The sequence below is a fragment of the Balneolaceae bacterium genome, from assembly GCA_034521445.1.
Classification (GTDB): domain Bacteria; phylum Bacteroidota; class Rhodothermia; order Balneolales; family Balneolaceae; genus JAXHMM01.
The window spans coordinates 1-104,112 of sequence record JAXHMM010000010.1 but is presented as its reverse complement, the minus strand read 5'-3'; the positions used below and the strand labels follow the sequence as shown (position 1 = coordinate 104,112).

Annotated in this window: 99 protein-coding genes; 43 read left to right on the top strand and 56 right to left on the bottom strand. The window is 61.5% G+C overall.

Translation table 11 applies throughout. The annotated features are described in order from the left end of the window. Window positions 1-42 precede the first annotated feature (42 nt). Window positions 43-1,200 (bottom strand): RtcB family protein, encoded by a 1,158-nt coding sequence (locus U5K31_11735; GenBank protein ID MDZ7773392.1) that lies wholly within the window; start codon window positions 1,198-1,200, stop codon window positions 43-45. 105 nt (window positions 1,201-1,305) lie between these two features. Further along, window positions 1,306-1,884 (bottom strand): hypothetical protein, encoded by a 579-nt coding sequence (locus U5K31_11730; GenBank protein ID MDZ7773391.1) that lies wholly within the window; start codon window positions 1,882-1,884, stop codon window positions 1,306-1,308. Between the two features lie 168 nt (window positions 1,885-2,052). Here U5K31_11730 and U5K31_11725 point away from each other — a divergent pair, with 168 nt between their 5' ends. Continuing rightward, window positions 2,053-2,733: a CDGSH iron-sulfur domain-containing protein gene (locus U5K31_11725; protein MDZ7773390.1), complete on the top strand. Its 681-nt coding sequence runs from the start codon at window positions 2,053-2,055 to the stop codon at window positions 2,731-2,733. Next, window positions 2,733-3,035 carry a GNAT family N-acetyltransferase gene (locus tag U5K31_11720; protein MDZ7773389.1) on the top strand — a complete coding sequence of 101 codons (303 nt, stop codon included), beginning with the start codon at window positions 2,733-2,735 and terminating at the stop codon, window positions 3,033-3,035. Before U5K31_11725 ends, U5K31_11720 begins: the two co-directional genes overlap by 1 nt. Before the next feature lie 66 nt (window positions 3,036-3,101). On the opposite strand, the gene U5K31_11715 is transcribed toward U5K31_11720, so the two are convergent. The 5 genes from U5K31_11715 to U5K31_11695 form a co-directional block, all read right to left on the bottom strand. After that, window positions 3,102-4,013: a hypothetical protein gene (locus U5K31_11715; protein MDZ7773388.1), complete on the bottom strand. Its 912-nt coding sequence runs from the start codon at window positions 4,011-4,013 to the stop codon at window positions 3,102-3,104. Window positions 4,014-4,043: 30 nt separating this feature from the next. Continuing rightward, the gene (locus U5K31_11710) at window positions 4,044-4,850 is read right to left on the bottom strand and encodes a hypothetical protein (protein MDZ7773387.1); all 807 of its coding nucleotides are present in this window, start codon (window positions 4,848-4,850) and stop codon (window positions 4,044-4,046) included. A 98-nt stretch (window positions 4,851-4,948) separates the two neighbouring features. After that, on the bottom strand, window positions 4,949-7,237 hold the full coding sequence (locus U5K31_11705; GenBank protein ID MDZ7773386.1) for a TonB-dependent receptor: 2,289 nt from the start codon (window positions 7,235-7,237) through the stop codon (window positions 4,949-4,951). 135 nt (window positions 7,238-7,372) lie between these two features. Then, window positions 7,373-8,410, bottom strand: coding sequence for a UDP-glucose--hexose-1-phosphate uridylyltransferase (locus U5K31_11700; protein ID MDZ7773385.1), 1,038 nt, complete (start codon window positions 8,408-8,410; stop codon window positions 7,373-7,375). 101 nt (window positions 8,411-8,511) lie between these two features. Beyond that, a complete protein-coding gene (locus U5K31_11695) occupies window positions 8,512-10,071 on the bottom strand; it encodes a sodium/sugar symporter (protein MDZ7773384.1) in 1,560 nt (519 codons plus the stop codon). A 166-nt stretch (window positions 10,072-10,237) separates the two neighbouring features. Between U5K31_11695 and U5K31_11690 the strand changes: the two genes are divergently transcribed. Both U5K31_11690 and U5K31_11685 read left to right on the top strand, forming a co-directional pair. Then, window positions 10,238-11,389: a serine hydrolase gene (locus U5K31_11690; protein MDZ7773383.1), complete on the top strand. Its 1,152-nt coding sequence runs from the start codon at window positions 10,238-10,240 to the stop codon at window positions 11,387-11,389. An 81-nt stretch (window positions 11,390-11,470) separates the two neighbouring features. Beyond that, window positions 11,471-12,007: a DinB family protein gene (locus U5K31_11685; GenBank protein MDZ7773382.1), complete on the top strand. Its 537-nt coding sequence runs from the start codon at window positions 11,471-11,473 to the stop codon at window positions 12,005-12,007. Window positions 12,008-12,028: 21 nt separating this feature from the next. Here the strand turns inward: U5K31_11685 and U5K31_11680 are convergent, their stop codons facing one another. Further along, on the bottom strand, window positions 12,029-12,934 hold the full coding sequence (locus U5K31_11680; protein MDZ7773381.1) for a cyanophycinase: 906 nt from the start codon (window positions 12,932-12,934) through the stop codon (window positions 12,029-12,031). Window positions 12,935-12,982: 48 nt separating this feature from the next. Here U5K31_11680 and U5K31_11675 point away from each other — a divergent pair, with 48 nt between their 5' ends. From U5K31_11675 to lexA, 3 genes are read left to right on the top strand one after another with little or no spacing between them, the layout of a single operon-like run. After that, complete coding sequence (locus tag U5K31_11675; protein ID MDZ7773380.1) at window positions 12,983-13,549, top strand: hypothetical protein; 567 nt, start codon at window positions 12,983-12,985, stop codon at window positions 13,547-13,549. Window positions 13,550-13,600: 51 nt separating this feature from the next. After that, a complete protein-coding gene (locus U5K31_11670; protein MDZ7773379.1) occupies window positions 13,601-14,362 on the top strand; it encodes a hypothetical protein in 762 nt (253 codons plus the stop codon). Window positions 14,363-14,406: 44 nt separating this feature from the next. Beyond that, entirely contained in the window at window positions 14,407-15,057 is a 651-nt protein-coding gene (gene lexA / locus U5K31_11665; GenBank protein ID MDZ7773378.1) for a transcriptional repressor LexA, read from the top strand. A gap of 34 nt (window positions 15,058-15,091) precedes the next feature. Here lexA and U5K31_11660 read toward each other — a convergent pair whose 3' ends face one another. Beyond that, window positions 15,092-15,454 (bottom strand): hypothetical protein, encoded by a 363-nt coding sequence (locus tag U5K31_11660; GenBank protein ID MDZ7773377.1) that lies wholly within the window; start codon window positions 15,452-15,454, stop codon window positions 15,092-15,094. Between the two features lie 146 nt (window positions 15,455-15,600). On the opposite strand from U5K31_11660, the gene U5K31_11655 reads away from it, so the two are divergent. The 7 genes from U5K31_11655 to U5K31_11625 all read left to right on the top strand — a co-directional run bounded on the left by U5K31_11655 (window position 15,601) and on the right by U5K31_11625 (window position 22,093). Continuing rightward, window positions 15,601-15,837: a type II toxin-antitoxin system prevent-host-death family antitoxin gene (locus tag U5K31_11655; GenBank protein ID MDZ7773376.1), complete on the top strand. Its 237-nt coding sequence runs from the start codon at window positions 15,601-15,603 to the stop codon at window positions 15,835-15,837. Further along, entirely contained in the window at window positions 15,834-16,208 is a 375-nt protein-coding gene (locus U5K31_11650) for a type II toxin-antitoxin system VapC family toxin (protein MDZ7773375.1), read from the top strand. Before U5K31_11655 ends, U5K31_11650 begins: the two co-directional genes overlap by 4 nt. After that, a complete protein-coding gene (locus U5K31_11645; GenBank protein MDZ7773374.1) occupies window positions 16,205-17,575 on the top strand; it encodes a DNA polymerase IV in 1,371 nt (456 codons plus the stop codon). Before U5K31_11650 ends, U5K31_11645 begins: the two co-directional genes overlap by 4 nt. A gap of 83 nt (window positions 17,576-17,658) precedes the next feature. Continuing rightward, window positions 17,659-19,143, top strand: coding sequence for a Fic family protein (locus tag U5K31_11640; GenBank protein ID MDZ7773373.1), 1,485 nt, complete (start codon window positions 17,659-17,661; stop codon window positions 19,141-19,143). Between the two features lie 51 nt (window positions 19,144-19,194). After that, entirely contained in the window at window positions 19,195-19,875 is a 681-nt protein-coding gene (locus U5K31_11635; protein MDZ7773372.1) for an SOS response-associated peptidase, read from the top strand. A gap of 226 nt (window positions 19,876-20,101) precedes the next feature. Further along, window positions 20,102-21,673 carry a M20/M25/M40 family metallo-hydrolase gene (locus U5K31_11630; protein ID MDZ7773371.1) on the top strand — a complete coding sequence of 524 codons (1,572 nt, stop codon included), beginning with the start codon at window positions 20,102-20,104 and terminating at the stop codon, window positions 21,671-21,673. A gap of 75 nt (window positions 21,674-21,748) precedes the next feature. After that, window positions 21,749-22,093: a hypothetical protein gene (locus U5K31_11625; protein ID MDZ7773370.1), complete on the top strand. Its 345-nt coding sequence runs from the start codon at window positions 21,749-21,751 to the stop codon at window positions 22,091-22,093. 169 nt (window positions 22,094-22,262) lie between these two features. Here the strand turns inward: U5K31_11625 and U5K31_11620 are convergent, their stop codons facing one another. From U5K31_11620 to U5K31_11605, 4 genes are all read right to left on the bottom strand, one after another. Then, the gene (locus tag U5K31_11620) at window positions 22,263-23,411 is read right to left on the bottom strand and encodes a DUF2911 domain-containing protein (GenBank protein ID MDZ7773369.1); all 1,149 of its coding nucleotides are present in this window, start codon (window positions 23,409-23,411) and stop codon (window positions 22,263-22,265) included. 166 nt (window positions 23,412-23,577) lie between these two features. Continuing rightward, the gene (locus U5K31_11615) at window positions 23,578-24,810 is read right to left on the bottom strand and encodes an amidohydrolase family protein (protein ID MDZ7773368.1); all 1,233 of its coding nucleotides are present in this window, start codon (window positions 24,808-24,810) and stop codon (window positions 23,578-23,580) included. Window positions 24,811-25,388: 578 nt separating this feature from the next. Further along, on the bottom strand, window positions 25,389-26,618 hold the full coding sequence (locus U5K31_11610; GenBank protein ID MDZ7773367.1) for a hypothetical protein: 1,230 nt from the start codon (window positions 26,616-26,618) through the stop codon (window positions 25,389-25,391). A gap of 53 nt (window positions 26,619-26,671) precedes the next feature. Next, on the bottom strand, window positions 26,672-26,941 hold the full coding sequence (locus U5K31_11605) for a hypothetical protein (GenBank protein MDZ7773366.1): 270 nt from the start codon (window positions 26,939-26,941) through the stop codon (window positions 26,672-26,674). A 198-nt stretch (window positions 26,942-27,139) separates the two neighbouring features. On the opposite strand from U5K31_11605, the gene U5K31_11600 reads away from it, so the two are divergent. Continuing rightward, on the top strand, window positions 27,140-28,291 hold the full coding sequence (locus tag U5K31_11600; GenBank protein MDZ7773365.1) for a 6-bladed beta-propeller: 1,152 nt from the start codon (window positions 27,140-27,142) through the stop codon (window positions 28,289-28,291). A 10-nt stretch (window positions 28,292-28,301) separates the two neighbouring features. Here the strand turns inward: U5K31_11600 and galK are convergent, their stop codons facing one another. After that, window positions 28,302-29,462, bottom strand: coding sequence for a galactokinase (galK, locus tag U5K31_11595; GenBank protein MDZ7773364.1), 1,161 nt, complete (start codon window positions 29,460-29,462; stop codon window positions 28,302-28,304). A gap of 170 nt (window positions 29,463-29,632) precedes the next feature. Between galK and U5K31_11590 the strand changes: the two genes are divergently transcribed. Then, window positions 29,633-30,544 carry a hypothetical protein gene (locus tag U5K31_11590; protein ID MDZ7773363.1) on the top strand — a complete coding sequence of 304 codons (912 nt, stop codon included), beginning with the start codon at window positions 29,633-29,635 and terminating at the stop codon, window positions 30,542-30,544. Between the two features lie 36 nt (window positions 30,545-30,580). Here the strand turns inward: U5K31_11590 and U5K31_11585 are convergent, their stop codons facing one another. Next, window positions 30,581-32,815, bottom strand: coding sequence for a prolyl oligopeptidase family serine peptidase (locus U5K31_11585; protein ID MDZ7773362.1), 2,235 nt, complete (start codon window positions 32,813-32,815; stop codon window positions 30,581-30,583). A 177-nt stretch (window positions 32,816-32,992) separates the two neighbouring features. Continuing rightward, window positions 32,993-33,418, bottom strand: a complete 426-nt coding sequence (locus tag U5K31_11580; GenBank protein ID MDZ7773361.1) for a helix-turn-helix transcriptional regulator — start codon at window positions 33,416-33,418, stop codon at window positions 32,993-32,995. A gap of 99 nt (window positions 33,419-33,517) precedes the next feature. Between U5K31_11580 and U5K31_11575 the strand changes: the two genes are divergently transcribed. Next, the gene (locus tag U5K31_11575) at window positions 33,518-33,736 is read left to right on the top strand and encodes a hypothetical protein (protein ID MDZ7773360.1); all 219 of its coding nucleotides are present in this window, start codon (window positions 33,518-33,520) and stop codon (window positions 33,734-33,736) included. Between the two features lie 18 nt (window positions 33,737-33,754). Further along, a complete protein-coding gene (locus tag U5K31_11570; protein ID MDZ7773359.1) occupies window positions 33,755-33,973 on the top strand; it encodes a hypothetical protein in 219 nt (72 codons plus the stop codon). Here the strand turns inward: U5K31_11570 and bioA are convergent. Both bioA and bioD read right to left on the bottom strand, forming a co-directional pair. Then, window positions 33,970-35,256 carry an adenosylmethionine--8-amino-7-oxononanoate transaminase gene (bioA, locus tag U5K31_11565; GenBank protein ID MDZ7773358.1) on the bottom strand — a complete coding sequence of 429 codons (1,287 nt, stop codon included), beginning with the start codon at window positions 35,254-35,256 and terminating at the stop codon, window positions 33,970-33,972. The two genes, U5K31_11570 and bioA, sit on opposite strands and share 4 nt — an antisense overlap. Window position 35,257: 1 nt before the next feature. Beyond that, window positions 35,258-35,878 carry a dethiobiotin synthase gene (gene bioD, locus U5K31_11560; protein MDZ7773357.1) on the bottom strand — a complete coding sequence of 207 codons (621 nt, stop codon included), beginning with the start codon at window positions 35,876-35,878 and terminating at the stop codon, window positions 35,258-35,260. A gap of 165 nt (window positions 35,879-36,043) precedes the next feature. On the opposite strand from bioD, the gene U5K31_11555 reads away from it, so the two are divergent. Then, a complete protein-coding gene (locus tag U5K31_11555; GenBank protein MDZ7773356.1) occupies window positions 36,044-37,396 on the top strand; it encodes an amino acid permease in 1,353 nt (450 codons plus the stop codon). After that, window positions 37,383-38,459 carry an aminotransferase class I/II-fold pyridoxal phosphate-dependent enzyme gene (locus U5K31_11550; protein ID MDZ7773355.1) on the top strand — a complete coding sequence of 359 codons (1,077 nt, stop codon included), beginning with the start codon at window positions 37,383-37,385 and terminating at the stop codon, window positions 38,457-38,459. The genes U5K31_11555 and U5K31_11550 overlap by 14 nt, the downstream gene beginning before the upstream one ends. Here the strand turns inward: U5K31_11550 and U5K31_11545 are convergent. The 24 genes from U5K31_11545 to U5K31_11430 all read right to left on the bottom strand — a co-directional run bounded on the left by U5K31_11545 (window position 38,456) and on the right by U5K31_11430 (window position 61,054). Further along, a complete protein-coding gene (locus U5K31_11545; GenBank protein ID MDZ7773354.1) occupies window positions 38,456-39,247 on the bottom strand; it encodes a methyltransferase domain-containing protein in 792 nt (263 codons plus the stop codon). The two genes, U5K31_11550 and U5K31_11545, sit on opposite strands and share 4 nt — an antisense overlap. 7 nt (window positions 39,248-39,254) lie before the next feature. Further along, window positions 39,255-39,947 (bottom strand): alpha/beta hydrolase, encoded by a 693-nt coding sequence (locus tag U5K31_11540; protein ID MDZ7773353.1) that lies wholly within the window; start codon window positions 39,945-39,947, stop codon window positions 39,255-39,257. Then, the gene (locus U5K31_11535; protein MDZ7773352.1) at window positions 39,940-41,112 is read right to left on the bottom strand and encodes an 8-amino-7-oxononanoate synthase; all 1,173 of its coding nucleotides are present in this window, start codon (window positions 41,110-41,112) and stop codon (window positions 39,940-39,942) included. The genes U5K31_11540 and U5K31_11535 overlap by 8 nt, the downstream gene beginning before the upstream one ends. 1 nt (window position 41,113) lies before the next feature. Then, entirely contained in the window at window positions 41,114-42,235 is a 1,122-nt protein-coding gene (locus tag U5K31_11530) for a DUF4837 family protein (GenBank protein ID MDZ7773351.1), read from the bottom strand. A gap of 19 nt (window positions 42,236-42,254) precedes the next feature. Then, window positions 42,255-43,085: a tryptophan synthase subunit alpha gene (trpA, locus tag U5K31_11525; GenBank protein MDZ7773350.1), complete on the bottom strand. Its 831-nt coding sequence runs from the start codon at window positions 43,083-43,085 to the stop codon at window positions 42,255-42,257. A 51-nt stretch (window positions 43,086-43,136) separates the two neighbouring features. After that, on the bottom strand, window positions 43,137-44,333 hold the full coding sequence (gene trpB / locus U5K31_11520; protein MDZ7773349.1) for a tryptophan synthase subunit beta: 1,197 nt from the start codon (window positions 44,331-44,333) through the stop codon (window positions 43,137-43,139). Then, entirely contained in the window at window positions 44,330-44,974 is a 645-nt protein-coding gene (locus U5K31_11515; protein MDZ7773348.1) for a phosphoribosylanthranilate isomerase, read from the bottom strand. Before U5K31_11515 ends, trpB begins: the two co-directional genes overlap by 4 nt. 37 nt (window positions 44,975-45,011) lie before the next feature. Next, window positions 45,012-45,830: an indole-3-glycerol phosphate synthase TrpC gene (gene trpC / locus U5K31_11510; protein ID MDZ7773347.1), complete on the bottom strand. Its 819-nt coding sequence runs from the start codon at window positions 45,828-45,830 to the stop codon at window positions 45,012-45,014. Beyond that, window positions 45,830-46,873: an anthranilate phosphoribosyltransferase gene (gene trpD, locus U5K31_11505; protein ID MDZ7773346.1), complete on the bottom strand. Its 1,044-nt coding sequence runs from the start codon at window positions 46,871-46,873 to the stop codon at window positions 45,830-45,832. Before trpD ends, trpC begins: the two co-directional genes overlap by 1 nt. 27 nt (window positions 46,874-46,900) lie before the next feature. Then, window positions 46,901-47,485 (bottom strand): aminodeoxychorismate/anthranilate synthase component II, encoded by a 585-nt coding sequence (locus U5K31_11500; GenBank protein MDZ7773345.1) that lies wholly within the window; start codon window positions 47,483-47,485, stop codon window positions 46,901-46,903. Window positions 47,486-47,488: 3 nt separating this feature from the next. After that, window positions 47,489-48,493, bottom strand: a complete 1,005-nt coding sequence (gene trpS / locus U5K31_11495; GenBank protein ID MDZ7773344.1) for a tryptophan--tRNA ligase — start codon at window positions 48,491-48,493, stop codon at window positions 47,489-47,491. Between the two features lie 34 nt (window positions 48,494-48,527). Further along, on the bottom strand, window positions 48,528-50,009 hold the full coding sequence (gene trpE / locus U5K31_11490) for an anthranilate synthase component I (protein MDZ7773343.1): 1,482 nt from the start codon (window positions 50,007-50,009) through the stop codon (window positions 48,528-48,530). A 192-nt stretch (window positions 50,010-50,201) separates the two neighbouring features. Then, complete coding sequence (gene pssA, locus U5K31_11485) at window positions 50,202-51,017, bottom strand: CDP-diacylglycerol--serine O-phosphatidyltransferase (protein ID MDZ7773342.1); 816 nt, start codon at window positions 51,015-51,017, stop codon at window positions 50,202-50,204. Then, window positions 51,014-51,667 (bottom strand): phosphatidylserine decarboxylase family protein, encoded by a 654-nt coding sequence (locus tag U5K31_11480; protein ID MDZ7773341.1) that lies wholly within the window; start codon window positions 51,665-51,667, stop codon window positions 51,014-51,016. The genes pssA and U5K31_11480 overlap by 4 nt, the downstream gene beginning before the upstream one ends. A 13-nt stretch (window positions 51,668-51,680) precedes the next feature. Then, window positions 51,681-53,021: an RIP metalloprotease RseP gene (rseP, locus tag U5K31_11475; protein MDZ7773340.1), complete on the bottom strand. Its 1,341-nt coding sequence runs from the start codon at window positions 53,019-53,021 to the stop codon at window positions 51,681-51,683. An 18-nt stretch (window positions 53,022-53,039) separates the two neighbouring features. Beyond that, window positions 53,040-54,191 (bottom strand): 1-deoxy-D-xylulose-5-phosphate reductoisomerase, encoded by a 1,152-nt coding sequence (gene dxr / locus U5K31_11470; protein ID MDZ7773339.1) that lies wholly within the window; start codon window positions 54,189-54,191, stop codon window positions 53,040-53,042. Between the two features lie 88 nt (window positions 54,192-54,279). Then, complete coding sequence (gene pgeF, locus U5K31_11465; GenBank protein ID MDZ7773338.1) at window positions 54,280-55,071, bottom strand: peptidoglycan editing factor PgeF; 792 nt, start codon at window positions 55,069-55,071, stop codon at window positions 54,280-54,282. Further along, window positions 55,052-55,912, bottom strand: a complete 861-nt coding sequence (gene aroE, locus U5K31_11460) for a shikimate dehydrogenase (GenBank protein MDZ7773337.1) — start codon at window positions 55,910-55,912, stop codon at window positions 55,052-55,054. The genes pgeF and aroE overlap by 20 nt, the downstream gene beginning before the upstream one ends. 79 nt (window positions 55,913-55,991) lie before the next feature. Continuing rightward, window positions 55,992-56,540, bottom strand: coding sequence for an SRPBCC family protein (locus tag U5K31_11455; GenBank protein ID MDZ7773336.1), 549 nt, complete (start codon window positions 56,538-56,540; stop codon window positions 55,992-55,994). A gap of 193 nt (window positions 56,541-56,733) precedes the next feature. Then, on the bottom strand, window positions 56,734-57,342 hold the full coding sequence (gene tmk, locus U5K31_11450; GenBank protein ID MDZ7773335.1) for a dTMP kinase: 609 nt from the start codon (window positions 57,340-57,342) through the stop codon (window positions 56,734-56,736). Window positions 57,343-57,345: 3 nt separating this feature from the next. Continuing rightward, window positions 57,346-58,092, bottom strand: a complete 747-nt coding sequence (locus tag U5K31_11445) for a PspC domain-containing protein (GenBank protein MDZ7773334.1) — start codon at window positions 58,090-58,092, stop codon at window positions 57,346-57,348. 156 nt (window positions 58,093-58,248) lie between these two features. Continuing rightward, the gene (locus tag U5K31_11440; protein ID MDZ7773333.1) at window positions 58,249-58,842 is read right to left on the bottom strand and encodes a 5-formyltetrahydrofolate cyclo-ligase; all 594 of its coding nucleotides are present in this window, start codon (window positions 58,840-58,842) and stop codon (window positions 58,249-58,251) included. Continuing rightward, the gene (bshC, locus tag U5K31_11435; GenBank protein ID MDZ7773332.1) at window positions 58,843-60,477 is read right to left on the bottom strand and encodes a bacillithiol biosynthesis cysteine-adding enzyme BshC; all 1,635 of its coding nucleotides are present in this window, start codon (window positions 60,475-60,477) and stop codon (window positions 58,843-58,845) included. It abuts the gene before it with no gap. Between the two features lie 4 nt (window positions 60,478-60,481). After that, on the bottom strand, window positions 60,482-61,054 hold the full coding sequence (locus tag U5K31_11430) for a bifunctional nuclease family protein (protein MDZ7773331.1): 573 nt from the start codon (window positions 61,052-61,054) through the stop codon (window positions 60,482-60,484). Between the two features lie 358 nt (window positions 61,055-61,412). Between U5K31_11430 and ndhC the strand changes: the two genes are divergently transcribed. The 8 genes from ndhC to nuoH all read left to right on the top strand — a co-directional run bounded on the left by ndhC (window position 61,413) and on the right by nuoH (window position 68,877). Beyond that, complete coding sequence (ndhC, locus tag U5K31_11425) at window positions 61,413-61,787, top strand: NADH-quinone oxidoreductase subunit A (GenBank protein MDZ7773330.1); 375 nt, start codon at window positions 61,413-61,415, stop codon at window positions 61,785-61,787. 107 nt (window positions 61,788-61,894) lie between these two features. Next, window positions 61,895-62,377, top strand: a complete 483-nt coding sequence (nuoB, locus tag U5K31_11420; protein MDZ7773329.1) for an NADH-quinone oxidoreductase subunit NuoB — start codon at window positions 61,895-61,897, stop codon at window positions 62,375-62,377. Between the two features lies 1 nt (window position 62,378). After that, entirely contained in the window at window positions 62,379-62,891 is a 513-nt protein-coding gene (locus U5K31_11415) for an NADH-quinone oxidoreductase subunit C (GenBank protein ID MDZ7773328.1), read from the top strand. Window positions 62,892-62,950: 59 nt separating this feature from the next. Continuing rightward, window positions 62,951-64,243 carry an NADH dehydrogenase (quinone) subunit D gene (gene nuoD, locus U5K31_11410; protein MDZ7773327.1) on the top strand — a complete coding sequence of 431 codons (1,293 nt, stop codon included), beginning with the start codon at window positions 62,951-62,953 and terminating at the stop codon, window positions 64,241-64,243. Window positions 64,244-64,254: 11 nt separating this feature from the next. Beyond that, on the top strand, window positions 64,255-64,809 hold the full coding sequence (locus U5K31_11405) for an NAD(P)H-dependent oxidoreductase subunit E (GenBank protein MDZ7773326.1): 555 nt from the start codon (window positions 64,255-64,257) through the stop codon (window positions 64,807-64,809). Between the two features lie 3 nt (window positions 64,810-64,812). Beyond that, window positions 64,813-66,099, top strand: coding sequence for an NADH-quinone oxidoreductase subunit NuoF (gene nuoF, locus U5K31_11400; GenBank protein ID MDZ7773325.1), 1,287 nt, complete (start codon window positions 64,813-64,815; stop codon window positions 66,097-66,099). Window positions 66,100-66,120: 21 nt separating this feature from the next. Then, the gene (locus tag U5K31_11395) at window positions 66,121-67,857 is read left to right on the top strand and encodes a 2Fe-2S iron-sulfur cluster-binding protein (GenBank protein MDZ7773324.1); all 1,737 of its coding nucleotides are present in this window, start codon (window positions 66,121-66,123) and stop codon (window positions 67,855-67,857) included. Window positions 67,858-67,869: 12 nt separating this feature from the next. After that, window positions 67,870-68,877 (top strand): NADH-quinone oxidoreductase subunit NuoH, encoded by a 1,008-nt coding sequence (nuoH, locus tag U5K31_11390; protein MDZ7773323.1) that lies wholly within the window; start codon window positions 67,870-67,872, stop codon window positions 68,875-68,877. A gap of 35 nt (window positions 68,878-68,912) precedes the next feature. Here the strand turns inward: nuoH and U5K31_11385 are convergent, their stop codons facing one another. Continuing rightward, window positions 68,913-69,302: a DUF3224 domain-containing protein gene (locus U5K31_11385; protein ID MDZ7773322.1), complete on the bottom strand. Its 390-nt coding sequence runs from the start codon at window positions 69,300-69,302 to the stop codon at window positions 68,913-68,915. Between the two features lie 177 nt (window positions 69,303-69,479). Here U5K31_11385 and mtaB point away from each other — a divergent pair, with 177 nt between their 5' ends. From mtaB to dnaB, 3 genes are all read left to right on the top strand, one after another. Beyond that, window positions 69,480-70,814 (top strand): tRNA (N(6)-L-threonylcarbamoyladenosine(37)-C(2))-methylthiotransferase MtaB, encoded by a 1,335-nt coding sequence (gene mtaB, locus U5K31_11380; GenBank protein MDZ7773321.1) that lies wholly within the window; start codon window positions 69,480-69,482, stop codon window positions 70,812-70,814. A gap of 18 nt (window positions 70,815-70,832) precedes the next feature. Next, entirely contained in the window at window positions 70,833-71,771 is a 939-nt protein-coding gene (locus tag U5K31_11375) for a uracil-DNA glycosylase (protein ID MDZ7773320.1), read from the top strand. A gap of 140 nt (window positions 71,772-71,911) precedes the next feature. Then, on the top strand, window positions 71,912-73,921 hold the full coding sequence (gene dnaB, locus U5K31_11370; protein ID MDZ7773319.1) for a replicative DNA helicase: 2,010 nt from the start codon (window positions 71,912-71,914) through the stop codon (window positions 73,919-73,921). A 3-nt stretch (window positions 73,922-73,924) separates the two neighbouring features. On the opposite strand, the gene rnc is transcribed toward dnaB, so the two are convergent. From rnc to U5K31_11315, 11 genes are all read right to left on the bottom strand, one after another. Further along, window positions 73,925-74,680 (bottom strand): ribonuclease III, encoded by a 756-nt coding sequence (gene rnc, locus U5K31_11365; protein MDZ7773318.1) that lies wholly within the window; start codon window positions 74,678-74,680, stop codon window positions 73,925-73,927. Between the two features lie 4 nt (window positions 74,681-74,684). Continuing rightward, window positions 74,685-75,929, bottom strand: a complete 1,245-nt coding sequence (fabF, locus tag U5K31_11360) for a beta-ketoacyl-ACP synthase II (GenBank protein MDZ7773317.1) — start codon at window positions 75,927-75,929, stop codon at window positions 74,685-74,687. 30 nt (window positions 75,930-75,959) lie between these two features. Continuing rightward, window positions 75,960-76,199: an acyl carrier protein gene (locus tag U5K31_11355; GenBank protein MDZ7773316.1), complete on the bottom strand. Its 240-nt coding sequence runs from the start codon at window positions 76,197-76,199 to the stop codon at window positions 75,960-75,962. Between the two features lie 129 nt (window positions 76,200-76,328). Continuing rightward, complete coding sequence (gene fabG / locus U5K31_11350) at window positions 76,329-77,075, bottom strand: 3-oxoacyl-[acyl-carrier-protein] reductase (GenBank protein ID MDZ7773315.1); 747 nt, start codon at window positions 77,073-77,075, stop codon at window positions 76,329-76,331. A gap of 39 nt (window positions 77,076-77,114) precedes the next feature. Further along, window positions 77,115-78,002 carry an ACP S-malonyltransferase gene (fabD, locus tag U5K31_11345; protein MDZ7773314.1) on the bottom strand — a complete coding sequence of 296 codons (888 nt, stop codon included), beginning with the start codon at window positions 78,000-78,002 and terminating at the stop codon, window positions 77,115-77,117. After that, complete coding sequence (locus U5K31_11340; GenBank protein ID MDZ7773313.1) at window positions 77,999-78,997, bottom strand: beta-ketoacyl-ACP synthase III; 999 nt, start codon at window positions 78,995-78,997, stop codon at window positions 77,999-78,001. Before U5K31_11340 ends, fabD begins: the two co-directional genes overlap by 4 nt. Before the next feature lie 7 nt (window positions 78,998-79,004). Beyond that, window positions 79,005-79,991 (bottom strand): phosphate acyltransferase PlsX, encoded by a 987-nt coding sequence (plsX, locus tag U5K31_11335; GenBank protein MDZ7773312.1) that lies wholly within the window; start codon window positions 79,989-79,991, stop codon window positions 79,005-79,007. An 18-nt stretch (window positions 79,992-80,009) separates the two neighbouring features. Further along, window positions 80,010-80,189: a 50S ribosomal protein L32 gene (rpmF, locus tag U5K31_11330; protein ID MDZ7773311.1), complete on the bottom strand. Its 180-nt coding sequence runs from the start codon at window positions 80,187-80,189 to the stop codon at window positions 80,010-80,012. A 27-nt stretch (window positions 80,190-80,216) separates the two neighbouring features. Continuing rightward, the gene (locus U5K31_11325; GenBank protein ID MDZ7773310.1) at window positions 80,217-80,732 is read right to left on the bottom strand and encodes a DUF177 domain-containing protein; all 516 of its coding nucleotides are present in this window, start codon (window positions 80,730-80,732) and stop codon (window positions 80,217-80,219) included. A 46-nt stretch (window positions 80,733-80,778) separates the two neighbouring features. Further along, entirely contained in the window at window positions 80,779-81,456 is a 678-nt protein-coding gene (locus tag U5K31_11320; GenBank protein MDZ7773309.1) for a deoxynucleoside kinase, read from the bottom strand. A gap of 43 nt (window positions 81,457-81,499) precedes the next feature. Further along, entirely contained in the window at window positions 81,500-82,786 is a 1,287-nt protein-coding gene (locus tag U5K31_11315) for a glucose-6-phosphate isomerase (GenBank protein MDZ7773308.1), read from the bottom strand. Between the two features lie 101 nt (window positions 82,787-82,887). Between U5K31_11315 and U5K31_11310 the strand changes: the two genes are divergently transcribed. The 4 genes from U5K31_11310 to U5K31_11295 all read left to right on the top strand — a co-directional run bounded on the left by U5K31_11310 (window position 82,888) and on the right by U5K31_11295 (window position 87,802). Further along, on the top strand, window positions 82,888-83,907 hold the full coding sequence (locus U5K31_11310) for a polyprenyl synthetase family protein (GenBank protein ID MDZ7773307.1): 1,020 nt from the start codon (window positions 82,888-82,890) through the stop codon (window positions 83,905-83,907). A gap of 21 nt (window positions 83,908-83,928) precedes the next feature. Continuing rightward, complete coding sequence (locus U5K31_11305) at window positions 83,929-84,732, top strand: UDP-2,3-diacylglucosamine diphosphatase (protein MDZ7773306.1); 804 nt, start codon at window positions 83,929-83,931, stop codon at window positions 84,730-84,732. Further along, window positions 84,725-87,061, top strand: a complete 2,337-nt coding sequence (locus tag U5K31_11300) for a transglycosylase domain-containing protein (protein MDZ7773305.1) — start codon at window positions 84,725-84,727, stop codon at window positions 87,059-87,061. Before U5K31_11305 ends, U5K31_11300 begins: the two co-directional genes overlap by 8 nt. A 126-nt stretch (window positions 87,062-87,187) precedes the next feature. After that, the gene (locus U5K31_11295; protein ID MDZ7773304.1) at window positions 87,188-87,802 is read left to right on the top strand and encodes a thioredoxin family protein; all 615 of its coding nucleotides are present in this window, start codon (window positions 87,188-87,190) and stop codon (window positions 87,800-87,802) included. Window positions 87,803-87,843: 41 nt separating this feature from the next. Here U5K31_11295 and atpC read toward each other — a convergent pair whose 3' ends face one another. Beyond that, window positions 87,844-88,275, bottom strand: a complete 432-nt coding sequence (gene atpC / locus U5K31_11290; protein MDZ7773303.1) for an ATP synthase F1 subunit epsilon — start codon at window positions 88,273-88,275, stop codon at window positions 87,844-87,846. Window positions 88,276-88,285: 10 nt separating this feature from the next. Then, entirely contained in the window at window positions 88,286-89,800 is a 1,515-nt protein-coding gene (gene atpD, locus U5K31_11285; GenBank protein ID MDZ7773302.1) for a F0F1 ATP synthase subunit beta, read from the bottom strand. Window positions 89,801-90,168: 368 nt separating this feature from the next. On the opposite strand from atpD, the gene U5K31_11280 reads away from it, so the two are divergent. The 8 genes from U5K31_11280 to rsgA form a co-directional block, all read left to right on the top strand. Further along, window positions 90,169-91,011 (top strand): class I SAM-dependent methyltransferase, encoded by an 843-nt coding sequence (locus U5K31_11280; GenBank protein MDZ7773301.1) that lies wholly within the window; start codon window positions 90,169-90,171, stop codon window positions 91,009-91,011. 15 nt (window positions 91,012-91,026) lie between these two features. Continuing rightward, window positions 91,027-92,340 (top strand): APC family permease, encoded by a 1,314-nt coding sequence (locus tag U5K31_11275; protein ID MDZ7773300.1) that lies wholly within the window; start codon window positions 91,027-91,029, stop codon window positions 92,338-92,340. A gap of 153 nt (window positions 92,341-92,493) precedes the next feature. Next, on the top strand, window positions 92,494-93,813 hold the full coding sequence (gene rsmB / locus U5K31_11270; GenBank protein MDZ7773299.1) for a 16S rRNA (cytosine(967)-C(5))-methyltransferase RsmB: 1,320 nt from the start codon (window positions 92,494-92,496) through the stop codon (window positions 93,811-93,813). A gap of 61 nt (window positions 93,814-93,874) precedes the next feature. Beyond that, window positions 93,875-96,562, top strand: a complete 2,688-nt coding sequence (locus U5K31_11265) for a valine--tRNA ligase (GenBank protein ID MDZ7773298.1) — start codon at window positions 93,875-93,877, stop codon at window positions 96,560-96,562. Window positions 96,563-96,635: 73 nt separating this feature from the next. Continuing rightward, window positions 96,636-98,924: a UvrD-helicase domain-containing protein gene (locus U5K31_11260; GenBank protein ID MDZ7773297.1), complete on the top strand. Its 2,289-nt coding sequence runs from the start codon at window positions 96,636-96,638 to the stop codon at window positions 98,922-98,924. 33 nt (window positions 98,925-98,957) lie between these two features. Next, window positions 98,958-100,496, top strand: a complete 1,539-nt coding sequence (locus tag U5K31_11255; protein MDZ7773296.1) for a DUF5723 family protein — start codon at window positions 98,958-98,960, stop codon at window positions 100,494-100,496. A 154-nt stretch (window positions 100,497-100,650) separates the two neighbouring features. Beyond that, the gene (lon, locus tag U5K31_11250; GenBank protein ID MDZ7773295.1) at window positions 100,651-103,185 is read left to right on the top strand and encodes an endopeptidase La; all 2,535 of its coding nucleotides are present in this window, start codon (window positions 100,651-100,653) and stop codon (window positions 103,183-103,185) included. A gap of 2 nt (window positions 103,186-103,187) precedes the next feature. Further along, on the top strand, window positions 103,188-104,112 hold a 925-nt coding region (gene rsgA, locus U5K31_11245), incomplete at its 3' end, for a ribosome small subunit-dependent GTPase A (protein MDZ7773294.1).

Sequence of the window (104,112 nt, the reverse complement as noted above, 5' to 3'; positions counted from 1 at the left end):
GTCATCACCCACTTCTATTATACCTCCCTTCATTTCTCGTGCCTATCCCTTGATCACCGCCAGGGGCTTCAATTCCACCTCGACCTCCACCAGGTCTTTCTGGCGATCCATCACCTCGGTGATGTCCTTGTAGGAGCCCGGCGCCTCGTCCAGGTCGCTCTCCCCGCGCACCGCGTGCAGCACACCCATCTTCTCCAGGGCGGCCGTCTCCTTCTGCACGCTGAGCGTTTCGCGGGCCTGCCGGCGGCTCATCAGGCGCCCGGCTCCGTGGGAGCACGACTCGAAGGAGAGGTGGTTGCCCTTGCCGCGCACGATGTAGGAGGGGCTGCCCTGCGAGCCGGGGATCATGCCCCGTTCGTTTTTTCGCGCCCGAGTAGCCCCCTTGCGGTGCACGATCACCTCCTCCCCGTAGTGCCGCTCCCAGGCGGCAAAATTGTGTGGCTTGTTGATGTAGTCGGTGAAGTCCGCCATCGGAATCACCTTCTCGAAGGCCTCCTTCACCCGTTCCATCATAAGCCGGCGGTTATGCTCGGCGAAGCGGATGCAGTAGTTCATCTCGTGGCGGTAGCGTTCGAACTCCTCCGTGCCCCGCGGAAAGAAGGCCAGGTCTTTCGGCACCTCGCTGAACCACTGCCCGCACTTCTCCTGCGCCAGCTCGTTGTAGTGCCTGGCCACAGTGTAGCCGATGTTGCGCGAGCCCGAGTGGATCATGATCCAGATGTAGCCGTCAGAGCCCTGCTGAATTTCAATAAAGTGGTTGCCCCCGCCAAGGGTGCCCACCTGGCTGCGCGCCTTCCTGTACTCCCGGTCCACGATGGGGGTCGGCCCCTCCTCCCGGCCGGGCATCCACCGCTCGTCCTGCGGGCGGTCGTGGTGGTTGAATCCTACCGGCACGCGGTCGCGGATGATGCCCATAATGGCCTTCAGCTCCCCTTCCGGGATCTCCTGCCGGTTGGTGCGCATCGAACACATGCCGCAGCCGATGTCCACCCCCACCGCGTTGGGAATGATAGCCTGCCGGGCAGCCAGCACGCCCCCGATGGGCATGCCGTAACCCGGGTGGGAGTCGGGCATGATGGCGATATGCTTGAAGGCAAAGGGGAGGTTGGCCAGGTTGCGGGCCTGCTGGAGGGCCTCCTCGTCGAGGTCCTCCAGCCAGAGCTTGATGGGCACCCTGCCTTCGGTAAGTACGCGTTCCATGGGTTTTTCCGGTTGGTGAATGCCTGATTGCCGGGGATGTCATAACAACGGGCCGCCCGCTTGCGTGCCCTCGGCCTTGGCGTCTCTTTGCCATTCCCGGGTCACTCAGCCCTGCTTGTACTCCGCAGTGTGGTAATACTTGGGGATGGAGTCGATACGCAGGTGCAGCCAGTACACCCCGCCCCCGTGGGTGCTCAGCCAGCGCGGCTCCCCGCCCACCGCCTCCCGCATCTCCCGCGCGGCCACCTCCCAGAGGCGGTCCGCCTGGCCCGGGGCGGCCTGCCGCACAAAGGAGCCGATGTGGGGATAGACGCTCTGTTCACCCTCCGGACAGGGCACCACCAGCGTGGCGTCCTTGCCCAGGTTGGGGAAGGTCACCACCTTCCGGCCGGGATCAAAATAGCGGCTGAAGGTCTGCGCGTCCGGGGAGACGCCGGCCAGGAAGGTGCTTTCGATGAGCCTGCACTCGTAGGGGCGGTCGAGGGTCTCCCAGGTCACCGGCGGGTGCTCCCAGAAAAAGGCCTCCCAGGGCGTTTCCGCCAGCAGTCCATGGTAGAAGGTGCGGCAGTCGGCCGATTCGGCCATACTATCGAGCCAATCCCCGTAGCTGATGCTGCTTCCCTCCTCCTGCAGGGTGAAGCGCAAGTTCTGTTTGCCGGATTCCATTTCACGATATTGCCACATAGCGCCTGTCCTTGGTCCTGGAGTGCATGCCCCTCAAGATAAACGCCTGCCTCCGGGATAGCCAATGCTCCGGGACCGCCCTGCAGGCGCAACGCCCCCTCTTGCGCCTGAGCCGAATTTCTAGCACATTATCCTCCTCAGGCGAATTCCCCAAACCTCACCCCACGCATGAAATCCAAGATCCACAACTACAAAAGCGAGGAACTCCAGGTTCATTACGACGTAGCCCGCTGCATCCACGCCGCCGAGTGCGTAAAGGGGCTTCGCAAGGTCTTCGACCCCAAAAAGCGCCCCTGGATTCAGCCGGAGCAAGCGGAGGCGCGCCGAATCGCCTCCATAGTAACCCGCTGCCCCACGGGGGCGCTTCACTACACCACTGGTCCGGAGATCGAGGCGGAGCAGCCTCCCCCGAAAAACAGCATCGCCGTATCGCCCGACGGCCCCCTCTACCTGCGGGGGCGCATACGGGTGGAGGACCACAACGGGGAGCTGCTGCTGGAGGACACCCGACTGGCGCTCTGCCGATGCGGGCAGTCCGCCAACAAGCCGCTGTGCGACGGCAGCCACTCCGAGGCCGCTTTCGAGGCCTCCTCGGCCTATGTGACAGAGGGCCTCGAGGAAGGCGGTTCAGAGGGAGACGGCCCCCTTACGGTCAAGGTGATGGAGCACGGCCCCTGCATTGTGGAGGGCAACTGGCTCATCTACTCGGAAACCATGCAGCCGCGGGACTGCAGCGGACGCAAGGCCATGTGCCGCTGCGGGGCTTCGGCCAACAAGCCCTTCTGCGACGGAAGCCACAAGGAGATCGGCTTCCGGGGCGGCGGGGGACAAGACGGGGAGGCGGACTGATGGGCTGGGAGGAGTCCCGCGTACGGGACAACAGCGACCGCAAGCGTTTTGAGCTGGATCTGGGCCAGAAGACCGCCTACGTTGACTACATTATCAACGCCAAAGGCGTGATCTACCTCACCCACACCGAAGTGCCTTCGGCCTGGGAGGGCCAGGGCGTGGCCTCCGACATGGTGCACCAGGTGCTTCAGGAGGTGGACCGCCGCGGACTCCGGCTGGTGCCCCTCTGCCCGTACGTGGCCAGCTACCTGCGCCGCCATGCCGAGTGGAAGCGCCTGCTGGCGGAGGGGTTCAACGTATAGAGGGCGGGAGAAGGCACCGAATCGAAAGTCTGATTTTGGGGTGTAAACTCCGGTTCATAGGCCCCTCTAAAACGTCTCTCCGCAATCGGGAGGACAATCGGGATCGATGATAAGAACTCCGCAGAAGGGATAACAGACATTCGTGGTGTCGATCGGCAGACGGTAGGCCTCCCGGTAGCCCGAACCAAATTGTCCGGTCCCACCAGGGACAGAGACCGTATCCGATTCCAACGTTCCAAACAGTTCGTCGCTGAAGTGGCGATAGCGCACGTAAAGGGAGTCATCACTCAGGTGGTGGCACCAGGCGTTGTATCCCCTGTGATAGAGGTTTTCATCTATCAACTCCTTCAAGGTAAACCGGAACTGCGATTCATTCGTGCTGTCTCCCTTTACCATGGGCAAACTTTTCCAGTAAACCTGCCCTCGAAACTGAATGCCCGCTTCCACGGACAGATTGTTCGGACTCGTGACACCGTGATAGCTGAGTTCAAACTGTTCCTTGCAGTTGGGGGGCGATGGAAAACTATGCTCCTTGGCATTCCGGGGTGTCCGGGTCTCCGCGTATACGCGATTTCCAGCGGAGTCGGTCACCGTAACCCGGTAAGGTACGTCATACTGTAAGTCCGTCGTGGTACGGAAGTTGTGCGTATATATTCCATCTATTTTTTGAATGGAGTCTTCCAGGACCTCGGTCTCGCCGTTTTCAAGGTTTTCAAGAGTAACGGTGACCGGAAGCTGTCGGTTCGAATTTTCTCTCAGCGGTTCGTTCAGGTTTTTTACCCGTATATAGTTGATGTCACTTCTCACGTCCAGATAACTGTATAGAGAATAGAATCCCTGCGTCCGGTCAAAGGGCTCCATGGACGTGTCGCAGCTGCTCAACAGCAAGGCCAGAAGGCCGAAGGCTAAGCATGTCATCGAGATCACACGATATCCGCTGTCCTCTGCTCTTGATACGGTCATGGCTCCAAAGGTCATGTTAGAGTTAATTGACGGTAGATCTCCGATCTATTCTTCTACAGGGTCACAAAAGGGGAAACAGACGTTGCTGGTGTCAATTCGAAAGGAGAAGCTATCTTCATAATAGGACCCGAACCTGCCTGTACCTCCGGGCACACTCGTGGTATCGCTCTCAACCCGGTCAGTGAACTCATTACTGAAGTGAGTGTATCGCAGGAAAAACCGATTATCGCTGAGTTCATGGCACCAGGGGGCGTCAATATCCATGCCCTGAAATGCCCGGTTGATGAGATCCTTCAGATTAAATTGAAGTTGTACCTGCCCATCATTCGGTCCATCGTCGGGCAGACCGGGCGTCCAATACATGTCGTCAAAATATTCCAAGCCTATGGATACCGATACATTGAAAGGACTCGTTACGGGTTCCATCGTGATGGTTGCCTCCGTAGCACAGTCAGGCAATTCAGGCGAAACCGAAAGTTCTGCAAACTCAGGTGTGGTCGTGCTGGCGGTCGAGGCCTCCCCACCTGGTCCTTCGGCACGGATGCGGTACGTGTCGCCAGGCTGTATTTGCATGTCAGTCCGGAAATTATGCGTGTAGACATTTTCGAATTTGACGACGGAGTCCGTAAGCATCTCCTTTGCACCCGTGTCAAGGTTTTCCAGGGTCACGGTTACGTCCAGATTCCGGGTGGAATCGCTCGTCAGGGGATCGTCCAGATCTTTGACACGGATATAATTCAACTCTGATTTAAGGTCGAGTGCCCCATAAATGGCATAAAAGCCCGGCTGTTCTTCATAGGGATCCAGGGAATCCTCACATCCTGTCATTGCAAATAAGGAAATCAGCAGCATTGCCAGAACCCAGGCAAAGGGTGACCTGCGGTTTACAGTGACGCTACTATTGCGATATCTATACATCGGCTTGTGCATTGGTGAATAAGACAAACGAATCAATTGAAATTAATACTCATGGAGGCATAGGGCATGCGCGGTGTCTGGTTCACCCGCTGCAAAAGATTGGCATCGTAGTAAAACACATTCTTACGGTTGTAGCTATTGATCATGCCCACTTTTGTTTCCAGGGTAACTCCCTGTGAAAAACGGAAGGTTCGCTCCAAGGACACATCCAGCCTGTGGTACATTGGCAGCCGGTCTCCGTAGGGGCGGCTGTAAAGAGTGCGGGCTGTACCGGGCTCCTCAAGAGGATTTTCTCCTGGAAGTTGCAGCCGCAGGTCGAATCCGTACACCCTGGTGTAAGGCCTCCCGGTACCGAACTCCCAACTCAGGCTGGTTGTAAATCCGCCGAACGTATAGCTGGCGACGGTATTCAGCTTGTGTCGCCTGTCGTGTGTCGGATTATAACGGTAGACCGGCTGTTTTATCCACGCTCCGAGATTACCCGAGCTGGCTTCGTACTCCACCTGGGAATAGCCGTAACCCAGGAAGAGATAGAGCGGGCTGTTGTCGTACTCCAACCTCACATCCGCGCCATAGGTCATACCGTCCGCCAGGGCCGTCTCCATTTCGATCTGCGTCTCCGGGCTCCATCTCGATACGGGGATATCGGAATGGCGTTTAACATAAGCCTCCACCTTGGCCTCAAAACCATCGGGAAGCCTCAGCCTGTAACCCAATATGCCATGAAGGGCGCCCTGGTTCGGATCGCCCCATTCCGAACCCTTCATGACAGCAAAGGTGGTTCCTGCATCCCGTTCATCGGTGATGGCATCGGAAATCTGGTAATAGCGGCCAAATGCCAGGCTTACCTCATGGGAACCCGTCCCTCCCGGCAGATAGGAGGCACGGAATCTGGGTTCAAAGGTAGGCGTTGTGTGCAGCGAAAGCTGCGAACCCATACTGGGCTGGAGGGTCAAGCGGTCTCCTATCTCAAGATCGGTGGAAACATAGGCATCGATCACGGCCGTCCTGTTGGAAAAGGATTCCTGTTGGGCAAAGCGCTCTGCCAGCTCCGCCTCATAGCGTGTGAAGTTCACGCCGAAACCATATTCCAATAGTGTTCCAAAGCCCTCAAAAGCATGATCCAGCTTTAAAAATTGTTGCTCCATGGAAGAGTACAATTCTGTTTCCTCTGCGGTACTTTCCGAGTTGCTGTACCTGCTGAAGCCCACCGTCACCTCGATGGGACGGTTAAAATATTCGTCGAAACTCAAGCAGCGTCCTCCCAGGACGGAATTGCTCCACGAGATATCGACTGCACGGTTGGGATTGATTTCTCCCCTGTCGTTGGTATGCAGCGCGGTGACGTTACACGCTATACCGCTGTCCTGATAAGAATATCTTCCTAACACGTCGTAGAAGTCAATGGGGTCCTCCTCGCCGATCAGGGTTGGTGACGTATCTTCGATGAGCGACTTCCGTCCCATGAGCATAAAGGAGTGATGGTCGGTCTGAAGCGGGCCTTCGGCCTGCAAGGCCACCATATGCGATCCAAGAGATCCATTGGCGTTAAAATCTTTCATATTACCCTGTCTCAGACTCAGGTCGATGACGGCGGAGGACGCCCCCAGGTATTCGGCACCGAAGCCTCCTGCGTGCATGTCTGCGCTCTGCAGGGTAGCATCGGAGAACGCCGAATAGAGATTGGAGATGTGAAAAGGTTTGACCACCGGCATATTGTCCACCAATATCAAGTTTTGATAGGGTGTGCCGCCACGTATATAAAGATTGCCTCCCCGGTCACCCGCCGATACCACACCGGGCAGCGTCTGAAGGTACGATGCCAGGTCGCCGCCGGGGCTGGGGGTCGGAATTCGGGCGACGTCAATCTCGGATATACGATTTACTCCCACCTCTCCTACCGTCACCTCCCGTTCGCTCTCCACGACGACCTGGCCGAGCGTTTCCACATCCACGGCAAGCGCAACCTGAATGACCCGCCGCTCTCCTGCCGCTAGCCTGATTGTGTCGCGGTGCGTTTTATGTCCTACAAAAGTGACTCGAAGCAGATACTCGCCGGGCACGACATCTGCAAGCTCAACCAACCCATCGGAATCGCTGGCACCGGCATGCAGTATCCCCTCCTCTTCACGTTCGGTCTCATCCGGACTGAGCAGCACCACGTTGGCACTAGGTATGGGACTGCCATCCTGGTCGGAGGATACGACCACCCTCAAGGTGGCCTGGTCCTGGCCCCAGGAGGTAGCGGGTGCCAGTAAAATGCCGAATAACACTAGCGTGCAAAGGTATAACCCGGCGGGGTAGAAGCGAGACAATTTCATGCTTGGTGATTCCTTATTCTTGATTCCTCTATCGGTAAACGGTTTTTAGGGTCATGAAACGACCAACCCGTCTTTCGCTTAAAACATTAAGGGCTGGGGCCGGGGGTAAAAATAACATGATGATGTTAAATCACCTCAGGCGCTTCTGAAGTGTACATCGGAGGTCTCGCGCAGGCGTCCCGCGGCGAATTCGGGAGTAAAATCGCGCTGGGGATTAGCCAGCATCTCGTAACCGGCCTTGAATTTCTTGACAGTGGCCGAACGGAGCAGCGGCGGGTAGAAATGCATGTGGAAATGCCACTGGGGATAGTCCCGCCCGTCGGTGGGCGCCGGATGAAAGCCCGCCGAATAGGGGAATGAGACCTCGAAGAGGTTGTCGTAGCGTACCGTCAGGCGATGGATGATCGCGGCCAGGGCCTCCCGCTCCTCCCCGCGAAGGTCGGTGAAGCGGGCCAGGGGTCGACGGCTTACGATCATGGTCTCGAAGGGCCAGTAGGCCCACCACGGCACGAGGGCTACAAAATGACCGTTCTGCAGGACGATGCGATCCTCCCGTTCCAGCTCTTCCTCCAGATAGGCGCCCAGCAGGGTGGCGCCGTGCGAGCGGTAGTAGGCAGTCTGGTGTTCCAGCTCGGCGGCAGGCTCTTCAGGCACCGTCTCCTGGGCGTATATCTGCCCGTGGGGATGGGGGTTGCTGCAGCCCATCATCTCCCCCTTGTTTTCGAAGATCTGCACGTAGTTGATAAAGGGACGTTCGCCCAGCTCGCGGTACTGTCGGGTCCAGAGCTCCACCAGCTCCTCCACCTGGGAGTTCTCCATCTCGGGCAGGCTCAGGTCGTGCCGGGGCGTGAAGCAGATCACCCGGCAGATGCCCCGCTCGCCACGGGCGGCCAGCAGCTCTCCTTCCCTATGCTCCTCTCCGGGCACGTCGGGGCGCAGGGAGCTGAAGTCGTTGTCGAAGACAAAGGTGCTCTCGTAGTCCGGATTCCGCACCCCGCCCGCTCGCTCGTTGCCCGGGCAGAGGTAGCAGCCTTCCTTGTGACGCGGCTTCTGCTGCGGGGGAGGCGACTCCTCCTGCCCCTGCCAGGGCCGGTCGGTGCGGTTGGGTGATACCTGCACCCAGCGGCCGTTCAGCGGATTCAATCTCCTGTGAGAATTATTTTCCAGGTCCATCATAACGTTATAACGTCATAAAGTCTTAAAGTCATAAAGTACGGTAAGTCTGGAAGTCCGCCGACTTTATGACTTCCAGACTTTTCGACTTAGTAAGTTAGTTACCAAAACAGGAGATAGAGTACGGCGAGGAGCCCGCAAATGCCGATGGCGCCCATATTGAAAACATTGCCCGTCCGGAACAGGTCTCTGCGCAGGCGGATGGCCTTGGGATCGTCTTCCATCCCCTCCAGCCAGGAGACCAGCGCGATGAGCCCGCAGAGTATAAGGAATACGATGCCCATGCGGTTGAGGAAGGGAATGCCGGACGCCCAGACCTTGAAGGCCCATGAAAGCGGGATGGTGCAGATAGCGGCCACCAGCGCGCCGTTGGCGGTGGCCTTCTTCCAATAGAAGCCCAGCAGGAAAATAGCCACCACGCCCGGACTGATAAAGCCGGTGAATTCCTGGATGAACTGGAAGGCCTGTTCGAAGTTGTTCAACAGGGGGGCGACCAGCACGGCCAGGGTAATAGCGACGAAGCTGACTATGCGTCCCGTCCGCACCAGCTTTTTCTCGGAGGCATCGGGATCGAAGTGGGTCTTGTAGATGTCCAGCGTAAAGATGGTGGAGGTGCTGTTGGTCATGGAGCTCAGCGAGGAGGCGATGGCCGCGATAAGCGCGGCGAAGGTGAGTCCCCTCAGCCCGCTCACCACGAAGTTGCCCAGCACCCAGGGATAGGCCTTGTCGGCCTGCTCGAACTCGGCACCCAGTCCGAAGGCCGCAATGCCGGGGATGACCACGATCAGTGGCATAAGCATCTTCAGGTAGCCGGCGAAGATCATGCCCCGCTGCGCCTCCTGCAGGTTTTTGGCGGCCAGCGCGCGCTGGATGATATACTGGTTGAAGCCCCAGTAGCTGATATTGGCCACCCAGAGTCCCCCGAAGATCACCCAAATACCCGGCAGATCGTTGTAGTACGCGTTTCCTTTCTCCAGGATCATCTCAAACTTGCCGGGAAAGTCCTGGATAAGTCCCCCCAGCCCCGCCACGGCGCCCTCCCCGCCGCTGTAGGCGTCCAGGGCAAACCAGGTGGTCACCAGTCCACCGATCACCAGGAAGGAGACCTGCACCACGTCGGTCCAGGCCACCGAGGTGAGTCCTCCATAAATGGTATAGATGGCTGAAAAGGCGGCCAGTACCAGGATGCCCCAGAACAGGTCCATACCGAAGATGGTGTTCATGCTGAGGGCCCCCAGGTAGAGCACTGAGGTGAGGTTGACAAATATGTAGACCAGGATCCAGAAAACTGCCAGGCTGACCCGCACACGTCCGTCGAAACGGTCCTGCAGGAACTGCGGCATGGTATAGATCTTCTTCTCCAGGAAAATGGGCAGCATGTACTTTGCCACCAGGATGAGGGTGAGGGCGGCCATCCACTCGTAGCTTGCAATGGCGAGGCCGATGGCGTATCCCGAGCCCGACATGCCGATCATCTGCTCGGCGGAGATATTGGCGGCGATGAGAGAAGTGCCGATGGCCCACCACGGCAGAGACTTGTTGGCCAGGAAATACCCCTCCGAATCGTTGGTGCCCTTGCGTTTGGCGATAAAAAGACCCAGTCCCAGGATCAGGCAGCAATAGACGACAAAGACGATCAGGTCCAGTGCCGAAAAAGTCATAGTCGGATTTGCGTTCCCGGTTCGATTTCAGGCCCCTCCCTTATTAGGCAATTCAATAAGAAAATGCAATATTGGGGACTGGCGCGCACAGGTTGCGCCACGGCCGCCGCAACCGCCATCTATAGGGAGTACCATGAGAGGAAAAATCCATTTCGCACAAATATTGATGCCTGCCCTGGTTTTAACCCTGCTCCTGGGTGGCTGCGGCACCCGCGTGAACCCCGACGTCACTGTCGCCCTGGAAGGTCCGCCGCAGGGACCCGATTCGGTCCAGGCGGAGGCGGTGACCCATGCCATGCGCGCCTTTCCCAACCAAACGCAGTTTGCCATCGCACTGGTGTCGGACGCCACCGCCCGCTTCCACGGGGTGCTGCGCTCCGGTGACAGCCTGAAGACGGTGGATAACCGCGGGGCCGTCTACGAAATAGGCTCGGTAAGCAAGGTCTTTACCGCTTACCTCCTGGCCCGGCTTGTGGCGGAGGGCGAGCTGGAGCTCGACCGCCCCGTACGCGAGCTGCTGGACGTGCCGCTGAACGAAGATGCGTGGATACGGCTGGACGCCCGGACAGATTTCACCCTGGAGCACCTGGCCAACCACACCTCCGGCCTGCCCCGCATACCCGCCGGCATGGGCTGGTCCGCCGTCTTTCAGTCCCAGAATCCCTACCGCAACTACGGAGAGGACGACCTGCGGGACTATCTCTCCGAGGAAATGCTGCTGCACAGCGAACCGGGCACCTCCTTCCAGTACTCCAACCTGGGCGCCGGACTGCTGGCCTACGCGCTCGGCCAGTACACCGGCAAAAGCTACGAACAAATGCTGCAGGAGCGTATTTTCGGTCCCCTTGACATGACCCATTCCACCACCGACCGCACCCTGGTGGCTGACCGGCTGGTCACCGGGCTGAACGCCTCGGGAAGTCCCACGCCGAACTGGGACCTCAACGCGCTGAGCGGGGCGGGCGCCATCCTCTCCACGGCAGAGGAGATGCACCGTTTTGTGGAGGCCAGCTTCGACACGGCCGCTCCCGCCAACCGCCTTATGCAGCAGCCCACTTTCCGGATCAACGAGCAGATGGCGATGGGACTGGGCTGGTTCATCCTGGACCGGGCGTCGGGACACCGCTGGCTCTGGCATAACGGGGGGACGGGCGGCTACCGCTCCTCTGTGGTACTGGACCCTTCGGCCCGCCGTGGCGTTGTGCTGCTTACCAACGTATCCGCCGGACACGAGCGCGCCGCCCGGGTGGACAGCCTCAGTTTTGCCCTGCTGGAGAGTCTTTACGAAACAGCGCCCGCCGATACGGCCGGGGGTTGATCCTGAAGTGAGCCACTGGTGAATTTGTCGCCGCTTTCATAGATTGGCAGATGAAACACCTGATCACGAAAAAAAGCACCTATGAAAAGAACAGCCCTGTCCCTCCTGCTCGTCCTCTGCACGGCCGGCTTCGCCCTGGCGCAGAGCGCCTCCCCCTCCGGCTATGCCGGAGAAGTAGTCCGCGAACTCAATGAAACCGAAGGCAAGCTGGTCAGCCTGGCCGAAGCCTTTCCCGAAAACACCTGGGACTGGCGTCCCGGTGAAGGCGTGCGCTCCGTGCGTGAGACCTTTGGTCACATCGTGGACGGCAACTTCTTGATCCCCTCCTTCATGGGCGCTCCCGGACCCGAGGGCTACCAGTTCGGCCAGTCTGAGAACGCCGGCTTGGGCAAGTCGGAGATGATCCAGGCGCTCCGCGACTCCTTCACCCACCTGCGCGAGGCGGTGACCGCCACGGCGGGGGGCGACATGATCCGCGAGGTCTCATGGTTCGGCGGCAGCACCAATACGCCCCGGGGCATCATGCTCTTCATCCCGAAGCACCTGGGCGAGCACCAGGGCCAGCTCATCGCCTATGCGCGGATGAACAACATCACCCCGCCCTGGAGCGCTGAATAGAGGACTGAGCGCAGGCTGCGGTCAGTCTTCGTCCTCCTCCAGCACCGTTCGGGTACGCATGTTGTAACGCTGGCCGGCGTCCAGCAGCTGGAAGAGCTCGCCCCTGGGCAGGGCCTCCAGGTCAGAGTCGCCGGCCTCCCAGCGGCTGGCGTCGTAGACCGCCACGAAGCTCTCCCCCATCACCTCGAAGACGTCGCCCTGGACCACGATGGCCGTGTTCTCATCCAGTCCTATGCCCAGCAGGTGCGGTTTGGCCTCAATAATCTCCACCAGGTCGAACTGCCGGTTGCGCTGCAGCAGGTGCTGGTCGATGGCCACGTTCTCGATATAGGCGAAGCCCTCCTCGTGGTCTCCCATCATGATGGTATTCGTGCGAGAGTCGCCCCGCGCCAGGTAGGACCCCTGGATGGTGGCGCCGGCCGAGCTTCCGCCGATCACGCCGCCGCGCTCCAGTACGTCTTCGAAGGCCTGCTGGGTGAGCGTGCCCATATAGGAATCGACGATGCGCCATTGCCGGCCTCCTGTAAACCATACTCCGTCGGCCTGCCGGACCGGCTCGGTGAAGGCCTCGCTGTCGGCCAGCTCGCGGTCCTTGGTGTGCAGGACGGTCAGATTCTGCACGCCCCGGTCGGCAAAGCGCTGGCGGATACGGTCGAGGTACTCCTGCGGAATGGAGTCGGCCGCGGCGGTGGGTACCACCACAATGTTGGCATCCCAGCCGCCGGCCAGGTCGATGAAACGGGCAAATATGGCCGGGTCCTGCATCGATCCTCCGACAACCACCAGGGAGCCGCTGGCAGGTCCACGTGTTCCTTCGTAGTCAACTCCGGCGGCACCCCCGCCGGAATTACTGTTCGAAGCGCATCCCGGGAGCAGCAATACCGTAGCAAGAAGAAATGGCAGAAAGGAAATAGAGAAATTCTTCATGGATCGTTATTTTTATTGTTTCATGTCAACAACCGTTCAAGTTAACATATGGACAGACCGATACAGCAAAAAATTGTAAAGAACAGAGCAGGCAGCGCCGGCTTCCTCTGCCTGCTGATCTTTCTGCTATTTACGGCGTCGCCCGAAAAGGTCTCCGCCCAGGGAGAGGGAATATACATAACGGGGGGACTGGGCCTGCCCGAGCTTCTGCATGGAGGCGTACACTATCGCGGCGGGCTCATCGAGGCGGGTGGAAGTGTAGGATATATGGATCTCGGTGACAATGAGATCTTTTCAGCAGGTGCAGACTTCTTTTACCACTTCAACGGCTACGACCAGTTTGCCAGCCCAGAACCCTGGTACCTGCGTGTCGGGGCCTTTTACCTGAAGGACACGGGGCGCGACATTATTCACAACTATCTTTACGCAAATGCCCGCGTGGGACGCGATTTCCCGCTCTCCAACCGCTTCCTGGTAAAATTCGACTTGGGACTTATCGTCCAGCTTCTGCACGAGGAAACCGAAAAAGAGTCCTATAATCCCGCATTCCGCAGTTTGGATGTTGAACTTCCTGCCGCACCCAGCATCGGGGTGAAAATCCTCTACCGCCTCTGACAGGAGGCGGCGGCCTCCCCGCGCCCATGACAACGAAATCCGCACCGGAACATGGCCCCTGACGACCGAAATTTCAGCCGCGCCCAGGTAAACCATATCCTCCGCAAGGCCGCCGAGATCGACGCGGAGCTGGGCGACCGGGAGGACGAGGACGGCCTTACCGAATCAGAGCTTCTCCACGTAGCCGAAGAGGCGGGCATCGACCGCAAGGTGATGCTCCGCGCCCTCCGTGAGTACGACCTTCCCGGCAGGGAGGGCCGCTTCGACTGGCTGCACGGGACCACCAGCCTGCAGAAAAAGGCCGTGCTGGAGGGAGAGATGACTGACGGGCGCTGGGAGGAGCTGGTCCGCGACATACGCGAGATCACCGGGGGCATCGGCAAGGTACATACCGTGGGACAGGTCTACGAATGGGAGCAGCGCAAGCGCAACACCGGCTACATCCACCTCTCGGCCACGCCCCGGGAGGGCCGCACTGTTCTGCAGTTTGTCTCCGACTGGAATACCCACCGCACATCGGTGAACGTCATTTCCTTTACCGTTTTCTTTGTCCTTGCCGCCATGGCCATGGACGCGGTGCCCGTCGCCAAGCACCTGCAGCTGCTGGCCGGGGGTGTCGCGGGGCTGGCCGGCATCGGCGTGGGACGCTTCTTCCTGCGCTCCTTTTACACAAGCCAGAAAGAGCGCATGCAGGAGATCTTCAAGGCTTTCGCCCGCCGGCTGCGCTCCGACGACCCCGCAGCCGACAAGGCCCGCGTCGACCTGGACGAGTCCGGCGGCTCGACCCACGGCCCCTCCCGCACCCGCTCCTGATCGCAGGCCTTACTTTTCCATGCTATTTTCCATATACTGAGGGTATGCGAGCCCTCACCGACCGTCAGGAAGAGATCTTCCGCTTCATCCTGGAGCACTACCGGGACCACGGCGCCGTACCCGACTATCCCTCCCTGCAGGAGGCCTTCGGCTTCACCTCGGCCAACAGCGTTTACCAGCACCTGAGCGCCCTGGTCAAAAAGAACTACCTGGTGAAGCTGGACCACGGCACCTACGATCTCCACCAGAGCCGCTTCTCCCTGCTGGAGGAGGACGAGCCGGGCCAGGGCCTGCCCATCCGCGGGCGCATTGCGGCCGGCGGCATGCACGAAGCCGTGAGCGCCGACCTGGGCCACCTGCCCGTGGAGCTGGTGAGCTGGCGAAGTCCCCGCCTCTTTGCCCTGCAGGTGATGGGCGACAGCATGCGGGACGCCGGCATCCGCGACGGCGATTATATCATTTTGGACCAGAAGGAGCCTTCCAACGGCGACATCGGGGCGGTGCTCTACAACGGGGAGACCACCCTCAAGCGCATCTTCCAATGGGAGGACGAGATCGAGCTGCGCCCCGAAAACGACGCCTACAAGCCCATTCACATCCGGCCGGAGGAGTGGGAGGAGGTCACCGTCTTCGGCACCTACGTGGGACGGGCGTGGAGGGAAGACGGGGAGTGGGGCCTGCTGTTCCGGCCCTGAGGCGGCATCCTCTGGAACGACACTCCCCCCTGCCCTATTTTCTCTTCTCGTTGAAGCCGTTCCAGGTCACCTCCACGTCGATGTCCATCTGGTCGAAGAGCATCTGCTCCTCGAACTCGTAGAGCAGGATCCAGAGCATCTTCTTGGACTCATACAGAAGGTGGAAAAAACGTTCCTGGTCGGTGCGGATCACGAAGTGCACCTGCACGGTGTCGCCCTTCACCTTCGGGTAGGAGCGGCGCACCTCGGCCACCTTCAGCACCTCGCCGCTTTTGCGGCGCACCTGCCGCGGCTCGATGCGCTTGTGCTCCCAGCCGGAGCGGCTGTTTTCGCTGCGGTCGCGGAAGCTGCGGAAGATGGCCGCCACGTTCACCTTTTCCTTGAGCATCACTTGCATGTCAACGACCCTTCTTTTTATTTTTCCATATGTTTTTTCATATAATACAAAGAAAGAGTCATGCAATGCAACGAACGAAAAGTCACATGGGGCCGTTTGTTATTTAGCCAATGTTAGCTAAGTTAGCGAAAACACAGAGATAACCGATGAAAACATTCAATATCCATAAAGCCAAAACACACCTCTCCAAGCTGATTCAGCAGGCCCTGGAGGGAGAGGAGATCGTTATTGCCAACAATGGGGAGCCCCAGGTCATCCTGCGGCCCTACAAACCCAAGACCCACCGAAAACCCGGTGCCTGGAAAGGCAAGGTGCAGATAGCTGACGATTTTGATGAGCTGCCGGAGGAAATAGAGGCGGCATTCCGCGGAGCATCTGAATGAGTTACCTGATTGATACCCATGTATTGCTCTGGTGGCTGGCCGACGACCCCCAACTGGGAGAAGGTGCGAGAGAATGTATACGGACCGGGGCCGTTTGGGTAAGTACCGCCGCCGTTTGGGAGATTGTCATTAAAAAACGTATCGGCAAGCTCGAGGCGCCCGACGATATCGATCGTCAGATCCAGGAACAGGACTTCTATGTGCTCGACATCAAACTGCCCCATGTGATGGCCCTTCGGTCACTGCCGGATCATCACTCCGATCCCTTCGACCGCATCCAGATCGCCCAGGCCGCCACGGAAGACCTGGCATTTATTACAAAAGACAAGCGCATCCGCCGGTACGAGGGAATCGACATACTCACGGCATGAAGGCCGAAACCCAAACCCGGAGCAGCGTGAGCGGACAGCTCCCCCCCATTGATCCCGGCCGCTACGACACTGAGGCCGACGTGCACAAGATCACCGACTACCGGTGCGTCAGCCGCGACATGCAGCACACCTCCCTGGAGCCGCGGCTCTACCTGCACCTGGACATGAACTGCTTCTACGCGCAGGTGGAGCAGCAGTGCTTCAAGCTGCACGGCATGCCGGTCTACGTGGGCGGGTGGTACAAGCCCGACGGCACCCCGCGCGGTATCGTGGCCACCAGCTCCTACGAGGCGCGCGCCTTCGGCATCAAGACGGGGATGAGCGCCTTCGAGGCCGAGCAGCTCTGTCCCTGGGCCATCGGCCTGCAGGCGCACTACGAGAAGTACAAGGGCATCAGCGGGCTCATCGAGCAGGTGCTGGAGGAGTTCGCCCCCACCGTGGAGCAGTACTCCATGGACGAGTACTTCCTGGATATCAATTTTCTGAAGGGGCGGCCGCAGGAGGAGATCCTGCGCTACATCCAGCAGCTCCGCAACCTCATCTACCGGGAGATCGGGCTGGTCTGCTCGCTGGGGGTCTCCTGGTCAAAAACCTACGCCAAGCTGGCCAGCGACCTCCACAAGCCCAACGGGGTGACGCTGGTGCTGGACGGGGAGGCCGCCGCCGAGCAGCTCCATCCCCTGCCCCTGGACGAGGTGTGGGGCATCGGCCGCAAGCGCTTCGAAAAGCTCAAGTCGCGCGGCCTCTACACCATCGGGGAGGCGATCGACCGCGGCTATCCCCTCTTCCAGGATCTTTTCGGGGAGTATTTCGGGAAAATCGTCTGGGAGATGGTGGCCGGCAAAGACCGCGCCCGGGTGCTCACCGACCAGCAGCTGGTGCCCGAGCAGCTCAACTACATGCACACCTTCAGCGACCGGAGCGACGACCCCGAGCGCATCCGCGGGGAGATCATGCAGGGCGTGCAGCAGCTCTGCTACCGCATGCGCGGCTACCGGCTGCGGGCGCGGCAGTACTTCTGCTACCTGCGCATCCAGGACAGTAGCAACCGGGGACTCTCCTTCCGCTTCAATACCCTGGGACACACCAACCTCGACGACTACGTCTTCTACGAGTGCATGAAGAGGGCGCGTCCCCGCATCCGCTGGCTGCTGGACAACGGGCACACCCTGCGGGGCATCGGCCTGGGCACAGTGAAGACCGACGGCACGGGTCAGGGGGAGCTCTTCTTCCGGGAAGGCGAGCAGAAGCGGCGCTTCTACCTGGCGCAGGACGCCGTCAACAACCGCTACGGCAAGGGATCAGTAGTGAAGGCCTCGGTCATGGACAAGGTGCCGGGAAAGACGCACTTCCTGGACCGGTCGTGAGGAAGAATTAAAACCCGAATATTTAAATTAATGCTTTTTAAAAACCCGAAAGTTTAATAAAATGCCTTAAAAAGGCAGCTTATATGGCAAATTTTTTAGATGATATGCCGGAAGTATTCGTATCCCATACGGATGTCTCTTCCCAGGTATCGCAGGCCGTTTCACGAGGAGAACTTAAAAAAATCGGGTCCCGCCTGTATACAAAAAACCTGAAAGATGATCCCGAAGTTATTGTCAAAAGGCATTGGGTAGACCTGCTATCCGAATACTACCCGGATGCACTCATTGCCGATCGGACAGCCTTGGAAAACAAACCGGCGGAAGATGGATCGGTATTCATCATTTCATCCAAAAAGCGTATTACGGAAGTTCCCGGTTTGATTTTTAACCCACGAAAAGGACACGGCCCGTTAGAAAGTGACAGACCTTTTATTAGCGGTCTCTACATCAGCTCCGAGCCACGAGCCTATCTTGAAAACATGCGGCCTTCGCGAGCACGTAAAGGTTCTGTTCCAAGAACTCTTAGGCAGGAAGAAATGGAAGAACGCCTTGACAGACTCTTCCGGGTTCGCGGGTCCAACCATGTTAACCGTATCCGCGATCGAGCCCGGGAAGTTGCGCAGCAGTTGGATATGCAGGAAGAATATGAAAATCTTGACGATCTTATCGGAAGCATGCAGGGCACACGAGATGCCAACATCAAATCAAGTGTCGGTAAAGCACGGAAATCTAAAAAACCGTATGATCCCGATCGTGTAGACCTGTTCCTCAAACTTTTTGAAGATCTGTCGGAGGTTGCTCCTCAAACCCGTTCTGCAATCAACTTTTCGCAGGAAGGAAAAGTCAACCTATCCTTCTTTGAAGCCTATTTTTCCAATTTTATCGAAGGAACAGAATTTGAAGTAGATGAGGCTGCAGATATCGTTTTTAACAATACAATACCAGCCGAACGTCCCGAAGATGCCCATGATGTGATGGGAACCTTCCGGATCATTTCCAACTACTCTGAAATGGCCAAAACCCCGGAAGACTTCGATGGATTTATTGCCTCGTTAAGGAATCGGCATTCGCGCGTTATGGCTCTACGAAAAGACAAAAAATCAGGTGAATTCAAGACCACAATGAATGTTGCCGGTAGTACCCAGTTTGTGAAACCGGAGCTTGTCACAGGTACCCTGGAACGTGGATTTGAAATTTATCGCGGCTTGGAATATCCCTTTCAGAAGGCGGTATTCATTATGTTTCTGGTCAGCGAAGTACATCCGTTCACGGACGGTAATGGCCGTATTGCCCGCATCATGATGAATGCAGAACTGGTTGCCGCTGATCAACAAAAAATTATCATCCCTACGGTTTACCGGAATAACTACCTGGCTGCATTAAGGGCTTTGACTCACAACCGGCAGTCAGATGCTTTAATCCGTACGCTCGATTTTGGTCAAAAGTATGTACAGGCTATTAATTGGGACCATTACGATGACGCACGAGCTCAAATAGAAGCCACCCATGCCTTTATGGATCCAGCCCAAGCTGACCAGGAAGGTATTCGATTGCGCTTGCCTTCTTAGGCGGTATTCCCGGCACTTAATTTTGATAGTTTAAATTGGATTCCAACAACCATGTGCGGACGATACACCCTCAAGGAAAACAAGCAGCAGGTAGCCGGCTGGCTGGACGCCGTGCTGGAAGGCTTCGAGGACTACGAGCCCAACTACAACGTGGCGCCCTCCAACCAGATGCCGGTGATGGTGGACGACAAGAGCCGCCAGCGGCTGGTCTACCCTTTCCGGTGGGGGCTCCTCCCCTTCTGGGCCAAGGAGGAGAATACCTCCTACAGCATGATCAACGCCCGCGCGGAGAGCCTGGTCGACAAGAAGTCCTTCAAGCCCTGCTTCGAGTCGCAGCGCTGCATCGTGCCGGCCAGTGGCTTCTACGAGTGGAAGGGCGAGAAAGGCGACAAGACCCCCTATTACATCTATCCCACCCACGAGCCCCTATTCGCCTTTGCAGGGCTCTACAATGTCTGGCACTCCCCGGACGGCTCGACCCGCATCCCCACCTATACCATCGTCACCACCGGGGCCAACCGCTCCATGGAGGAGCTGCACGACCGCATGCCCGCCATGCTGCTCAAGGAGGAGTGGGACGAGTGGCTGGACCGCGACAACCACGACACCGGTACCCTGCAGGAGCTGCTGCGTCCCTTCCCGGACGATGCCCTGGCCTATTATCCCGTCTCCAAACAGGTCAACAATGTCCGCAACAACGGCCCGGAGCTGATCGAGCGGGCGGAAGGGTAGCCGTTGCGCTTTACGCCGATTGTACTAAATTGCGTTAGACACGGGACATAACCAACATGGGAGGACGTATGGGACTCATCACGCGCAACAGGGAAATCAGCAGGCTGGAGCGCGAGCCCGCCCTGCGCGACCTCTGATTCCCGGGGCGTGAATTCCGGCGTTTGAATTACGGTATTAGTTGATATATTGGCAGAACTTTTCAACCCCAAGTAACCGGAGCCATCCCGTGAAACGCACCTACCTATCATCTTGCCTTGTCGTCCTTCTTCTGTTGGCCGGCACCGCCCAGGCCCAGTTCGGCCAGCCTCCCCAGCAGGAACAAAACCCCGTGGTTACCGCCATCGTGGAGGAGGCCACCGGCAATTCCCAACTCGAGCGCCTGGCCCACGAACTGCTGGACGTGGTCGGCCCGCGCCTGGTCGGCACCCCGCAGATGCAGAACGCCCACGACTGGGCCGTGAGCACCTACGAAGGCTGGGGTATCCAGGCCGAAAACGAGCAGTACGGGCAGTGGACCGGCTGGCGCCGGGGCGTCACGCACGTCGACCTGGTCGCCCCGCGCGTGGTCTCCCTGAACGGCATGCAGATGGCCTGGAGCCCGGGCACCGACGGACCGGTAACGGGCGAGGTAACCATGATCCCGGATGTGGCCGATTCGGCCGCTTTCCGTGCCTGGCTGCCCTCGGCCGCCGGCAAGTTCGTGCTGGTCAACATGATGCAACCCACCGGCCGGCCGGGCTACAACTGGGAGGAGTACGGCACCGAGGAATCCATCGCGCGCATGGAGCAGATGCAGGACGAGGCGGACGACGCCTGGGACGCCCGCATCGAGCGCACCGGACTGAGTCTGGGCGGGGTCATTGACGCCCTTGAGGAGGCAGGTGCGGCCGGCATCCTGCAGTCGCGCTGGTCGGGCGGTTTCGGGGTGAACAAGGTCTTCAGCGCCGCCACCGACGGCATTCCGCACATCGATCTCTCCCTGGAGGACTACGGGCTGCTCTACCGCCTGGTGGACTACGGCAACAGCCCGCAGATCCGCGTGAACGTGGAGTCGGAGGAGTTGGGCAAAGTCCCCGCCTTCAACACCATCGCCACCATCCCCGGTACGGAAAAGCCGGACGAGTACATCATTCTCTCGGCCCACTTCGACTCCTGGGACGGCGGCACCGGCGCCACCGACAACGGCACGGGCACCATCACCATGATGGAGGCAGCCCGCATTCTCAAACAGGTCTACCCGAATCCCAAACGAACCATTATCGTAGGCCTCTGGGGCGGCGAGGAGCAGGGGCTGAACGGCTCGCGGGCCTACGTGGAGGACCATCCCGAGATCGTGGAGGGAGTTCAGGCGCTCTTCAACCAGGACAACGGCACCGGTCGTGTGGTCAACATCTCCGGTCAGGGTTTCCTGCACGCCTACGCCTTCCTGGGCGACTGGCTCTCGGCCGTGCCATGGGAAGTACGCAGCCACATCAACACCAATTTTCCGGGCACGCCGGGCGGAGGCGGCTCCGACTACGCCTCCTTCGTGTCAGCAGGCGCGCCGGCTTTCTCGCTGAGCTCCCTGAGCTGGGACTACGGCACCTATACCTGGCACACCAATCTGGACACCTACGACAAGATCGTCTTTGACGATGTACGCAACAATGTGATCCTGACGGCCGTGCTGACCTTTATGGCCAGCGAGGATCCCGACACGTTTTCCCGCGAGAAGCGGGTCATGCCCATCAGTCCGTGGTCGGGCGAGCGCATGAGCTGGCCGCAGGTTCGCACCGCCAACCGCGACGGCGGCAACTGAAGGGTAATTGCGAACAGGCTATAGGGCGAACCGAAATGGGCGGAGGCGGAAGCGGTAACAGGCACGCCCGTCGCCATGCTGGCTCAATACCAGCTGGATGTACTCTTTCCCGGCTTTCAGCCGCCCGGACCGTTCCCGGTTTCCAACGCCCTGTGGCTCTTCATGCTGGGAACAATGGCACTCGTAGCCTTTGCTGCCGGACTGGAAGTGCAGCGGAATGAAAGGCAAACCCGCTGGACAGATGTAGTCGCCTGCCGGCTTGCCACCGTAGCAGCGGTGCTCTATATCACCGAGGCGGCTTTGACCGGTGCCTTCTGGCCCTACCTGGAGGCACTCAATACCCTGCGGAATGCGGGCTACCTCCTCTTCCTGGCATGGTGCGGACTGACAGGTATAATATACCTTAGAAAAAAGCTGTAAGATTATTGCTCACAGCTTTTTACAACTTCTTCAATAAAAATATTACTTCCGCGCTGCAGGCCGGAACCGAGACCACATGGGTGGGATTGGTCAAGGACAGCGGGACGGCACAGTTCTCCCCCGGCTTGCTTTAAACGACATGTACGCCCAGCTTGCCGTCGCGGACGGTCTACTGTACCTGGAAGGGAATCGAAAAGACCGTCCGGTCCCAGATCAGCTTCAGCACGCCTCCCTCACCCTGCTCTTCCACCGTGATGGTGAAAGCCTCGGTGACCGTGTCCTGCTCGCCAATCTGCATGGGCACGCGTCCCAGGTCCATCTCCGGATCGTAGGACTGCCCGTTGATGCCCGTCTCGCGGTTTATCATCAGCGTGCCGCCGTCCTCTTCGGGGATGGTAAAGAGGGTGTATTCGCCGGCGGGCACCTCCAGGTCGCCAATCATAAGGTCGGCGGAGGTACTGAAATGAGTGGCGGCGTTGGCGCCGGTCCTCCACGTCTGACCCCAGGGTACGATGCCCCCGAAGATATCGCGTCCCCGTTTCATAGGCACGCCGTGGGTAACCGTAAAGTCGGCTCCCTGAACAGTGTAGCTGGCCTCGCGGGCTCCGGAGAGCTCGCCGACCTGCCCCATCTCGCGGAAGCGGGCCTCCAGCATGGCCAAGTCGCCCTGTGCCACACGGTCCACTTTCAGCTTACGGGTGGTGAGTCCGGCATCCAGGAACTGCAGGTTGCCGCCGTTGGCCACGTCTACGCCCATCACCCCGCGGCTGGGATGTCGGACGGTCATGGAGTCGGGGGCCATCCTGGCGATCACAAAGTTGGAAATACGGGAGCCGGACAGCAGCGGCTGATTGAGCGTGTCCCCGGACATGCCGGCGGCGCGGTTCAGGGCCAGTTCGTAAGGCCAGTGCACCTGGTCAATAAAAGGCAGCGTGCCCTCGCGGTATTCCGCGGCGAGGCGTCTCGTGCCCTCCACGGTGCTGTAATTGATCACCAGGCTGTCGCCCACATGAACGATCGTCTGTACGGTGTCGCCCTCGGCTGAGAAGCCGCCTTCTGCCGGGTGATCCAGTCGTATCATGGCCTGGATACCGCCCGATTCGTCGAGATTCAGATTATAGGTGGAAAATCTGAGTTCGGGACTGCGCATCATAACGCGCGCGATCATTCCGTTTTCCGACTTGTTGAACTGCTCGACCACCAACGTGTCGTTGCCCAGCTTGGTAACGAACTGAGCAGAGTCGGTCAGGTCGGGCTGCTGCTGGCTGCAGGCGGCGATAAGAAGTACCGTGAAGAGGCTAAGAATCAGTCGTTTCATGGACGGACTTGGGCTTATTTGAATTTATGGCATTCTAAATGCTATTGTAATTAGAAAGAAATCCAAACAGGATTTCGACCGGTTTTCTTGAAAGAATGTAAAAACCGCCTTTCCGCCAGGTTGCGGCGAAAAGGCGGCTTGAAATCTGCGTGCCTCTTGTGAGGGCTTACTGACCTCCCTCCTGCAGGCCGGGCAGACTGTCGTCGGGTTCCTCGGTCTGGTACCAAAGGGGACCCATTTCCTGCTGCAGGGGCCAGATCTGGTCAAGGGTGTCGCCGTCATAGAGGCGGCCGTTTTTCATGACCTGCTCTATGCTGGCGGTGTTGCGCAGGTTCTCCAGCGGATTCCCGTTGAGGATGATCAGGTCCGCCAGCTTGCCGGATTCAATCGTTCCGATGTCGCCGTCCAGTCCCAGCGCCTCGGCGCCCTGGATGGTGGCGATGCGCAGGGCCTTGTGGGGGTCCATGTCGTCGAAGGCCATGGCCCAGAGCTCCCAGTGGTAGCCGAGGCCCTGCAGCTGCCCGTGGCTGCCCACGCCGTTAATGCCGCCGGCGTCGTAGATCTGCTCGACGGTGCGCGACTGCCGGTCCATCACGTACTGGCTCTCGTGGAACCAGCCCGCGTCACGGCGGAGGGCCTTGCCCTCCAGGTCGGCCTCAGGCGTGAAGTGGCGCAGCTTGGGATTGTAAGCGGCGTCCTCACGCTCATAGAAGTAGTTCTCGGCCCAGGGTCCCCCGTAGGTGACCAGCAGCGTGGGCGTGTAGGCCATCTGCGACTCGGCGGTAACCTGGATGACATCTTCGTAAAGCGGGGTGACCGGGTAGTTGTGCTCCTGGCCTGAGTAACCGTCGAGCATCATGTTGAGGTTCAGCTTCATGTTGAGCGAGCCCTCCGTAGTGGGCATAATGTTCTGCTCCTTGGCCGCCATGAGAATCCACTGACGTTGCTCGCGGTTGCCGGCCACGTACATTTTGACCGTCTTGGTGTCGTAGTACTCGCTGTAGCGGCGCATGACGTTACGCGCATGCTCGAGGTCCTCGATCTGCTCCCCGAAGAAGATGCCGGGACCCGTCTGGTAGATGCGCGGGCCGAGCACCTTGCCGCTGGTCACCATGTCGGCGTAGGTGAGCAGGTCGGTGGTGCCGGTCTGCGGGTCGCGGAGGGTGGTCACCCCGTAGGCCATGTTGGCCAGAAAGGACCAGATCTGCGGCTGGTGCAGGTCGCGGTAGGGACGCACGTGGGCATGGGTGTCCACAAAGCCCGGGATAATGGTCTTCCCGCTCACGTCGCGCACTTCGGCGCCGGAGGGAATGTTTACTGAGCCCCGCGCACCTACGGCAGCGATGCGGTTGTTCTCGATAAGCAGGTCGGCGTTTTCGATCACCTCGTAGTCGTTCATGGTGATCACGCGGGCGCCGCGCATCACCAGGGTACCCTGAGGTGTGTCCCTCGTGGCCTCTATGTCAATGCGGGTCTCCTCGGGCTCATAGTCTTCGGGGCGGTCGGGGTCCTCGGTGTCCTCGCCCTCCTCTTCAGCGTCCTCCCCGGCATCCTCGCCCTCTTCCTCCTCCTGCTGCTCCTTCTGACGGTCGTAGGCCTCCTGCTCGCGCTTGCGCTGCAGGGCGGCCTCACGGTCGAAGACGAAGTGAGCCGGTCCGACGGACCAGTGGATGTTATTACCGTCCCATCCCCAGGCCGGGAACTGTCCCCCGATGGTGGTCAGCTTCATGGCCGGAAAGTCGGCGCGGTCGGGGTTGGAGACACTGATGGAGGGAGCGTCGCCGGTCTTGGGCACGGTAACGGTGTAGATATCGCTGCCTACCACGGCAAGCGCCTGGTCGCCTTCCGGCGCCATCAGGATGGTGGAGGCGCTGCTGGGTCCACTGCTGCCAGGCGCCGACGAGCCGGTGACCTGCAGGTGTGACTCCTGGTCGGTGCCGTCGTAGCGGATGGAGATGAGCCCGTCGCCGTAGCTGTTCAGGTAGATGCGGTCGCTGCCTTCGACAAAATGGGGGTTGTAGCGCCCTTCGGTGTCGGCAATAAAGTTGGCCTCGCCCCCGTCAGAGGGTATCCAGACCAGGTGCTCCGACGAGAAGGGCACGTAGGGTCCGGGCGAGGTCCGCCATGTGCGGTCCTCCCCGCGAGTAGCCACAATACGGTCCTGGGTCTTTGACCAGGCGATCTGCTGGTAGACGGCCGACTCCCGGTGAGTTGCTGGGGCTGGCCGCTGCCGTTGCTGCGCGCCCGGTAGATGTGTCCCCCGGTCTCCGGGTTCCAGGTGCTGAAGGCAATCCAGCGACCGTCGGGCGACCATGCCGGGAAGGCCTCGGTGAAGTCGTGGCCGGTGACCCGCTGCGGCTCCCCGTCGGGAAGGTCCATCACGTAGAGGCGGTCCATAACCGTGAAGGCCAGACGGGTTCCGTCCGGGGAGGGTACCGCGTCGCGGATCTGCCGTGCCAGGAAGGTCTCGCTGTCTTCGATGGGATAGCGGGAGTGCACGCGCGGGCCGAGATCCACCTCCACGTCGTATTCAAAGGGAATCTGCTCGGCCTCAGCGCCTTCGGCGATGGGCACGCGCCAGATCTTGCCGCCCCAGGTGGCAACCACCGCGCGGTCGTCGGGCGTAAAGGACATCCGGGGCAGCACGCCCAGGGTGGCGCGAGACTCCATATCGTCACGCTGCACTGGCCAGGCCAGCCAGCGCTCGTCCCCGGTCTCCAGGTTGCGGATGCGCAGGCCGGTTTCGGTCTTCTCGCGGGTGCCGTAGACCAGCCACTGACCGTCACCGGAAAGCGTGGGACGGAAGGCCGATCCCAGGCGGGAGGTTTCGGTGTGCATCTGGCCGGTTTCCAGGTCATATTTGGCGATCTGGTACTGCGGGAAGGTGGCGTTATAGTCCCAGTCTCCGTCCCTGGTGGAGAACCAGACGTAGCGGCCTTCGGGTCCCACCGTCGCCTCGATGGCCTTCTGTCCGCCGGGCAGGTCCATCAGCTCGGTGCCGCCCCCGCCGTCCACGTGGTACATGTGGACGGTGTTGAGCCCGCTGCGGGTTCCTGCGCGCGAGGCGAGGATGTATTTTCCGTCGGGCGTCCAGGTCGGGTCCTGCATGCGGTTGTAGTTGCCCGTGGTGCGCTGCTCGGTTTCGTGGGTCTCCATATCCATGATCCAGACGTTGTCGCTGCCGCTGCGGTCGGAGATAAAGGCCACCTTCGAGCCGTCCGGACTGTAGACCGGCTGCGTGTCGAAGGCCAGTCCCCGCGTCAGCCGGGTCGGCTCTCCCCCTCGATGGGCAGCTCGTAGAGGTCGCCCATCATGTCGAAGATCATCTTGGTGCCGTCGGGATGCACGTCGATGGAGAGCCAGGTGGCCTCGTCGGACTGTACGCGGACGGTGCGTTCGGGTTTGAGGGGAAGGTCCTTGTGGCTGGAATCGGTTTCGGCGAAGCCGTCCTGTGCCAGGGCTGCGCCCTGCATGCCCAGCAGGAGCATGAGCGTGGCGCAAAGACCGGAAAGGATGGTGCGTCGTATCATAAGAGTGGGATTGATTAGGGAGAAGTACGTGCGAATATTCCGTAGCGGTTTAGAAGAACTTAATAAATGTCAGGGAGTTGTGCTTGTGGCGCTCATCCTTTGCAAGAACACGGCTGTGGATGGAAGGTCAAATAATTTTGGAATTCAGATTCCGATTTGTACTATTGAAGCCATAAATTTGCACCGAAATTGAATGCCATGCGCAGCCTGTACAGCTTGACTTCCCTGTTCCTTATCGGCACCCTTCTCCTTGCAGCCTCCTGTACTTCCAATCAGGAGTCGCAGCCGGAAAATACGGCCACCGAAGTGGACTTGTCGCTGCAGGAGGAGCTGCGCATCGCGAGCGGGGACGGCACCGACGAGAGCGCGCCGCTGCTGGGCGGTATCGCCAACGTAGCCACGGGCCCGGAGGGAGATATTTACCTCTACGACTCGGACAACGGCCGCATCTTCGTGTACGGCCCCGACGGCAGCTACCTCCGCGCGTTTGGCCGCTCCGGCGAGGGACCCGGAGAGTTCGGGTCCATTTCAGACATGGTGGTCGACCGTCAAAATCGCGTGATCGTCAGCGATTTCGGCAACGCCCGCTTCAGCCTCTTTGACGAAGAAGGCGATCTTATCAAACGCGAACCCCTCCACGGGCTCCGATCAGCAAGGGACATGACTGAGCTGCCAGACGGCCGCTTTGCGGTGACCGGCTGGCACGCCGACAGCGAACGTACGGTGCATATCCTCAGCCCCGATCTCTCCCGCATAGAAACTTCCCTGGTTGCCCTGGACAGCCTGGTGCAGTCGGAGGACAATCGCATCGTCAACACCTACCAGTCCTTCCCTGGTCAACTGCAGGTGCTGGAAGACGGCAGGCTGGCATTTGTACCCACTTTCTACGACGGTGAGCTGCGAATATATGAAGAGGGGGATGACGGCACGTGGTCCCTCTCGGAACGCCTGGAGGGCTACCGGCGCGTGGAGGAGGCCCTGCTGGTTACCGAGCAGAATTACAACAGCCCGAGCGAGGCCATGGAGGAGCTCTCCCCCAACAGCATCCTCTCCATCGCCATACGGCAGGGCGGCAGCACTACGCTGGTCCACGCGCGTACGCGTTCCCAGGGACTGTTCCGGGACGGCGGCGGAGGACTTCTTCATGTGCTGCGTTATTTCGAGGGAACCGAGCACCAGGTTGTGGTGGAGCGCTTCGATCCGGGCAGCGGACTCACCTCCTACGGCACCATCCTGGAGGGTCGCGAGGGAAGCATCAATGTTAATGGCATGACGCAGAACGGGCAACTCTACCTGTCCAACCCCGACTCCCTTACGCTGCAGCGCGTGCAGATCCTGGGATTCGACTGACCGGCCTTCCCTAGTCCAGCACTTCCGTACCCTCGCTGCTGTTCACTGTATAAACGCCCGGCCCTCGGTTAAATCGCGCCTCATAGGCCTTTATCATCCGGGCCGAGATCTCCTCAAGCGCCTCCCGCCGCACCAGGTTGAGGGTACAGCCCCCGAAGCCCCCTCCCATCTGCCGGGAACCCAGCACGCCGTCCAGCCCGGCGGCCTCCTCCGCCAGGAAATCAGTCTCCTCGCAGGTCACCTCATAGAGGTCGCGAAGCCCGTAGTGAGAATCGTTCATGAGCCTGCCCAGCTTCTTTCCGTCGCCGGTCCCGAGCGCTTCACCGGCCCGGTGTACGCGTTCGTTCTCGCGAACCACGAAGAGCAGGCGCCGGTGAATGACGGGGTCAAGTTCTGCCTGGTGGCGCTCCAGCATGGCCTCGTCGGCATCCCGCAGTGCCTGAATGCGCTCCCCGCGCGCCTGCAGTACGCTCACCCCCTCCTCGCACTGCCGGCGCCGCTTGTTGTACTCCGAGGTGGTCAGCTCGCGCTGCACCCGCGAGTCGAAGAGCACGAAGGCAAGGTCTCCGTCTTCCAGGGGAATCTGCTCGTAGTCCAGCGTGCGGCAGTCCAGTTTCATGGCATGTCCCTTGCAGGCAAGCAGATTCACAAAGGGATCCATCACCCCGCATTTCATGCCCACGAAATCGTTTTCGGCCTTCTGGGCGATACGTGCAAGGGATTCCCGGCCGATGCCCAGCCCGAACAGTTCGTTAAGCCCGAAAGCAAAGCCGGCGGTCAGGGCAGCCGAGGAGGAGAGACCGGCGCCAACGGGTACATTCCCGCTGAAGGCGACATCCAAGCCGGGGATCTCCACATCGCGGTTTTGCATCACGCTGATCACCCCCATCAGATAGTTGGCCCACTCAAGGCTGCTGCGGGTGAGGACGTCTCCCAGGCTGGTCTCGTAGCCCTCCTGCTTGTCCACCGCATAAAACCTACCCCTGCCCTGCTCGTTGGGGCGCAGCCCGAAGAGCAGGCTGCGGTCGATGGCGGCGGGAAGCACCCATCCGCTGTTGTAATCGGTGTGCTCGCCGATGATGTTGATGCGTCCGGGGGAACGGACCAGCATAGGCCTGCCGCCGAACTGCCGATCGAATACCGAACGGACTCGATCTCTCACTTCGCTCATAACTGCCGTCTGTTGTCTGGGAGTGAATGTCTGCCGCCTTTGAACAGCTCCAATATAGCTGATCTACCCGTCCCATTCAGTCACCGGCCGCAGGCGACGGCGCCCCTTGTCGAAAGGCTGTCAATACCCTACTTTTCGGGCCGGCCAAAACCAACCCCCTGCCCTCTCCCATGCGGCATTGCGCATTTCTTACGATGGACAACCTGGAGGAGTTTGTGGTCTATGACCACCTGCTTTACGAACCCCTGCGCCAACGCGGGTGGGAGGTGACCGAGGTGCCCTGGCGGGATCCCGACCCGCGCTGGGAGCGTTTCGAGGCGGTGGTGATACGCACGCCGTGGGACTACCAGGACGACCCCGGGGCATTCATGGAGGTGCTCCGGGAAATCGACGCCTCCCCGGCCCGCCTGGAAAACCGCCTGGAACTGGTGGAGTGGAACATCAGCAAGCGCTACCTTCGCGACATGGAGCGCCGCGGCGTGCCCACCGTCCCCACGCTATGGCCCTGTGCAGGCGACAGGGATCTCCCGGCTGAGGCGGACGCCGGTGCCTGGCGCGCATGGATTCGCGGCTGGGCGCAGGAGCTGGACACCGATGAGCTGATCCTCAAGCCGCTGGTGAGCGCCAACGCCGACCACACCTACCGGGTCCGGGTGTCCGCCGATCCGGTCGTGGAGTTGCCGGACGGCCTGCGGAAATCCTTCGCCGGGCTGCCCTTCCTGGTGCAGCCCTTCGTGAAGAACATCATTTCCGAGGGCGAGTACTCTCTCTTCTACTTCGGGGAGAGCTACAGCCACACCATTCTCAAAACGCCCAAAAGCGGCGACTTCCGCGTGCAGGAGGAGCACGGGGGAAGGCTGAAGCTCGTCCAGGAGCCCGAGACTGCCCTTCGTGAGGCGGCCGAACGGGCCATGGAATTCATCCGTCCCCAGCCCCTCTACAGCCGCATCGATTTCGTGCGGATGGAGGACGGCCGATTCGCCCTCATGGAGCTGGAGCTGATCGAACCCTCCCTCTACTTCAACATGGACCCCGCCTCCCCCGAACGCTTCGCCGAGGTTTTCGCGGCATGGATGGACTGAGGCCTCCGCAGGTACCGGTTTTGCCGGCGAGCGATCCTAGTTCTCCCCGCCCTCCTCTTCCGGGTAAAACTGCTCGTTGTAGAAGTCGATGACCGTATTCCAGTGGTGGTGGAAGTCCTCCACCCGGCCCGCGCGGCCCGCCCCGTGGCCCGCCTCCATGTAGTGCACCCACTTGACGGTCTTGCCCAGCCTGCGCAGCGCGTAGTACATCTCGCGCTGGTTGGTGGCCGGCACGTTCCAGTCACCCTCCCCGGTAAGCATGAGCAGGGGCGTCTCGATGCGGTCGGCGTAGAACACGGCGCTGTGGGCGATGTACTTGTCGGTGGCCTCCCACAGGGTGGCGCCGATGCGGTCCTGTCCCACCTCCGCCGCGTCGTAGTTGCGCGTGGTGATCTTGGGACTGTCGCCCAGGAAGCTGATCATGTTCACCTTGCCGGAAATGTTAATGGCAGCGGCAAATCGGTCGGTTTGTGTGATGAGCAGGTTCACGGCGTATCCTCCGTAGGAGGTGCCCTGCACGCCCAGCTTGGAACCGTCCACCAGTCCCCTTTCCATCAGTTTGTTGATGGCGGTGGTCACTCCCTTGATCCAGCCCTCGCCCGGGTAGCCCTCCTCCAGGTTTACCGAGGGACGGAAACCGAAGAAGCCCGCATTGGCAATTAGATTCATGGCAGGGTTAAAACCATTCGAGAAATAGTTCTCATATACCTGCGCCACAAGGGGATAGTGCTTACCCTCCTCGTAGTTTACGGGGTAATAGAGGATGCCGTAGAGTGTATCCCCGTCCACGTCCATATACTGCACCAGTTCGGTGCGGGTAAGGGTACGGTCTTCCAGCCAGGGGTCCAGGTCGGTGAGCTGCCGCAGGTTCTGCAGTTCGGGGCCGGCCGTGTAGAGTTCGGTGGGATGGTCGCCGTCGGACATCTCAAAGAGAATGGTGTTTCCATCCCCTGAGAATTCCCAGTCGTCGTAGAGGTTGGCGTCCACCCGCAGGGTCTGCATGCTGCGCTCCTGCAGGTCGTAGCGGGTGAGTCCACGCCACCAGCGGTCCTGCTCGGAATAGCTGAGGTAGAGCCACCGTCCGTCGTCGGTCCAGTGCTCCAGGTCGCGCTCCGGCGCCTCGTCCTCGTTTTCGGGCGCCTCATACACCAGCTCCATGCCCGAACCGTCAGCCTTCAGCAGGTGCCAGCCGTCGTCCGACTCCACCAGCAGCTGTCCGCCCTGCGGGTGCCACTCCTCCACGCTGAAGTCGTACTCGGTGGTATCGCCCTCGGCGCTGACGGTCTGGCGGAAATCCGCGGTAAGATTCCGGGCGGAGTCGGCGTCCACCTCCCGTACAAAGACGTTGCCGTCCTCGCTGAAGGCGTAGCGGTCGCCTGCCGGGTTCCAGTCGGTGGAGATGTTGTCGGAGGTGCGCGCCACCAGCGTGCGGGATTCACCGCCCTCCCACTCCTGCAGCAGCAGTTCGGACTCCGAATCGTCTTCGTAGGCATAGCCTGTTTTAAGCGGGTAATTCCGCTCGTAGGTGAAGAAATCGCCGCTCTCGGCCAGGTTAAAGGAGGAGTAGTTCATCTCCGGAAGCAGCTCGCGCACCGAACCGTCGGCGGTATTCACCGCGGTCAGTACAGCCAGGTCGGCGTGGTTGTGAACACGTTCCCAGGCCAGAAAGTCGTTGCGTGAATCCTGCACGATCACAGGCCCCTCCTCCATGTAGTTGTAAAGGGCGCGGGCCGAATCGGCCCAGCCGGTCTCGCGCAGCTCCAGCACCAGGTGCTCCCCGTCGGGGTGCCAGGTGATGTCAGAGCTGGAGGAGATGCGCTTGTCCGAGTAAAGTTCTAGCTGTTCCGTGCTATTTGACTGTCTGTCATACAGATGCAAGGTATAGGACTCGTCGCCCTCCCGCAGCATGAAGAAGGCCAGCGTGGCACCGTCGGGCGACCACTGCAGCCCGCGGATCTGCACGGGATCGTCGAAAGGCCGCGTGGTCTCCCCGCTGCGGCTGTCGATGACCAGCAGCTCGGAGGCGTCCGGCTCGATATAGGTGGCGTCGCCGAATCGGCCGTGGTCCTCGCCCATGCCGCTCCTGCGGGTGCTGGTCAGCACAGCCAGCCAGCGGCCGTCGTCGGTCATGTCAGCCAGTGAGACCGAATGGACGTCAAGGGCGTCGTCAATGGTGAAAGGCTGCTGAGCACCGGCTTCGGGCGCCGTTGCGGAGACCATGAGCAGCGCAAGGAGGGTCAACAGGGCGAATCGAATGGATAGATTCTTCATAAGCGAGACAAGCGAGTTAAATTTAGCATGCAAACATCCCTAATTACCGTATTCCCAATAACGTCCATTTTCTCCTGAGGGACAAGTCCACATGGGCATGTACGCGCCTGAGGGCGCCCGGTGCGGAGATTTCCTGCTGAACGTGATGGGGTCCCTGGCCGGTGACGGAAGTCAGGCCTACTCTTCAGCGGATTCCGATTTCAGGTGGCGGGCAAAGACCAGCAGCATGGCGCGCTGCATGCCGGGCGAAAGATCCTGCTCGCGTATGGCCTCCGAAAAGTCGACAAGATCGCCCAGCGCCTCCTTCTCTTCCTCCTCCAGCACCTCCTCCTCCAGGCGTGCCAGGTAGGTTCCGATGGGCTCCGAAATGGCGTGCGGGGGACCCTCGCGGAGCATTTCGCCCTCTCCCGTGAGAAACCAGTTGATGTTTACGCCCAATCCATGCATGCGGATTAGGATGAGTCCCCCGGGCATGGACTCCCCGTTGAGATATTTGGTCAGCGCCTGGGGCTTCATTTCCAGGTTTCTGGCAAGCTCGCTGCGGTTTCCTCCGTAGAGCGCATCCGCTATCTCTTTGAGCCTATTTCCTGTTGCGTATTTCACCTGAAAGCGTTTACTTTAAAATAAGTCAATTATTTAATGCGATTAGTTTAATCATTAAACCTTCAATGTGCAAGTTTCGAGTTTCAAGCTACTTAAAAAATGGCTAATCGAAAAGACCTGCTGTACGAGCTGGAGATAGCCTGCGCCATTCTCAAGACGAGCATACACGCCCGGGCGAACCGCTGGGAGGTTTCCCATACCCACGTTCGCAACGTAGCCCGGGGAGAGACCACCTCCGCTCCTATCCGCAGGCGCATCAGGGAAACCATCGCCGAGGCGCGGGAGCGGGTCCCCTTTCGGGTGCCCGAGAACCCCTAACCACCGAGGTACCATACCGTGAGAGACCAACCAAGCCCGGACGAGCTTGAGCAGACCTGCCGGGATATCAACCGGGGCCTGCACGAGATGCTCGCCTTCGAACGCAAACTGCAGGACTACGACAAGGAGACGCTCTGCCTGCTGATCACGCTGACCACTGATCCTGCCAACCACAGACAAATCCTGCAGCTGCTGGACAACCTGGCCCCGCTCTGCGGGGATGAGGCCGGTTCCTAGACTTCCTCCAGCAACTCCTGAATGCCCTGGTACATGGCGGCCAGCTGCTCCCGCTCCGTGCAGTAGGGAGGCATGAGGTAGAGCGTGTTTCCGAGGGGACGCAGCAGGAGGCCCTTATCCACGCACTGCGCCTTGATGCGGTCGGCCACCCGGTTGAGGTAGCCCTCCTCTCCCGGCGCCTCGATCTCCATGGCCGCGATGGTGCCGGTCACGCGCTGGCGTTTCAGGGATGGATGGCCCTCCAGGACCTCCAGCTCCTCTCGATGCCACGCCTCCATGCCACTGAAACGGGGACGAAACTCCTCCAGCAGCTCCAGAGAGGCCAGGGCGGCGGCGCAGCCGATGGGGTTGGCCGTATAGCTGTGGCCATGCCAGAAGGTCTTCTCGGGATCGTCGGAATGGAAAGCCTCGTAGATACCGCACCGGCAGACGGTAAGCGAGAGGGGCAGGAAGCCGCCCGTCAGTCCCTTGGCCAGGGCCACAATGTCGGGGGTCACCCCGGCCTTCGTGCAGGCAAAATCGCCTCCCGTGCGCCCGAAACCCGTCATAACCTCGTCGAAGAGCAGCAGGGTGCCCGCCTCGCGGCAAATCGCCTCCAGGCGCCGCAAAAAGGAGGGGCGGCACATGCGCATGCCCCCCGCTCCCTGCACAAGGGGCTCCAGCATGACGCCGGCGTAGCGCCCGGGGGAAGCCTCCAGCTTCTCGCGGACGGCCTGCAGAACGGCCTCCTCCTTCTCTTCGGCTCCGCTGTCTCCCCGCCAGGTGTGCGGGTAGGGCACGAATTCCACGTCGAAGAGCAGATCGCCGAACACCTCGGTAAAGACCGAACGCTCCCCGGCCGACATGGCCCCGAAGGTGTCGCCGTGGTAGGCCCCCTCGAAGCAGATAAAGGTATCACGCGCCTCCCCGCAGTTGGCCCAGTACTGCCAGGCCATCTTCATGCCCACCTCCACCGCCGTGGATCCGTCGTCGGAGAAGAACACCCGCTCCAGGTCGCCGGGCAGCAGGCCGGTGACTCCCTCGGCCACCTTTTCGGCGGGATCGTGGGTGAAGTTGGCAAAAATCACCTGCTCCAGTTTCCCGGCCTGTTCGGCGATGGCCTGCGCCACCCTGGGATGGGCGTGGCCGTAGAGGTTCACCCACCAGCTGGAGATGCAGTCCATGATACGGCGCCCGTCCTCCAGCTCCAGCCAGAGGCCCTCGCCGCGGACCACCTTCAGGGGATCAGGGGCGTTTTTGAGGATGGTGAAGGGGTACCAGACGTTGGGATGAAAAGAAGGCATATCAGGCGTTGAATTTTTGAAATTCGCACTCCAGCGCCCCGGGGTTGATCTCCTCCAGGGGCTCGATTTCGGCCAGCACCTCCACCTCCCCGAAGCGCTCGATGGCCTCCCGGTTGCTGCGGTTGCGCGGCCCGTTCATGACCACGCCCAGCACAGGGATATCCCGCCGGCGCAGGGCCTCCAGGGAGAGGAAGGTGTGGTTGAGCGTGCCCAGCTCACTGCGGACCGTCAGCAGCACGGGCAGCTCCAGGCGCTCGGCCAGGTCGATGATCATGTGGCGGCCGTTGAGCGGCACCAGGAGTCCTCCGGCCCCCTCCACGACAAGCGGTCCCTCGCGGTGTTCGGGCAGCTCAAAGTCGTCCAGGGCGATCTCCACCCCGTCGATAGCCGCGGCGGCGTGCGGGGAGAGAGGTTCGTTGAGGCGCCAGCGCTCGGGGCGGAAATGCTCCGCGCCCAGGCCGGTGACGCGACGCACAAATTCGGTGTCGGTCTCTCCCTCCAGGCCCGACTGCACGGGCTTCCAGTAGACGCCCCCCAGTCCCAGCGTGAGCACCGCCGAGACCAGGGATTTGCCGATGCCGGTGTCGGTTCCGCTGACCATGAATCGTTCGGGAAAGTCCATTGCGTTGCTGTGTTCCGTTTGACGCTGTAATTCGGTGTGGGACGCTCCTCCGCGCCCGCGGTCACGGCGTGGAAGTTATTCAATGTGCGACTGTTAACAAATTCTTTGCGCGGCCGCCTTTCTCTGCTATTTTTCCCTTGGCAAACGTCAAAGGAATACCTTCGCATGAGCGAACAGAAGACAACCTACGCGCGTCGTCTCAGCCTGTTCGACGGCACCATGGTGGTGGTCGGGGGCATTATCGGGGCGGGCATTTTTCTGAATCCCTCCATCGTGGCCCAGCGCCTGGACACCCCCCTGCTGGTGCTGGCGGCCTGGGGCATCGGCGGCGCCATCGCGCTGATCGGCGCCCTCTGCTTCGGGGAGCTGGGCTCCCGGCGGCCCGAGGCAGGCGGCGGCTACGTCTACCTGCGGGAGGCCTTCGGACCCCTGCCTGCATTCCTCTATGGGTGGACCCTCCTGCTGGTGATCAATACGGGCGGCATTTCCGCCGTTGCCATGACCTTTTCCTACTACTTCGGGGACCTCATGGGCCTGGGCGACCCCCTCGTGAAGCCGGTGGCCATCGGTTCGGTGGTGCTGCTCACCGGCATCAACTACCTGGGCATCCGCCCCGGCAGCATTACCCAGAACATCTTCACCGTGCTCAAGCTGCTGGCCGTGGCCATGCTCACCGTCGCCGGGGCGCTGCTCTTCACCGGCGGGGAGGGCGCTTCGGAGGGACTGCTCGACACGGGACGAGCCGTCGCGGGCGAAGGCGGGGGATGGTCCACCGTCGCCGCCATGGGCACCGCCCTCATCCCCGTGCTCTTCGCCTATGGGGGATGGCAGCACGCCAACCACGTGGCCGGCGAGATCCGCCGACCCCGCGTCAACCTGCCCCGTGTCACCTTCATCGGGGTGGTCATCGTGGTCACCAGCTACCTGCTGGTCAACTGGGCCAGCCTGAGCGCCCTCGGGCTGGAGGGTCTGGCAGCCAGCACCGCGCCCGCCTCCGAGGTGATGCAGGCCCTCTGGGGCGACACAGGCTCGGCCCTCATGTCGGCCGGCATCGCCATCTCTACCTTCGGCTTCGTAAACCTGGCCATCCTGGCCGGCGCGCGGGTCTACCAGGCCATGGCCGACGACGGACTCTTTTTCAAGCGCGCCGCGCGCCTGCACCCGCGCTACCGCACCCCCTCCTACTCGCTGATCATCCAGGGGATCTGGATCGTGGCTCTCATCCTCTCGGGCTCCTACGGGCAGCTGCTGGACTATACGGTGTTCGGCGACTGGATCTTCTTCGGGCTGGTGGCCGCCACCCTCTTCTGGTATCGCGCCCGCGGGGGAGACGAGGAGGTCTTTCGCATGCCGGGCTACCCCTGGCTGCCCGCCCTCTTCATCCTGGCGGCCGTATTCGTGGTATTCAGCAGCGTGGTCTCCAACCTGCTGAACGCCGCCATCGGCGCAGGACTGATCCTGGCGGGGGTCCCCGTCTATCTCTACTGGAACAGCAAGCACCGCGATGATCAAGCATAGCCCCTATATCTCCTGGGCCAAGGCCAAGCACGGGGTGCGGTGGAACCTGGCCCGCAGCGGCGTGCCCCGGCCCGATCCCGACCAATGGTTTAAGGGGGAGGCCGCCGACATCCTGGCCGGCGGCGAGCACGAGGAGGGCTGGGGACCCCTCAAGGAGCGTATCGCCTCGCGCTACGGGGTGGAGGCCGGGCAGGTGGTGCCCGTGCACGGGACCTCCATGGCCAACCACCTGGCCGTGGCCGCCCTGGTGGAGCCCGACGACCACGTGCTGGTGGAGTCGCCCTCCTACGAACCCCTCTGGATCCTCCCCGCCTATTTCCATGCCGAGGTGGAAAGCTTCGGACGCGACCCTGAAAACGACTTCCAGCCCGACCCGGGGGAGATCGCCGACCACATGACCGGGCGCACGCGGCTGGTCATACTCAGCGACCTGCACAATCCGTCGGGGATGCGCGTAAAGCCGGAATTGCTGCAAGAAATCGCGCAGCTCTGCGAGGAGCGCGGGACGCACCTGCTGGTGGACGAGGTCTACCTGGAGTTTCTCTACCCGCAGGGGGTGCGGACGGCAGCCTCCCTCTCCCCCGCCGTCATCACCACCCGCAGCCTCACCAAAGCCTACGGGCTGGACGATCTTCGCCTGGGCTGGATGATCGCTTCCGGGGAGACCGCCCGGCGCATACGACGCCTGCGCGACCTCTATGCCATCACCACCGCCTTTCCCTCCGAGCGGCTGGGGTGGCACGCACTCGGGGCGGCCGACGAGCTGCTGGCCTGCACCCTGGCGCTGCTGGAGGGCAACCGCAAGCTTGTAGAAGACTTCGTGGAGGGGCGGCCCGAACTTTCGTGGACCACTCCCGGCGCGGGCTCAGTGGGATTCGTGCGACTGGCCTCCGACCGCGTAGAGGAGCTGGCAGAGCTGGCCGAGGCGCGCTACGAGACCATCGTGGCGCCCGGGCATTTCTTCGGGCGGCCCGACCACTTCCGCATCGGCTGGGGCATGCCGGCCGATGAGCTTCGGGAGGGCCTGCGGCGGCTGGGACAGGCGCTGGAGGATCTCGCCTAGTCGCGCTTGACGGCGATGAAGACCACGTGGTAGCTGACGGTAATCCGGTCGCCGGCCGAACGGTCCCAGTTGCGGATAAGCATGCGCATCTCCCGGGGCGTAAGGCGGCGGCCCTCCAGCTGGCGGTCGGCCCCTATGGCCTTCAGGTGGCGAAAGAAGTCGGCAGAAGAGTCGTAGTTGCGGGTCACCGTGTCCTCGTAGTAATCCACCTGCGCTGGCCCGTTGGTCAGCTTGATGACCATCTCCTCGGTATCCGGCAACACGTTTCCGGTGAAGGGCAGTCCCAGCTCCCGGCACTGCTCCCTCCACTCTGGGAAGCTCTCATGGCCTGGAAAAGAGGCCAGCAGCAGTCCCCCGGAGCGTGTGCGCTCCAGCCACCGTCCCAGCGTGAAGGGCGGGTCGCGGAACCACTGCGCGCTGAAGCCGCTCACGGTGAGTGCCACCTCTTCGGGCCCCCTCTCGTACTCCTCGGCGCCCATGGCCTCATAGCGAAGCCCCTCCCGCTCCCCGAAGCGCTCCCGGCAGAAGTCCACCATCTCCGGCGCGCGGTCGGTCACCCACAACTCGCGGCCGGGATACATCTCCAGCAGCGATTCGGTCACGAAGCCCGTCCCGCAGCCCAGCTCCACCACGGGTCCGGGAGGCACGATATCGCGCCAGGGCTGCAGGGAGGCGATCAGCCGTTCGGCCACCTCCTTCTGCACGTCGGCCGTGCGATGGTAGGTCTCGGCCGAGGCGCCGAAGCCCCGGCCAGGAGTGGCGGTTTGCGCGCGGTCTTGCTCGCTCATGCGATCGTCAGTTTTGGGTCTTCTGGGGAAAGAGGTTTTCAGCTTCGGGCATCATCAGTTTGAGGCACTGCGCGGTATGGGTGAAGGGGAGCGCGTGTCCGGCGTTTCGAATCTCGAAATAGCTCGCCTGCGGCTCCAGGCTGCCGTAGAGATCGCGTCCCTTGCTCTTGGGCACGATCAGGTCGTCGGTTCCGTGAAAGATACAGACCCGGCCGGCAGCGGCCATTCTTTCGGCTTCGAGGGTGGATTCACCCAGCTTCTCCAGGTCTTCCTTCATCAGTTCTCGGTCCATCCCCTCCAGGTCTAACTTCGGCGGCGAGGCGGGATGCCAGGTGTTGGCGTAGAATTTACCCAGCACCGCCTCGGGCTCCTCGGAGAATCGCTCGCACATTTGCGCAAGCACCTGCCGCGAACGGTGGCGGAAGCGCGCGGCGCGGGGATGAAAGTCGCGGAAGCCGCCCAGGATCACCAGCAGGTCGGCCTCCTCCAGCCTTTCGCGCGGAACCAGGTGAAGCCCGAAGGAGTGGGCCATTACAATGCGGGCGCCCTTTCCTCTAAAGTCAGGCTGGCGCGGCCGGCCGAAATAGCCCCGGTCGAAGGCCTCCAGGGTAAACCCATCGGGGAGGCATTCCCGCCAGGCGTCCCAGGCCCCGCCATCGAAGCCCCATCCGTGATATGCCAGGATCTGCTGTTCAGCCATCCTTCCACTCCCCTATCAACGCAAGAAGATGGTCCAGGTGTTCCTCCTCGTGAGCCGACGAGAGACTGAATCGGATGCGGGAGGCGTCGTCGGGCACCGTTGGGGGACGAATGGCGGGGGCCAGTACTCCCCCCTCCTCAAGCCGGCCGGCCAGCTGCAGGGCCGACTGCTCGCTGCCGGTCACCAGCGGCACAATCTGGGTGTCCGAGGCGCCCGTCTCGCATCCGAGCTCCTGCAGGACCTCCCGCAGCCGCCGGGCGTGGCGGTGCAGGCGTGCGCGCTCGTCCTCCAGTCCGGGCATCAGCTCCAGGGCGGCGTCAATGGCGCCCAGCACGGGGGGCGGCAGGGCGGTGGTATAGATAAAGCCCGGACAGACGTTGACCAGGTACTCCTTCATATCGGCGCTGCAGAGCAGGTAGGCCCCGAAGCAGCCGAAGGCCTTGCCGAAGGTGCCCAGCACCAGGTCGATGCCATCCACGCCCGGGGCCACGCCCCGTCCCCCCTCGCCCCACGCTCCGGTGGCATGGGCGTCGTCGGCGAAGAGCATGGCGCCGTACTTCCGGGCCAGGCCCGCCATCTCCGCCAGGGGCGCGCGGTCACCGTCCATGCTGAAAATGCTTTCGGTAAGGATCAGTATGCGATCGGGATCCTCTTCCCCGGCCCGGCGCAGTTCGCGCTCCAGGCTTGCAGGGTCGTTGTGCTCAAAGCGGCGCAGGCGGGCGCGGCTGGCAAGGGAGCCCTGCAGCAGGCTGTTGTGTCCCAGCCGGTCACAGATCACCGTCGAGTGGCGCGTGGTGAGGCTGCCCACCAGGGAGCTGTTGGCCTGAAAGCCGGAGTTGAACAGCAGGCAGGCCTCGCGCCCGAAGAAGGCGGCCAGCTTCTCCTCCAGCTCGCGGTGGGCGGCGTAGCTGCCGGTTACCAGGCGGGAGGCGGTGGCGCCGGCGCCCCAGCGTCGGGCGTAGTCGGCCGCGCGCTCAGCCAGCAGCGGGTGGCGGGAGAGTCCCAGGTAGTCATTGGAGCTGAAATTCAGGAAGGTCTTCCCCTCCATGCGCACCGTGGCGGCGGTCCGGCCCGGCTCCAGCTCGCGCAATTCCCTCAGGCGGTGCTCGCTGCGGCGGCGTTCCAGCTCCTCCCTCGTAAAGGCGTACGTGGACGGGTCGGACACCTTAGTTGGCGGCCATGGGCGTGTTGCGGTTCCAGGTAGAGTCGGTGCGGAAGGTGCGCAGCATGGCGCGGAACTGCCGGACGAAGTGGCGCTTGTTGTACTTGGGGGCGAACTGACCGAACTCCAGGATGAAAAGGCGTTCGGAGTCGGCGTCGTAGACCGTCATGGTGCGGAAGGGCCCGCCCATGGCGTCGCCCGTCATGCGCCAGACGCCTTGGGTCTCCCAGGCCGGGTTGCCGTTCAGCTCCAGGCGCTCGGTAACCACGTCGCGGCGGTACTCGGTGGTGACGTAGGAGTCCGGCCGGGTGCCGCGGACCCAGTCGCGCATGAGCGAATCGCGCCGGGTGTTGATCCACGTCTGGTCGATGCTGTCCACCATGGCGGGAGACACATCCTCGCGCCACCAGGCCCAGAACCAGCGGCTGTTTTCGGGCAGCTCGCGCCGCATGGTTACGATGTGCTGCGTCTGCCCGTTTTCGGTCCACGTCGTATCCAGATTCTTGTACCAGTCGTGCTGTACGCGGATCATCCAGCCGTGGTTGGTCATGAGGCTGTCCTCGATATCGGTCTTCTCGCCCCGGTCGTAGATCTCCTCGGTCCAACGCCGCAGCTCCTTGTCGGTCAGCCGTTCAACGAGAGCGTCGCGGGAGTCGTTGATCCTGGCGGCGAGCGCGGAATCGCTGGTGGAGGTGAGCACAATGGCCCACTGATTGCGATACCACTGATTCTCAAAGGGAAAGGCGAAGGACTCCCCGCTGCGCACCCGCTTCTTCACCTCCTCGCCGAGGAGGCTGCGTATCCACTCGGCCGTGTTTCCCTCCCCCTCGAGGGGGGCGGCGATAATGAGATTCTTGTTCCGCTTCAGGTTGTCAAGCTCCTGCTGGGAGTTAAAATTCTCCCAGCGCAGATCGTAGGCCGATTCATAGGTGGGCAAGGTACGGATCACCTGACCGTAGGTCTGGCGCACAGCCTCGGCCGTGGCGCTGCCCTGCCACTGGGTGGAGTCCATCACCACCACGGCTTCGCCGAAGCCGCCTACGGCCTCCTGCCGGTAGTCGCCCCCGCATCCCATAAGCAGGGCGGCGAAGATGAGGGTAATCAGACCGGATGCGTAGAATTTCATAGCTTGAACGTCTTCAGGGTTAGTTGTTGGAGTCGGTCGGTTCACCATACTTCAATGAACGAACAAAAGCAAAGAGGCGATCCTTCCATCCCTCCTCGGGATAGTGCTCGCGTATAAGGTCCACCAGCGCGCTACCCACGATAAAACCCCGCGCCTGGGAGGCGACGCGGCGGGCGTCTTCGTGGGAGCGGATGCCGAAGCCGATCATGATGGGATTGCGGGTGATGTTTTCCTTCACGCGGCCGATGAATCGCTGCACCGAGCGGGCCACCTCCTCCCCCTCCCGGGCGCCGGTGACGCCGGTCACCGACACGCAGTAGACAAAGCCCCGGGAGCGCTCGTCGATCAGGCGCATGCGATCGTCGGAGGTATTGGGCGCCACCAGGAAAATCAGCCGCAGCCCGTGGGCCTCGGCGTGTCCGGCCAGCAGGTCCGCCTCATCCGGGGGCAGGTCGGGCAGGATGAGTCCGTCGGCCCCGGCCTCCGCGGCGTCGCGGCAGAACCGCTCCACGCCGTAGCGCAGCACGGGATTGATGTAGCCCATGAGCACCAGCGGCATTTCCGAGCGCGCGCGGATCCCACGCACCATCTCAAGGATGTCCTCCATGGTAACGCCCTGCTCGAGGGCTGTGTTGCTGGCATACTGTATGCTGGGTCCGTCGGCCAGCGGATCGCTGAAAGGCATGCCCAGCTCCACCATGTCGGCCCCGTGCTCCTCCAGGCCGAGCACCAGCTCCACGGTGTGCTCCGGCCGGGGAAAGCCCGCCGTCAGGAAGAGGCTCATGACAGGCTCCTCTCCCTTCTGCTCGAAGAGGCGTGCAATGCGGTCGGTTGCGGCGGTCTGGCTCATGGTGTATACAATACTATTAGTTTCATAGTAATTCAAGCGACCGGACCGGTCTCACTTCTCGCGGCCGGTCCATTCGGTAATGGTGGACATGTCTTTGTCGCCGCGTCCGGAGCAGTTCAGCACTACCAGCTCCCCCTCTTCGGTCTGCGGCATAAGTTCCTCCAGGAAGGCCACGGCGTGGGCGGTCTCCAGGGCGGGGATGATGCCCTCGGTGGCCGAGAGCAGCTTCACCCCCTCCATGGCCTGCGCGTCGGTGACGGCGCGGTAGTCCACCCTCCCGCGGTCGAAAAGATGGCTGTGCTCGGGTCCAATGCCCGGATAATCCAGGCCCGCGCTGACGGAGTGGGCCAGGTGCACCTGCCCCTCCCCGCTCTGCAGCAGGTAGCTCATGGAACCGTGCAGCACGCCGGGGGCGCCCCGGGTGAGGGTGGCGGCGGTGCGGGAGGTCTCCACGCCCTCGCCGGCGGCCTCCAGGCCGTACATGGCCACGGTTTCCTCCTCCAGGAAGGGGTGGAAGAAGCCGATGGCGTTGGAGCCGCCGCCTATGCAGGCCAGCATGTAGTCGGGCAGCCGTCCCTCGGCCTCCTCGATCTGGGCGCGCGTCTCCTCGCCTATCACCCGCTGGAAATTGCGCACCATCATGGGATAGGGATGGGGACCCACCACCGAGCCGATAACGTAGAAGGTGTCGCCGGGGTGGGTCACCCAGTCGCGGATGGCCTCGTTGGTAGCGTCTTTCAGTGTACGGGAGCCGCTCTGCACGGGACGCACCTCGGCGCCCAGCAGTTGCATGCGCTCCACGTTTAGCTGCTGGCGGCGCATGTCCTCCTCCCCCATGTAGACGATGCAGGGCACCCCGAAGCGGGCGCAGGCGGTGGCGGTGGCCACCCCGTGCTGTCCGGCGCCGGTCTCGGCGATGATGCGCTCCTTGCCCATGCGCAGGGCGAGCAGTACCTGTCCCATAGCGTTGTTGATCTTGTGCGCGCCGGTGTGGCAGAGGTCCTCGCGCTTGAGGTAGATGCGGGCGCGGCCATAGTGTGCGGTGAGCCGTTCGGCCAGGGTGAGGGCGGTGGGACGTCCCACGTATTCGCGCAGCAGGTGGCGGAATCGCGCGCGGAACTCCTTGTCACCCCAGGCTTCGGCGTAGGATGTGCGGAGCTGCTCAAGCACGGGCACCAGCGTTTCGGGCACAAAGGAGCCCCCGAAACGGCCGAAGTAACCGGAAGCGTCGGGAAAGTCGTAGGTCATAGGGATCGCATCTGGTTCATGAGTTCGTCGATTTTGTCGTAGTCCTTTACCCCGGGTCGCCCCTCCGCCTCCACCCCGCTGTTGACGTCCACCGCCGCGGGTCGCGCCGTACGGACGGCCTCGGCCACATTCTGCGGGGTGAGTCCCCCGGCCAGGAACCAGGGCAGTCCGCCGCTGGCCTCCTCCAGAAGGCTCCAGTCGAAGGTGCGGCCGGTGCCACCCCACTGCCCCTCCATTTTGGTGTCGAAGAGCAGGTAGTCGGCGGCCTCGCGGTAGCGTTCGGCCTCCCCGGCCAGCTCCTCCGCGGTGGCTCCCTCCTCCACGTGAATCACCTTGATCACCGGCTTGTCGACCAGGGTGCAGTATTCGGGGGATTCGGTGCCGTGCAGCTGCACCAGGTCCACCCCGGTCTGACGCGCGATCATGTTCACGTCGTCCATGGGCTGGTTGACGAAGACGCCCACGCAGGGCACGCCCTCAATCCAGTTTCGGATAGCTCCCGCCTCGGCGGGAGTGACGTGACGCGGACTCCCCTCGTAGAAAATAAATCCCAGGTAGTCCGCCATCGCCCCGGATGCAAAACGAGCGTCCTCCAGGTTGGTGATGCCGCAGATTTTGACCTTGGTTCGCTCGTCGTTCACGGTGTTACCATCTTGGTCGGTTGGACAATTGTTCGTTTCACTCCTCCTCCCCCTCGCCGCTGTCCGGCGGAAAAGCACCCCGCAGCAGCTCGCGGACGGCCTGGCCGGGGTCGTCCCGACGCATAAAATGCTCGCCGATAAGCGCGGCGTGTATTCCCTCCCTGTGCAACAGTTTCAGGTCTTCCGGCGTGCCGAGTCCGCTCTCGGATACGAGCAGCGTGTCCTTCGGGGCTGATTGCAGCAGGGCCACGCCCCGGTGCAGGTCCACCTCGAAGGTATGCAGGTCGCGGTTGTTGACGCCCAGCACGGAAACCAGCTCCCAGGGCACGCGCTTCAGCTCCTCTTCGGTGTAGCACTCCACCAGGCAGGCCAGCCCCTCCTCGGCGGCCGCGTGCAGCAGCTCCTCCAGCTGCCGCCCCTCGGTGATGCCCACGATAAAGAGCACCGCGTCGGCGCCCCAGGCCCGCGCCTCGCGCACCTGGTAGGGGTCGATGATGAAATCCTTGCGCAGGGCGGGAAGCCGGGCCGCCCTGCTGGCCGCCGAGAGGTACTCCAGGCGCCCCTGAAAGGCGGGTTCGTCGGTAAGTACCGACAGGACCGAGGCCCCTCCCCGGCGGTAGGCGCGGGCGATGGCCTGCGGGTCGAAGTCCGGCCGGATCACCCCTTTGGAGGGGGAGGCCTTCTTGATCTCGGCGATGACCGACACGCGGCCTTCCTCCCGCAGGGCGCCGGCAAAATCGCGGCGCTCCCGCTCGTAGTCCTCCAGCGAGGACAGGTCGCGGAAGGAGATGCGGCGGCGGCGTTTGGCAAGGTCGCGCGCCGTCTGCTCGACGATATCGTCCAGGACGGTGCCCATCAGCTTCCCTCCTCCTCGCTGCGGGCCTGGCGGGTGGCCTCGGCGAAGCGTTCCAGGGCGCGCTGAGCCTCGCCCGAAGCCAGGCTGTCGTCCGCCATCTTCCGGGCCTCCTGCAGTCCCCCGGCCATGCCGGAGGCGTTGATGCCGAAGGCGGCGTTGAGCAGCACCACGCTGCGGGGTCCGGCGGCTCCGTCGCCGGAGAGCAGGTCGCGGATAATGCCCGCGTTGACCTCGCGGCCGCCTCCCTGCAGCTCCTCCATGTCGTGCCATTCGAAGTCGAGGGAGCGGGGATCAAAGATGACCGAATCGTTGATCATCTTGCCGTTCAGCTCGAAGACCACCGTCTGGGCGCAGACGCTCACCTCGTCGAGTCCGTCGTGGGCGTTCACCCCGTAGGCGAATTCGGTGTCGAGGTTGGCCAGGATCTGCACCATCTGGCGGGCCACTTCCCGGCTGTAGGCCCCCACCATCTGCCGGCGCACGCCGGCGGGATTGAGCAGGGGACCCAAGATATTAAAGAAGGTGCGCACGCCCAGGGCGCGCCGGGCGGGCATCACGTGTTTCATGGCCGGGTGGAAGTGCGGGGCGAACATGAAGGCCATGCCGGTCTCGCGAAATACCTGCTCCACGCCCTCCCTGCGAAGGGTGGGTACCGCACCGAGGGCTTCCAGCACGTCGGCGCTGCCGCAGTTGCTTGAGACGCTGCGGTTGCCGTGCTTGAGCACGGGCACCCCGGCGCCGGCCACCACAAACATGGCGGCCGTGGAGATGTTGAAGGTGCCGGAATTATCCCCGCCCGTCCCGCAGAGGTCCACCGCCCCCTCCACCTCCACGTCGGGTTTGACGGCGGCCTCGCGCATGACGCGCACGAAGGCGGTGAGCTCCTGGGTGGTTTCCCCCTTGGCGCGCATGCCGAATAGGAATGCGGCGATTTCAGCGTCGCTGATCTCCCCGGAGATGATGGCGCGGAGGGCCCCGGCGGCCTCATCGGCCTGCAGGTCCTGTCCGTCGGCGAGCTGTTCCAGTATTTCTTTGAAATCCATGGTGCGTGTTTGGGTGTTGCGGTTGCTTCAGTCGTTTTCAGCGGCGGCCAGCCCCTTCAGCCAGTTGGCCAGCAGGCGGGGTCCGGCAGTCGTAAGAATGCTTTCGGGATGGAACTGTATGCCCTCCACGGGCAGCGAGCGGTGGCGAACGCCCATGATCACTTCGTCCTCGCTGCGGGCGGTCACCTCCAGCACCTCCGGAATGGAATCGGGATCGAGCACCAGCGAGTGGTAGCGGGTGGCCGTGAAACCCTCCTCCAGTCCCTCGAAGACCCCCTTGCCGTCGTGAAAAACCTGTGAGGTCTTCCCGTGCATGAGGGCCGGGGCGTGGACCACACGGGCTCCGTAGACCTCCCCGATGGCCTGGTGGCCCAGGCAGACCCCCAGGATGGGGATGGCGGCGCCCAGCCGTTCGATGAGCGCTTCGGTGATGCCCGCCTCGGCGGGACGTCCGGGACCGGGGGAGATGAGCACGCCGGCGGGCTGCAGCTCCTCCACCTGCTCCACGGCAAGCGCGTCGTTGCGCTCCACGCGGTAGTCGTCGGTATGCCCGGCCACCAGGTGGACCAGGTTCCAGGTGAAGGAGTCGTAATTGTCGATGATCAGGATCATGGCTCAGTCTTCCTCCCCCTCCGATACAATGCGGTAGCTCTTGTAGAGACCCGTCGCCTCACGGACGGGTCCCATAACCTCCTCGGCCCGCTCGCGGGCCCGCACGGCGCCCTCCCGGAGCACCCGGTGCACGTAGCCGGGGTTGTCGGCCAGCCGGCGGCGCTCCTCACGCGCTTCGGCGAAGTAGTCGTCGATCATGCCCAGCAGGGCCTTCTTGGCGTGCCCGTAGCCGTAGCCCCCCTCGCGATACCGGCGCGCAATCTCCTCGCGCTCGGAATCATCGGCAAAGAGGCGTATGAGGGCGAAGACATTGCAGGAATCGGGGTCCTTCGGCTCCTCCAGCGGGGTGGAGTCGGTCTCGATGGACATCACCTTCTTTTTAAGGGTGTTGCCCTCGTCGAAGATGCCGATGGTGTTGCCGTACGACTTGCTCATCTTGCGGCCGTCTATGCCGGGCACCACGGCCACCGACTCCAGGATGTGCTCTTCGGGGAGGGTAAAGTATTCGCCCCCGTAGTTGTGATTGAACTTACCGGCCAGATCGCGGCAGATCTCAATATTCTGCTTCTGGTCCTGTCCCACAGGCACCAGGTCGGAGCCGTAGATGAGAATGTCGGCCGCCTGCAGGATGGGATAGGTAAACAGTCCGATGTTGGGATTGAGTCCCTGGGCCACCTTGTCCTTGTAGGCCACCCCCTTCTCCATCAGGCTCACCGGGCAGAAGGTACCCAGGATCCAGGACAGCTCGGCGTGCTGGGGCACGTCGCTCTGGCAGAAAAAGGTGCAGCGCTCCGGATCGAGTCCCAGCGCCAGGTAGTCCAGGGCGATGTCCACGGTATTCTGTCGTATCTCCTCCCCGTCGTTTACCGAGGTGAGGGAGTGGTAGTTGGCGATGAAATAGAAGGCATCGCCCTCCTCCTGCATGGCGATGTGCTGGCGCAGGGCGCCGAAGTAGTTGCCCAGGTGCAGCTTGCCGGAGGGGGTTATGCCGGACAGGATAGTTTTCATGGGATGCTCGGGTTCTTGGTTCGTATTCTTGCGTTCAGGGATGCGTGAGACGGAGGGCCACGCTGAGGGCTTCCACCAGCGCGCCCGCCTTGTTGCGGGTCTCCTCGAATTCAGTGGCGGGGTCGCTGTCGGCCACGATGCCGGCCCCCGCCTGTATGTAGACGCGGTCGCCGGTGACCACCATGGTGCGGATCACGATGCAGGTGTCCATGTTGCCCGAATAGTCGAAGTAGCCCACCGCCCCGGCGTAGGGTCCGCGCCGGGAGGGCTCCAGCTCATCGATGATTTCCATGGCGCGGATCTTGGGCGCCCCGCTGACCGTGCCCGCCGGGAAACAGCAGCGCAGTGCATCCACCGCCGTCCGTCCGGACTGCAGCTCCCCGCGCAGGTCCGACACGATGTGCATGACGTGGGAGTAGCGCTCGATGACCCGGCTGCGCACCGGACGCACGCTGCCGGGCTTGCAGACCCGTGAGAGGTCGTTTCGACCCAGATCCACCAGCATCACGTGCTCGGCGTTCTCCTTGGGGTCGGCCAGCAGCTCCTCGGCCAGGGCGCGGTCCTCTTCGGGGCTATCGCCCCTGGGACGAGTGCCGGCGATGGGCAGCAGCTCGGCCCCCCCCTCCTGCACGCGCACCAGCACCTCGGGAGAGGAGCCCACCAGGGCAAAGTCGCCGAACTCCAGAAAAAAGAGATAGGGCGAAGGATTCACCATGCGCAGGGCGCGGTAGAGCATGAAGCGGTCGCCCGAAAATTCGGTCTCAAAGCGCTGGGAGAGCACCACCTGAAAGATGTCGCCCTCGTAGATATGCTCCTTGACACGTTCCACCATGGCCTCAAAGTCTTCGCGCTCCACGTTGCTGCGGAGGCGGTCCGGATCGATCTCGAAGTCGCCCGGCCGGCCCGCAGCGCGGTGAACGTCAGACTCCATGCGGTCCAGACGATCCTGGGCTTCCGCATGAAGGTCGCGCAGCTTCTCCTCGCCGGACTCCTCCTCGCCGTCCAGCAGTACGGTCACGATGAGCACCACCTGCTGCTTCACATGGTCGAAGGCGTAGATCTCGTCATAGAAGGCCCAGATAGCCTCCGGCAGTCCCAGGCCGTCGCCGGGCGGGTCGCCCAGGTCCTCCACCTCGCGGACGGTGTCGTAGGAGGAGTAGCCCACGGCCCCGCCCGTCAGCCGGGGAAGGCCGGGCACCTCCGGTTCGCTGTAGCGGGTGGTCAGCCGTCGCAGGGCCTCGAAGTAGGATTCCTCCAGGCTTTGGGTGCGCCCGCCGCGCTGCAGGGTGACGCCCTCCTCCCCGTATCGCAGCACCTGGTAGGGGTTGCGTCCCAGGAAGGAGTAGCGCGCAATCTGCTCGCCCCCCTCCACCGATTCCAGCAGAAAGGGGTAGTCGGCTCCCTCCCGCAGCTTCAGGAAGAGGGAGACCGGCGTCAGCACGTCGGCCATGAGCCGGCGGTAGACCGGCACGGCCGTGTGTTTTTTCGCCTCGCGTATAAAGTTTTTCTCGTTCACCCTGCGCCTGTTTGCATGCATAAAAAAACCCGCCCCAGTTTCCTGCAGCGGGTTGATTTCGTTGGTACCTGGCTTGTCAGCTCATACCTTCCCCACTGCGCGGACGTCGTGTCCGTGCCACCAACGGGGAGCGGAAATATGGGAGCTCATTTCGTTCATCGAATGCGAAGATAGGGTCCCCTCCCCCTAAAATCAACCCTCGGAAGGGAACTCGCCCTCCTCTCCGAAGGCCTCCAGCCAGAAGATCCAAGCCCCCAGCACCACGCCTTTCAGGATGAAGGCGGAGAAGACGATCATCAGCCCGATCTCCTGCAGCACCGCGATGAGAAAGCCGTAGAAGATGAAAAGAAACAGGCGCCCCTTGTAGCGCTGGATGGACTTCCGGTCGAAGCCGGGCATTTTGTCGAAGGGTATGGTGCTCACCATCAGAAAGGAAAGCACGACAATGAGGGGGATCAGCAGGGAGTTTATGCCGTTCTCAAAGCCCTCGAACCAGTGAAGGCGGCTGTGGAAGGTAAGGTAGAAGGCGGAGATCATCAGGGCCTGGGCGGGAATGGGCAGCCCCTTGAAGAACTGCTGGTCGGGCTGCTTCGATTCCACGTTGAAGCGCGCAAGGCGCACGGCCCCGCACAGCGGCGGCAGGGCGCTCAGCAGGATGCCCACCAGCGGCAGGTCGCCCAACCCGAATGCGTAAAGCAGGAATCCGGGGGCCACTCCAAAGGAGACTACGTCGCTGATGGAGTCCAGCTCGATGCCAAACTGGCTGGTGGCATTCGACAGGCGCGCCATGAAGCCGTCCAGCGCGTCGAAGAGTCCGGCGAAGACGATGAGCCAGGCTCCGAAATAGAGCCGTCCCTCGGCGATGCTGATGATGGCCAGGAAGCCGCAGAAGAGGTTCATCAGCGTGAAAAAGCTGGGCACGATGATACGGGGAATGGGCTTGCGCTTGCGGCCGTTTTTCTTGCGCAGCCGGCGGTAGCGCTTCCATTTTTGGATGGGGTACTTCATGAGGGGGAGATGGCGGCCAGTACGGTTTCACCGGCGACGGTGCGGTCGCCCTCCTGCACGCGAAGCTCCACGCCGGGCGGCAGCAGTATATCCATTCTGGACCCGAATTTCATCATGCCAAAGCGGTTGCCAGCTCTCACGGTGTCGCCCACCCCGATGTGGTAGACGATGCGCCGGGCCAGAAATCCGGTGATCTGCCGGAAAAAGATCTTCCGTCCGGAGGGATGCAGGACGCCGAAATCAGCGCGCTCATTCAGTTCCGAGGAGCGGTGATCGAAAGCCATCAGGTAGATGCCGGGGTGGTACTCCACGTACTCCACGGTGCCGTGGGAGGGGATGCGGTTGACGTGCACGTCCATGGGCGAAAGGAAGATGCTGATCTGCAGGGCCTCTCCCCCTATGTAGTCGGGCTCCTCCACCTCCTTGACGAGCACCACCTTTCCGTCGGCGGGCGAAAGCACCAGGTTTTCGGCCTCGGGCACCCGGCGCTCGGGATCCCGGAAGAAATAGAATATGAATCCCACCAGCAGAATCATGCTGCCGTAGACCACCCACTGGGTCCAGTGGCCGCCGAAAGAGGCCGCATAGCTGATAATGGCGGCCGTCAGGATGACCACCGCGATGGTTGAATACCCGTCTCGTGCAATCAAACCCATTGCGAAACTACCCGAATTGTCTGAGAATGTCGTTGAAGGTGACGTAGATGAAAAGCGCGATGATCAGCACGAAACCGATCTGCTGGAGCACCATGCGCACTTTTGCCGAGGGCTCCCGGCGGGTGATGCCCTCGTAGAACAGGAACATGAGGTGCCCCCCGTCCAGCACGGGAATGGGAAGGATGTTCATGATGGCCAGGGTGATGCTGAGGAAGGCCGTGATGTTCCAGAAGCCAATCATGCCCCCCACCTCGGTGGCCTCCCGCGTCACGTTGGCGATGGCCACGGGTCCCCCCAGATTTTCGCGCACGGAGATGTCGCCCGAAAAAAGCTTGCTGAAGCCTTGAATGATGCCAGTGAAGGTGGCAGCGGTCTTCTCCCCGCCCACACGCATCGATTCGAAGAGGCCGTATTGGAATCGGTGAATCTCGAAAATTTCATCGGGTGCAGGCGAGGCAATGCCGATGGTCCCGTCGGCCCGCGGGCGCATGGTATAGGCGAGCGTCCGGTCCCCGCGTGCCACCTGCAGGGAGAGGCTGTCGGAGGTGCTGCTGCGGATGCCCTCCACCAGCTGCGCCCACCAGGCCACCGAGTCGCCGTTCAGGGAGATGATGCGGTCGCCCGCCTGCAGGCCGGCCGAGTCGGCGGGACTGCCCTCCTGTACCTGGCGCACGCGGCTGGGAATGGCATTGGTCGGGGAGATGAAACCCTGCCGGCTGAACTCGTTGAGGGCGCTGTCGGGCAGGCCCACAGTCACCTCCTCCCCGCCTCGCTGAACCGTATAGTGCACATCGGAGCGGGTGAGCTGAGTGGGGGCCACCAGGTCGGAGAAGTAGGGCACCTGCTCGCCGTTCACGCTCAGAATACGGTCTCCGCTTCGGAAGCCGATCTGCTGCGCCAGGGAGCCCTCGGCCACGTAGAGTCCCCCGACACTGTCCAGCTCCACCTTGGTCTCACCGGCCGTCAGGGCCAGTCCGGCATATATGAGCACGGCCAGGATCATGTTGAAGATCACGCCGGCCGTGATAACCACAATTCGCTGCCAGACCGGCTTGCTGCGGAATTCCCAGGGCTGAGGCTCCTCCTCCAGGTGGTCGGTGTCCATGCTCTCGTCGATCATGCCGGATATTTTTACATAGCCGCCCAGCGGGGTGGCGCCTACACAGTAGTCGGTGTCACCCTTTTTAAAGCCCCAGATTCGGGGTGGGAATCCAAGCGAAAAGCGCTCCACGCGCATGCCGAAAAATTTGGCTGCCAGGAAGTGGCCCAGCTCGTGAAAAAACACGAGGATGAGCAGGGCTGCGGCAAAGATGCCCAGCGTAGACAGCAGGCTGATGATCCATTCCATGGGGGTGCGTCGTGCTACTTATAAGGTTCGTGCCAGTTCTCGGGTCCGGCGGTCGACGTTCTGCAGAGAGTCGACCGTCGGAGCGTCTCCCTCGTATAGTTTTTCGAGGCAGGTCTCTATGATTTCAGGGATGCCAATATAAGAAATTTCTTCCTTTAGAAACCGCTCCACCGCGATCTCGTTGGCAGCATTTAGAATGGCGGGTGCGTGCCCCCCGCTGCGCGCCGCCTCTTCGGCAAGTCGCAGACAGGGAAAGCGCACGCGGTCCACCGGTTCGAAGGTGAGTTCAAAGGCCTTGCTCCAGTCAAGGGTGGGCGCCTCCAGGGGAGCGCGGTCGGGATAGGTGAGGGCGTATAGGATGGGGACCATCATGGTGGGCGGACCCAGCTGGGCCTTGCTGCTCCCGTCCACAAAGGTGACCACGGAGTGGACCACGCTCTGGGGATGCACCACGGGCTCGATGCGGTCCAGCGGAAGTCCGAAGAGCCAGTGCGTCTCTATAAGCTCCAGGCCCTTGTTCATCATGGTGGCCGAGTCGACCGTGATCTTGGCCCCCATCGACCAGTTGGGATGATCGAGGGCGTCCGCCACGCTCACCTCCTCCATCATTTCGCGCGAGAAAGAGCGGAAGGGTCCCCCGCTGGCGGTAAGCACGATGCGGTCCACGCGCTCACGTTTCTCCCCGACGATGCACTGCAGCATGGCGCTGTGCTCGGAATCCACCGGCACCAGCCGGTCGAAAGAGTCGCCCGCCAGCCCTCGGATGATTTCTCCGCCCACGACCAGGGACTCCTTGTTGGCCAGGGCCACCTTGGTGCCCGCCTCCAGGGCCTTGACCGTGGGTCGGAAGCCGGCGAAACCCACCAGGCTGTTCATAACCACGTCAGCCTCGGGGAGGGCGGCCAGCTCCTCCAGTTTCCCGCTACCGTAGAGCAGCTCAGTGGGCAGATCGTCCGGCAGGCGCTCCTCCAGCTTCCCGCGCAGGTTTTCATCGCCCAACAGGGCGTAGCGGGGACGGAACTCCTCCACCTGGCGGGCCAGCTCCTCCCAGCTGCTCCGGCAGCTGAGGGCCAGCAAATCAAAGCGGCCGGGTTGCATGCGCAGGATTTCCAGGGTCTGTTTGCCTATGGATCCTGTGGAACCCAGTATCACCAGTTGTTGACGTTCCAAGCAATGCGGACTTTGCGTTTCAAAAGAGTTTTGAAGATAGAGAAATTGCGGCCAAAATAAAGAATGCGGCGTGAAGCCTACGGTCCGTTCAGGAGGCCAGGCCCACAACGCCCATCATGCGCCCGCTCTGCTCTCCCTGGCGGCGCCATGAGTAATATTTTTGATTGGTAAGCGTGCAGCCCGGGTGCACTTCCACACGGGAGGGATCCATGCCCGCATCGGCCAGCTCCTGCAGCAGGAATCCCTTCAGATCCAGGTGCGGCTTCCGGTGGCTTTCACGGTCCACGAAGTCTTCCGGAAACTGTTCGGCCACTTCCTCGCCCACCTCGAAACGGGCCTGGGACAGGCAGGGGGAAACAAAGGCGTGCATTTTTTCCGGGTCGCCCCCCTCGCCCTTCATCACCTCCAGGGCACGGGGAAGGATGCCTCCTGCAGCCCCGCGCCATCCGGCATGCACCGCACCGACCACCCGGGCGGCGGGCTCCCAGAGCAGCACGGCAGCGCAGTCGGCCACCTGTATGCCCAGAGCCAGCCCTGGCACGCGGGTCACCAGTCCGTCGGTTTCAGGGTAGGTGCCGCCGGCGCTTACGCATCGCACGTGTGTCCCGTGCACCTGGCCGGCCAGGGCCACCCATTCGGGGTCCAGCGCCAGGGCTTCGAACAACCTTTCCCTGTTGCGGTGCACGCGCTCCGGCGGGTCGGCCGTATTCAGTCCCAGGTTCAGCCCGGATACGGCGGCCTCATCGCCGCCGGCATTCCAGCCGGTGTTTCGGGTGGTGAAAAAGGCTGTCACACCCTCCCCATCGCGCGGGTCTCCCGTCCCGTCGCGGGAGGCCCAACGCGGAAGGATCAGGTCGATGTCAGGTCCGGAGCGCTTCATACAGTTTCTCTCGGATGAGCGGTATGGGAAAAGGCCTGCCGGTCCACCATTCAAAGGAGCGGCTGCCCTGCTGTATAAACATCTCCAGCCCGTCGATGGTTTGCGCCCCCGCCTCTTCGGCCTGACGCAGCAGGTAGGTGGTGCGGGGACGGTAGACAATATCGTAAACCACCTTCCCCTTCAGCAGGAAAGCCTCTGTGTCGCGGACCGGACTCTTCCCGGTCTCCGGGTGCATGCCCAGGGGCGTGGTGTTGACCACCAGGCAGGCCTTCTCCGCATGGGCCTGCCAGCTATCGTAGCCGGCCAGCTGCAGGCCGGGGAGATCGGCCGGGGGATTCCGGCGGGCGGGGCTGCGGGAGACCGCCACAATCCGCTCCATGCCAAGCCGGTGCAATCCGTGGCAGACGGCGCGGGAGGCGCCGCCGGTGCCGAATATCACTGCCAGGCCACCCTCCAGCTGGTCGCGCAGGGGTTGCAGGGGCTGCAGAAAGCCGTAAACGTCCGTATTGCGGCCCACCAGCCGTACGCCCTCACGCACCACGGTGTTGAGGGCCCCTATCCGCAGAGCGTCCTCCTCCAGCCGGTCCACCGCCTCCGCCATGGACTCCTTGTGGGGCAGGGTGACGTTGGCCCCGTGGAAGGAGTCGCGCCGGAAGTGGGAGAGCAGTCGCCCGAATTCTTCGCGCTCCACCCGTACCGCGTGGTAGCGAAGGTCCATGCCGAAGTGTGCCGCGGCGGCGTTGTGCATGAGGGGAGATAAACTGTGCGACACGGGATTTCCAGCCAGCAGCAGGTGGGGTGCTGTGGCGGCGTCAGAGGAGAGAAAATCCTGCAGGGTCATGGCGATACGGGAGGGGACCTAAAAAAAATGCGCACCTCTGCAGGTGCGCATTTTTCTGTTAATAGATGGTTGAAGCGCCTCAGGCGGCCACTTCTTCGTCCTCCTCAGCTTTGGCCTCCTCGGCTTCGGCCTGTTCAGCCTCTTCAGCGGCAGCCTCTTCAGCGGCGGCTTCCGCCTCGGCGATAGTCGTGTCGGCCTTCTCTTTAAATTTATCCTCCTCGGCTTCCTCCTTGAAGCGATTCAGATCCTTCTTCAGCTGGGCTGCGAGTCCCTGAATAAAGGTGGCCAGCTCCTCCGCGGGCTCACCGTAGAAGGTGCGGATATCCAAGCTGAAATCCACCCGTGTGCGTTCACCATTGTCCAGCGGGGTGAATCGGATAGTGCCCGTCTGATTCAGGTTTCCGTTGATGGTAATCCAGGCGAAGCGGGTGTTGCGAAGATTGTCAATGATATTGGTGGTCCACTGGTAATCTTCGCCGTCGATCTTCGTAAAAAATTCGAAGGTCTGGGAGTTGACCTTGTTTACCCTGTCGATGCGTTCAAAAAAATGTGGAAAATACCCCGGATCGCTGAGGTATTCGTAAACTTTGGCTAGAGGCAGATCAACATCGATTCTTTCGTGCGCCATAATGGTAAATTGCTTCCGAATTGAGAGGTTATTGTTAGGAATGAAGTCCTTTGCTGGAGGAACGAGTCGTGATTAACCTTAGGATTCACCCACAATGCAATAAATTTAACCATTATTTGCTTCATCGGCAATTAATTTCACAGCTGAATTAGCCCTGTGGGACGCTGAAGGGGTTGGCGGGTGGCGGACCGGCTCAGCGTGTGCCGGGGAGATCAACCGCCGCAAGGATGCGCCCGTGCAGCTCGTCGGGGGGAAGGGTGGCGTCCAGGCGCAAAAATCGATTCTCGCGGCGGGCCAACTCTTCGAAGCCCTCGATGACCCTGCGGTAGAAAGCTTCGCCGGAGCGCTCCATCCGGTCCTGCTCCATGCCTTCCGTTCGGCTCCGCGCCTCCTCAAGGGAGATGGCCAGATAAAAGGTCAGGTCGGGGGCGCGGTGGTGGCTGGCCGCCCGGTTGATACGCTCAATCTCCTCCAGGGGCAGGGAGTTGCGGCCGTAGCCCTGGTAGGCAGTGGTGGAGTCGAAAAATCGGTCGAGGATGACAAAGGCTCCCTCCTCCAGCAGGGGGAGCACCTTTTCGGACATGAGTTGGGAGCGTGCGGCGGAGAACAGCAGCAGTTCGGTGACCGGGTTGATGCGCGAATCGGGATCGAGCAGCAGGGAGCGCACCTGTTCGGAGAGGATGGTGCCGCCCGGTTCACGGAAGACCTCCACCCTCTCACCGGCATCGTCCAGGTGGCGCCTGAGCAGGTCGATCTGGGTGGATTTGCCGCTGCCGTCTATGCCCTCGAAGGTGATGAACACGTCCTAGAAGTTAAAGTCGTCCATCAATTCAGGAGGCTCCTTGTCCAGGACAATACCAAGGACGATATAGGCGGGTATGGCCACGCCGCTGGAGGCGAAGGTGAAGATAACGAAGAGCAGCCGTATCACCGTGGAGCTGATGCCCAGGTACTTGGCAAGTCCCCCGCATACCCCCAGCCATTTCCGGTCGGTGCGCGACTTGTAGAGTTTTTTGGGCTTGTTGAGGGCGTAGTCGTCAAAGCGGAACGCCTCGGCATTTGAGCCGGTCCGGGAGCCGGAGCGCGTGCCGGTCTGCGTGCCCCTCCGCGAGCTGCGCCTCTCGTAGGAGTCTTCGTCCAGGTCGTTGTCGATATTGAATTCAGAGGCATCGCCCCGGGACTCGAAATCGAAGACAGGTTCGCCCGAATCGGAGGGACGCCTTTGACTCTGGGATGCATTATTCTTCTTCTGGTCGCCCACCAGAAATCCGAATCCCACCAGGGTGACCAGCACGCCGCCAATTAGGGGCGACCAGGTGATCAGGCCGCCCAGATCGGGCCCGATACCCAGTCCGATCATCTGTATGAGGTAGAGCATGGCCACGAAAAACATGGCAATGCCTGCGATGGTTGCAACGTTCCAAATTTTAGCCTCCTCCTTCTTCTCCTCCTGCAGAAAGTCGTGCATGGTGGTCTGGAGCTCATGATCCTCGAACTCCATGAAGGAATCCAGATTCTTCTGGCTGCTGCGCTGTCTGGTCTGTTCCGTCATAAGAGAAAATGCGGTCTCGTTTCGGGTGTCCGTGGCTTCCAGGCGGCTTACATGCCCATAATACGGCACCGGCCGGCCGCATGTTACAGGCCGCCCGGATCCGGCACCGCGCGAAGATGCACGAGGACGTGATGTTCAAGGTAACCAGTGCGTCTCTTAATGTCGAGGGGGCGCTGCCGGTCGCCGCACGAGCTGCCGGTCGGTCACGATGGCGTCCATAGGTACGTCGAAGGGATCGGCCGGCAGTTCGTTCACATAACACTCCTCGAAAAGAAGTCCCACGCGAAAGCAGTCCGTCCGCTCCAGAAAGCGGTCGTAAAATCCCTTCCCGTAGCCGAGGCGGTTGCACTGACGGTCTCCTCCCACCATCGGCACCACAATGAAATCGAGCTCAGGCAGCGGTACCTCCTCTCCTTCCTCCGGCTCCTCCACGCCCCATTTATTGGGGCGCAGCTCCTCCAGGGATGTAAGTTCCACATGGCGGAGGGTCCCGGAGTCGAAGTCGGTCACCGGCACCACCACGCGCCGTCCTGCATCAAGCATTTCCCTGAGGAGAGGATGGGTATCAGGTTCCCCGCGATCGTTCATGGAAACATAGCAGTGCACGGTGCGGGCATCCTGGAATTCGGGCATGTCCGTCAGCCGCTCCCGTATGATCTCCGACTTGGCTCGGTAGCGAGCCTTTGTAATGCGCCGGCGGCGATCCAGCAGGGAGGTGCGCACGCGTTCTTTCTGTACCTGTTCGCTCACCTAGAGATAGATCAGCTTGTGATGGTTGAAAGGGTCGTCCTCCTCTTCCTCAAGGCGCTCCAGGAGCCGGTCCCAGAGGCCGGTGCCGTACTTGTTCATATACCAAATGGCCGCAAGGGTGCGCTCCTGGGCCCCATCGCCGGGGAAAAGCTCCCCCTTGATGCGGCGTATGCGGCGGAGCTGGGTCTCCTCCTGCTGCTTGACGGCGCGATAGACCTTGCCTTTGAGTTTGTCCAGTTCATTGTAAAAGGTGGCGGTGGCCTTGCCGGCCGCCCCCTTGAGGGTGGGATCGATGTTAGCCACAGCCTCGGTAGGCTGGCGTGATATTTTCTCAGCCTCTTTCTTCCAGCTGGAAAAGAGGTCCTCGATGTCGGCCTGCTCGGTACGGTCCACGTAGTCCGACTCCAGGTCTTCGATGCGGCGGGCGTATTCGGACAGCTCGAAGGGCAGTTCGCCGAGGATGCGGTCGATGGCGGGTTCGATGAGGGTGGCGCTGAGGCGGGGCAGAATAAGGGGCATGCGCATGCCGAAACATCGGTAGAGACCCTTCATCTGTCCAAAGTAGGCCACCTCTCCCGGACCCGCCACATAGGCGAGAGTGGGCAGCAGGCGGTCCTGCAGAAGGGGACGTAAAAAGACGTTGGGCGAGAAACTCTCAGGACGCTCCCGCACCTCCTGTGCCAACTCTTCGGTACTCCATGAGTCGCCCGGCCCCGCCTCCCACCGGTCGCCTTCCCGGCCGATCTTGACGCGGCCGCCCTGCCCGTCCAGCCGGAAGAGGTTGGAATCGTAGAGGGTGACCTGCCGGTGAAATTGCTCCTCCAGACGGGCGCTCTGCACCTCAAGGGCCTCGCGCGCCTCGTCGGCCTGCTCCACGGATCGGGCCATAAGCTCCCTGCCGGCCTCCTTCACCCCCTCGCAGCTGCTGCCGAATAGCACCAGTCCGCGGTGGCCGAACAGCGAGAGCAGCCAACCCCCGAAAGCCTCGTCGAAGCGGCTGCCGGCTGACCAGTGGCGGTCCAGGCCCTCCCAGAGATCCCTGCTGAAATCGGTGTCAAAGAGCATCTTCCTGGCCTCCTCACGGGTCTCCTCCAGTTCGGGGGGAAGTATGCGGTGGGCCACCGGCTGCCGGCTGCGAGGTTGCGGAGGCAGTTCCACGCGCCGCGGTTCGTGGCCGTCCAGCAGCGTGAGGTGGCGTACCTCGTCGTAGTCATGATCCTCATCGGCCAGCCAGAAAACCGGCACGACGAGACGGCCAAGGCGCTCTTCCATCCGACGGGCATAGTGAATAGCCGTGAGGGTCTTGTAGACGGTATAGAGGGGTCCCCCGTAGAGGGTAAGCTGTTGGCCTGTGACCACCGCAAGGGCCTCTCCCTCCCCCAGCCGGGCGATGTTGTCGCGCACCTCCTGCGGGGGATCGAAGCGGGCGTTAAATGCTTCCAGCAGCTCGCCCAGGCGCCCGCGGGAGATCCCTTCATCTTCCCTGCCGCCCAGATACTCCGCGCGGGCCCGGGCGCAGCCGGGATTGAAGGGATGGTCTTCGTAGAACGGTTCCAGCGTGGAAGGATCGCTAGTATAGGCCTGGAAAAGACGGGAGAAGGGCAGCCGGTCGAAAGGAATGGATTTTAGCTGCAAGCTCCTACCCTTTTAGCTTTTGGATCTCGTCGCGCAGGCGGGCCGCTTTCTCATAATTTTCCGTATCAATGGCGGTCTGCAGCTCCTGCTCCAGCTTTTCCAGTTTGCTCATCTCGCGCGAAGGTTCCTCCCCGCCCCCGGTGGTGAGCTCGCCGGCCTCCCCTTCACTTTCGGTAAGTATGCCCGCCTCGTCAAGAATCTTCTCTTCCACATAAATTGGGGCGTTAAAGCGCACGGCCAGGGCGATGGCGTCGCTGGGTCGGGCGTCCTGTTCCAGCTCTTCCCCGTTGCGGCTGTAGAGGATCTTTGCAAAAAAGGTGCCCTCGCTCAGATCGTTGATGAAGACCTGGCTGAATTCGGCCTTGAAGGTGTCGATGATGCTTTTCATAAGGTCGTGGGTCATCGGCCGGGGCGGTTTGATATGCTCCAGTTCCAGCGCGATGGCCTGCGCCTCGAAGGTACCGATGATAATGGGGAGCCTCCGCTGCCCCTCCGCCTCGTTGAGGATGAGCGCGTAGGCACCTCCGCTGCTGGGGCTGGTGGAGAGTCCCAAAATTTCCATTTTGATCTTACCCAATGGTCACCTGCAGGTTTTAGGGGTGGTAAGTGTCAGCTCACGTAATGTACGGTTTTTTACGGTCCTCGTAAACTCGCACGGCCCGGGCAAGGAGGCCTTCGGAGGGTGGAGCTGCGGCCGGTGTCAGCCGCTTGCCGCAAGGCATTACAACCAAAATTTACATGTTGAGATTCCATGCCGGAACCTCTCGTACAGGTGGAGGCAGCTCGCAGTTTATATCCTGTTTAAATAGCATAACGGGGGCTCCTTTTGTATGTTTTGTCGGCTGAACATTCTATATTCCCTGCCCCGATTTCATTGACATTGGAACGGATTGACCCTAATTTCTCGCAGCTAAAACAGAAGCTATCTAAAGTCGATGCTCTCGAACTACGTCCCCATTCTCGTCATCGCAGGGGTGGCCTTCCTGCTGGCCTTGCTGCTGATGAGCCTCTCCCGTCTGCTTGGGCCCTACCGGCCCAATACCAACAAACTTAATCCCTACGAAAGCGGCATGGACCCCGTGGGCGAGGCGCGGGACCGCTATTCGATAAGTTTCTACCTGGTAGCCATGGAGTTCATTGTCTTTGACCTGGAGGTCGTCTTCGTCTATCCGTGGGCTGTGCGATTCCTGGATCACGGGGTCGGCACCCTCTTGGCCATGGTGTTCTTCATCGGCGTCCTCTTCATCGGTCTGCTCTATACGCTGAAAAAGGGTACGCTGGACTGGGACATCAAACGCAAACTCTTATAAAGTCTAATAAGTCGGGAAGTCATAAAGTCTTAAAGTCCGATGACTTCCCGACTTTCCGACTTTAAGACTTATTAGACTTTCAGACTTTAAGTAAGACTTAATTCGCTATGGGAATAGAAAGTGCGATGGGTGAGGGTTACTTCACCACCAAACTGGATACGCTGGTCAACTGGGCCCGCTCCAACGCGGCCTGGCCCATGCCTATGGGACTGGCCTGCTGCGCCATCGAAATGATGGCCTTCGCCGGACCCAAATACGACGCCGCCCGCTTCGGTTCGGAGGTGATGCGTTTTTCGCCCCGCCAGGCCGACGTGATGATCGTGGCAGGATGGGTAAACTACAAGATGGCACACGCCATCCGGCGCATATGGGACCAGATGCCCGACCCCAAGTGGTGCATCGCCATGGGCGCCTGCGCCTCCACCGGCGGCATGCACCGCTGCTACGGCGTGGTGCAGGGCTGTGACAACTTTCTGCCGGTGGACGCCTACGTCTCCGGCTGCCCGCCCCGCCCGGACGCCCTCCTGCACGCCCTTATGAAGATACAGGACAAGATCCGTACCGAACACTCCGTAATGCTCGACACCTGACATGGAACTGCAGCTATCCGACACCATGCGGACCGCCCTCGACGGCCTCTCCGACGCCCACGGCGACCAGGTGGTGGAGATCCGCCAATCCTCGAGCGACACCTTCGTGCGCGTGAAACGGGGAGCCATCGTGGAGGTATGCCGAACCCTCAAGGAAGAGCTGGGCTTCATCTATCTCTCCGACATTTTCGCTGTCGACCGTTTTACCTCCGAGGAACGCTTTGAAGTGGTCTACAACCTGGTTTCACTCAAGGACCGCCTCCGCCTCTTCGTGAAAATTCGCCTGGAGGAGGAGAATCCGGAAGCCGACTCTGTCTATGAACTCTGGCCCTCGGCCGACTGGTTCGAGCGGGAGGTCTACGACATGTTCGGGGTGCGTTTCCGGGGCCATCCCGACCTGCGGCGCATCTACATGCCCGAAGACTACGACTACTTCCCCATGCGCAAGGAATTTCCCCTGCTGGGCATCCCCGGATCTATCGAACTCCCCAGCACCACCCCCGACACCGAATGACTCCGGCACCGCAGACCGTGCGCATCGCACCTACAGACGACGTTTAATCCATCGCCGCCATGTCCGACAAGGAACTGACCAAGCAGGTAACGCCCAAGTTCTTCAGGGAGCACCAGGAATCGCTCTACCAGTCCCTGGAAGACAAGCACACCACTGTGGAGATGCTGGAGGACGCCGATCCCCTCAGCACCAAGATGGTTCTCAACATGGGTCCCCAGCACCCCGCCACCCACGGCGTGCTGCGCCTCATCCTGCAGCTTAACGGGGAGATCATCGAGAAGGCGAAACTGGACATCGGCTACCTCCACCGCGGCGTGGAGAAAATTGCCGAGAACAAGACCTACCAGGAGTTCATGCCCTACACCGACCGCATGGACTACCTCGCCCCCTACTCCAACAACGTGGCCCTCTGCACCGCCGTGGAGAAGATCGCCGACGTGGAGGTACCCGAACGCGCCCATTACATCCGCATGATCGGCTGCGAGCTGGCGCGCATCTCCTCCCACCTCCTCTGGCTGGGCACCCTGGTGATGGACGCCGGCGCAGTCTCCTTTTTTATCTGGACCTTCCGGGAGCGGGAGAAGCTCTACGACATTTTCGACCAGATCGGGGGACACCGCTTTACCATATCGCACGCGCGCATCGGCGGGGTGGCCAACGACCTTACCCCCGACGCCGTGTCTATGATCAAAGACTTTGTGGACCGCTTCCCCGACGAGCTTCGCGACTGGCACGGGCTGCTGGACCGCAACCGTATATTCATTGACCGCAACGCCGAGGTGGGTGTGCTGAAAACCGAGGACGCCCTCGCCTCCGGGGCTACCGGACCCACTCTGCGCGCCTCGGGCTACGCCTACGATATCCGCGACTTCGAGCCCTACGCCCGCTACGACAATATCGATTTCGAGATTCCCACCCGCCTGGAGGGCGACAACCTGGCGCGTTATTACGTGCGCATGGAGGAGATGCAGGAGAGCATCCGCATCATCCGACAGTGCCTGGACAAGATGCCCAAGGGACCCGTACGTGCCGACAACGCCAAGCAGGCCTATCCTTCCAAGGATGAGGTCTACTACTCCATGGAGGGCATGATCCACGATTTCATGATGACCGACACCGGCATATGTCCCCCGGACGGCACCGAATGCTACCACGCCGTCGAGGGACCCAAGGGCGAGCTGGGCTACTACATTCAGAGTGATGGCACGGGCCATCCCTGGAGACTCAAAATAAATTCCCCCTCCTTCGCCAACCTGCAGGTGCTCGAGGACCTGCTCGACGGGGAGATGGTGGCCGACACCGTGGTCATCATCGGGGGGGTCGACCCCGTCATGGGAGAAGCAGACAAATAGCATAACGCATTATGGCAGAACAGGATCTATCGTTTAACGGAGAAGAACGTGAGGAGATCGAGAAGATCACTTCACGCTTCCCCAACAACAAGGCGGCCACGCTGCAGGTGCTCTGGGTGGCCCAGCGCAAATTCGGGCACGTCAAGCCCGAGGTTCAGAAGCTTGTGGCCCGCACCCTGGACCTCCCCGAGGCCCACGTGCACGGGGTGGCCTCCTTCTACACGCAGTACTACAAGGAGGAGACCGGCCGCTTTGTGCTGGACGTCTGCACCTGCCTGAGCTGCCAGCTCTGCGGGGGCTACGAAATTCTGCACCACCTGGAGGACCGCCTCGGCATTTCGGCGGGCGAGACCACCGACGACGGCATGTTCACGCTGCAGGAGGTGGAGTGCCTGGGCGCCTGCGGATACGCACCCATGCTGCAGGTCACCAACGGGCCCTACGTGAACAAGCTGACCACCGAGAAGGTGGACCGCCTCCTTGAAAATCTGCGCAACGGGCAGACTCCCGAATTTGAATCGATGGCGATGCCCCATCTTGAGAAACGCAACCAAGCAGCGACCTGACCCATGGCTGACGACTGGAGATCTTACGAACCGAAGCTGATCCCCGACATACCCGACCTGCACAAGATCGGGGTCTACGAGGAGAACGGCGGATACCGGGCGCTGAAGGCCGTGATGCAAGACAGCGACTGGTCGCGCGAAAAGGTGACCAACGAGGTGAAGGCCGCCAATATCCGGGGGCGCGGCGGGGCCGGCTTCAACTGCGGACTCAAATGGAGCTTCATGCCCGATCCCGACGGGGGTCCCCGCTACCTGGCCTGCAACGGCGACGAGTCGGAGCCGGGCACTTTCAAGGACCGCAAGCTATTCGAGTTCAACCCCCACCTCTTCCTGGAGGGGGCCCTTATCGCCGCCTACGCCATGCAGGTGTCGACCATCTACGTCTACATCCGCGGGGAGTACCTCGACTACGGCAAGATTTTTGAAAAGGCGGTGGCCGAGGCCTACAGCCGCGGCTACCTGGGGGAGGACATCCTGGGCAGCGGCGAAGACATCGAACTGCACACCGTCTATGGGGCCGGCGCCTATATCTGCGGGGAGGAGACCGCCATGCTGGAATCCCTGGAGGGCAAGCGCGGCTATCCGCGCGTCAAGCCTCCCTTCCCCGCCCAGAAAGGTCTCTGGGGACGTCCCACCACCATCAACAATATCGAGACCCTGGCCAATGTGCCCCTGGTCATCAACAACGGGGCCGACTGGTACAGCTCCATCGGCGCCGAGGGCCATCCCGGACCCGTGCTCTACGGCATAAGCGGACATGTGAACCGCCCGGGGGTCTACGAGCTGCCCACTGGCGTGCCGGTCCTGGATCTTATCAACGAGGTGGGCGGCGGTGTGCGCGGCGGCAAAGACCTGAAAGCGGTAATTCCCGGAGGGGCCTCCACCCCGGTGCTGAGAGCCGACCAGCTGGAGGGCGTTTCCATGGATTCCGAATCCATGCGGGAGGCCGGCTCCCTGCTGGGGACAGCCGGCATGGTGGTCATGGACGAGGACACCGACATGGTGGAGGTGCTCTGGCGCATCGCCCACTTTTTCCACCACGAGAGCTGCGGGCAGTGCACCCCCTGCCGCGAAGGCACGGGATGGCTGGAGAAGATTTTGATTCGCATTAAAGAAGGCGAGGGGGAGATCAAAGACCTCGACCTGCTGCTCGACCTGACCACCCAGATGGAGGGCCGCACCATCTGCGCCCTGGCGGACGCCGCCTGCTGGCCGGTGCGCCATACCATCACGCGGTTCCGCGACGAATTCGAAGCCAGGTGCAAGCAATCGGCCCACGCCCTGGCCTAACCAAAAGGACACGCTCCAACCATGCCTGAAGTATTCATAGACGGGAAACGATTCGAGTACGAGGGGCAGCCTCACCTGCTGCAGTTTATACTGGACCAGGGTATGGAGGTGCCCTTTTTCTGCTACCATCCCTCCATGTCCATTCCCGCCAACTGCCGGCAGTGCCTGGTAAAAGTGGGCCAGCCCGTCAAGGACCAGGAGACCGGCGAGTACGAGCTGGACGAGGACGGGGAACGCAAGATACGCTGGTTCCCCAAGATGCAGACCTCCTGCTCGCTCAAGATACAGGACGGCATGGTGGTCCACACGCAGGAGACTTCCGAGGAGGTGACCCGCGCCCAGAAGGACAACCTGGAATTCATACTGATCAACCATCCGCTGGACTGCCCCATCTGCGACCAGGCCGGGGAGTGTCCCCTCCAGATCCAGACCTACAAGTACGGTCCCGAAGGCAGCCGCTTCGAGGTCAAGAAGGTGCACAAGCCCAAGCGGGTGGAACTGGGTCCCCGCGTCACACTCGATGCCGAGCGCTGCATCAACTGCACGCGCTGCGTGCGCTTCACCGAGGAGATCAGCGAAACCCATCAGCTCACCATCGTCTCCCGCGGCGACAAGAATTACCCCATGACCGCACCGGGCGAGACCTTTGACGACCCCTATTCGCTGAATACGGTGGACCTCTGCCCGGTGGGCGCGCTCACCTCGTCGGATTTCCGTTTCAAGGCGCGCGTCTGGGAGATGAACCAGACCCCCAGCATCGACGTGACGGGCGGCAAGGGCACCAACGTGGACCTGTGGACCCGCGACAACCTGGTGCTGCGCGTCACTCCGCGCCAGAATGACCACGTCAACGACCACTGGATGCCCGACGAGGGACGCATGGCCTACCGCCGCTTCAACGAGAACCGGGTCTCCCGTCCCCTGATCAAGCTGGACGGTAAGAACCGCTCAAAGACCTCCTGGAACAATGCCCTTGCAACCTTTGCGGAGGTGCTGGAGGCGCACGATCCCTCCGAACTGGCCGTGATCGGCTCCCCCCACGCCTCGGTGGAGGAAAATTACGCCCTTTCCAAGTTTTTCGACCTGCTGGGGGCTCCCGCAGCCCGCTTCACCACCCACATTGAGGAGGGCCACGGCGACGATTTCCTGCTGACCGACGACCAGGCCCCCAACACCGAGGGCTGCCGCCTGCTGGGACTCGACGAAAGTCCCACCGAAGAGATCGCCTCCGCTGTACGCGGTGCCGGGGTGGCCGTCATCCTGGCCGACGATCTGCTGGAACGCGGGGTGCTGGCCGAAGAAGACCTGGACGGCACCTACGTCATCATGCTGGCCACCAACGATACCGCCCTGGCCGCGGCGGCCGACCTGGTAATACCCGTCACCTGCGTGGCTGAGCACGCCGCCAGCTATGTGAACCTGGACGGGCGCATCCAGCGCACCTACCCGGCCAAGGAGACCAAATATACCAACCGGCGCCTCAACCTGGAGATGTCGGAGGGCCGCCTGGACCGCCACGGCACCAACTTCGACAACTGGCGCACCGACGAGAACAAGGTGGACTGCCTGCCCGCCTGGGAGTTCCTGAACCGCCTGGCCGACCGCATTGGACTGGCCTTCGACCTGGCGCACTCCCGCGACATCATGGACGAGATTTCCGGGCACATCGCCGCCTTCCAGGGCGTCAGCTACGAACGCATGGACGCCGAGCAGGGCATCCCCCTCAAACAGCAAACCACCGAAGTCAACCAAGCCTAAGCACGCGATTTAATGGAACCCGTCACCAGCACTTCCTATATCACCCTGGGCATCGCCCTCTTCATGCTGCTCAACTCGGCGGCGCTGGCGGTCTATGCCGAAAGGCGCGTCGCCGCCTTCATCCAGAACCGGTTGGGACCCAACCGGGTGGGTCCCCTCGGACTCCTGCAGCCCATAGCCGACGTGGTCAAGCTGCTGCTCAAGGAAGACGTGACGCCCATCCAGGGCTACAAGACCATCCATACGGTCGCGCCCATGATTCCCGTAATCACCGCCCTGCTGACCGTCGCGGTCATACCTTTCGGCGACGGACTTTACATCACCGACATCAACGCCGGGGTGCTCTATCTGCTGGCCGTCACCTCCCTGGGCGTCTACGGGGTCACCCTCGCGGGCTGGGCCTCCAACTCCAAATACTCCCTGCTCGGGGGACTGCGCGCCGCCGCCCAGATGCTCAGCTACGAACTTCCCCTGGGCATGGCCGTAGCCTCCTGCGTCCTCTTCTCGCAGTCGCTCAGCATGATTGACGTGGTGGATTCGCAGGAGTACTGGTGGAACCTCTTCCGCAACCCCGTCGGGGCTGTCATCTTTGTGGTGGCCGCCTTTGCCGAGGCCAACCGCACGCCCTTCGACCTGGTGGAGGCCGAGCAGGAGCTTGTCGGAGGTTTTCACACCGAGTACAGCGGCATGAAATTCGGCATGTTTTTCCTGGCCGAATACATGCACGTGGTTATCGGCAGCATGCTGATTACAACCTTCTTCTTCGGCAGCTACCACCTGCCCTTCGCCGGATACTGGCTGCCCGAGATGAGCACCACCTGGAAAGCCGTGCTCGACGTGGGCATCTTCACCGCCAAGACTGCCTTCTTCATCTTCGTCTTTATCTGGGTGCGCTGGACCATTCCCCGGTTCAAGTACAACCAGGTGATGAAACTGGGCTGGAAACGCATGTTGCCCATCAGCATCGCCAACTTCATCGTGCTGGCGGTACTGATCTACGGCTGGCACCACTGGATGTAAGCTGAGAGACCTCCCGGGCGGAAGCTCCCGTGCGGTCAGTCCATCTCGTAGCTGAAACGAAACGCTACCTTGTTGCCATCGGCCTCGAAACGGCCCTCCCCTGAGATCCCCTCCAGCTCCCCGGTGCCCGAGCCCGGCACCACCCGGCACGTCGAGCGGGCAACGCCATTTTCAAAGGTACCCTCGTGGTGCAGGCTCATGCGTCCCTCGCGCTCGCCTACCGTACCCTCGAAGAGCTCGGTGCCCACAAAACGGGCTCTGCCCCCCTCCGTGTAGGTCATCAGATAGACCAGGTCGCTCTCGCCCCTAAGATGCCCGTGGTAGGCCTGGCGCACCTTGGCCTCGCGCATGCTGCCTCCCTCCCACTCCTGCAAGATCTCCTCGTTCCAGCTCTGAATATTGAAGGTGCTCTGCGTGTCGTCCATGATTCTGTGGCTCCATTTGGATGAATTCGGCTGCAATATAGCCCATTCAGGCTTCAACGGAAACGTACAGGGGCGCCCGCACCAGGGTGGTTTCCAGCGCAGGAGGGTGTCAAGTCCCGTCGTCGTTTTGTATCTTTTTGCTCCGAATCCTCCAATTCGATCCTTCGCCCCTAATCCATGAAACGCGCCGCATTTCAGACCCTCGGCTGCAAGCTGAACTACTCGGAGACGCTGACCATCCAGCGCGACTTCGAGGAGGCGGGCTATGAGATTGCCGACTTCGACGGACAGGCCGACATCTACGTGATCAACACCTGTTCGGTCACCCAGAGCGCCAACGCCACCTGCCGGAAGACGGTCCGGCGCGCCCTGCGTCGCAACCCGGAGGCCTTCGTGGCCGTGGTCGGCTGCTACGCCCAACTCAAGCCGGAGGAGATTGCCGGCATCGAAGGTGTGGACGTGGTGCTGGGGGCCAAGCACAAATTCGACCTGCTGGACCTATTCGACGATTTTTCCAAAAGGCAGGAGACGGTGATCCACCACTCCGACGTCAACGAGGCGGTGGATTTCCACAACGCCTTTTCGGCCGACGACCGCACCCGCGCCTTCCTGAAGGTGCAGGACGGCTGCAGCTACTCGTGCTCCTTCTGCACCATTCCCATGGCCCGGGGCGAGAGCCGGAGCCCCACCATCGCCACCGTCTGCAACAACGCGCGCAAGCTGGTGGGCGAGGGTTTCAAGGAGATCGTAATCACTGGCGTCAACGCGGGTGACTTCGGTCGCGGCACCGACGAGGATTTCTTCATGCTGGTGCAGGCGCTCGACGAGGTGGAAGGTCTGGAGCGCATCCGTTTCTCCTCGGTGGAACCCAACCTGATGCACGAGGAAATTATCCGTTTCGTGGCCCAGTCGGACAAGCTGCAGCCCCATTTCCACATGCCCCTGCAGAGCGGGAGCGACGAGATGCTGGGACTCATGCGGCGCCGCTACCAGTCCGATCTCTACCGGCGGCGCGTGGAGCTGATCCGGGAGCTGATGCCCGACGCCGCCATCGGCGTGGACGTCATCACGGGTCACCCGGGCGAGACCGAAGAGCTCTTCCTGGAGTCCTACGACTTCATCGACGACCTCCCCGTCTCCTACCTGCACGTGTTCACCTACTCCGAGCGTCCCGGCACCCGCGCCCTAAAGATCGAGCCCAGCGTGCAGGACAGCGTGCGCAAGGCGCGCACCCACAAGCTGCGCCGCCTCTCCCGCAAAAAGCGTTACGCATTTGACACCTCCTTCCAGCGCCAGGTGCGCCCCGTGCTCATCGAGGGGGCCGACAAGGACGGAATGATGCAGGGTTGGACTGATAACTACGTGCGCGTGGGCATCCCCCACGAGGAGCGCTATGAGAACCGGATCCTGCCCGTGGAACTCGGCGCCCGTGCCCGCGGCGGCTACCTGGTGGGGACCGTCACGGAGGAGGCGGAAAAGCAGGAACGGGTCATCGCCGAACTGGTGAGCTGAGCCTTTAAACCACACGCTATGAAATCACCGCAAGAGCTGATCGACGGTATCATCCGTTTTATTGAAAACGAGCGGGAGGTCTACGGCGATTTCGCGGCATCGGCTCCCTCCCCCGCAGCTCCCGAAAACACCGCAGCTGACACCGACACTGCCTCCGACTCCGGGGAGAAGAGCGGGGATGCTGATCCGGCCGATACCCCGGATGACTCCGCATCCGACGCCGACCTGGCAGGAGCCGCTTCGAGCGGCTCCGCTCCCGGCGTCACCCGATCCACACGGAGCTCCACGGGCGGCACCCGCCGGCGCTCATCCTCCGGCGGCGCCCTGGATCCCCAGGAGGGCCTCTTCGAGGAGGACGCCTCCCGCGACGTCTACCAAAGCATCGGCCGGTGCAGCTCGCTAGGAGAACTCAGGCAGCTCTGTGCGCAGGCGGAGGTGCTGCGCACCGACCTGCCCGACACCAACATGGTTTTCGGCGTGGGCAACGCCGAGGCCGATCTGATGCTCATCGGCGAAGCGCCCGGGGCCGAGGAGGACAAGCAGGGCGAGCCCTTCGTGGGGGCCGCCGGCCAGCTGCTCAACAAAATCCTGGCCGCCATTGATTTCGAGCGCGAGGACGTCTACATCGCCAACATCCTCAAGCACCGTCCTCCCAACAACCGCAATCCCCTGCCCGAGGAGCGCGAGCGCAGCCTGCCCTTCCTGCTCAAGCAGATCGAGCTCATCCAGCCCAAACTCATTCTCTGTCTGGGCAAGACCGCCGCCCAGACGCTGCTGGAGAACAACGACTCCCTCAGCAGCATGCGGGGTACATTCCATTCCTACCGCGGCAGATACGAGCTGCTGGCCACCTACCATCCCGCCGCCCTCCTCCGCCACGAAAAGTGGAAGCGTCCCACCTGGGAAGACGTGCAGAAGCTCCGCAGGCGATACGACGAACTGGGCGGCAAACCCTGAGCGCTGACGGCGGCGAACGGACCGTTATTTGCGCTCTGAACTGTAAGTTTCGGACGGATCAGAGTTCATATAGTCGTCCACTTTTTATTATACTACCGGAACCCTCAAACTCTTATTGACGCACAGACTCAGCACCACGGATGGCCGCAGATAAAGCCTCTCAATACAACAACCGGTCCGAAAACGATGCCCTCGAACAACAGGGCCGGGTGCCTCCCCAGGCCACCGAAGTAGAGGAGGCCGTGCTGGGGGCCATGCTCATTGAGCACGAGGCTGCAACCGTCGCGCTCCAGATGCTTTCGTCAGGCGACTTCTACAAGCAGTCGCACCGCCATATTTTCGAGGTGCTGCACGACCTCTACGAGAAGGACAATCCGCTGGACCTGATCACCGTGGAGAACGAGCTGCGCGACCGTGGACTGCTCGACGCATGCGGGGGAACCGGCTACCTCTCGGAGCTGACCCGTTCGGTGAGTTCGGCCGCCAACATCGACTATCACGCGCAGATCATCGCGGAGAAGGCCACCAAGCGGAACCTCATCCTCAACTGCACCGACATCATCAAGGAGGCTTACGACAGCGCCTCCGATCCCTACGACGTGCTGGACCGCGCCGAGCAGCGCATCTTCGATCTCGCCAACGCCAAACACCGCGCCCAGGCCAAGCCCATCGGCGACGTACTGAAGGACACCCTATCCTACCTGGAGGACATCCGGGGCAAACCCTCGGGGGTGACGGGCGTGCCCACCGGCCTGGACATTGACAAGATGACGGCCGGCTGGCAGAACGGCGACATGATTATCATCGCCGCGCGCCCCTCCATGGGCAAGACGGCTTTCGTGCTGACCACCGCACGCAACGCCGCCCTCCACCAGGACCCCAAGCTGCAGACCAAGGTGGCCATCTTCTCCCTGGAGATGTCCAACCAGTCGCTGGTGCAGCGCCTTCTGACCATGGAGGCGCGCATCAACTCCCAGTCCGCCCGATCCGGACGGCTGAACGACGAGGAGTTCAAGCGGCTGATCGACGCTGCGGGGCGCCTCTTTACGGCCAACATCTTCGTGGACGATACGCCCGGGCTCAGTATCATGGAGCTTCGCACCAAGGCGCGGCGCCTGAAGAGCGAGCACGATATCGGGATGATTGTGGTGGACTACCTGCAGCTTATGTCGGGCGGCGGCAAGGATTTCGGCACACGCGAGCAGGAGATCGCATCCATCTCGCGGGGGCTGAAGGCCCTGGCCAAGGACCTGAACGTGCCCGTGGTGGCGCTTTCGCAGCTCAGCCGGGCTGTGGAGCAGCGCGGCGGGGACAAGAGGCCACAGCTGAGTGACTTGCGCGAGAGTGGTTGTCTGCGCGGCGATACGCTGATTCCCATGGCAGATACCGGGGAGCGCGAGGCCATCCAAGATCTCGTGGGACAAGAGAATCGCTACGTATGGGCCCTGGACCAGCAGACCAACAAGATTGTGAAATCCAGAGTGCAGAACGCTTTCTGTACGGGTAAAAAGCCCTATTTTGAACTCAGCACCCGACTTGGACGCAGCATACACGCCACCGCCAACCACAAGTTTCTCACCATCAATGGCTGGAAAAGGCTGGACGAGTTGGAGGAGGGCGAGCACATTGCACTGCCAAGGGAGGTTCGGACAGAAAGCGAGATCCATTGGGATCGTCTTTCGGGCATCAACAGAGTTGAGGGCACGGCCGAAGTGTTCGACCTCACTATAGAGGATCATCACAACTTTCTGGCCAACGATATCATCGTTCACAACTCTATCGAGCAGGACGCCGACGTGGTGACCTTTCTCTACCGCCCCGAGTACTACGGCATAAAGACCACGCCCGAGGGGCAGTCGACCACCGGCCTGGCAGAGATCATTGTGGGCAAGCAGCGTAACGGCCCGACGGGCTCGGTTCCGCTCTACTTCGTAGAGGATTACGCCCGCTTCGAGAATCTGACCAAGGCCGACGAATCCGGTCCCTTCGGCAAAGGCGGGCGTGGCGGCCGGGGTAGCGGCAAGGGCGGAGAATCGCAGAACGGCGCACCGGAGGGACCCCCTCCCCTGGGACACGATCCGGGGCCGGACGCGGGCGAGGACGAGGACGACGATGGCAACGGCGGCGGGGACGACGAGGCGCCTTTCTAGACCTTATTCCCCTTCCAGCAGGCGCAGTGCGTGGCGCGCGGCGTGCTGCTCGGCCTCCTTCTTGCTCTTGCCCGATCCGGTTCCACGCTCCTCCCCATCCACCATCACCTTCACCTCGAAGGTCTTGTCGTGGCCGGGTCCACGCTCGTCGGTCACCTGGTAGGTGGGTATGGCGAGCTGGCGGGCCTGCGCCCACTCCAGCAGCATGCTTTTATAGTTGTCCAGCGTGCCGATGAGCTTGTCAAAATCGGCCTCGCGCTCGATAACCTCCCGGGAGAACCGGTAGGCCTCCATGTAGCCGTGATCTACGTAGATGGCGCCCACCAGCGACTCGAATACGTCGGCGAGCACGCTTTTGGATAGCTCGATGCCCTGTCCCCTTGCCCGCTCGCCGATCACCATCAGCTTGTTCAGGCCCAGTCCCATGGCGTAGTCGGCCAGGGCCTCTCCGCGTACCAGCTTGGCCCGCAGCTTGGTCAGGAAGCCTTCGTCCTCGTCGGGAAATCGTTCGAATATGATCTCCGAGACGATAAGGTCGAGAACGGCGTCGCCCAGGAATTCCAGGCGCTCATAGGAATCGGTTTCCGAGTAGCTCTCATCGGCGAGTATGGAGCGGTGCTGCAGGGCACGCACATATAAAAAAGGATCTCCGGCATCCAGGCCGATGATCCTTTCCAGTTTCTCTACGCGCTTGCGGTTATCGAGTTCAAGCGATTCGCCGCGTCCGCCTTTAAAGTATGAACGGAAACGCTCGAGCATTCCCTCAGGCTTCGTACTTCTTGAATACCAGGGAGGTGTTGTGACCCCCGAAGCCGAAGGCGTTGTTAAGGGCGTAGGTGATGTCGCGCACCACCGATTCGTTGACCGTGTAGTTGAGGTCGCACTCGGGGTCTTCCGTGTCGTAGTTGATGGTGGGCGGAATGATCCCGTGGTAGATGGCCAGAATGGTCGCCAGGGACTCCACGGCCCCTGCGGCGCCCAGCGTATGGCCGGTCATCGACTTGGTGGAGTTGAGGTTCATCTCGTAGGCGTGATCCCCGAATACTTTCTTGATAGAGTTGCTTTCGGCGATGTCACCCAGCGGCGTTGAAGTGCCGTGCAGATTGATGTGCTCGATGTCGGTGGTCTCGATCTCCGCCGAATCGAGGGCGCGGTTCATGGCCAGTATCACGCCTTCCCCGTCGGGGTCCGGCGCGGTGATATGGTAGGCGTCGGCCGAGAAGCCGTAACCCACAATCTCCCCGTAGATACGGGCGTCCCGCGCCTTGGCATGCTCGTACTCTTCCAGGAAGAGCATGGCCGATCCTTCGCCCAGCACGAAACCGTCACGGTTCTTGTCAAAAGGCCGCGAGGCCGTTGAGGGCGAATCGTTGCGTGTGGACATGGCCCTCATGGAGTTGAAGCCCGCCACGCCGATGCGGGAGACCGGGGCTTCCGAGCCGCCGGATATGGCCATATCGCACTGGCCGTGCCGGATGGCATCGTAGGCCAGGCCGATGTTGTGGGAGCCCGTGGCGCAGGCGCTGACCGCGCAGAAATTAGGTCCCTTGAAGCCGTACTTGATGGAGATCTGGCCGGCCAGCATGTCGGGAATGAGCATGGGAATGAAGAAGGGGGAAACGCCCCTCGGCCCGTGCTCGTGGAAGGAGATGGCCTGATCGTAGAAGGTGATCATCCCCCCGATTCCGGTGCCTACGATGACCGCCACCTCGTCCTTGTCCACCTGCTCGAAATCGAGCCCGGTATCCTCCAGAGCCTCGTCGGCCGCCACCATGGCGTACTGGCACACCTTGTCCATGCGGCGAGCCTCCTTCCGGTCGAAGTAGTCGGATTCGTCGTATTCGGGAATCTGGGCTGCAAACTTGGTGGGGAAATCCTCCGTATCGAAGTGCTCGATATTTCGGACCCCGTTGGCACCGGATACCAGCCCGTTCCAGAACTCGGGTGCTGTCTTACCGACAGGGGTAAGAGCACCGATTCCGGTAATTACTACTCTGCGATCAGACATGCCAGGGTATTGGAGTGAAGAGAGGTGTGCTTAGGATACCTTGCTCTGGAGATATTCGACAGCGTCTCCGACGGTTGCAATATTTTCTGCATCTTCGTCCGGGATGCTGATGTCAAACTCCTTCTCGAACTCCATGATCAGTTCGACGGTGTCGAGGGAATCGGCACCCAGGTCGTTGGTAAAGTTGGCTTCGTGGGCCACCTCCGATTCATCGACGCCAAGCTTGTCAACGATGATGGCTTTCACTTTGGATTCAACGTCTTGAGACATAATGGTTCGTTTTTGATTCGATTAAGGTTATGCGGTGCTGTAAATGATGCTCCCTTCTCGGGGAAAATGCGAAACCAGGAGCAGAAAATACAATTTCTATCTTTAAAATAACACTCTGCTTACGGCCTCCTACATGGCCATGCCGCCGTCCACGCGGAGCACCTCGCCCGTGACGTATCCGCTCAGGCCGGAGGCCAGAAAGGCGACCGCATCGGCCACCTCCACGGCTTCGCCCGCGCGTCCCAGGGGCGTCTCCTCCCTGATGGCCTCCAGCACCTTCTCGTCCAGGCTGTCGGTCATCTCGGTGACGATATAACCGGGCGCCACCACGTTGGCGCGGATGTTCCGCGAGGCCAGTTCCTTGGCGTAGGATTTGGTGAAGCCCACGATGCCCGCCTTGGAGGCGGCGTAGTTGCTCTGCCCGGCGTTTCCGGAGAGTCCCACCACCGAACTGATGTTGATGATGGAGCCCCCGCGTGCCCGCATCATGGGTTTGGCGGCGGCCTTGCTGTAGTTGAAAATGCTCTTGAGGTTGGTGTCGATGACCTCGTCCCACTGCTCCTCGCTCATGCGCAGGATGAGGTTGTCGCGGGTGATGCCGGCGTTGTTGACCAGGATGTCGAGCTGTCCCCAGTCGTCGGTCACCTCACCTACGACCTCTTCGGCCCGCTCATAGTTCACCGCATCGGCCTGCAGGGCTTTGGCCTTGCATCCCATGTCGCGGATCTCTTCTGCCACCTCTTCGGCGGCATCGGCCGAGCTTACGTAGGTGAGGGCCACGTTGGCCCCGTATTTGGCCAGGCGCAGGGCGATGGCACGTCCGATGCCCCGGCTGCCGCCGGTTACCAGTGCATTCTTTCCTTCCAGCGTTATCATGGCGATAGAATTACGGTGTTTTAATTAGCGATACGCAAGCTACTGGTGTCCCTCCATGTCCACCTCGTCCAAGGTGCGTTTTACAAGACCCTGGAGCACGCGGCCGGGACCAACCTCCACAAAGCGGCGCGCCCCGTCGGCGTGCATGTTCTGAAGCGTCTGGGTCCATCGCACCGGGTTGAGCAGCTGGTTCAGCAGGTTCTGGCGTATTTCATCCGGGTCACGCGTCGGGCGGGCGGTGTAATTGCTGTAAATGGGGCAGTCCGGGGTCGCTATGGCCAGCTCCTGCAACACCGATTCGAGTCCCTCGTAGGCCGGCTGCATCAGCGAAGAGTGAAAAGCGCCGCTTACGGGAAGCACCTTGGCCAGGCGGCATCCCGCCTCCCCGGCCAGCTCCACGGCCTTCTCCACCGCTTCCACGTAGCCCGAGATCACGAGCTGCCCCGGGCAGTTGTAGTTGGCGGCAACCACTTCCTTCCCGGTCTGGCTGCTGGCCTGCGCGCAGACCTCCTCCACCGCTTCGTCGTCCATGCCGATGACGGCGGCCATGGTGCCGGGCCGGCTCTCCCCGGCCTGCTGCATGAGTTCCCCACGGCGGCGAACCACACGCAGGGTCTCCTCAAAACCGGTGGCGCCGCAGGCCACCAGGGCCGAAAATTCGCCCAGGCTGTGACCGGCCACCATGTCGGGCGAAAGGTCCAGTGTCCGGTAGAGAGCCACCGAATGCACGAAGATGGCGGGCTGGGTATACTCGGTCTGCCTGAGTTTCTCCTCGGGTCCCTCGAACATAATCTCGGTCAGGTCGAAGCCGAGCGCGCGGTTGGCGCGATCGCAGTACTCGCGGAAGCCGGCGCTGGACGCGTGGTGTTCAGAGCCCATGCCCACGGACTGCGATCCCTGTCCCGGAAATAGGCAGGCAGTGCTCATGATGTGATCCCCCATGTTAGGTAAATGGCGCCCCAGGTGTAACCACCGCCGAATGCAGACAATATAATATTGTCGCCCGGCACAAGCTCCCCGCCCCAGTCGTAGAGACAGAGCGGAATGGTGGCGGCGGTGGTGTTGCCGTATTTGTCAATGTTGACCATAACCTTGCTTTCGTCCAGTCCCATGCGCCGCGCGGTGGCGTCGATGATGCGCTTGTTGGCCTGGTGCGGAACCAGCCAGGCTACGTCATCAGCCTCCAGTCCGTTGCGCCTCATGATCTCCAGGGAGACGTCCGCCATGCCAACGATGGCCCTCTTGAAAACGGTGCGCCCGTCCTGCTTGGCATAGTGCATGCGCTTGCGTACGGTCTCCTCGCTGGCGGGATTTAGGCTGCCGCCGGCCGGCTGGTAGAGTGAGCGGGCAGTGTCGCCCTCCACATGCTGCACAAAATCGATGATGCCGTGGCCGTCGTCGGAGGGTTCCAGGATTACTGCTCCGGCCCCGTCGCCGAAAAGGATGCAGGTGGACCGATCTTCATAGTCGACAATGGAACTCATCTTGTCGGCGCCGATCACCATCACCTTCTCGCAGCGTCCGGATTCCACGTAGGTGGCGCCGGTGGAGAGGGCGAAGAGAAAACCGGAGCAGGCGGCCGACAGGTCGAATCCAAAGGCGTTGTCAGCTCCCAGCCGCTCCTGCACCAGGCAGGCCGTAGCGGGAAAGAGGTAATCCGGGGTAACGGTGGCGAAGATGATGGCGTCCAGTTCGGAAGCCTTCATCCCCCGACGGTCGAGGGCCTCCTGTGCCGCCCGGGTGCCCATAAAGGCGGTAGCTTTGTCAGAATCCTTTAATATGCGCCGTTCGCTGATGCCGGTGCGGGATTGGATCCATTCGTCGTTTGTCTCAACCATCTCTTCCAGGTCGCGGTTGGTAAGACGGTCCTCCGGCAAATGATGTCCTACCGCGGTAATCTTGGCGCGAATGGAATCGGACATGAAAAAATTATTCGTTTAAGGAAGCGACAATGCGGTCGTTGACGTTGTTCTCCACACATTTGACGGCCTCCAGAATCATGTTCTTGATGGCCGTGGGAGAGCTTCCGCCGTGTCCGACCATGCTGACGCCGTCGACGCCGAGGAATGGAATGCCCCCGATGGTTTCGTGCTGGAATTCCGCGAGAGCGCCCTTGAGGACGCCGGTAACCTGCGCGGCCTGCTCGCGGTCCAGCCCCGCCTTTTTGACGGCCTTGCCCACAAACTGCTGCAGGGCGCCAGGAATGGACTCCCCGAACTTAAGAAGGATGTTGCCGATGAGACCGTCGCAGAGAAAGACGTCCGCTTTCGCCGGAAAGATGTCGCGACCCTCTACGTTGCCGATGAACTGCGGGAGGGAACGGAGCTCACGGTAGGCCTTCTTGAGTCCTTCGGTTCCCTTCTCCTCTTCCTCGCCCACGTTCAGCAGTCCCACAGTCGGTTCCTCCACCCCCAGCATGGTTTCGGCGTAGATGCATCCCATGATGGCGAACTGCCGGTACATTTCGGGACGCATTTCCAGGTTGGCACCCACATCCAGCAGCGGGCGGAATCCTTTGACGGTGGGGTAGTTGGCCGTGATGGTGGGGCGGTGCACGCCCTCCAGCTTGCCCAGGATAAGAGTGGAGGCGGCCAGCAGGGCGCCGGTGTTGCCGGCGCTCACGAAGGCCTGGCAGCGGCCTTTGGCGTGCAGGCCGAGTCCCAGCGCAATGGACGACTTCTGTTTCGACTTGACCGCCTGGGCGGGAGCCTCGTCCATACCGATGACTTGGGGAGCGTCCTGTACGGTGAGGCGGTCGCCCGCGTCGGGGTGCCGGGAAAGTTCCTCGCGGATCATCTGCCCGGGTCCGAGCAGCAGCAGCTGCAGGTCGTTGTTTTCTTCCAGGGCCTTCAGGGCCCCTTCAACCGGATGCTGGGGATAGTGGTCGCCCCCAACGGCATCGACAGCAATAATCATGAAGAGGGGTGGGTCCGGTTAATTTTGGGCGTTGACGACCTGCCGGCCCCGGTAGAAACCGCAGTCGGGGCAGGCGTGGTGGTAACGGTGATAGGACCCGCAGTTATTGCATTCCGCCAGGGTGGGCTCGCCGATGCTGTGATGCGCCCGCCGCTTGTTCTTGCGGGATTTGGAGTGTCTGCGTTTTGGATGTGCCATTTTTCTGCTTGTCGAAAACTATTACGGTTAATTCTTCAATTCCTTCAGCTTCTCCCAGCGGGGATCCACAGGCTTCTCCTCCTCCTGCCCTTCCCGGACATCCCCGAAGGATTTCGTCTCGAAATCCTTCGGCCTGCCCTCCTCATCCAGGTAATCCGGATGAAACTTCTGCATGGGTATGTTCAGCATGATAGTATCGCGGACTTCGTCCTCGATGGTGAGGGTGTTGGAGGAAAAATTGAAGCGGCGAACCGCCCCATCTTCGTCTTCCGTCTCCTCTTGCACGTCCACCTTGAACACCACCTGGAACCGGTCGTCCACCGGAAGCACAAAAGGCTTGAGCGAACGGTCGCACACCAGTTCAACGCCGGTATGCACGGTGAAATTCACACGGATAAAATGGAGGGTGCGATAGAACTCCAGATCCACGCTTCCACCCTTAAAATCGTAGGGGGACAGATCCAGGTCATCCGCCTCCAGTTCAACCGCGCGCCGGCTCTGACCGTCCGGTATATCGACGATGTTGAACGTAAGCTTGGACATAACAATAACAGCCTGCAAAGTTATGAATAATTGGTAAACCCTGCAATCAATTAAACAGGCCAAATAAACGTTGTTCCACCAGTTCTATTACCCGTCCCAGGTCCTCCTCCTCGTTCACAAAATCGAGATCGTCGGTGTCGATGATCAGCTTTTCGTGCCGGTAGCGGTCGATCCAGTCTTCGTAAAGCCGGTTGAGGCGCTCCAGGTACTCGATACGGATGGAGTTTTCGTAGTCGCGGCCCCGCTGCTGGATCTGGCGCACCAGCGTGGGCACCTGGGCCCTCAGGTAGATCAGCAGGTTGGGAGGCTTCAGGAAGCGGGTCATCTCCTCGAAGAGGGCCTCGTAGTTCTGGTAGTCGCGGTCGGCCATGAGACCCATTTCATGGAGATTCTTGGCAAAAATCTCTACGTCTTCGTAGATGGTGCGGTCCTGCACAAAGCTGTGATCCTTCTCCAGCATCTCCTTCTGGTGGCGAAAGCGGCTGGACAGGAAATAGATCTGCAGGTTGAAGCTCCAGCGCCGCATGTCCTCGTAAAAGTCGGCCAGGTAGGGGTTGTCGTCTACCGACTCGTAGAAGGCATCCCATCCGAAGTGGCGGGCCAGCAGTCCGGTGAGGGAGGATTTGCCCGCGCCTATGTTGCCTGCAATGGCGATGAACCTGGTATTTCTCTCGCCGTCCTTCGATTCCCCGCTGCTCTTCGACTCGGTGCTTTCGCTGCTCATGTTCGGTGCGACTCCGTATGAATAAGGATTGTGTGGTTGCTGTTCACTCCCGCCCCAGCAGATGATACACAGCTTTCTTGTAGTCTTCCACCCCGGGCTGGGTGAAAGGGTTCACACCGAGGGCATAGCCGTAAATAGCCGTCACAAGCTCGTAGAAATAGATGAAGTCGCCCAGGTGCTGGGCGTTCAGCCGGTCGAGGGAAACCGTAATGCAGGGCACGCCGCCCTCGCTGTGTGCCTGGAGGGTGCCCCGGAAGGCACGGCGGTTGATTTCGTGGAAACTCCGGCCGGCGGTATAGTTGAGGCCGTCCAGGTCGTCGTCCTCGCGCGGCACCCGCGGGGTGTGCGGCATGGACTCCACGCGCAGAAAGGTCTGCATGAGGTTGCGGCGTCCCTGCTGCACTATCTGTCCCAGGCTGTGGAGGTCGGTGCTGTAGGTGGCCACAGCCGGAAAAAGTCCCCTGCCCTTCTTGCCCTCGCTCTCCCCCAGCAGCTGCTGCAGCCAGCGCGCCATGCCGTGCAGGCGCGGCTCGAAGGCCGCCAGCAGATCCACCGCCGTACCGCCCTCGTGCAGGGCCAGGCGCGTGGCGGCGTAGTCCACCGCCGGGGCCGGGTCCTCCTCCAGCTCCTTGTAGCGGGAGACTGCCTCGTAGTAGAGGGTGCGGATGTCGATGCCCGCCGCGGCGGCGGGCAGCAGTCCGGCGGGCGTGAGCACCGAGAAGCGTCCCCCCACGTCCTCCGGAATGGCCAGCGTGCGGTAGCCGCCCTCACGCGCCAGGGCGTTGAGGGCGCCTCCCTCCTGCCCCGTAGTACAGATGATGCGGCGTGCCAGCTCGCCGGGGTAGCGCTCCTCCATCCAGGCGCGCAGCACGCGGAAGGCAAGGGCGGTCTCCAGGGTGGTGCCCGATTTGGAGACCACGTTCAGGTAGACGCTGCGGGGCTCCCCCTCGGGTCCGGGCCGCTCAAGCCAGCCGGTCAATTCGCGCAGGTAGCCGCCGTCGAGGTCGCGTCCGGCGTAAACAATCTCGGGCTTTGCTTCGAAGCGGGGCGCCAGGGCCTCCACCAGGGCGCGGCTGCCCAGGTAGGACCCCCCGATGCCGCAGACCACCAGCACGTCGGCCTCCTCGCGGATCTCCCCGCCCAGCGCGTCGATTCGCTCCAGCTCCGCGTCGTTGGGGTCGGCCAGCATGCTGCGCCAGCCCAGCCATTCGGCCCCGGGGCCCTCCCCGCTTTGGAGTTGCGCCCAGGCTTCGTTCACGCGCGATTCGGCGGACTGCAGGGCCGTGTCGTCTAGATGGCTGCGGGCGGGAGAGGTGTCGACGTTCAGCATGGGTGCTCGGGAAGATTGGAATTGGGTTTATATAAGTTGAATAATTGTTAAATTTCAACTTTTATTCACCTTCATCGCTTCGCCGGGTTCACCCCAAGTAAATGATTGACACGCAACTGGATAAGGCCACCAATTTCAAACGGGACGGCCGGAAAACGCTCCGGGAGATCACCTCGCCGGTCTCCGATCACCTGGGCGACTTCCGCTCCTTCTACAAGGAGGCCCTGCGCACCGACGTTTTTGTGCTCGATCGCCTCGTACAATACCTGTTGCGCCAGAAAGGCAAGGAGATCCGTCCCACCCTGGTCTTCATGTCGGCCCGTCTCTTCGGGGAGGTCACCGAGCGAAGCTACGTGGCGGCCACCATGATCGAGCTTCTTCACACGGCCACGCTTATCCACGACGACGTGGTGGACGAGGCCGAGATCCGGCGCGGCTTCCTGAGCATCAACAAGGTCTGGAAGAACAAGGCCAGCGTGCTGCTGGGAGATTTTCTGCTCTCCAACGGGCTGCTCATCGCCCTGGACTACGACGAGTTCAGGCTGCTCAAGGTGCTTTCCAAGGCTGTCAAGAGCATGAGCGAGGGGGAGCTTCGCCAGTTCAAGGCCGCCCGTCTTTTCAACATGACCGAGGACTATTATTTCAAGGTGATCTCCGAGAAGACCGCCAGCCTCATCGCCGCCTGCTGCGAGTGCGGCGCAATCTCCACGACGGACGACGAGGAGACACACCGCAAGATGCACGAGATCGGCATGTGCGTGGGCATCGCTTTCCAGATTCGCGACGACCTGCTGGACTACGGGGTGGACGATATCGGCAAGCCGCGGCGCAACGACATCCAGGAGCGCAAAGTGACCCTCCCGCTGATCAAGGCGCTGGACAACGCCGGACTGATGGAGCGCACCCGCATCCGCTACCTCATGCGCAAGCGCAAGAAGAGGCCCTCGGAGATCGAGGACATCGTGGCTTTTGTACACGAGAAAGGCGGCATGGAGTATGCCCGCACCATCATGGACCGCTACGGGAGCAAGGCCATCGAGATGCTGCATACCCTGCCCGACAGTCCTGACCGCCAGGCCTTCGAAGATCTCATTGAGTTTATCATCAAACGCAAGAAGTAACCGGGGTCCCGCCCCTTCCCCATGGCCACCACCCCCGAAGGCTCCGAAGGCATCCTTTTCCTCTCCGACGCCCACCTGGGCGGCTTCGACGAGACCCGCAACCGGCGTATTGAAGCCTCGCTGATCCGCCTGATCGACTACTGCGAGGCGCGCAGGTACCGCATCTGCGTGCTGGGAGACCTCTTCGACTACTGGATGGAGTACGCCGACCGCGGATGGGCGCCCGATTTGGGCGGGGAGCTGCTGGAGCGCTTCCGCGCCTTCAACGACCCGGCCCGGCCCACCTTGTACATTACCGGCAACCACGACTGCTGGACGGGTCCCCGTCTCCCTGCCTGCGGTTTCGACGTGGAACACCGCTGGCGCGAGCAGGTCCTGGGCGGAAAAAAGGTACTGCTCATGCACGGGGACGGCCTGCCCGACCCGGAGCATCCCGAACGCATGGAGCGTCCCCCGCTGCACCGCCTGCTGAGGAACAAAAACTTCGTAAAGGGGTACCAGAAAATACTGCCCCCCGGCACGGGCACCCGACTGATGAGGCTTTTTTCACGGCTTACACGCAGCTTCGAGGGAGCCAAACATGAGACGCGGGTGCTGGACGGCTGGGCGGAACGCTTCCTGCAGGCCACCGACTTCGACCTGGTGATCTGCGGACATGACCACAACCCGCGCATGCGCGCCTTCGACTTCGGAACCTTCCTGAATTTGGGTACCTTTTACCGACACCGGAGCCTCTGCCTCTATAATAAGGAGGATTTCTCACTCGTTGTCTGGAACAACGCCGACGGCGAACTGCGCCCCTACAGACCAAACATCGATGAGTAACCGACCTCCCGGATCCGACGACGACATGGACCGCTACTTCAACGACCCGGAATACCGCCGGCGCAAGTCCGAGGAGCGCCGCAGAGAATCGGACGGCCCATCCGCCGGAGGCAGTGGAAACGGCTTTTTCATAAACTTCTTCTCCACACGCCGCGCACGCTACATCGCCGGCGCCGCGGCCGTCTTTGTGTTGCTGACGGCCGCCTTCGTGGGCTACCTCTTCACGGGCCTCCCCTCCATCGAGCAGCTGGAGAATCCCGAAACCGCGGTGGCCTCCACCGTACTGAGCCGCGACGGGGCCATCCTGGACAAGTACTACACGCAGAACCGCACCCACGTGCCTATGGAGGAGATCTCTCCCCACGTGGTGGACGCTCTTATCGCCACCGAAGACCACCGCTTCTACAACCACTGGGGCATCGACATGGTGCGCACCCTGGCCATACCCTGGCACCTGCTCAACGGGCGCGTGCAGGGGGGATCCACCCTTACCCAGCAGCTGGCCCGCAACCTTTACCCGGAGATCCGCGGCATCACCGTGCTGCGCAAGCTGCGGGAGATGATCACCGCCATCGACATCGAGCAGAACTACACCAAGCGGGAGATCATCGAGCTGTACCTGAATACGGTGGAATTCCCCAACAGCGCCTTCGGCATCGAGATGGCCGCCCAGACCCACTATGGCAAACCGGCCAAGGACCTTACCATATCGGAGGCGGCCACCCTCGTGGGATCCCTGCAGGCCATCTACGCCAACAATCCTCGCGTAAATCCCGACAACGCGCGCAGCCGCCGCAACACCGTGTTGAACCAGATGGAAAAACGCGGGTTCCTCGAACCCGAGGTCAACGAGAATCTTAAAGAGCAGCCTATAGTCCTGAACTACCAGCCCCCCTCGCGGTCGGGCCGGGAGACCCGCTACTTCGGGCAGTACGTACGCCAGCAGATTGAGCCCTGGGCCAAAGCCAACGGCTACGATCTGGACACAGACGGGCTGACCATCCACACCACCATCGATTCGCGCCTGCAGCGCCACGCCGAGGAGGCGCTTATAACCAAGCTGGATACCTTCCAGGTGGAGTTCCAGCAGGAGTGGACCACGCCCGGCAGTGACAAGTACATGAACGAGTACTGGAGCAGGTTTTCCACCTACCTTCGGGAATACATCCGCGAGACCGACCGCTACAAGAATGCCTTCTCCAAGCTGAACACCGACCAGGAGTCGGTGGTCTTCGAGCAGCTGATGGCCGATTCGGCCTTCGTGGACTCCGTCAAGCGGGCCCATACGCGCCTGGAGGCCGGTTTCGTAGCCATCGATCCCTCCAACGGCAACATCATGGCCTGGGTGGGGGGATCCGACTACGGCAACGTACAGTTTGACCACGTCTACCAGTCGCGCCGGCAGACCGGCTCCACCTTCAAGCCCTTCGTCTACACGGTGGCCATCGACAACGGCTACCGCCCCTACCACCGGTTCTCCAAGTACCCGACCAAATTCTACGACCGGCAGGGCAACGCCTGGACGCCCACCGATCCCACCGTGCCGGAGGGACCCGAACAGGTACCCCTGGCACAGGCGCTGGGACGCAGCCTGAACAACGTAACCGTGCGCCTGCTGCCGGAACTGGCCGGTGCCAGCGGTACCTCCCAGCTGGAGGATCTCTACCCGGCGGCCCGAAAGATCAAGCAGATGGCCTCCAACATGGGCATCGACATGAGCCAGGCACCGACAGTCCCTTCCCTGGCACTGGGCACCGCCAACGTCTCTCTGCTGGAGCTGGTCAGCGCCTACACCACCTTTGCCAATGAGGGCGTACACATCGAACCCATCGCCATCACGCGCATCGAGGACAAGGAGGGCAACATCATCCGGGAATACCATCCCGAAATGACGCGCGAGGTGATCAGCGCCGAGACAGCCTACATGATGACCGATATGCTGCGGGGCGTGGTCCGCGGCGGAGAGGACTGGTACGGCACCGGCGTACGCCTGCAGAACAGCTACGGGGTGCGTCAGGATGTGGCGGGCAAGACGGGCACCACGCAGAATTCGGCCGACAACTGGTTCGTTGCCATGATGCCCCACCTGGTTATGGGCGCCTGGGTAGGCGGGGAGGACCGCCGCATACGCTTCCCGCAGGACACCTGGTACGGCCAGGGCGCACGCACCGCCCTTCCCATTGTGGGCTCCTTCATCAACCGCGCCACCAGCGATCCCGAAGCCCCCTGGAGCTACGACTCCTTCCAGCCCCCGGCCGGCTATGTGCCCCCCACCCCGCCCGACAGCGCCGAGCAGCAGACTGTGGGTGAAGGTCGCATAGACTGGTAATAAAGTCTTTAAAGTCTTTAAAGTCGGAAAGTCTTAAAGTCAGAAAGTCGGGAAGTCAGAAAGTCTTGAAGTCTAAGGACGCATCGTACCATAACCCCACCTGATACCGCACCGTCGGATACCGATATGGACGCTCCTGCGGTCTCCCCTACCCATGTGGATGTGGCAATGAGCTACACCTCCTACCGCAAGATGATCGACAGGCTGCTGGAAGAGGACAAAACCACGGGAGAGAACCACTCCGAGGCCATGCTGGAATACACGCGCATGAACGTGCAGCGCATGAAGCGACTTGATAAACGAACGGAACTCATCCCAGGGCTTGAAGAGGCGCTCGAGGAAACCGCTGCGCCCATGACGTGGCTGGTGCTGACGGAAGCCTGGTGCGGCGATGCCGCCCAGAACATCCCGCCCATCAACCGGATGGCCGATCAGGCGACGAACATCGAGTTGAAGCTGCTGCTGCGCGACGATCACACCGACCTGATGGACCGCTACCTGACGGACGGGGGACGCGCCATTCCCAAGCTTATCTGTCTGCATGCGGAGAACCTGCAGGAGCTGGGCACATGGGGACCGCGTCCGGCGCCTCTGCAGGAGAAGGCGGTAGCCTGGAAAAAAAGTGATGGGATCTCATCGGAAGAGAGGGCGCGGCGAATACACACCTGGTACGCAAAGGACAGGACGCAGACCCTCCAGCAGGAATTCCAGAAACTGCTGCAGAACGAATGGCAAAGCTAACGGAAGGGACTCCCCGACTTCGGACTTTAAGACATTCCGACTTATCTCGTAGTCACCGTGAAGTCGGCCGCCAGTTTGATGCGATTCTCCGCTCGCTGCAGCGCCTTGCGGGCACGCTCCTTGTCGATATCCTTGTCGATCTCCTTGTCGTCGGCCTCCAGGCGCTCACGGGCCCGCTCTTTGGCGGCTTCAGCCCGCTCCACGTCGATCTCCTCCACCAGTTCGGCCGCCTCGGCCAGCAGGGTGAGCACGTTGTCGTGCATCTCCACAAATCCGCCGCTGACGGCGAAGTAAAGATCCTCGCCGCCGGGCCGGCGGATCAGAATACGCCCCACCTCCAACGAGGAAATGATATCTGCGTGCAGGGTCTTGATCTCGAAGGATCCCATGGTACCGGGCACCTGTACGCCCGTCACATCGCCGCTGAAGAGGCTTCCCTCGGGGGTTAGTAACTGCGCTTCAAAGCTGTTCATGGCTGTGCTCCTATTCGGCGGCTTCGGCTTCGGCTTCGGCTTCTTCTTCCTCGGCAAGCATCTCCTTGCCCTGCTCGATGGCCTCTTCGATGGTGCCTACCATGTAGAAGGCGCCTTCGGGCAGGTGGTCAAGCTCGCCGTCCAGAATCATCTTGAAGCCTTCGACGGTGTCCTCGATGTTGATGTACTGCCCCGGCTGCCCGGTGAACTGTTCGGCCACGAAGAAGGGCTGGCTGAGGAATCGCTGCACGCGGCGGGCGCGGGCCACCACGGTTTTGTCTTCGTCGGAAAGCTCGTCCATCCCCAGGATAGCGATGATGTCCTGCAGGTCCTTGTACTTTTGCAGGATCTCGATCACGCGCTGGGCGGTCCGGTAGTGCTCCTTGCCCACTATGTGTGGATCGAGAATCCGTGAGGAGGAGTCCAGCGGGTCCACGGCCGGATAGATGCCGATCTGAGTAAGTGCGCGGCTAAGTGTCGTGGTGGCGTCGAGGTGGGCAAAGGTCGTTGCCGGCGCGGGGTCGGTAAGGTCATCGGCCGGCACGTAGACAGCCTGCACAGAGGTAATCGATCCCTTTTTGGTGGAGGTAATGCGCTCCTGCAGATCGCCCATTTCGGAGGCCAGCGTGGGCTGGTATCCCACGGCAGAGGGCATGCGTCCCAGCAGGGCCGACACCTCGGAACCCGCCTGGGTGAAGCGGAATATGTTGTCAATAAAGAATAGTATGTCGCTGGAGACCTCGTCACGGAAATACTCGGCGACGGTAAGTCCGCTTAGCGCGACGCGGGCGCGCGCCCCTGGCGGCTCGTTCATCTGTCCGAACACAAAAGTGGCCTTCGACTCCTTAAGCTGCTCCTTGTCCACTTTTGAGAGGTCCCATCCGCCCTCCTCAAAGGACGCCTTAAACTCCTCGCCGTAGTCGATGATACCGGCTTCCAGCATCTCGCGCATCAGGTCGTTACCTTCACGTGTACGCTCGCCCACGCCGGCAAAAACGGAGAGTCCCCCGTGTCCCTTGGCGATGTTGTTGATAAGCTCCTGGATGAGTACCGTCTTGCCCACGCCGGCGCCCCCGAAGAGTCCGGTCTTGCCGCCCTTGGCGTAGGGGCAGAGCAGGTCGATCACTTTGATGCCGGTCTCCAGCATCTCGGTGGAGGTGGACAGCTCATCGAAGCTGGGAGCTGAACGGTGGATGGGGTACCGCCGGTCACCCTTGGGTTCCTCAATTCCGTCGATGGACTCCCCTACCACGTTGAACAGGCGTCCCAGGATGTCTTCGCCCACCGGCATGGAGATGGGGGCGCCGGTGTCAACCACCTCGGCTTCCCGCACCAGTCCGTCGGTGGAGTCCATGGCGATGGTCCGCACGCGGTTCTCGCCAAGGTGCTGGGCCACCTCCAGGTAGAGCTTGGATTCGTCTTCCCTTTCTATATAGAGAGCGTTGAGAACCGGGGGGATCTCGCCCTGGTCGAAGTCGACATCCACCACCGGCCCGATAACTTGTGCAACGGTTCCTTTATTCATTCTGAAATGCTGTTGAAAAGGTTTGAGTATTGAGGGTTCAGGGAGACGCGTTCCGACTATCTTTTCGGACCGTCTGGAAGCGGCAAAAGTTAGCCTTTATCGATGCAAAAGGCAAAGAAAATACCGCTTTGGCAGGGCTGTCTGAAGGTCCGGCATCCCCCCGTTCCCGCCGCTGGCCGAAGCCCTGCCGCCCTGCCCGGTTTCGAAAGTTGTTTTGTAAATCTTTTTAAATATTTGTTATTGTGCGCCTTAAAGGAATGAAAGCCACGTTTTATATGTATCGGAGATATATTGACGCCATCGGGACGGTACCGAACCACCCTTCTCTCGCCGCAGTAATCCCAACACAACATGAAAGGTAATACTGAATGAAATCAATCAGCCGTACACTACGCGCCACCCTGCTCACCCTATGCGCCGCCGTCTTAACCATGCTTGCCGCAGCCGTCCCGCTCCAGGCGCAGGATCTCGACGTACCCTACGTGCCCACGCCACAGCTGGTGGTGGACCGTATGCTAGAGCTGGCTGACGTGAAACCTGGTGATTACGTAATTGACCTGGGCTCCGGCGACGGGCGTATCGTCATCAGCGCCGCCAGAATGGGCGCTATGGGACACGGCATTGACCTGGATCCCGAGCGCGTCGAGGAAGCCCGTGAAAACGCCGCGGCGGAGAACGTAACTGACCGGGTCATGTTCCTGAGGGAGGACATCTTCGAGACCGACTTCAGCGACGCCAACGTCATTACCATGTACCTGCTGACCAGTGTGAACCGCAAGCTGCGTCCCCGGCTCTTGGAAACCCTGGAGCCCGGCACCCGCATCGTTTCGCACAGTTTTGACATGGGCGAGTGGGAGCCGGATGTGACCGAGAGTGTAGAAACACAGACCGGCAGCCGGCATACCATCTACTACTGGGTCATCCCCGCACGCATAGACGGCAGCTGGAGCTGGACGGTGGGCAAGTCCACCCTCTCCGCCCAAATCGATCAACGCTTCCAGGAAATCAGCGTGAGCGTGAATCAGGACGGCAGCGCCTGGACTGTGGAGGAAGCCAGCCTGCACGGAGAGCGGCTGAGTCTGATCATTACCAACGGATCCCTTCGATACGTCCTGAGCGGCCGCGCCTCAGGGGGAACCGTCGACGGAACCGCACAGATCCACCAGGGAGATACGACCACCAAGGCACAGTGGACAGGAACGCGGAACTGAGCGGTAATTCCCTGAATGAAGCAGACTCCCGGTACCCCCCGAAAAATCTTTACCATCCTGAACGTGATTGCCGTGATCGTCGGCATCGTGATCGGGATCGGCATCTTCCGCCTGCCTCCTATCGTAGCCCAGAACGCCTCCTCCGGCTGGGAGTTCATCCTATTCTGGGTGGCGGGCGGAGGACTCTCCATCCTGGGGGCCCTCTGCTACGCCGAGCTGGCCACCTCCCATCCCGATGCGGGGGGCGAGTACCATTTTCTCAAGAAAGCCTACGGACCCGCCCTCAGCTTTCTCTTTTCCTGGGGACGAATGACGGTCATACAGACCGGTTCCATCGCCCTGGCCGGTTTCATACTGGGCGACTATGCCTCCTCCTTCCTGGAGCTGGGACCCTACAGCTCCTCCGTCTATGCGGCTGTCGCCGTGGTGGTGCTGACCGCCCTCAACATCTGGGGCACCCGCCCCTCCAAGAGGGCACAGAACGCCATGGCGGGCGTCGTGGTGAGCATGCTCCTGCTGCTGGGCCTGCTGGGCGTAACCATCGGCACGCCCCTGCCTGAAGCGTCGTCCGGGGGGACGGCGTCGGGAGACGGCTCGGCGGGACTGGCCATGATCTTCGTGCTGCTCACCTACGGGGGCTGGAACGAGGCGGCCTACCTGTCGGGCGAACTCCGCAACGTACGACGCAACATGGTTAAAGTGCTCGTGACAGGCATCCTGCTCATCACCGCCCTCTATGTGCTCATCAACCTGGCTTACCTGCAGGTGCTGGGACTGGATGGGCTGCGGGCGGCCGACACCGTGGGCATCGCCCTGGCCGACCAGGTGCTCGGTACGGGCAGTGGCTATTTTGTGGGTGCGATCATCATCCTGGCCGCCCTCTCTACGGCCAACGCCACCATCATTACCGGCGCGCGGACCAATTACGCACTGGGACGCGACTTCGCCCCGCTTGGCATACTGGGCATCTGGAACCGCCCGACCGACACCCCGCGCAACGCCCTGCTGGTACAGGGGGGGATCGCGCTGCTGCTGGTGCTGCTGGGGGCCTTCACCGAGGAGGCAGTCAGCACCATGGTGGACTATACCGCCCCGGTCTTCTGGTTCTTCCTGATGGTGACCACCCTCTCCCTCTTCGTCTTCCGCTACCGTGGCGATCCGCCCTCCCCGCCCTACCGGGTGCCCGGCTACCCGGTCACGCCCGTGCTCTTCGCGGCCACCTGCGCCTACCTGCTCTGGTCCTCTCTCACGGTCACAGGATACGGCGCCCTTTACGGTGCCGGCATCCTGCTGCTGGGCATTCCTGTCTACTGGTGGGTGCGGCGCTGATTCCATTAGCAACTCCCTTGCCAAAACACTATTTTTGCACCCCTTTGACGCTCCGCGCGCCGGGGGCGCCAGAGCGCCCGGAGAGGTGAATCATATGTCTCCGTTTAGCCTTATATTTATTGAAATTCCAACCCCAATAAATCCATAACCACCTTGGAAACCGAAGCAACCGCTCGATCCGTCAGTGTAGACATCCTCATCGATTTCGACGAGACCGGGGTGCTGAACTACGCATCTGCGGATGAGCTGGAAACGAGAGGCCGGGCCGAGGTGCGTGAATACGTGCAGAATATCCTGCGGAGGCGCTCCTATCTTGATTTCATGATCGACCATTTTTCCAACGTGGGCATCGCCGAGATGAAGTCCCGGCTCAAAAACATCCTGCGGCTGGGCGTTTACGACATGGTATTTATGGATTCAACGCCCGATTATGCGGCCATCAACGAGTCGGTGGAGATCGCCAAGTTCACCCTCGGCTCGCGCACGGGCGATCTGGTCAACGCCATCCTGCGCAACCTGCAGCGGGATATTGACGAACTGCCCAAGCCCCAGTTCGAAGACCGCACCAAACTTATTGCCGTCACCTTTTCCCACCCCGAATGGCTGGTTAAACGCTGGACCAGCCGCTTCGGTGAGCGCGAGGCCTTCCAGCTGATGCAGGCCAACAACAAGCGCCCCGTCTACTACGTGCGCGTCAACAACCTTCGTACGAAGACCGAAAATTTCAAGCTGCGCATGACCAAGAGCGACATTGAGTTCGTGGAGAGCGACTGGCTGCCGGGTTACTTCCAGGTAGAAAGCGTAGCGCCCTTCATCACCAAGGGCTGGCTTGAAAAGGGCTTCTGCCTCATCCAGGACGTCGCAGCCGGCTTTGCCCCCTTCCTGCTGGATCCCCAGCCAGGTGAGAATGTATACGATCTCTGTGCGGCGCCGGGCACCAAAAGCATGGTCATGTCCGACCTGATGAACGGCGAGGGAAGCATCCTGGCGGTGGACATCTCCTCGGACCGCCTTGAAAAACTGGCGCAGAGCGCCGTGGAGCACCACGCCGAAAACATCCGGGTACGCCGCGCCGATGTAAACGAACTCGAACTTCCCGAAGCCGACGCCGTGCTGCTGGACGCCCCCTGCACCGGGACCGGCGTGCTCAGCAAGCGCGCCGACCTTCGCTGGCGCCGCGATGAGGAGGGGCTCCAGCAGGCCGTGGAACAGCAGGCCGCCCTGCTGGACTCCGCCGCCGACATGGTAAAAAAGGGCGGGCGCCTGGTCTACAGCACCTGCTCGATCGAGGAGGAGGAGAACATGCAGCAGGTGCAGAATTTCCTGGATCGCCGCGACGACTTCGAGCTGAAATCGGCCGAGGGTTACCTCCCCGACGAGGTGCTCAACGAGGAGGGCACGGCCTACCAGACCTTTCCCCACCGGCACCAGTGCGACGGGCACTTTGGCGTCTTACTAGTCAGAAAGTCATAAAGTCTTAAAGTCGGGAAGTCGGGAAGTCCTAAAGTCGAAAAGTCTTAAAGTCGGAAGTCTGATGTCCCAAGCAGAGCAGCAGCTCCCCAAACATTACGATCCCTCCCAGGCCGAGGATAAATGGTACGCCTACTGGGAGGAGCACGGCCATTTCCACTCCGAACCCGACGGGCGCGAGTCCTACACCGTGGTCATACCGCCTCCCAACGTGACGGGCGTGCTGCATATGGGACACATGCTCAACAATACCATACAGGACGTGCTGGTGCGCCGGGCGCGCATGCTGGGCAAGAACGCATGCTGGGTGCCGGGCACCGACCACGCCTCCATCGCCACGGAGGCCAAGGTGGTGGGCCGCCTGCGTGAGCAGGGCATCACCAAGGCCGACCTCACCCGCGAGGAGTTCCTGGAGCACGCCTGGGAGTGGACCGAGGAGCACGGCGGCATCATCCTACAGCAGCTTCGCAAGCTGGGCGCCTCCTGCGACTGGCAGCGCACCCGCTTTACCATGGAGGAGGAGCTCTACGAGGCGGTCATCGACTGTTTTATCGAACTCCACGATCGCGGCTGCATCTACCGCGGCCGGCGCATGATCAACTGGGATCCCGAGGCGCAGACCGCCCTGTCGGACGAGGAGGTCATCCACCGCGAGGTGAAGTCCAAACTCTACCACGTGCGCTACGACCTGCCCGGTTCGGGCGAGAGCGTGGTTATCGCCACCACCCGCCCGGAGACCATCCTGGCCGACACCGGCGTCTGCGTGCACCCCGACGACGATCGCTACACCAACCTGATCGGTAAAACAGCCGTCATCCCGCTGGTGGACCGCGAGGTGCCGGTGATCGCCGACGACTACGTGGATCCCGAATACGGGACGGGCTGCCTGAAAATAACCCCGGCCCACGACACCAACGACTACGAGATCGGCCTTCGTCACAACCTGGAGGTCATCGACATGTTCAACCCCGACGGCACCCTCAGCGAAGCCGCCAGGGTGCATGTGGGCGCCGACCGTTTCGCGGCGCGCGAGATGGTGGTGGCCGATCTGCGGGAGCAGGGACGGCTGGTGGAGGTGGAGGAGATCGACAACAAGGTGGGCTATTCCGAGCGCACCGACGCGGTCATCGAGCCGCGGCTCTCCCTGCAGTGGTTCTGCCGCATGGACGAGATGGCCGAACCCGCCCTGGAAAACGTACTCAACGACGAGATCGCCTTCCACCCTTCGAAATTCAAAAACGCCTACCGCCACTGGATGGAGAACATCCGCGACTGGTGCATCTCGCGCCAGCTCTGGTGGGGGCAGCGCATCCCTGCCTGGTACTACGGGGAGGACCCCGAGGCGTACGTGATCGCCAAGACCGAGGAGGAGGCCCTCGCCAAGGCCCGCGAGAAGTCCGGGCGGCCTGACATGGAAGCCAACGACATCCGCCAGGACGAGGACGTGCTGGACACCTGGTTCTCCTCCTGGTTGTGGCCCATCACCGTCTTCGGCGGAATGAAGGAGCCGCACAACGAGGAGATCGAGTATTACTATCCGACGGACGACCTGGTCACTGCGCCCGAAATCATGTTTTTCTGGGTGGCGCGCATGATTATGGCCGGCTATGAATTCCGCGGCGAGAAACCCTTCAGCAACGTCTACTACACCGGCATCGTCCGCGACAGCCAGCGCCGCAAGATGTCGAAGTCGCTGGGCAACTCCCCCGATCCCCTGAAGCTCATCGAGGAGTACGGCGCCGACGGGGTCCGCACCGGCATGCTTTTTTCCTCCCCCGCCGGCAACGACCTGCTCTTCGAGGAGCAGCTCTGCGAACAGGGGCGCAACTTCGCCAACAAGATCTGGAACGCCTTCCGCTTTCTGATGATGAACCGGGAGGAGGGACGCAGCTACCCCGAGAAGCTGTCCATCGACCGCCAAAGCCTGGCCGACCGCTGGATGCTTTCCCGGCTGCACGCCACCACCCGCGCCATCAACGAGGACTTCGACAAATTCCGCATCAACGACGCCCTGCGCAAGGTCTATTCGCTCATATGGGATGATTTCTGCGACTGGTACATCGAGCTCATCAAGGCTGACGAGCCGGGAGCCGCCATCCCGCCGGAGCGGCTGGGCAGAGGACTCCTTTTCTTCGAGCAGCTCATGAAACTGCTCCATCCCTTCATGCCCTTCATCAGCGAGGAGGTGTGGCAGCGCATACGCGAGCGCGATACCGACGATGCGATGATCGTTACCTCCTGGCCTGAGGTGGACGAGGAGGCCGTCTCTGAATTGGACGAGGATCTTTTCGGCGCCATACAGAAGATGATCTCCGCGGTGCGCAACATCCGCGCCGAGTTCAACGTGGACGCCGGCGCGGAGATCGACCTGCACGTCAAGGCAAAGGACCCGGAGACCGCTCGGGCCCTCGCCGACAACGAGTGGATTTTCCGCAAGATGCTTCGGCTGAGTGACTACAGGGTGGATACCGGCCTCTCCAAGCCCGGCACTTCCGCCTCGGCCGTAATTGAGGGCACCGAACTCTTCGTGCCTCTGGAAGGGCTCATCGACCTGGAGAAGGAGCGCGGGCGCGTCCGCTCGGAAATCGAGCGCCTGGAAGGCTTTCTGCAGACGGTGGAGAAAAAACTGGACAACGAGCAGTTCGTGGAGAACGCCCCCGGGGAGGTGGTGCAGCGTGAGCGCGACAAGAAGGCCGACACCGAGACCAACCTGGAGAAACTGCGCGGCATCCTGAAGGAGATCGCCTCCTGAGTCCGGCGGCCCGCCGCACCCCGCCTCCCTCCCGCAAAATCGAACGGCAACATCCCAAGAGCAACGAAATTCCATGTCCCAGGAACCCTCCTTCCTTGACGACCTGAACGAGCAGCAGCGCCGGGCCGTGCGTCACACCGAAGGACCGCTGCTTATCGTGGCGGGCGCAGGCAGCGGCAAGACGCGCGTGCTCACCTACCGTATCGCCTACCTGGTGGATATGGAACGGGCCCGCCCCGACGAGGTACTGGCCCTCACCTTCACCAACAAGGCGGCCCGGGAGATGAAGGACCGCATACGCGACCTGGCGGGCGATCAGGCCCGCAACCTCTGGATGGGCACCTTCCACTCGGTCTTCTCCAAAATTCTGCGCTTTGAGGCCGACAAGATTGGCTTCACCTCCAACTACTCCATCTACGACACGGACGACTCTAAAAACGCCATCAAACAGATCCTGCGGGAGCTCAACTACGACCCCAAGGAGATCCAGCCGCGCACCATTCAGCGGCGCATAAGCGACGCCAAGAACGAGCTCATTCTCCCCGGACAGTACAAGGAGCGCTTCATCCACAGCACGCTCGACGACATCACCGCGCGTATCTACGAGATCTACGTGGAGCGGCTGCGGCAAAACAACGCCATGGACTTCGACGACCTGCTGATCAAGCCCATCGAGCTCTTCGGCAAACATCCGGAGGTACTGGAGAAGTACCAGGAGCGCTTCCGCTACATCCTCATCGACGAGTACCAGGACACCAACCACGCCCAGTACAAGGTCACCAACATGCTGGCCGAAAAATACAAGAACCTCTGCGTGGTGGGCGACGACGCGCAGTCCATCTACTCGTTCCGCGGGGCCGACATCTCCAACATTCTCGACTTCAAGAATGACTACGAGGACGCCCTCGAGATTCCCCTGGAGCAGAACTACCGCTCCACCCAGGCCATCCTCAAGGTGGCCGACTCGGTCATCAAGAAGAACGACCGCCAGCTGGAGAAGACGCTCTGGACCGACAATGACATGGGCGAGATGGTCACCCTGCTGGAGAACTACGACGAACGCGACGAGGCCAACCGCGTGGGCGGCTGGATCAACGAGCTGCGTGCCCGCAAGGGCTACGGCTACAACGACTTTGCCGTGCTCTACCGCACCAACTACCAGAGCCGCGTATTCGAGGAGGTGCTGCGCCGCAAGGGCATTCCCTATCAGCTGGTCGGGGGACTCTCCTTCTACCAGCGGCGCGAGGTGAAGGACGTGCTGGCCTACCTGACCGTGCTGGCCAACCCCGACGACGACACCAACCTGCTTCGCATCATCAACGAGCCCTCCCGCGGCATCGGCCAGAAGTCGCTGCACGACCTCACCTCCCACGCCCGGGAGACCGGCCGTTCTCTCTGGAACATCCTCGAGAACGTGGAAGAGGCAGACCTCTACAAGCCGGCCGAGAACAGCGTACGCGAATTCACCGCCATGATGAAGGAACTCAAGGAGGAGCTGGCCGGGGGCGCCCCCCTCAGCGAGGTGACCCGCGCCCTGCTGAAGCGATCCGGATACATGCAGGCCCTGGTGGAGGAGAACTCTCCCAAATCGATGTCCCGCAGGGAAAACATCCTGGAGCTCGAGAATGCCATCAACTACTTCCAGAAAAACAGCTCCAATCCCAGCCTGGCCGCCTTCCTGCAGGAGATCAGCCTCATCACCGACTCCGACAAGTACGACGACGAGAAGCCGGCGGTCACCCTGATGACCGTGCACGCGGCCAAGGGGCTGGAATTCCCCGCCGTCTTTGTGGTGGGACTCGAGGAGGAGCTTTTCCCGGTGGGCAGCCGCGAGAACGAGGAGGCCAACATCGAGGAGGAGCGCCGCCTTTTCTACGTGGCCATCACCCGGGCCCAGGAGAAGCTCTTTTTCAGCCACTGCCGCAGCCGGTACAAGTACGGGGAGGAGAAACCCATGGCGCGCTCCCGTTTCCTGGAGGAGGTGAGTCCCGACGTGGTGCACACGGAAACAGGCTCCACCATCTCGCAGAACCGCTCGCGCTTTTCGGGGGAGGCGGGCAACGGGGATTCACGTACCGGTTCGTCATCGGGCTCCCGCGGGGAGACCCGTGTGGAATACGACTGGAAAGAGCCCCTCTACAGCGGGCGCGGAAGCTCGGACAACGAAACCACCATTCACTACGATAACCCCGACGGGGATCCCTTCCAGGTAGGCGCCAAGGTGGAGCACAGCGTCTTTGGACCGGGCAAGATCATCGCGCGGTCGGGCGATGGAGAAAGAACCAAAGTTACCGTACATTTCAAGGAGCGTGGCCGGAAAACACTCATGCTCCGTGTCGCAAAATTAAGGGTTATTGGCTAACAGGGACGTTTTGGCTGAACCAGGGTCTCACACATGAACGGTTTTCCCGCCATCCGCGCGGCCCTCGCCGCGCTCATGATCCTGGCCGCCCTACCCGCCCTGCAGTCTGATGGGACCTCTCCGCAGGCCCAGCCCGCCTTCAACGCCCGCAACAGCGCCCTGGGCGGGGGCGGCACCGCCTGGCTGACCGGCTACGAAGCCAATTTCCTGAATCCCGCCAACCTGTTCTTGCCCGGCGGTGGACCCACCGACCTGGGACTCTCAGGCGTAACCTTCTATGCCGAATCTTTCCTTGCCCGGAAGGGGCTGCGCGGATTTGCCGAGCATACGGAACAGACGCTCAGACCCTACCGGCCCGGCGCAATTCCCCTCACCAGCGATATGCGACGGCAGATCCTGCGCTCCGGCTATACCGGCGGGCGCAACACCCTGCAGGCCATGCAGCGCAGCGAGGTTACCCTGCTGGGCCTTCGCTGGGATGGCAGGGAAGAGGCCTACTCGGTGGCCCTCCGCGCGCGCCAGGGTCTGCGCACGGTGACCGGCCGGGGCTGGTACACCCCCAGCTACCACGACGGCGAACGCGATTTCACCCTGGTCAAGCAGAAGGAGACTCTTTACGAGCTTTCCGCCGGCTTCGCCCGCGAACTGACCTTCATCGACAGACTCTGGCCCGGCGTGCACCGCCTGCTCGTCGGCATGGCGCCCAAAATAGTGCTGGGCGGCGCCTTCGCCGACCTGCACTACGAGGGGCGCTATACCGGGGGTTCGGAGACCGCCCAGTCGCCCTACGACTACGCCTACCGCCACCGTTCAGCCGGCGAGTATACTGACCTGTACCGCAGTTACCGCGCCTCCGGCGATCCGGCCAACGCCATCGACCGCACCCTGCGCGCCTACAGCAGCCTGGTCCCCTCGGGCTTCGGGGCGGGACTGGACCTGGGACTCACCTACCTCATACCTCTTGACCGTCCCCTGCCTTCCGAAGGCAGTGTGTACCGCGCCTCTCGAAAGGTGCTTCGCATCGGCATATCGGTCACCGACCTGGGCGTGATGCGATACAACGTCAAGCCGCTCAGTCTTCGCCTTGAGCGTGCCAGCATGGAAGGTCTGTCCGCCCGAGGCATTGCATCCAGCTATTTTACCGGCAGCGACGGGCAGGTGCCGGAGTATTTTCAGAGGCTTGCCCCCTCTCCCAACCCCCTGCTGGAACCGGATGAGCTCCACACGGAGGAGATCACCACCTCCTTGCCCACCGCACTCAACACGGGCGTGATGCTGCGCCTGGACGGCCTCCGCCTGATGGGTGACCTGAGCCTGGGACTTACCGACAACGCCTTCACCACCCGCCAGCTCACCGCCCACCTGGGCGTCGAAGTGCGCCCCGTCCCCGCCCTCCCGCTGCGGGGAGGCGCCCAGCTTGCCCCGGGACGTCCCGTGCACTGGACCCTCGGGACCGGCCTGGAAACGAACCATTTCGAGCTCCATATCTCCGCGCGCTTTCTCAGCTGGCCGGGCGACGCCACCCCCCTCATTGCGGGGGCCGGCTTCGGGGGACTGCGCCTGAAACTCTAAGTCTCCTGTCAAGCTGTCAACCCGATCCCGATTATTGCCTGTAGTTTGTTATTTTGCCAGTAGACCTGACAAATGGGTAGGAAGCCCACAGCTGGCTTCCTATTTGCACGTATCCAATGAACGCTCGCAGCTATTTCACAACCCAAGCCCAGACATGAAATCCCTTTTTGAAAATTTTTCCGATTTCGAGGATATGGATGAGCAACTAGACGACTTCGAACAGGCCATCCCCCTCATGTCAGAGGAAGAGGAGAAAGAACTTTCGCAGTCGGAAATCCCCGACAACCTCCCCATACTGCCCCTTAAGAACACCGTGCTATTCCCCGGGGTGGTAGTGCCCATCACCGTCGGACGCGACCGATCCCTGGATCTGGTAAAGGAGGCCTACGAATCCGATAAGACCATCGGCGTGGTCAGCCAAAAGGACGAGGAGGAAGAGGACCCCGACGCCGACGACCTCTTTCGCATCGGAACGGTGGCCCAGATCCTCAAACTCATCAAGATACCCGACGGCTCAAAAAGCATCGTGATCCAGGGCAAGACCATCTTCAAGGTCAATGAGTACACCCAGAAGGACCCCTTCTTCCGGGCTGCCGTCGAACCGTTCCGTCAGGAGATGGATCTGGCCGGCGTGGAGCTGGACGCCGCCATCCGCTCGGTGAAGGAGACCGCCTCCAAGATCGTAAACCTCTCTCCGAACATCCCCTCGGAGGCCTCTATTGCCATCAACAACATCAGCAGCCCCACCTTCCTGTTGAATTTCATCTCCTCCAACCTCAACGTCTCTACGTCCGACAAGCAGAAGGTGCTGGAAATCCAGCAGTTCTCCGACCGCATCGAGCTGGTCATGGAGTTCCTCAACAAGGAGCTGCAGGTACTCAACCTGAGCGAAGAGATCCGAACCAAGGTCAAATCGGACATCGACGAACAGCAGCGCGATTTCTACCTGCGTCAGCAGATGAAAGCCATTCAGGAGGCCCTGGGCGAAGACAGCGAACAGCAGGAGGTCGAGAAGCTGCGCAAACGCCTGGAGGAGAAAAATCTCCCGGATGATGCGCGCGATACCGCCGAGAAGGAACTCCTTCGCCTGGAGCGCACGCCCAACTCCTCCCCCAATTACGGGGTCATCCACTCCTACATCGAGTGGATCCTCGACCTGCCCTGGGAAAAATTTTCGGAGGACAACCTCGACCTGAACAACGCCCAGAAGGTGCTGGACGAGGACCACTACGGACTGGAAAAGGTTAAGAAACGTATTGTCGAGTACCTGGCGGTTCTCAAGCTCAAGAAAGACATGAAAGCCCCCATACTATGCTTCTACGGCCCTCCCGGCGTGGGGAAAACCTCCCTGGGCCGCTCCATCGCCCGGGCCCTCAACCGCCAGTTCGAGCGCTTCAGCCTGGGCGGCATCCACGACGAAGCGGAGATACGGGGACACCGCCGCACCTACATCGGCGCCCTCCCCGGACGCATCCTGCGCGGCATGAAGAAGTCGGGCACCGGCAACCCGGTGATGATGCTTGACGAAATCGACAAGGTGGGCTCCGACTACCGCGGCGACCCCACCTCCGCCCTGCTCGAGGTGCTGGATCCCGAGCAGAACGACTCTTTCGCCGACAACTACCTGGAGCTGGAGTACGACCTGTCGCGGGTGCTGTTCATCGCCACCGCAAACTCCCTGGACACCATACCGGCGCCCCTGCGCGACCGCATGGAGATCATCAACATCAGCGGATACACCCTCGAGGAGAAGCGCGAGATCGCCAAGCAGCACCTCATGCCCAAGCAGATCGAGGAAAACGGTCTTAAAAAGGAGCACATCAAGTTCACCACGCCCGCCATCGACAAAATCATTGACGAGTACACCCGCGAGTCGGGCGTACGCAACCTGGAGCGCCAGATCGGTGCCGTCTGCCGCGGGGTGGCCGCCAAAATTGCCAAGGGCGAAGAAAAGAAATATAAGGTGGGCGTCAACGAGCTGGGCGACTACCTGGGCAAACGCAAGTACTTTTCCGAGGTGGCCGAGCGCACCACCGTGCCCGGCGTGGCCACCGGTCTGGCCTGGACTCCCTACGGGGGCGACATCCTCTTTATCGAAGCCAGCGTTTCGAAAGGCAACGGCAAGCTGCATATCACCGGACAGCTGGGCGACGTGATGAAGGAGTCGGCCATGCTGGCCATGAGCTACCTGCGCGCCCACGCCGACGCGCTGAACATCCCCGAGGCGGCCTTCAAGTACTGGGACCTCCACATTCACGTGCCCAAAGGCGCCGTGCCCAAGGACGGTCCCTCGGCCGGCATCTCCATTTTCTCGGCCGTGGCCTCCATCTTTACCCAGCGCAAGGTGCGGGACACCATCGCCATGACCGGCGAAATCACCCTGCGCGGACAGGTGCTGCCCGTGGGCGGCATCAAGGAGAAGGTGCTGGCGGCCAAGCGCGCCGGCATTGAGACGGTGCTGCTTCCCCAGAAGAACGAAAAGGATGTGGCCGAAATCGAGGAGGACGTGATCGGCGACCTGGAGGTAAGCTACCTGGAGCGCATGGATCCCCTGCTCGACCTTGTGCTGGAGGAGGAACCCGTGTCCGATCCCCGCGAACGCTTCCGGGTCTCCGACGAATACAAGGCACAGAACGGGCGCACCCAGAGCTCCCAGGATGCCGCCCAGGAGACCATCGTCATGGAGTAGCCGTGAGTGAAGCGATCACAGGACGCGTCATACAGTCCACCGGCAGCTGGTACGAGGTCGCCCAGGACCCTCCCGGCGGGGAGGATCCGGTGATCCGTTGCCGCCTGCCCGGCCGCTTCCGCCAGCGCGACCTCGACACCACCAATCCCATTTCGGTGGGCGACCGTGTAAGCGTCACCATGAACCAGGACGGCACCGGCTCCATCGAGGAGATCCACGATCGCGAAAACTTTGTTATCCGCCAGGCTACCCGTTCCAGCCATGAGGAGCAGATCCTGGTTTCCAACATTGACCGCGCCTACGTGGTGCAGTCGGTTCTCAAACCGCGCCTCAAACAGGGCTTCATAGACCGCTTCCTGGTCACCTGCGAGGCCTACGGGGTACCGGCGGCCCTGGTGATCAACAAGATGGACCTGGCCGGCGGAAAGGAGCGCGAGAGGATCTCCGGACTTCAGGATCTGTACGAGGAACTCGGCTACCCGGTGCACCTGACCACCATCAAAGATTCCTCCTCCCTGGAAGGACTCAAGGCGGGCCTGAAGGGAAAAACATCGGTCTTCATCGGTCCCTCCGGCACGGGCAAGTCGAGCATCATGAACGTGCTGGACCCCTCCGTTGAGCGCAAGGTGGGCGAGGTGTCCGACTACAATGAGAAGGGCAAACACACCACCACCTTCGCCCGGCTGGTACCCCTTGGAATCGGAGGCTGGCTGGTGGACACCCCCGGCATCCGTGAGTTCGGCCTGGTCAACATCGCCCCCTGGGAGCTCTCCCACTACTTCCCGGAAATGGCCGAGGTCCACCAGCAATGCAAGTTCAACAACTGCACCCACAGCCACGAGCCGGGCTGCGCGGTGATGGAGGCCTACGAGGACGGCCATATCCACCCCGACCGCTACCACTCCTACCTGCAGATCCTGGACTCCC

Excerpts from the sequence above, each read along its gene's own strand:
- U5K31_11735 (MDZ7773392.1), bottom strand. The coding sequence starts at position 1,200 with ATGGAACGCGTACTTACCGAAGGCAGGGTGCCCATCAAGCTCTGGCTG.
- U5K31_11730 (MDZ7773391.1), bottom strand. The coding sequence starts at position 1,884 with ATGTGGCAATATCGTGAAATGGAATCCGGCAAACAGAACTTGCGCTTC.
- U5K31_11725 (MDZ7773390.1), top strand. The coding sequence starts at position 2,053 with ATGAAATCCAAGATCCACAACTACAAAAGCGAGGAACTCCAGGTTCAT.
- U5K31_11720 (MDZ7773389.1), top strand. The coding sequence starts at position 2,733 with ATGGGCTGGGAGGAGTCCCGCGTACGGGACAACAGCGACCGCAAGCGT.
- U5K31_11715 (MDZ7773388.1), bottom strand. The coding sequence starts at position 4,013 with ATGACCTTTGGAGCCATGACCGTATCAAGAGCAGAGGACAGCGGATAT.
- U5K31_11710 (MDZ7773387.1), bottom strand. The coding sequence starts at position 4,850 with ATGCTGCTGATTTCCTTATTTGCAATGACAGGATGTGAGGATTCCCTG.
- U5K31_11705 (MDZ7773386.1), bottom strand. The coding sequence starts at position 7,237 with ATGAAATTGTCTCGCTTCTACCCCGCCGGGTTATACCTTTGCACGCTA.
- U5K31_11700 (MDZ7773385.1), bottom strand. The coding sequence starts at position 8,410 with ATGGACCTGGAAAATAATTCTCACAGGAGATTGAATCCGCTGAACGGC.
- U5K31_11695 (MDZ7773384.1), bottom strand. The coding sequence starts at position 10,071 with ATGACTTTTTCGGCACTGGACCTGATCGTCTTTGTCGTCTATTGCTGC.
- U5K31_11690 (MDZ7773383.1), top strand. The coding sequence starts at position 10,238 with ATGCCTGCCCTGGTTTTAACCCTGCTCCTGGGTGGCTGCGGCACCCGC.
- U5K31_11685 (MDZ7773382.1), top strand. The coding sequence starts at position 11,471 with ATGAAAAGAACAGCCCTGTCCCTCCTGCTCGTCCTCTGCACGGCCGGC.
- U5K31_11680 (MDZ7773381.1), bottom strand. The coding sequence starts at position 12,934 with ATGAAGAATTTCTCTATTTCCTTTCTGCCATTTCTTCTTGCTACGGTA.
- U5K31_11675 (MDZ7773380.1), top strand. The coding sequence starts at position 12,983 with ATGGACAGACCGATACAGCAAAAAATTGTAAAGAACAGAGCAGGCAGC.
- U5K31_11670 (MDZ7773379.1), top strand. The coding sequence starts at position 13,601 with ATGGCCCCTGACGACCGAAATTTCAGCCGCGCCCAGGTAAACCATATC.
- lexA (MDZ7773378.1), top strand. The coding sequence starts at position 14,407 with ATGCGAGCCCTCACCGACCGTCAGGAAGAGATCTTCCGCTTCATCCTG.
- U5K31_11660 (MDZ7773377.1), bottom strand. The coding sequence starts at position 15,454 with ATGCAAGTGATGCTCAAGGAAAAGGTGAACGTGGCGGCCATCTTCCGC.
- U5K31_11655 (MDZ7773376.1), top strand. The coding sequence starts at position 15,601 with ATGAAAACATTCAATATCCATAAAGCCAAAACACACCTCTCCAAGCTG.
- U5K31_11650 (MDZ7773375.1), top strand. The coding sequence starts at position 15,834 with ATGAGTTACCTGATTGATACCCATGTATTGCTCTGGTGGCTGGCCGAC.
- U5K31_11645 (MDZ7773374.1), top strand. The coding sequence starts at position 16,205 with ATGAAGGCCGAAACCCAAACCCGGAGCAGCGTGAGCGGACAGCTCCCC.
- U5K31_11640 (MDZ7773373.1), top strand. The coding sequence starts at position 17,659 with ATGGCAAATTTTTTAGATGATATGCCGGAAGTATTCGTATCCCATACG.
- U5K31_11635 (MDZ7773372.1), top strand. The coding sequence starts at position 19,195 with ATGTGCGGACGATACACCCTCAAGGAAAACAAGCAGCAGGTAGCCGGC.
- U5K31_11625 (MDZ7773370.1), top strand. The coding sequence starts at position 21,749 with ATGCTGGCTCAATACCAGCTGGATGTACTCTTTCCCGGCTTTCAGCCG.
- U5K31_11620 (MDZ7773369.1), bottom strand. The coding sequence starts at position 23,411 with ATGAAACGACTGATTCTTAGCCTCTTCACGGTACTTCTTATCGCCGCC.
- U5K31_11615 (MDZ7773368.1), bottom strand. The coding sequence starts at position 24,810 with ATGAACGACTACGAGGTGATCGAAAACGCCGACCTGCTTATCGAGAAC.
- U5K31_11605 (MDZ7773366.1), bottom strand. The coding sequence starts at position 26,941 with ATGATACGACGCACCATCCTTTCCGGTCTTTGCGCCACGCTCATGCTC.
- U5K31_11600 (MDZ7773365.1), top strand. The coding sequence starts at position 27,140 with ATGCGCAGCCTGTACAGCTTGACTTCCCTGTTCCTTATCGGCACCCTT.
- galK (MDZ7773364.1), bottom strand. The coding sequence starts at position 29,462 with ATGAGCGAAGTGAGAGATCGAGTCCGTTCGGTATTCGATCGGCAGTTC.
- U5K31_11590 (MDZ7773363.1), top strand. The coding sequence starts at position 29,633 with ATGCGGCATTGCGCATTTCTTACGATGGACAACCTGGAGGAGTTTGTG.
- U5K31_11585 (MDZ7773362.1), bottom strand. The coding sequence starts at position 32,815 with ATGAAGAATCTATCCATTCGATTCGCCCTGTTGACCCTCCTTGCGCTG.
- U5K31_11575 (MDZ7773360.1), top strand. The coding sequence starts at position 33,518 with ATGGCTAATCGAAAAGACCTGCTGTACGAGCTGGAGATAGCCTGCGCC.
- bioA (MDZ7773358.1), bottom strand. The coding sequence starts at position 35,256 with ATGCCTTCTTTTCATCCCAACGTCTGGTACCCCTTCACCATCCTCAAA.
- bioD (MDZ7773357.1), bottom strand. The coding sequence starts at position 35,878 with ATGGACTTTCCCGAACGATTCATGGTCAGCGGAACCGACACCGGCATC.
- U5K31_11555 (MDZ7773356.1), top strand. The coding sequence starts at position 36,044 with ATGAGCGAACAGAAGACAACCTACGCGCGTCGTCTCAGCCTGTTCGAC.
- U5K31_11550 (MDZ7773355.1), top strand. The coding sequence starts at position 37,383 with ATGATCAAGCATAGCCCCTATATCTCCTGGGCCAAGGCCAAGCACGGG.
- U5K31_11545 (MDZ7773354.1), bottom strand. The coding sequence starts at position 39,247 with ATGAGCGAGCAAGACCGCGCGCAAACCGCCACTCCTGGCCGGGGCTTC.
- U5K31_11540 (MDZ7773353.1), bottom strand. The coding sequence starts at position 39,947 with ATGGCTGAACAGCAGATCCTGGCATATCACGGATGGGGCTTCGATGGC.
- U5K31_11530 (MDZ7773351.1), bottom strand. The coding sequence starts at position 42,235 with ATGAAATTCTACGCATCCGGTCTGATTACCCTCATCTTCGCCGCCCTG.
- trpA (MDZ7773350.1), bottom strand. The coding sequence starts at position 43,085 with ATGAGCCAGACCGCCGCAACCGACCGCATTGCACGCCTCTTCGAGCAG.
- trpB (MDZ7773349.1), bottom strand. The coding sequence starts at position 44,333 with ATGACCTACGACTTTCCCGACGCTTCCGGTTACTTCGGCCGTTTCGGG.
- trpC (MDZ7773347.1), bottom strand. The coding sequence starts at position 45,830 with ATGGGCACCGTCCTGGACGATATCGTCGAGCAGACGGCGCGCGACCTT.
- trpD (MDZ7773346.1), bottom strand. The coding sequence starts at position 46,873 with ATGGATTTCAAAGAAATACTGGAACAGCTCGCCGACGGACAGGACCTG.
- U5K31_11500 (MDZ7773345.1), bottom strand. The coding sequence starts at position 47,485 with ATGATCCTGATCATCGACAATTACGACTCCTTCACCTGGAACCTGGTC.
- trpS (MDZ7773344.1), bottom strand. The coding sequence starts at position 48,493 with ATGAAAACTATCCTGTCCGGCATAACCCCCTCCGGCAAGCTGCACCTG.
- pssA (MDZ7773342.1), bottom strand. The coding sequence starts at position 51,017 with ATGAAGTACCCCATCCAAAAATGGAAGCGCTACCGCCGGCTGCGCAAG.
- rseP (MDZ7773340.1), bottom strand. The coding sequence starts at position 53,021 with ATGGAATGGATCATCAGCCTGCTGTCTACGCTGGGCATCTTTGCCGCA.
- pgeF (MDZ7773338.1), bottom strand. The coding sequence starts at position 55,071 with ATGAAGCGCTCCGGACCTGACATCGACCTGATCCTTCCGCGTTGGGCC.
- aroE (MDZ7773337.1), bottom strand. The coding sequence starts at position 55,912 with ATGACCCTGCAGGATTTTCTCTCCTCTGACGCCGCCACAGCACCCCAC.
- U5K31_11455 (MDZ7773336.1), bottom strand. The coding sequence starts at position 56,540 with ATGGCGCACGAAAGAATCGATGTTGATCTGCCTCTAGCCAAAGTTTAC.
- U5K31_11445 (MDZ7773334.1), bottom strand. The coding sequence starts at position 58,092 with ATGACGGAACAGACCAGACAGCGCAGCAGCCAGAAGAATCTGGATTCC.
- ndhC (MDZ7773330.1), top strand. The coding sequence starts at position 61,413 with ATGCTCTCGAACTACGTCCCCATTCTCGTCATCGCAGGGGTGGCCTTC.
- nuoB (MDZ7773329.1), top strand. The coding sequence starts at position 61,895 with ATGGGAATAGAAAGTGCGATGGGTGAGGGTTACTTCACCACCAAACTG.
- U5K31_11415 (MDZ7773328.1), top strand. The coding sequence starts at position 62,379 with ATGGAACTGCAGCTATCCGACACCATGCGGACCGCCCTCGACGGCCTC.
- nuoD (MDZ7773327.1), top strand. The coding sequence starts at position 62,951 with ATGTCCGACAAGGAACTGACCAAGCAGGTAACGCCCAAGTTCTTCAGG.
- U5K31_11405 (MDZ7773326.1), top strand. The coding sequence starts at position 64,255 with ATGGCAGAACAGGATCTATCGTTTAACGGAGAAGAACGTGAGGAGATC.
- nuoF (MDZ7773325.1), top strand. The coding sequence starts at position 64,813 with ATGGCTGACGACTGGAGATCTTACGAACCGAAGCTGATCCCCGACATA.
- U5K31_11395 (MDZ7773324.1), top strand. The coding sequence starts at position 66,121 with ATGCCTGAAGTATTCATAGACGGGAAACGATTCGAGTACGAGGGGCAG.
- nuoH (MDZ7773323.1), top strand. The coding sequence starts at position 67,870 with ATGGAACCCGTCACCAGCACTTCCTATATCACCCTGGGCATCGCCCTC.
- U5K31_11385 (MDZ7773322.1), bottom strand. The coding sequence starts at position 69,302 with ATGGACGACACGCAGAGCACCTTCAATATTCAGAGCTGGAACGAGGAG.
- mtaB (MDZ7773321.1), top strand. The coding sequence starts at position 69,480 with ATGAAACGCGCCGCATTTCAGACCCTCGGCTGCAAGCTGAACTACTCG.
- U5K31_11375 (MDZ7773320.1), top strand. The coding sequence starts at position 70,833 with ATGAAATCACCGCAAGAGCTGATCGACGGTATCATCCGTTTTATTGAA.
- dnaB (MDZ7773319.1), top strand. The coding sequence starts at position 71,912 with ATGGCCGCAGATAAAGCCTCTCAATACAACAACCGGTCCGAAAACGAT.
- rnc (MDZ7773318.1), bottom strand. The coding sequence starts at position 74,680 with ATGCTCGAGCGTTTCCGTTCATACTTTAAAGGCGGACGCGGCGAATCG.
- fabF (MDZ7773317.1), bottom strand. The coding sequence starts at position 75,929 with ATGTCTGATCGCAGAGTAGTAATTACCGGAATCGGTGCTCTTACCCCT.
- U5K31_11355 (MDZ7773316.1), bottom strand. The coding sequence starts at position 76,199 with ATGTCTCAAGACGTTGAATCCAAAGTGAAAGCCATCATCGTTGACAAG.
- fabG (MDZ7773315.1), bottom strand. The coding sequence starts at position 77,075 with ATGATAACGCTGGAAGGAAAGAATGCACTGGTAACCGGCGGCAGCCGG.
- fabD (MDZ7773314.1), bottom strand. The coding sequence starts at position 78,002 with ATGAGCACTGCCTGCCTATTTCCGGGACAGGGATCGCAGTCCGTGGGC.
- U5K31_11340 (MDZ7773313.1), bottom strand. The coding sequence starts at position 78,997 with ATGTCCGATTCCATTCGCGCCAAGATTACCGCGGTAGGACATCATTTG.
- plsX (MDZ7773312.1), bottom strand. The coding sequence starts at position 79,991 with ATGATTATTGCTGTCGATGCCGTTGGGGGCGACCACTATCCCCAGCAT.
- rpmF (MDZ7773311.1), bottom strand. The coding sequence starts at position 80,189 with ATGGCACATCCAAAACGCAGACACTCCAAATCCCGCAAGAACAAGCGG.
- U5K31_11325 (MDZ7773310.1), bottom strand. The coding sequence starts at position 80,732 with ATGTCCAAGCTTACGTTCAACATCGTCGATATACCGGACGGTCAGAGC.
- U5K31_11320 (MDZ7773309.1), bottom strand. The coding sequence starts at position 81,456 with ATGAGCAGCGAAAGCACCGAGTCGAAGAGCAGCGGGGAATCGAAGGAC.
- U5K31_11315 (MDZ7773308.1), bottom strand. The coding sequence starts at position 82,786 with ATGCTGAACGTCGACACCTCTCCCGCCCGCAGCCATCTAGACGACACG.
- U5K31_11310 (MDZ7773307.1), top strand. The coding sequence starts at position 82,888 with ATGATTGACACGCAACTGGATAAGGCCACCAATTTCAAACGGGACGGC.
- U5K31_11305 (MDZ7773306.1), top strand. The coding sequence starts at position 83,929 with ATGGCCACCACCCCCGAAGGCTCCGAAGGCATCCTTTTCCTCTCCGAC.
- U5K31_11300 (MDZ7773305.1), top strand. The coding sequence starts at position 84,725 with ATGAGTAACCGACCTCCCGGATCCGACGACGACATGGACCGCTACTTC.
- U5K31_11295 (MDZ7773304.1), top strand. The coding sequence starts at position 87,188 with ATGGACGCTCCTGCGGTCTCCCCTACCCATGTGGATGTGGCAATGAGC.
- atpC (MDZ7773303.1), bottom strand. The coding sequence starts at position 88,275 with ATGAACAGCTTTGAAGCGCAGTTACTAACCCCCGAGGGAAGCCTCTTC.
- atpD (MDZ7773302.1), bottom strand. The coding sequence starts at position 89,800 with ATGAATAAAGGAACCGTTGCACAAGTTATCGGGCCGGTGGTGGATGTC.
- U5K31_11280 (MDZ7773301.1), top strand. The coding sequence starts at position 90,169 with ATGAAATCAATCAGCCGTACACTACGCGCCACCCTGCTCACCCTATGC.
- U5K31_11275 (MDZ7773300.1), top strand. The coding sequence starts at position 91,027 with ATGAAGCAGACTCCCGGTACCCCCCGAAAAATCTTTACCATCCTGAAC.
- U5K31_11265 (MDZ7773298.1), top strand. The coding sequence starts at position 93,875 with ATGTCCCAAGCAGAGCAGCAGCTCCCCAAACATTACGATCCCTCCCAG.
- U5K31_11260 (MDZ7773297.1), top strand. The coding sequence starts at position 96,636 with ATGTCCCAGGAACCCTCCTTCCTTGACGACCTGAACGAGCAGCAGCGC.
- U5K31_11255 (MDZ7773296.1), top strand. The coding sequence starts at position 98,958 with ATGAACGGTTTTCCCGCCATCCGCGCGGCCCTCGCCGCGCTCATGATC.
- lon (MDZ7773295.1), top strand. The coding sequence starts at position 100,651 with ATGAAATCCCTTTTTGAAAATTTTTCCGATTTCGAGGATATGGATGAG.